This is a genomic window from Mesorhizobium hunchu (genome assembly GCF_040081975.1).
Taxonomy (GTDB): Bacteria; Pseudomonadota; Alphaproteobacteria; order Rhizobiales; family Rhizobiaceae; genus Mesorhizobium; species Mesorhizobium hunchu.
Genome location: NZ_JBEBMG010000004.1, coordinates 226,569 through 333,787 on the forward strand (window position 1 = coordinate 226,569; position 107,219 = coordinate 333,787).

Below are 107,219 nucleotides of genomic sequence, written 5' to 3' on the forward strand. Positions count from 1 at the left end.
TATCCGGCCGGTCGTGGATCGGATGGCACGAGCGTCGAGGTCGCCTCAGGGCAACGACATGGATGACAGAAAGACGGCCATCCTGGCCGAGATACCGAGGCTGCGGCGCTATGCGCGCTCGCTGCTGCGCGATCGCGATTCCGCCGACGATCTCGTCCAGGATTGCCTCGAACGCGCATTGACCCGGCTGGACAACTGGCAGCGCGACGAGAGCCCCCGGAGATGGCTTTTCACCGTCATGCACCATCTCTTCGTCGACCGGATGCGCCGGCAGGCGCGCCGGAACGAGACGGCGGTGCTTTCGCTCGACAATGACGAGGCGCTTTCGGTGCCCGCCACGCAGGCGGAGAACGTGGCTTCGCGCGAGATTATCGATGCGCTGCAATCGATCAGCCCGGAACGACGCGCGGCGCTCGTCACCGTCGCCATCGAGGGGTTTTCCTATGCCGAGGCCGCCAGCATCCTCGGAATACCGGCGGGCACCTTGATGTCGCGTATCGCGCGCGGGCGAGAGGAATTGCGCGCGCTGCTTGACGATACGGCGCGACGGCGGGTGATCAGGATTGTCGAGAAATGACCAGGCGAGATTTTTCCGAACGGGACATCCATCTGGCGCTCGACGGCGAACTGCCGCCGGACGAGCGCGAGGCCTTCGACGAGTGGCTGGCTGAAAACCCCGAGATGCAGGCCAGGAACGCGCGCTACGAGGCCGACGGCAGGGTGCTGCGGGATGCGTTTTCGGATGTGCCGGACGAGCCCGTTCCCGCGCGGCTGGCACGGATTCTGGCTGACGACGCCCCGGTCCAGCGGACGCACCGGACTTCGCGCTGGTGGATGGCTGCAGCCGCGGTGCTGCTTCTGGCTGTCGGAGGCGCCGGCGGCTATCTCGCCGGGGCGGACCGCATCGACAGTGACGCGTCCGCGAAGGACCAACTGGCCGAGGAGGCCATCGCCGCCCACGTCATCTACGCGGCGGAAACGCGCCACGCCGTCGATGTGCCTGCCAGCGACAAGGACCATATGGAGGTCTGGCTTTCGAAGCGGATCGGCCTCAAGCTCGTGTCGCCGGACCTTTCCCCGGAAGGTTTTCACCTGGTCGGCGGGCGCCTGCTGCCGGCAGGCGAGAACAGGGCCGCCATGCTGCTCTACGAGGATGGCGGCGGCAACCGCCTGTCCATGTTCATCACCGCCGAGCCCGCTGTCAGCGGCAAGGGAACCTATGCCGAGACCGGCCGCGGGCCGCGCGCCGTCTACTGGCTGGACAAGGGTTACGGCTGCGCCGTCGTCGGCTCGATGCCCGACAAGAGGCTCGACGCCGTAGCCGCCAGCGCCTACCGCCAGCTTGTCGCGGGCATGAGTTTGTAACGGTGGCGACGCGGGCGCAAAGCCCTCTGTACGGCCGGGAAAGCGGTCGTCACAATTCAGCCCAAATCCCGGCGCGATAGCGCGATCCGTGCATGGTCGCGGAGTGGCCGTGCCATGATTCGAAGCCTTTCCTCCCTTGTCGAGGTCGCCCAGGGCGTTCATGTCGGTCGAAATACGCAAGGCCCTCGCGTCCGACATCGATGACCTCGCCGCCATCGAGACTGCCGTTTTTCCGGGCGACCGCATTTCGCGCCGTTCCTTTCGCGCGCTGATCGAGCGCGAGACGGCGGAAGCGCTTGTCGCAATATCCGGCGACCGCCTTGCCGGCTACGCCATCGTTCTCTTCCGCAAGGGGTCGGGCGTGGCGCGGCTCTATTCGATCGCCACGGGTCCGGATTTCGGCGGGCAGGGGGTCGGCCGCCTGCTTCTGGATGCCGCCGAAACAGCGGCTTTCGACCACGACCGCCTGCTGCTCAGGCTCGAAGTGCGCGAGGACAATGCGCGCGCCATCCGCATCTACGAGAAGGCCGGCTATCGCCGCATCGGCCGCGAGCCGGATTACTACGAGGACGGCGCCACGGCGCTGCGCTACGAAAAGACCCTGCGCGGCGACGTCCCGGTGGCCACCGCCGTTCCTTTCTATGAACAGACCTGCGACTTCACCTGCGGACCGTGCTGCCTGATGATGGCAATGGCCCATTTCGATCCGTCCTTCGTGCCCGACCCGGTGATGGAGATCCGTCTCTGGCGCGAGGCCACCACCGTCTTCATGATGTCCGGCCCCGGCGGCTGCGAGCCTTTCGGCCTCGCCGTCACCGCGCATGAGAGCGGCCTTTCTGCGGAAATCTTCGTTTCCTTCTATGGCGCGCTGTTCCTGCAGTCGGTGCGCAGCGAGGAGAAGCGCCGGGTCATGGAACTCGCGCAGGTCGATTTCAGGCGCCGCGCCGAGGACTACGGCATCCCGGTCGACTATCGCGCCTTCGCGTTGGAAGACATCCGGGCGGCGCTCGGCGAGGGAAAGCTGGTCCTCGTGCTGGTCAGCGGCTTCCTGATGTTTGGCAAGAAGGTGCCGCACTGGGTTCTTGCCATCGGCGACGACGGCGACCACATCCTTATCCACGATCCCTGGGTCGAGGACGAGCGGGAGGAGACGACGCTGGATGCCGCGAACATTCCCGTGCCCTACGAGATCTTCATGAACATGGCGCAGTTCGGCCGCGACGGGCTGCGCGCGGCCATCACCCTCGGCAAATCCGATCGGACACCGCTCAAATGACCTGGGTCATCCTCACCGGCAGGATTAGCGACATCGATCCGGCGGCCACGCCGCACAAGATCATCACCAATCGCGACTATCTGGCCCATCCGGCATTGTTCAAGGGTCAGCGCCCCAAGGTCATCAACCTGTCGAACAGCTATGCCTATCAGAGCCGCGGCTACTACGCCTCGCTGCTGGCATCGTCGCGCGGCCACAGGGTGATCCCGACTGTCGAGACGATGATCGACCTGTCGGAGCGCAAGCTCTACGAACATGCCCTGCCGGAACTGGAACTGGCGCTGAACAAATGCCGCAAGGACCTTGGCGGCACCTTCCCGGCCAAGGTGCAAATCTTCTTCGGCATCGGTCCATCGAAGGCGTGGGACCGCTTCGCCAGGCTTCTGTTCGACTGGTTCCGCGCGCCGGCGCTGGAGGTCGCGATCGCCGACGGCGGCGAATGGGCCTCGATCCGCAAGATCGGCTTCCATCCGGTGGCCCGCATGGGCGAGGACGAGAAGAAGCGCTTCCTCGCCGGCATGGAAATATACACCGGCCGCGAATGGCGCGACACCAGGGCGCGCACGCCGGCGCGTTATACGTTCGCCACGCTGGTCGATCCGCAGGAAGAACTTCCGCCGTCTGAAATCTCGTCGCTGCGCCACTGGGCGCGCATCGCCGAGAAGATGGGCGTCGAGGTCGAGCCGATCACCCGCAAGGACCTGTCGAAACTCGCCAACTACGACGCGCTGTTCATCCGCGAGACGACGACGATCTCCAGCCATACCTACCGCTTCGCGCGGCGCGCGCAGCAGGAAGGCATGCCGGTGATCGACGACCCGATGTCGATGATCCGCTGCACCAACAAGGTCTATCTGAACGAACTGATGACGGCCAACAAGGTGCCGGTGCCGCCGACGGTGATGATCGCCGGCCCGGCCGATTTCGAGCTGGCGGCCGAGACGCTGGGCTTTCCGCTGGTGCTGAAGATCCCGGACTCGTCCTTTTCGCGCGGCGTCAAGAAGTGCTCGAATTTCGAGGAACTGAAGGCGCTGGCGACGGAGTGGATGGAGGAATCCGACCTGCTGATCGCGCAGAAATTCATTCCCACCGAGTTCGACTGGCGCATCGGCGTCCTGGGCGGCCAGCCGCTCTTCGCCGTCCATTACCTGATGGCCAAGAAGCACTGGCAGATCGTCCACCACAAGGCGAGCGGCAAACCCGACCAGGGCGGTTTCAAGACCTTCACGCTCAAGGAGACTCCGGACGACGTGGTCCAGACCGCCGTCAAGGCGGCGCGCTGCATTGGCGACGGCCTTTACGGCGTCGACCTCAAGGAGACGAAGGACGGCATCTTCGTCATCGAGGTCAACGACAATCCCAATCTCGATCACGGCTGCGAGGACACCGGCGAGAAGGACGAAGTGTGGCGTCGGCTCACCCAGTGGTTCCTCGACCGGCTGGAGCGCCAGGGGCGATAGGCCCTACGTCCTGAACCGCTCGATCTCGTCGAAGCGGCCGATGAACGCATCCTGGATTTCGGTCACCGCGCGGGGGGCAAGGTCCAGTCGGTCCGCTGAAAAGCCGCGCGGTCGGCCGAAGAACTGCGTTGCTTCGCTCGCTGAGAACCCTGCGAGATGCGTGGCCTCGAAATAGGCAGCGATCTGGTCGGCCTGCTTGATGTCCTGCTTCAGCCTTGTCGGGGTGTCGGCCGGCAGCGAGAAGCGCAGATGGATGGCGCGTTGCAGGCGCTGCTCGCATTCCTTGTAGCTGCCGCCCATCACCGCCTTGAACGGCGAAATCATGTCGCCGATGACATATTCCGGGGCGTCGTGCAGCAGCGCCGTCAGTTTTTGCTCGGGCGTCGCCTGCGGAACGAGTTCCGCGTAGATCGCCTCGACCAGCAGCGAATGTTGCGCCACCGAGAAGGCATGGTCCCCACAGGTCTGGCCGTTCCAGCGCGCCACGCGCGCGAGGCCGTGGGCGATGTCCGACAGCTCGATGTCGAGCGGCGACGGGTCGAGCAGGTCGAGCCGCCGGCCGGACAGCATGCGCTGCCACGCACGCGCCGGCGCGCCGGCTCGGTCGGGCGCCATCAGGCGTCCTCCGCCGATGGACTTTGCGGAAAAGTGAAGGTCGCCCAACCCGGGATGGACAGTGACACAGGCACGTCGCCGGCAAGGATGGCTTTGCCTTCGTCCAAGGCCGTCTTCACTCGGTCGATCCGTGCAATCGCCAGGCCGCGATTGCCGGCGCTGGAGCCAAGCGTCCCGACGGAGCGGCCGTCGACGGTCAGCTCCGTTCCGGGCGAGGGCAGGGCGTCTGCCGCTTCGACGAGAAGCACGCGCCGACGGGCCGTGCCGCGATGCTGCATGCGCGAGACCACTTCCTGCCCGACATAGCAGCCTTTGGAGAACCCCACGCCGCCTGTCTGGTCGAGCAGCACGTCATGCGGAAAGGCGTCGCCGAGCTGGTAATCCGCGCCGCTTTCGGCCACGCCGTTGGCGATTCGCAAGGCGGTATAGGCGTCTGTCGCCGTACCCTCGATCCCTGTACCCCCACCGCTGACCCCTCCCCTCAAGGGGGAGGGGGATTCTGAGGCGTTGGCGTTCCCCTCCCCCTTGAGGGGAGGGGTCAGGGGTGGGGGTAAAGCGGCGCCATAAGTTCGAAAGACCGGCTCCAATCGAAAGCGCGTATCCACGACTCGAATTGAATCATGTTCTGAAGAAGTTGATTCATTCTCCGAGGCATCTGAATCATTTCCCAAGCTCACTTGGATAACCGGCTGTTCCTGCCTGGAAATATCCGCCTTGGCGCGCAGCCGGTAGAGCATCAGCCGGCGCACGAAATCGTCGGCCGCATCGGCCCGGCAGTCGAGCCGGAAGCCGTCGTCGCCAAGGCGCGAGATCAGAAAGTCGAACAGGATCTTGCCTTGCGGCGCAAGCAGCGCGCCGGGTTTCGCCTGGCCGTGTTGGAGCTGGTCGAGATCGGTGGTCAGGATGTTCTGCAGGAAATGCTCGGCATCCGGGCCGGAGACATCGATCAGCGCGCGGTCGTTCAACTGGATGGAGGGCATTGGCGGCAGAGGCCTGAAGCTTGCAAAAAGGTCGGCCATTACGTAAGCCCCTGCCACTTCCCCTGCAAGAGAGATGGACCGCCATGCCAGCCACCTTCGATCTCATCCTGACAGGCGGGACAGTGGTCAATCAGGACGGCAAGGGCGTCCGCGACGTCGGCGTCAGGGACGGCCGCATCGCCGCCATAGGGTATCTCGGCCGTGCCTCCGCCGAGGAAACCATCGATTGCGCCGGCCTGCACGTCCTGCCGGGTGTGGTCGACAGCCAGGTGCATTTCCGCGAACCCGGTATGGAGCACAAGGAAGACCTCGAGGCCGGCTCGCGCGCGGCGGTGCTGGGCGGCGTCACCGCCGTCTTCGAGATGCCCAACACCAAACCGTTGACCACGAGCGAGGCTGCGCTCGCCGACAAGGTGCAACGCGCCACCGGCCGCATGCATTGCGATTTCGCGTTCTGGGTCGGCGGCACTCGCGACAATGCGCGGGATCTCGGAGAGTTGGAGCGCCTGCCGGGCGCTGCTGGCATCAAGGTCTTCATGGGCTCGTCGACCGGCGACCTTCTGGTCGAGGACGACGAAGGCGTCGCCTCGATCCTGAGGAACACGCGCCGCCGCGCCGCCTTCCATTCCGAGGACGAGTTCCGCCTGCGCGAACGGCTCGGCGAGCGTGTCGAAGGCGACCCGTCCTCGCACCCGGTCTGGCGGGACGAGATCGCGGCACTCACCTGCACCGAGCGGCTGGTGCGCATCGCGAAGCGGGAGCGGGCGCGCATCCATGTGCTGCATATCTCGACCGCCGAGGAGATCGACTTCCTCGAACAGCACAAGGACGTCGCCACCTGCGAGGCGACGCCGCATCATCTGACCTTCACGGCGGACGACTATGCGCGGCTCGGCACGCTGCTGCAGATGAACCCGCCGGTGCGCGCGGCCCGCCATCGCGACGGCGTATGGCGCGGCATCGCGCAGGGCATCGTCGACGTGCTCGGTTCCGACCATGCGCCGCACACGCTGGAGGAAAAGGCGAAGCCCTATCCTGCCTCGCCCTCGGGCATGACCGGGGTCCAGACGCTGGTGCCGGTGATGCTCGACCACGTCAATGCGGGGCGTCTTACCATCGAGCGCTTCGTGGACCTCTCCAGCCACGGTCCGCAGCGTATCTTCGGCATGGCGCGCAAGGGCCGCATCGCCGCCGGCTACGACGCCGATTTCACCATTGTCGACCTGAAGCGGCGCGAGACGATCACCAACGCCCAGCAGGGCTCCAAAGCCGGCTGGACGCCGCATGACGGACGCGAGGTCATCGGCTGGCCGTTGGGCACGATCATTCGTGGCACCCGCGTCATGTGGGAAGGCGAGATCGTCACGCCGGCGCAGGGCAGGGCGGTGGAGTTTCAGGAAAGCGGCAGTCGGGAATAGGCAGTCGGTAGGAGAATTTCTCGCAGCCGTGCTGATCAGTACCTTGCCAAGGTGCAACCGACTGCCGACTGCCGTTTCTTATTCCCCCGCCACGAAGAAAATCCAGCGCCCGTCCGGGGCGATGCCTACGCGATAGAAGATATAGGCGCCGAACTGCTTCATGTCGTCATAGTCGCTGGCCGTGACGAGCTTGAAGAGTTCCACGCGCTGACGGGCGTCGAGCTTGTCCAGCGGCAGCGCGAAGAAATACGGCCAGACATAAAGTTCCTGCGGCGAGCCGGAGTCGAGGTGGACGTAGCCGGCGTTCAGCACCTCTTCCATTATGGCGAGGATTTCCTGGCCTTCGGAATCGCCGGACAGGCTTTTGAGGAAATCGATCGCGTCGCCGTCGATCTCGGCCAGCGAAAGCTGGGTCATGGAAGTCCCGGTTCCGATCAGGGGCCGCAGTTTCTCGATGTCGCCGCTCTTGCAGGCTTCCACGATTAGATCGTGCATGCGCCGCACCGGTTCGGGCAGTTGGGACAGGTCGTAGACGACCTGGGGTTGCGGCTTGTCCGGATCGACGCGCGGATTGGTCACGTCGCCGCCCTGGCCGGGCTTCGTTGGCTCGACCTGCTGCGGCTCGTCCTGGTCTTCAGGCGACGCTGGCTGATCGCCGGCGGACGGGGCGGCGCTGGGCGGATTGGGCAGGGGAACCTCGTCGACGGGCGACAACTGGTCTTCGTCGCCAGGCGTCTGCGGCGTCGCGGAAGGCAATTCCTCGCGCTGGATTTCCGAGAGCGCAGCGGCCGGTTCGCTGCCGACCAGAAAGAGGGAACCCGCGAAGAGCGAAGCAAAAAGCAGCGACAGGGCGGCATAGGTCCACCGCGATGGATCAGGTAATTCCACGGTCCCTGCCTCCAGGCTGCCCGAAGCGCTTTCCAGGCGGTGTGTCGAGGTCGGTATCGTTCCCGGCGTGCCGGTCAATGCCGGACCTGGCACGGCTCGAACGCGCCTTCGATGACCTTTTCGCGCATCCTGTCGAGCAGGGCGAGCGCGGCGGTCTCACCGCTGGCGCGCAGCATTTCGCCGAACGCCGTCTCCAGCGCGGCCTCGGCGATGATATCGGGTTCGATGCCTGCCGACAGCCCCTCGGCCCAGGCTTCGCTGTGGCTTTCGGCCGCCGTCAGGCGCTTTTCTTCCCTGACCAGGGCATCGATATCGCTGGCGGTATGTTCCATTGCCACTCAAACCCTCTGCTACCGTCGATCCATAAAATGCGGATCAAACCTGAAGCGTCCCTTTAATGTCCCGTTAAGAGTCTAGCACAGCCTCGCTGTAGCGCACCCCGGCATTGGCAAAAAAGTTAACGCAGTCTTAATTGCCATAACGCGAGGCGATGTCGCGCGACAGGTCTTCGCCTTCCTTCATGTAACGATTGATGGCTTCCGTGGCGGATGGGGTACACTGGGTGTAGGTGCTGCCAAAGGAGCGGTAGCCGCGGTTGAACGAGGCGATGAAGCGGGCGCGCCTGGCCGGATCGGGATTCTCCGAGACCAGCAGCTTCTCCATCTCCGCTCGCCATTGGTCGCCCTTCTCGCCGCACAGATTGCGCAGGAAGTGCAGGGACCCCAGGATTTCCGCCAGCCGCATCAGCCCCGGCTCGAACGGAGCTTCCGCCGCCCGCGCCGCCGGCGGCGATGCCGCGAGTGCGGCCGCCATGAGGATTGCCGACAAGGATCGACCTCTAGCCATAAAACCTTGTGGCGAAACAATTTGTCGCCTGCAAGGCGTTCAGGACGCTAGGCAAGGCCATTTCCGCCGGAAGCCAGCAATTCTTCCGCGATGGTAAAGACGGAGCCGGCGAGCGGCATCGCGCTCATCTCGGCCAGCGTGTAGAAGGCGGCGCTCTCGGCGTCGTCGGCGGGCTCGGGTTCGCCGTGATGATAATCGGCACCGAACACCGTCAGCCGGTAGTCGACCGGATGACCTTCGCCGGCGCCGTCGATCAGGATGGTCTCGACCGGCCTGAAGGCCCGCGCCGTCAGCCCTGTCTCTTCCATGAGTTCGCGCCGCGCCGCCTGCTCCAGCGTCTCGCCGGGCTCGACCTTGCCGCCCGGGAACGCGTAGAGGCCCTGCGAAGGCGGCCGCGCGCGCTTCACCAGCAGCACGCGGTCCCCGCGCACGACGGCGACCGACACCGCCGGCAGTTCCCGTCTCGTGTTCATTGGCAGGTCTCTCGATGCCCGTGATTGTGGATGATCGGCGCAGACCGCTTTTAACGGTTGAAGCCGCGCGCTTCCATCGCCACCTTCGTTTCTTTTCCGACACGTACCGCGAGGCTCGATCATGTGCGGACGCTTTGCCTTGACGGCGACCACCGACCAGACGGCAGCCTTTCTCGGGCTGGGCGAACTGGAGGAATTTCCCGCCCGCTACAACATCGCCCCCACGCAGCCGATCCTCGCCGTGGTCGCCGCCGGCCCGCGCGCGCCGGGCTCCAACCTGCCCGACCGCGAGGCGATGCTGGTGCGCTGGGGACTGATTCCAGGCTGGGTGAAGGACACGCGGAATTTTCCGTTGCTCATCAACGCCCGCTCGGAGGAGGCCGCGACCAAGGCGTCCTTTCGCTCCGCCATGCGCCACCGCCGCGCGCTGGTGCCCGCCAGCGGCTTCTACGAATGGAGGAGGCAGGCGAACGGCCGGCGCGGTCAGCCCTACTGGCTGCGGCCCCGGCACGGCGGACCGGTGGCCTTCGCCGCGCTGGTGGAGACCTATATGGAGCCGGGCGGATCGGAGATGGACACCGGCGCCATCCTGACGACTGCCGCGAGCGCCGACATCGCCACTATCCACGAACGCATGCCGGTGGTGATCGAGCCCGAGCACTTCGCCCGATGGCTGGATTGCCGCAGCAACGAACCGCGCGACATGGCCGACCTGCTCAGGCCGGCGCCCGAAGGCTATTTCGAAGCCGTCGCGGTTTCGGATCGGGTCAACAAGGTCGCCAATACGGAGCCGGACATCCAGGCGCCCTATATGTCGGTCGAAGAAGAGACGCCGGAAACGCCAAAGCGCCGGAAGCCCGGCGCCGACGACGGTCAGATGACTTTGTTTTAGCGGAAACGGGCGTCATCCCGGCCAAGGGAGCGAAGCGACCGCGAGCCGGGATGACGCTTGATCTTGCGTCTTCCCTATCGCCCTAAGCCGGACGGGGCGAGATGATCTTCTGGACCGGCTTCTGCTTCCTGGTCATGTGAAGAAGCGCCGCCGCGACGGCCGCCGGGCCGATGGCGCGGTACTGGTGGGCGAGCGCCGGTTGCTTGGGGCGAACGTCCTTGGTGGTGCGAGGCATGTCTGAAATCCCTTTGTCCCCGGGGATACCGTCCCCTCTGGCGACTGCGCAATGATGCCCGATTCCGCCGAAATCTGGGCGGCTCGCGTAGTAGCCGGCGAATGTTTCGACGCTGTGCCGACATGTTTAATAAAATGTTGCACGGCGCGCCTGTGCCGAACCCGGCGGCGTTTTCGCCGGAAGATGCGACTTGACGGCAACACGGGCGAAGGCGATAAAGCCGCGCATGAAAACGTCGTTCGCCATTTCTGGCGCCATTTGTGGCATTTCGATTATTGGCTAGCGCACGCGCTGGTCCGGACGTTTTCGCCTCATCTTTCACCAGACAGGACAAACGCCCCGGCCAGCAGGCCGAGGGAGATTTATGTCCGATAGAAACGCATCCGGTTTCCGGGGTTTGCGCCTCACCAACACGCTGACGCGCGCGAAGGAGGATTTCGTCCCCATCGATGCGGCGAACGTGCGCATGTATGTCTGCGGGCCGACGGTCTACGACTTCGCCCACGTCGGCAATGCGCGGCCGGTGATCGTCTTCGACGTGCTCTATCGGCTGCTGCGTCACCTCTATGGCGAAGCCCACGTCACCTATGTGCGCAACATCACCGACGTGGACGACAAGATCAACGCGCGCGCGCTCCGCGATTTCGGCGCCGAGATCGAGGCGGGCAGGCTCTCGCTCAACGAGGCGATCCGCCGCGTGACGGAAAAGACCGCCGACCAGTTCCACGAGGATGTCGCCGCACTCGGCTGCCTGCCGCCGACCGTCGAACCGCGCGCCACCGAGTTCGTGCAGCCGCGCGCCGATGGGCGGGCCGACATGATTTCGTTGATTCAGTCTCTCATCGACCGCGGCCATGCCTATGAAGCCACAGGCGAAGTCCTGTTCGACACCGCTTCCATGCCGGACTACGGCCGCCTCTCGAAACGCCCGCTGGACGAGCAGCAGGCCGGCGCGCGCGTCGCCGTCGATGCACACAAAAGGAACCCCGGCGACTTCGTGCTGTGGAAGCTTTCCTCGCCCGAAGAGCCCGGCTGGGAAAGCCCGTGGGGCAGGGGCCGTCCGGGCTGGCATATCGAGTGCTCGGCCATGTCGGCGGCCTATCTCGGAGAAGTGTTCGATATCCACGGCGGCGGGCTCGACCTGATCTTTCCGCACCACGAGAACGAGATCGCCCAGTCGCGTTGCGCCCACGGCACCGACGTGATGGCCAACTACTGGCTGCACAACGGTTTCCTCCAGGTGGAGGGCCAGAAGATGTCGAAGAGCCTCGGCAACTTCTACTCCATCCACGAACTGCTGGAGACGGAGACATTCGGCGGCCGCAAATGGCCGGGCGAGGTGCTCAGGCTCGCCATGCTGATGACCCACTACCGCGAGCCGATCGATTTCTCGGTGCGGAAACTGGAAGAGGCGGAAGCCCTGCTGGAGAAATGGCGCCGGAAGGCGGCCGGAAGCGCTTCCGGCCAGATCGACGACACGTTCGTCGCCGCGTTGAGCGACGATCTGGATTTTGCGCTGTATTTCCGCCTCATGAACGAAGCAGACCTTTCCGCATCCGGCCTGAAGGCGGCGGCCGAACTGGTCGGCATCGATCTGGCGGAGTTGGCCACCGACGTCGATGTGGCCGACTTTGTCGCGCGTCGCCTCGGCTTCATTCGCGAAAAAAACTGGGCCGAGGCCGACCGTATCCGCGACGAGCTTCTGGCGCAGGGCATCCAGCTCAAGGACGGCAAGGACCCAGCGACGGGCGAACGCGTGACAACCTGGGAGGTGAAGCGGTGATCGATCACACCGGCATTGCCGTGAAGGACTTCGACGCTTCCAAACGCTTCTACGATGCGGCGCTGGCGCCGCTCGGCGCGTCGCTGGTGATGATGGTGCCGGAGGAATTCACCGGCGGCGTCAAGGTCGGCGGCTATGGCTACGACCGGCCGCAGTTCTGGCTGCATGAGGCGGACGAGCCCGGTCCCGGCCGGCACTACGCCTTCACCGCCGACACGCGCGCCGAGGTTGATGCCTTCTATGAAGCGGCGATGGCCGCCGGCGGCCGCGACAACGGCGAGCCCGGCCTCCGCGCCCACTACCATCCGAACTACTACGGCGCTTTCGTGTTCGATCCCGACAGCAACAATATCGAGGCCGTCTGCCACAATCCGGAGTGAGGTCTCCAATGACAGCGCTTTTTACCCCCACCCCTAACCCCTCCCCACAAGGGGGAGGAGGACATCGTGACCGTCGTGTCATAGGTCAGGGTTTGCGGCGGTCAGGAATTGCCGCGTCCAAATCCCCCTCCCCCTTGTGGGGAGGGGTTAGGGGTGGGGGTAAATTGCCGCGAGGTGCGAGCCGATGAGCCTCGACAACAAGCCCGTCTACACCGGCGGCTGCCAGTGCGGCGCGGTGCGCTTCCGGGTCGAGGGCGCGCTGGGCGACGGCTCCGTATGCCATTGCCGCATGTGCCAGAAAGCGTCCGGGAACTTCTACCTGCCGCTCGTCTCGGTCCGCGGGGCGCGGCTGGAATGGACGCGCGGCAAGCCGGCCACCTTCCGCTCGTCGAACCATGTAAAGCGGGGCTTTTGCAGCAAATGCGGCACGCCGCTCGCCTTCACCGCGCCTGACGGGACAGCGCTGACGATCGGCGCCTTCGACCATCCGGAAGAGATTGCGCCGGTCATCCAGTGGGGCACCGAGGCGAAGCTTCCCTATGTCGATGCCGTCCCGGCCCTGCCGGAGGAAGAGACCATGGCCGACCTCGGCGAAGCGCCTTACCTCGCCGATCTCGTCTCCTACCAGCATCCCGACCACGACACCGAAACCTGGCCGCTGAAAGAACAGAAATGACCACGCTGCGCACCCTCTACCCCGAGATCGAACCGTTCGAGACAGGCATGCTCGATGTCGGCGACGGCCACACCATCTACTGGGAACGGGTCGGCACCAAAGGCGCCAAGCCCGCCGTATTCCTGCATGGCGGGCCGGGCGGCGGCATTTCGCCCAAGCAGCGCCGCCAGTTCGATCCGAAGCTTTACGATGTCATCCTGTTCGACCAGCGCGGCTGCGGGAAATCGACACCCTACGCGTCGCTGGAGGCCAACACGACCTGGCATCTGGTCGCCGACATCGAGCGGCTGCGCGAGATGGCGGGCTTCGACAAATGGCTGGTGTTCGGCGGCTCCTGGGGCTCGACGCTGGCGCTCGCCTATGCCGAGACGCACCCCGAGCGTGTCAGCGAACTCGTCGTGCGCGGCATCTACACGCTGACGCGCCCCGAACTCGAATGGTACTATCAGTTCGGCGTCTCGGAGATGTTTCCCGACAAGTGGGAGCGCTTCCAGGCGCCGATCCCGGAAGCCGAGCGCGGCGACATGATGGCCGCCTATCGCAAGCGGCTTGTGGGCGACGATCGTGAGAAGCAGATCGAGGCGGCGGTCGCCTGGTCGAGTTGGGAAGGCCAGACCATCACGCTGCTGCCCGAGCCTTCGACCAGCGACGTCTTTTCCGAGGCGGACTACGCGCTGGCCTTCGCCCGCATCGAGAACCACTATTTCGTCCATGCCGGCTGGCTGGAGGAGGGGCAACTCCTGCGCGACGCGGGGAAACTGAAGGACATTCCCGGCCTGATCGTCCACGGCCGCTATGACATGCCCTGTCCCGCGAAATACGCCTGGGCGCTGCACAAGGCTTGGCCGAAGGCGGAGTTCTACCTGATCGAAGGTGCGGGGCACGCCTTCACCGAACCCGGCATCCTCGACCGGCTGATCTACGCCACCGACAAGTTCGCGGGGAAGGCAGTATGAAATTCGCTCGTTCTACAAGGTCGGCTGGACGCGGCAGGGCGCCGGCTTCGACGGTGTGTGCATGACCAAAGACCGCCTCTACCTCTTCGACACCACGCTGCGTGACGGCCAGCAGACGCCGGGGATCGACTTCTCGGTCGAGGACAAGATCGCCATCGCGCGGATGCTGGACGAATTCGGCATCGACTATGTCGAGGGCGGCTACCCCGGCGCCAATCCGACCGACACGGAATTCTTTCGGCACAAACACACGCGGGCGGCGAAATTCGTCGCCTTCGGCATGACCAAGCGCGCCGGCGTCTCCACCTCCAACGATCCCGGCATCGCGGCCCTGCTGCAGGCCGGGTCCGACGCCGTCTGCTATGTCGCCAAGAGCTGGGACTATCACGTCCGCGTCGCGCTCGGCTGCACCAACGAGGAAAACCTCGACGCCATCCGCGCCTCGGTCGAGGCCGCCCGCGACGCTGGCAAGGAAGCGATGGTCGATTGCGAGCATTTCTTCGACGGCTTCAAGGCCAATCCGGATTATGCGCTGGCCTGCGCAAAGGCCGCCTACGACGCCGGCGCGCGCTGGGTGGTGCTGTGCGACACCAATGGCGGCACCCAACCGTCGGAAATCCGCGCCACCGTCGAAAAGGTGATCGCGGCGGGCATTCCTGGCGATCATCTGGGCATCCATGCGCATGACGACACCGGGCAGGCAGTCGCCAATTCGCTGGCGGCGGTCGAGGCCGGCGTGCGCCAGATCCAGGGCACGCTGAACGGCATCGGCGAACGTTGCGGCAACGCCAATCTGGTGACGCTGATCCCGACTCTTCTGTTGAAGCCCGCTTTCGCCGAAAGGGTCGAGACCGGCATTTCGCATGAGCAACTCGCCGGTATCTCCCGCCTTTCCCGCGCCTTCGACGAACTGTTGAACCGCGCGCCGGAAGCGCAGTCGCCCTATGTCGGGTCCTCCGCCTTCGCTACCAAGGCGGGCATTCACGCCTCCGCGCTGGTCAAGGAGCCGGCCACCTACGAGCATGTGCCGCCCGAGGCGGTCGGCAACCGCCGCCGCGTCATGGTGTCGGACCAGGGCGGCCGCGCCAACTTCCTGGCCGAGCTGAAGCGGCGCGGCATCGACGTGCCGAAGGACGGCCATCGGCTGGACATGCTGATCGCCGCCGTCAAGGAGCGAGAGGCCGAGGGCTACGCCTACGAGGGCGCCGACGCGTCCTTCGAACTGCTGGCGAGAAAAATGCTGTCGGGCCTGCCGGAATTCTTCCGCGTCACCTCGTTCCGCTGCATGGTCGAGCGCCGCTTTGACGCCAACGGCGAATTGAAGACCGTTTCGGAAGCCATCGTGAAAGTGCTGGTCGACGGCGAGGAGAAGATGTCTGTCGCGGAAGGCCACGGTCCGGTCAACGCGCTCGACATCGCGCTGCGCAAGGATCTCGGCAAGTATCAGGCCGAAATCGCCGACATGCAGCTTGCCGACTTCAAGGTGCGCATCCTCAACGGCGGCACCGAGGCGATCACGCGCGTGCTGATCGAATCGCATGACGGCACCGGCGCGCGCTGGTGGACGGTGGGCGTGTCCGACAACATCATCGACGCGTCCTTCCAGGCGCTGATGGATTCCATCGTCTTCAAGCTGATGAAGAACCGGGACATGGCGGGGCTGGTGGCCGCGGAGTAGGCGCGCGCGATCTCTCCACTCAAGGGGGAGGGAGCTTTGGTCCATCACCGGAAGTCTATGAACCATCAGAATTTTGCGATGGTTTCGGCTGGCTTCCTGGGCCATAGCGTTGCGCCATGACCGCCCAGCCCGTGCAGGACCTCACCGCAGCCGATTCCCGCCGAGGCTTCGTCCTGGCGCTTGCCGCCTATTTCCTGTGGGGCCTGCTGCCCTTCTTCATGAAGGCGGTGGCGCATCTGCCGCTCGCCGAAGTGATCGCGCACCGCATCGTCTGGTCGGTCCCTATCGCTGCGGCGGTGCTCGTCTGGCTTGGACGCACCGCCGATTTCAAGGCGGCCCTGCGCTCGCCGCGCATGCTGTCGATGGCGGCGCTGACGGCGGTGCTCATCACCATAAACTGGAGCATCTATGTCTGGGCCATCGCCGTCGGGCGCACGGTCGAGACGGCGCTGGGCTACTACATCAACCCGCTGGTCTCGGTCGTCGTCGGCGCCGTGGTTCTGGGCGAGCGGCTGAGCAGGCTCCAGATGGCCGCGGTGGCCATTGCGGCAGTCGCGGTCGTCGTGCTGACCGTCGAGGGCGGCAAGCTGCCCTGGGTGTCGCTGGCGCTGGCCTTTTCGTTCGCCGCCTACGGCTTCTTCCGCAAGACGCTGCCCATCGGCCCGAGCCAGGGCTTCCTTCTGGAGGTTCTCCTGCTGTCGATCCCGTGCGTGTTCTATATCGCCTTCCTGTTCGCGACGGGCCAGAGCCATATTTTCACGGGCAGTTGGCGCGACACGCTGCTGCTCATGTGCTGCGGCCCGGTCACGGCCGTGCCGCTGCTGCTCTTTGCCTTCGGCGCCAAGCTGCTGAGGCTCTCGACCATCGGCATCATGCAATATATCGCCCCGACGATCGTCTTCCTGATCGCCGTGTTCATCTTCCACGAGCCGTTCGACGTGATTGACGGGCTCGCCTTCGGTCTGATCTGGACGGCGCTGGCGCTCTATTCCTGGTCGATGTTTTCCGGGCGCGCGCAGGTGGCAGTGGCGCGGTAGGCTCAGCCTTTTCCGCTTAGCCGCCGCACGAACAGGAGAACGGCGGCCGCAAGCCCCACCGCCAGCGCCGAGATCGCCCAGAAGCCGCTCGGGTCCTGCGAAAAGGGAACCCCGCCGACATTCATGCCGAACAGGCCCGAAACGATCGTGGTCGGCAACAGCATCGCAGTCAGCACCGACAACACGTAGAGCAGCCGGTTGGATTCGGCCGACAGCTTGGCCATCAGCTCGTCCTGGAGCAATCGCGCTCGCGAGTGGATCTGCTCGCTGTCGGCGAGCAGCGCCTCCGAACGGCTGGCCAGCCGGTCCACCATGTCCGCGACCGGTTCCGGCAGGTCGTCATATTGCAGGTGGCGCACCTGCCGGAACAGTGAGGCGATCGCCGCGACATGGCGGTGGATGAACACCAGCCGCCGCCGCGCCGCGTTCAGCCTTGCCTGCTCTTCACGCCATTTGTCCGCCACCACGCGGTCTTCGATGGCATCGAGCTGGCCGCCGATTCCCAGCAATTCCCGGGAGAGCCTTTCCAGCGAATGGCGCATGATCAGTTCCAGCAACTCGGCCGGACCGTGGATAGCCTTCTTGCGCTGGACAATGAGGTGCCGCACGTCGTCCACCGACTGAAGCGGGTGGCGGCGCGCGCTGACCATGTCCGTGTCGTTGAAGGCGAAGTGAAAATGGCCGGTTTCCTGGCTTTCGTTGTAGTGGCGGTGGTGCATGTCGGCGATGACGCCGTGCAGCCAACCGTCGTCATAGTCGAGATAGAGCGCCTGGTCGGGCGCCAGAAGCGCTGCGCGCACGACGGCTGGAATGGTCTCGACCGCCTCGATCGCACGCCTGGCCCGCACGTCGGCCAGCGAGTAGTTCGACCAGTTCCATAGCGGGTTGTCGCCGGATGCGAATCCGTCGCTTCCGAAACCGAACCTGGCTATCAGCCCGTCCGCTCCGGTCGTCAGGGTCTCGTCGTCTCCGGTCGAACAGGCTGCGCTCATGGAGCGCGTTCTACATCTTGTCGATGACGGAACCTTGACCCTCGGTCGGCGTCTGGTCCGCGCTCGCTGCAGCCATGATCGCCGGAACGATCCTTTCGGCGCTGTCGACGACCAGCGGCTTGACCCGATGCGCGGTGTGGATGAAGCCTTCCTCCGCCATATGATCGAGCAGCGCCAGCATCGGGTCCCAGAAGCCGCGTATGTTGGCGAACACCATCGGCTTGCGGTGATGGCCGAGCTGTGCCCAGGTCATGATCTCTATGATCTCCTCGACGGTTCCGATGCCGCCCGGCAACGCCACAAAGGCGTCGGATTCCTCGAACATCCTGTGCTTGCGCTGGTGCATGTTGTCGGTGACGACGAGTTCGTCGAGATTGCCCAGCGCGGCCTCGGTCGCTTCCTTGTTCATCAGGAAGCGCGGAATGATGCCGATGACCTTGCCACCGGCCTTGAGCGTTCCCTGGGCCACCGCGCCCATGATGCCCTTGGTGCCGCCGCCGTAGACGAGTCGGATTCCCGATTGCGCGAGCGAGCGTCCGAGCTGGTGGCCGGCGTCGATATAGGCTTCGTCGCGGCCCGGCGAGGAGCCGCAGTAAACGCAGACGGATCGAATCGTGTTCATGGCGACGATTGGTGATTGGAAGGGCGGTGAGGTCAAGGCTTGTCAGGGGCTTTTTCTTGTCGCCTATCGCAAAACAGGCTAGATCGGCGTGAGGCGGCTAAGGGGCGGGATCAACATGGCTGTTACACCATTAAAGGCTGTTCTGTTCGCCGGCGGGGGCATCGTTGCCGCTGCGGCGGTCGCTTACGTGTCGGGCGCGCTCGATCCGTATTTCAAGCCGCAGCCGCCGGCCGAGGTGGCCGCGCTCAATCCGCCGCCCGGCAAACCGGAAAATCCCGCTGAGGTGTCGCCCGGCACCGGCGTGCATGATGTGACGCCGCCGGCGGGCGGCAAGGACTCCAAGCCGACGACGGAGGCATCGGTGCCATCCGGTACGGATGCCATGAAGCCGGCCGCGCCGGCCGCCGGGGCGACTCCCGCCAAAAAGCCGGAGCAGGGCGTTGCTCCGGCCGTCGCGGCCGGTCCCGTCCTGCCCACATTCGACGTGGTCCGCGTCGAGGGCGACGGTTCGCTGGTCGTCGCCGGAAACGCGGCGCCGAACGCCAGGGTGGAACTGTTGAACGGCGCGGCGGTGATCGGCTCGACCACGGCTGGGCCGGACGGCGCCTTCGCCATCGTCCTCGACGATCCGCTCAAACCGGGCGACTACCAGCTTCTGCTGCGCTCGACTACGCCTGACAACACCGTCTCGAATTCGCAGCAGACCGCCGTCGTCTCGGTGCCCGACAAGCCGGGCGGACAGGTTCTCGCCATGGTGGAGGAGGCAGGCAAGGCGTCCGAACTGATGGCGGTTCCCGCGCCGGCCGTGCAACCGGGTCAGCCTGCTGCCCCTTCCGCGGCTGATGCCCCCGAAGCAGGGAGCGCGCCTGCGCCCGAAGCGGCGAAACAATCGCCGGCAGCCGGCGCTCAGACAGGCGATACACCTGCGCAAACCGCAGCTGCTCCGGCAGAACCGAAGCCGGCAATCGTTCAGCCCGCGATTCCCGGCGCGCCGAAAATCGCGGTCGAGGCGGTCGAGATCGACGGCAGCAAGATATTCGTTGCCGGCACGGCCGATCCCGGCCGCAAGGTGCGCGCCTACGCCAACGAGATTCTGCTCGGCGATGCGACGACATCGCCAGATGGCCATTTCCTGGTCGAGGCGACGCATGACCTGCCGGTTGGCACCTACACGGTCCGCGTCGATGCCCTCGACGCAGGCGCCGCCAAGGTGGTGGCGCGGGCTACGGTGCCGTTCGAGCGCGAACCGGGGGCGTCCGTGGCCGCGGTCGCCCCGCCTGCGCCCGGTGGCGCGGCCGCGCCCGAGGGCGGGGCCAGCCAGGCCGCCGACACCGCGCCAGCGAATCCCTCGGCCGGGACATCGGGCGCGCCGACCCAGGCAGGATCGACGGACAACGGAACGCCCGTCGCCGGTGTCGCCCCGTCCGCCGGGCAGTCGGCGCCAGCCGCCTCCGAACCGCAAAAGCAGCCCGAGGTCGCCGCGGCGCAGCCGTCCGACGGCGTGCCGGAAACCGTATCGCCCAAGCTCGAACACGCCGACGGAGCGGTCATCATCCGTCGCCGGGATACGCTCTGGCAGATTTCGCGCCGCGTCTACGGGCATGGCGTCCGCTATTCGACCATCTATCTGGCGAATCAGGACCAGATCAGCGATCCAGACCGCATCTGGCCGGGACAGGTGTTCCGCGTTCCCGGGACGTCGAAGGAAGGCGAGGCGGCTGACCTGAAGGCGCTCGGCGATCAGGCGACCGCGCCGCCGACCAAGACCGAGTAGGTTTTCGGCGGAGAACCTGCCGTCGTCATCCCGGAAGCTCGTCGACGCAAAGCGGAGGCGGGCTATCCGGGGTCCATTCCGTGACCTTGGAGACTGTCCGGAATGGATCCCGGCTCTGCGCTCGCGAGCTCGCTTGGCCGGGATGACTTAGCGTTTGTGGCCAGAGTAAACGATTCCCTCATCAAACTATCTTGCGTAAAACCTTTCCATCGTTTATCGCCGATAAACGATGGAAATCATTCTTGACCCCGTTGCCTGCACCAAGCCTGATGAGCACAGGCTCGCGGCGGGTATGGCAGCGCTGTCGCATCCGGCGCGGCTGCGCATCGTGCGCCATCTCTCGGGGGCGCCGGCCTGCTGCTGCGGCGAGGTGGTGCGGCGGCTCGACCTTGCCCAGTCCACCGTTTCGCAGCACCTGAAAGTGCTGGTCGATGCCGGCCTGGTCCGTTTCTCGCCGGACCGGCAGCGGTCCCGCTACGAACTCGATACGGATGCGCTGAAGGACCTCTCTGCGTCCCTGGCTGCGCTGGTCGATGATTGCTGCGCCGGCTGAGCCGCGCGAACCCACAAGGCAGAACCCAGTGGCCGACAAAACCGTTTCCGCAGAATCCGGCACGTTCAAGACGCTGCGCAATCTGTGGCCCTATATGTATCCGGCGGACCGGCCGGACCTGCGCTGGCGCGTCACCTGGGCGACGCTGCTTCTGGTGGTGGCCAAGGTCGTGTTGGTCATCGGACCCTATTTCTTCAAATGGGCCACCAACGCGCTGGCCGGCGAAGGGCACGAGCCGCCGATGCTGCCGGCTTTCCTCAGCGGCGCAATCGCCCTCGTCATCGCCTACAATGTGCTCCGACTGACGCAGCTCGGCTTCAACCAGCTGCGCGACGCGCTGTTCGCGCGCGTTGGCCAGCACGCCGTGCGCCAGCTTGCCTACCGCACCTTCGTGCATATGCACGAACTGTCGCTGCGCTTCCATCTCGAGCGCCGCACCGGCGGCCTGTCGCGCATCATCGAGCGCGGCACCAAGGGCATCGAGACCATCGTGCGCTTCATCATGCTCAACACCGCGCCGACCGTACTCGAATTCGCGCTGACGGCCGGCATATTCGCCTTCACCTACGGCTGGCGCTACGTGGCGGTGGTGGCGCTGACGGTGGCCGTCTATGTCTGGTTCACCGTCAAGGCGAGCGACTGGCGCATCTCGATCCGCCGCGACATGAACGACAGCGACACCGACGCCAACACCAAGGCGATCGATTCGCTGCTCAATTTCGAGACGGTCAAATATTTCGGCAACGAGGCGATGGAGGCCGAGCGTTTCGACCGCGCGATGGCGCGCTACGAGGTGTCCGCCACCCGCATCTGGACCTCGCTCGGCTGGCTGAACTTCGGTCAGGGCGCGATTTTCGGCCTCGGCACGGCGATCGTCATGTGCATGTCCGCCTGGGAGGTCATGCACGGCACCCAGACGGTGGGCGACTTCGTCTTCATCAACGCCATGCTGATCCAGCTTTCAGTGCCGCTCAACTTCATCGGCTTCATCTATCGCGAGATCCGGCAGGGACTGACCGACATCGAGCAGATGTTCGACCTGCTTGACGTGCGGCAGGAGGTCACCGACAGGCCGGGCGCGCAGCCGCTCAAGATCGGCGCCGGCCGCGTCGAGTTCCGTGACGTGCATTTCGCCTACGATCCTAACCGCCAGATCCTGAAGGGCATTTCCTTCGACGTACCCGCCGGCAGGACGGTTGCCATTGTCGGACCCTCGGGCGCCGGCAAGTCGACCATCTCGCGCCTTCTGTTCCGCTTCTACGACGTACAGTCGGGCGCGGTGCTGATCGATGGGCAGGACGTGCGCAACGTGACGCAGGCCAGCCTGCGCGCGGCGATCGGCATGGTGCCGCAGGACACGGTGCTGTTCAACGACACGATTGCCTACAACATCCGCTATGGCCGGCCGGACGCCACGGAGGAAGACGTGGAGCGCGCCGCCGAACTGGCGCAGATCGGCCCCTTTATCGAAACCTTGCCCGAAGGCTACGATGCCATGGTCGGCGAGCGCGGGCTGAAACTTTCCGGCGGCGAGAAGCAGCGCGTGGCGATCGCGCGCACCATCCTCAAGGCGCCGCCGATCCTCATCCTCGACGAGGCGACCTCGGCGCTGGACAGCCACACCGAGCAGGAGATCCAGGCGGCCCTCGACCTGGTCAGCCGCGGCCGCACCACCATCGTCATCGCCCACCGCCTGTCCACGGTGATCTCCGCAGACGAGATCATCGTGCTGAAGGACGGTCTGATCGCGGAACGGGGCACCCACGCGACGCTGTTGAAGGAGCACGGCCTCTACGCGTCCATGTGGGACCGCCAGCGCGAGGCGACGGAAGCCGAGGAGCGGCTGCGTATCGCCCGCGAGAGCGACGAACTGGGTGTCGTCGTGCGTCGGCGGACGTCGGAAGTGGCGGACTGAAGGGTCGGCCGGTTCTGTCAGGATGCCAGCCTCCCGGCTGGCTTTTGTCGCCGTCATTGCCGATAGTGGCGCTTCCGCAACTTCGTGAGCCGCGCCCATGTTCTACGCCATACTTGCCTATCACGCCGACGACGCCTTCGAACCGTGGACGCCCGAGCAGGATGCGGCGCTCATGAAGGACCTCCTTGCCGTTCATGGCAAGCTGGTCGCCGACGGCGCGATGGGACCGGCGGCAAGGCTGACAGCTACAGCGGATGCCCGGACCTTGAGGGGACCGGGCGAGGGGACGGTCGTCGACGGTCCCTTCGCGGAGACGAAGGAGCAGTTGCTGGGACTCTACGTCGTGGATTGCGCGGACCATGACGAGGCGGTCGAGATCGCGCGCAAATTGCGCGCCGTCAATCCCACCGCCGTCTACGAGACCCGGCCGATCGCTCTCTACGTCCCCGGCGCGCCGTTGAAGTCGTGAATGACGCCGGGTTCCGACCTCCCGCTTTGGTGCGTTGCGGCTGGCAGGCGTTTCGGCTAGAGAGGCCGGACCCGAAACGGAGCCGGCTCCGATGAATCTCGTCGACACCGTCAGGAACGCGTTCGTCCCCATCCACCGCGCGGGTTATCCCTTCATCGCGGGGTTTGCGGCGGCCACGCTCGTCCTCGGCTATTTCTCCTCCACCCTGTTCTGGATCGGCCTGATCCTGACGGCGTGGTGTGCCTATTTCTTCCGCGACCCCGAGCGCGTGACGCCGGTGGACGATCGTCTCGTCATCAGCCCCGCTGACGGCGTGGTGTCTTCGGTCGGCCCGGCAGTGCCGCCGCGCGAGCTCGGCATGGGCGCGGGCGAGATGATCCGCATCTCGGTCTTCATGAATGTCTTTTCCTGCCACATCAACCGCGCCCCGGTGCGCGGCCGCATCGATCGCATCGAGCACCGGCCGGGCAGCTTCCTGAACGCCGAGTTGGACAAGGCGAGCGTCGAGAACGAGCGCAACGGCCTTGTCGTCGATAGCCCCAACGGCCCCATCGCCGTCGTCCAGGTGGCTGGCCTGGTGGCGCGGCGCATCCTGTGCTGGGCGGAGGCAGGCGGCACGCTGGCCATCGGCGAGCGTTTCGGCCTGATCCGCTTCGGCTCGCGGGTCGATGTCTATCTGCCGGCCTCGGCCATGCCGCGCGTGGCCGTCGGCCAGACGGCGGTCGGCGGCGAGACGGTCATCGCTGAATTCGGCGGTCCGAACGCGGCGCCGCTCGTGCGGGTTTCCTGAGCGTGGGCGCACCGTTCAAGAAATTCGAGCCGCACGGCCAGGGTGGGCCGCGCATCCGCGAGATTCCGCTCAGGCTGATGTTTCCCAACCTGGTGACGGTGCTGGCGATCTGCGCCGGCCTGTCGGGCATCCGTTTCGGCTTCGAGGGACGCTTCGAGACGGCTGTCGTCATGGTGCTTCTTGCGGCCTTCCTCGACGGCATCGACGGGCGGCTGGCGCGCCTGCTCAAGGCCACGTCGAAATTCGGCGCGCAGATGGATTCGCTCGCCGACATCGTCAATTTCGGCGTCGCGCCGGCGCTGGTGCTCTATGCATATCTGCTCGATCGCGTCGGCTCGCCCGGCTGGATCGCCACGCTGCTGTTCGTCATCGCCTGCGGCATGCGGCTGGCGCGCTTCAACGTGCTGGACGAGCAGAAGGACAGGCCGGCCTGGCAGTTTGAATATTTCGTCGGCGTTCCCGCGCCGGCCGGCGCGGTGTTGGTCATGCTGCCGCTCTACCTGTCGTTTCTGGGGCTGCACCCGACAAGGGCCGTCGCCTATGCCGGCGTCGCCTTCACCGTGCTTGTGGCTTTCCTGCTGGTCTCGCGCCTGCCGGTCTATTCCGGCAAGAGCGCCAAGATACCGGGCGACCGCGTGCTGCCGGTCATCCTGGCCGTCGTGCTCTATTTCCTGCTGCTGGTGAGCTATCCCTGGTACACGCTGACCGCATCGGTCGCCGCCTATCTGGTTTTCCTGCCCTTCTCGGTGATCGCCTATTCCAAGCGCGCCCGCAAGGAGGGCGAGGCGCTGCTGCCGCCCGATGTGGACGAAGGAACGGCCGGCAGGGATTAGCCGAGGCCTGTTTCCCGGCTATCTGACGGCGTCAGGCCGCGGCGCTGGCGCCCAGCCGCTCCATCGCCATCCGACGCGCCGCCACGTAATCCGTCTTGCCGGAACCCAGCGCCGGTATCTCCGGCACCTTGACGATGTCGCCCGGCACCATGAGTTCGGCCGCTCCATGCGCCTTGCCGTATTGGCGCAATTGCTCGGCGTCGGCATCGCCGGCGGTCGTCACCAGCACGATGCGCTCGCCGCGCCGCTTGTCCGGTACGGACACGACTGCATGCCGATCCTCGGGCCACAGCGCCTGCACCATCATCTCGACAGCGCCCAGCGAAACCATCTCTCCAGCGATCTTGGCGAAGCGCTTGGCGCGGCCGCGGATCGTCAGGAAGCCCTCGCGATCGACCGAAACGATGTCGCCGGTGTCGTGCCAGCCGTCCAGCGGCTGCAACTCGCCCGGACGGTCGGCACTCATCGTGCCCATCATCATGTTCGGACCGGCAAGCCAGAGCCGGCCGCCGTCGGCAATGCCTTCGACCGGCTCCAGCCTGAGACGGATGCCGGGCAGCAGGCGCCCCACCGTTCCCTCCCGACCGTGCGTGGCCGTGTTGACGGCGACCACGGGCGCCGCCTCGGTCAGGCCGAAGCCTTCCACGATCTCGGCCTGGAAACGCTCGCGGTAGGCCTTGCGCGTTTCCGGCTTCACGGCTTCCGCACCGGCGACGATGAAGCGTAGCGAGGAGAAGTCGCCGTCCTTGGCCGTGCGTGCATAATTCGCCAGGAAAGTGTCCGTGCCGAACATCACGGTCGGCCGCACCCGGCGCGCCACGTCGGGAATGAGCTTGTAATGGAGCGGCGAGGGATAGAGGAACAGCCGGATTCCGGTGACCAGCGGCAGGATGGTGCCGCCGGTCAGCCCGAACGAATGGAACACCGGCAGCACGTTGAACAGCACGTCCTGCGCCGAGATGCTGATGCGCGCTTCCGCCTGCATGGCGTTGGCGAGCAGGTTGCGGCTCGACAGCACCACCGCCTTGGGCGTGCCTTCCGATCCCGAGGTGAACAGGATGACGGCCGGCTTGGCCGCATCCTGCCGTTGCAGCGGGCGCCGCCACAGCAGGGCCGCCGAAAGCTTTTGGGCCAGCGTCGCCTGCGCCTTCAAGTCCTCCAGCCACACGAAATTGGCGCCGCCGGCCTCCGCCGCCTGCACGATATCGTCCAGCCCGGCTTTCTCGATGAAGGCGCGGGAGGACACCACTGTCCGGATCGCCGCGGTGCGGACAGCGGAGGTGACGTTGGCGGGACCGGAGGTGTAGTTGACCATCGCCGCCACCCGGCCGGCGGACAGCAGACCAAGCAGCGTCAGCACCACCGCGTTGGCGTTCGGAAGCAGTACGCCGACCGCTTCGCCGCGCTGGGTGGAGAGCATCAGCCGGCTTCCCATCACCCGCGCGCCGGTCATCAACTCGCGATAGGTGAGCTTGCCCGAAACCACGTCTTCGACGGCTGCGAAGGAGGCGCCCACGCGGTCCGCGGTGTCCCGCACGGCCAGAAAAAGGCTGCGGTCGAAATTCGTGCCGGCGAGCCGCGCCTCGGCGACGCGGTCGAACAGCGCGTTGCTGGCGCTGCCGGGCGTATCGCCGTTGAGGGCGACGAGTTGCTCGACCGTGAGCGGATCGAGCGCGCTGATACGAAACCGGGGGAACCAGCGGCGAGGTGCCTTGTCGGCGGGGGTCAGCGAAAAGGGCGATATGCGCGCCCCGGAAACGAAGACTGGGACGACCCGCGCCCCGGCCTGCGTGGCGATCCGCGTCACGGCGCGATAGAGGCGGAACGACTTGACGTCCGGCTCCACCTCGTCGGGCAGATAGACGGCGAGGCGGCCTCGCCCTTTCAGGACACGTACCAGCCGCCGGCTGACGAAAACGTGCTCGGCGTTGAAGGCGATGGTGCGCGCAAGCTCGCGCCACGGTTCCAGCCAAATGGATCGGGCCGACGCCTCGTCCAGTATATGCAGCGTGTCCGCCGGCAGCAGCGACAGCATCAGCGCCGGTTCCAGCCGCGACTGGTGGACGATCGCATAGATGACCGGCGCATCGGCGCCGCGCGCGATCTTCACGCGCGAATCGGAGATTCGATAGAGAAGCTTGAGCGGTGCGTAGAGCAGGGCCTGATGCAGACCGAGGCCGAGGCGGACCTTCGACGCCAGCGCGGCCAGCAGCCACACGCCGGCCAGGCACGCAAGCAGGGTTAGCGTCAGGGTCATGCCGCATCACTCCCCGTATTCGTTTCGTCGCGTCTCTTGCCGGCCGCCTGAAGGCGAAACCTAGACGATGATTTTGCGGCGTCAATCGCATGGCGCCGAAAAGCGTGACCACCCGCCTGCATCCGGGCAAAGAAAAATCCGACCTTTCGGTCGGACGGGCGGGCAAAGAAAAAGCCGACCTTTCGGTCGGCTGGGAGGGAGACGGGTCGAGGGGTTTGGGGGGACTTGGGGAAGACCCGTCGCACAGGAAACGCGCGGGATCGAGGATGGTTCCGCGGCGGCCCAAAAATAATTTCAGGCTTTCTGCGCAGCGAATCGATCTTGCCGACGCGCTTTATGCCAGTCGTGGCCGGCATGGGCGAAAACGGCCGCCAGCACCACCGCGCCGCCTGCGAAGCTCATGCCGGGAGGCAGCTCGGTCAGGAACAGCCAGCCGAACAGGACGGCGAACGGCACTTCGGCGGAACCCAGCAGGCCGGCCTCGGCGGCGGGGATGCGACGCGCGCCTTCCGTCCACAGCACGGAGGCGAGCGCGAAGGAAGCGCCGAACGCTGCCAGCAGCCATACGTCGTGGCCGGACACGGCGAGCGGCCGGGTGACGAACCAGCCGAGGACGAACAGGATCAGCCCCGACACGGCGCCCGCCCATACCACGGGCGTATCGCGGAATTTGCGGATCATGACCATGTAGAGGGCGCTGCCGAAGGTCATCAGCAGCGCCAGCGCATCGCCGAGCGGCTGGCCGGTGCCGAGACCGGAAAAGACGATCATGCCCACGCCCGTCAGTGAAAGCACTGCGGCGGCAAGCGTCTTCGTCCTTGCCCGTTCGCCGGCGATCAGCCATCCGAGCAGCGCGGCGATGAACGGCGCGGTCGCGTAGATGACGGCGACATTGGCGACATAGGTGTTCTTGAAGGCGGCGATGAAGGCGATGCTGGCCAGCGCCCCGGTCGTCGCCATCAGCCAGCCGCGCCAGCCGAGACGCAAAGGTTGCCGGGTTCGCGCACGGCGCCTCTGCCATGCCACGTAGACGGCGATCAGCAGGCCGCCGACCAGTCCGCGCCAGGTGGTGATGGTGAGCGGATCGGCATGGATCGACTTGGTGAGCACCCCGGCAAGGCCGAACACGGCTGCCGAGGCGATGACGAGGCCTATGCCGAGCGCCCGTTCGGTCTCGACCGTGCCGCTGACAGCCATGTATGCCTCCGACATTGCCGCATGATCCTAACAGCCTGCTCCTGCCAGCCTGTTGGCAGGAGTGGAGACGATCCGGAAAGCCGGGCGGTGCAAACATTGCCGCGCCCGCCGTCAAAAAGCGCGCGGACGGCTTCGACTCGCCCTTTTCGAAGCTTACTGCTGCGGGGCGGGCGCGTTCGGGTCCTCGCCCTCGTCGTCGCCCATGTCGGCATAAGGCGAGGCACTCGGGATGCAGGACACCGACCAGCCGTTCGGCATCGGCTGCTTCTGATATTCGGTGACCGCGGAGGCGCACTGCTCGCGCGTGTCGAACGTGCTGGGCAGCACCACCATGCCGCCCTGCGGGCCGGCGACGACGAGATACCAGACGAGCGCGATGGTCGAAGACATGAGCGTTTCCTCAAAGGCAGGATGGGAGAGTCGCACGAGACTCTATCAAGTCCGGCGGTTCGGCGGAAGCGCCGTTGCGCGATCTGCGCGAACGCGTCGCGGCGTCAGGCGGGCTGCTGGTAGGATACCCAGCGGTCGTGCTTGGCCTGATAGATCTGGCCGGTGCGGGTCAGTGCCGGGCTTGCCATCGGCAGGATGCGCGCGGCGATCTCGGAGGGATGCGGCAGCGTATCGGGGTCTTCGCCCGGAACCGCCTGGGCGCGCATGGCCGTGCGCGTGGCGCCTGGGTCGGCTGCATTGACGCGCAGCGGATAGTTCTTCGTCTCGTCCGCCCAGGACCGCGTCATCGTCTCGATCGCCGCCTTGGAAGCCGCATAGGGCGACCAGAAGGCGCGCGCCGAATGCGCGGCATTCGAGGAGAGCACGATGGCGCGCCCCGCGTCGGACAACCTGAGCAGCGGGTCGACGGAGCGGATCAGCCGCCAGGTCGAGGTGACGTTGATGGTCATCACCTTTTCGAAGGTTTTCGCCTCGACATGGCCGATAGGCGAGATGACGCCAAGCACGCCGGCATTGGCGACGAGGATGTCGAGCTTGCCCCAGCGCTCGTGAATGGCGCCGCCGAGCCGGTCGATGCCCTCCATATCGGCCAGGTCGAGCGGCACGAGGGTAGCTTCGCCCTTGCCGGAACGCCTGTTCTCGGCCTTGATCTCGTCGTCCAGTTCCTCCAGCCCGCCGACGGTGCGCGCGACCGCGATGACATGCGCCCCCGCCGCCGCCATCTGCTTGGCGATGAAGTAGCCGATGCCGCGCGAGGCGCCGGTGACGACCGCGAGGCGGCCGGTGAGGTCGGGAATGGGATCAGGCATGGATGGATAACTGCTGATTTTTCCTGATTCGTCCTTCGAGCATCAGGATCCGCCCACCGCCAGCAGCGAGAGCGTACGCACATTGTCGGAATGCTCGAAATCGGCCAGCCGGGTCGGATATTCCGCGGTGAAGCAGGCGTCGCAGAATTGCGGGGTCTCGTTGTCGCGGCCCGCTTCGCCGACGGCGCGGTAGAGGCCGTCGATGGACAGGAAGCCGAGCGAATCGACTCGGATGAACTCCGCCATCTCCTCGACCGACATGCGCGATGCCAGCAGCTTCGACTTCTCCGGTGTGTCGACGCCGTAGAAGCAGGACGCGCGCGTCGGCGGCGAGGCGATGCGCATGTGCACTTCCTTTGCGCCGGCGTCGCGCACCATCTGCACGATCTTCTGGCTGGTGGTGCCGCGCACGATCGAATCGTCGACCAGCACGACGCGCTTGCCCTCGATCATGCGGCGGTTGGCGTTGTGCTTTAGCCTGACGCCCATGTGGCGGATCGAATCGCCCGGCGAAATGAAGGTGCGCCCGACATAGTGGTTGCGGATGATGCCGAGTTCGAACGGGATGCCGGCTTCCTGAGAAAAGCCGATTGCCGCCGGCGTGCCGGAATCGGGAACCGGCACGACGATGTCCGCCTCGCACGGGCTTTCCCGTGCCAGCTCGGCACCGATGCCCTTGCGGACGTCGTAGACGTTGCGGCCCTCCACCGACGAATCGGGGCGGGCGAAATAAACGTATTCGAAGATGCAGAAGCGATTCTTCTGCGGCTCGAAGGGAAAGATGCTCTCGATGCCCTTCGAGGTGACCACGACCATCTCGCCGGGCTTGATGTCGCGCACGAAGCGGGCGCCGATGATGTCGAGCGCGCAGGTCTCGGAAGCCAGGATCCAGGCGCCGTCGAGGTCGCCCAGGACCAACGGGCGGATGCCGAGCGGATCGCGGCAGCCGATCATTTTCTTCGACGACATCGCCACCAGCGAGAATGCGCCCTCGACCTGGCGGACCGCGTCGATGAAGCGGGCGTTGAGGTCGCGCTCCTTCGACATGGCAACCAGATGGAGAATGGTTTCGGTGTCCGACGTGGACGAAAAGATCGCACCTTGCTTCTGCAGCGTGCGCTGGACGGTCATGGCGTTGGTGAGGTTGCCGTTGTGCGCGACCGCGAAGCCGCCGTCGGCGAGTTCGGCGAAGAAGGGCTGGATGTTGCGCAGGCCGGCGCCGCCGGTGGTGGCGTAGCGCGTGTGGCCGATGGCGCGGTTGCCGGGCAGCCGATCAAGCACCGCCTGCTTGGTGAAGGTATCGCCGATCAGGCCGACATGGCGCTCGACGTGAAATTGCGTTCCGTCATAGGAGACGATGCCGGCCGCCTCCTGGCCGCGATGCTGCAGGGCATGCAGGCCGAGCGTGACGATGGCCGCTGCATCCTGACGCCCGAAGATGCCGAACACGCCGCATTCGTCGTGGAAGTGGTCGTCCGCTTCGGCGGAAAGCACGTCGCCCGGAGAAACGTCAGGTGCGTCTGCCATGGCTCTTGAGCCCCATATCCGCTAAAACCGCCATATAGAGCGCAAGCGGCCGGAACGCAACGCGCCCGGCGCTTTAATGCACATCACGGTCGATCAATTTGCCGGCTGCGTGTCGGCCGGGGCGGAATCGTCCGGTCCGTCGGCTGGCGGGGAGGCCTGGTCGCCGTCCGCCGGAGCGCCGTCGGTCCCGCCGTCGGGCAGGGCCTGGTCGCCATCGGCGGCAGGCGGTGTCGCGGCATCCGGTTCCGGCGTCGCCGGCTGGTCCGGGTTGAGCTTCTTCAGGATGGAGTTCTCCGGGTCTTCCGGCAGAACGCTCTCGATATAGCCGCCGATCTGCTCTAGCAGCGGCCGTGACTTGGCCTCGGTGATCCAGGCGGGGGCCTTGTCGCCGGCCAGCCAGTTGAAGAACATCAGGCCGACGGCCACGACGAGGATGCCGCGCGCGGCGCCGTAGAGGAAGCCGAGGGTCCGGTCCAGCGCGCCGACCCGCGAATCGATGATCCAGTCCGCGATCTTCATGGTGATGACGGAAACGACGATCAGCGCGATGATGAAGACGATCGCGGCTGCCGCGCCCATGGCGATCTTCGGATTGTCGATATAGGGCTGCACGTAAGGCAGCACCGGCTTGTAGAAGAAGAAGGCGGCGGCCGCCGCCGCGATCCAGGAAATGATGGAGAGGACTTCGCGCGACAGGCCGCGCACCATCGCCAGCATCGCCGAAACAAGGGTGAAGCCGACGAGAATTCCGTCAAGCAGCGTAATCGGCATGTCCCCGGTCCCCTCGGCTGTTTTTCCTTGGCCGCATCAGTCTTCATCCGGGACGCGGCTGCGGCGGGAGCCGGCGATGCGCGCCACCAGATCGCCAAGCTCGGTCGGCTGGAAGGCGCCGGCCCCGATCCCCCCGGCGATCTCCTCGCTTCCCTTCGGGCCGCCGAACGGCAGCACCGCGCTTGAAAAGCCCAGCTTTTCGGCCTCCTTGAGGCGCTGTTGCGCATGCGCAACCGGCCTGACGGCGCCCGATAGGCTGATTTCGCCGAAATAGACGCAATCGGCCGGAAGGGCAAGACCGGTGAGCGACGAAACCAGCGCCGCCGCCACCGCGAGGTCGGCCGCCGGCTCCGAGATGCGGTAGCCGCCGGCGACGTTGAGATAGACGTCGTGCTGGCCGAAGCGTACGCCGCAATGCGCTTCCAGAACGGCCAGGATCATGGCGAGGCGCTGACCGTCCCAGCCGACCACGGCACGGCGCGGCGTGCCGAGCGAGGACGGGGCGACAAGCGCCTGTATTTCCACGAGAACCGGGCGCGTGCCCTCCATGCCGGCGAACACCGCCGCCCCCGGCGACGCGGCATGCCGCTCGCCAAGGAAAAGCTCGGACGGATTCGGCACCTCGCGCAGGCCCTTGTCCGACATCTCGAACACGCCGATCTCGTCGGTCGGGCCGAAGCGGTTCTTGACCGTGCGCAGGATGCGGAAATGGTGATTGCCCTCGCCCTCGAAATAGAGGACGGCGTCCACCATGTGCTCGACCACGCGCGGTCCGGCGATCTGCCCTTCCTTGGTGACGTGGCCGACCAGCACCACCGCCGCGCCTGTGGATTTCGCGTAGCGGATCAGCGCCTGCGCCGCTGCGCGCACCTGCGTCACCGTGCCGGGCGCCGAATCGGCGAGGTCCGTCCACAGCGTCTGGATCGAATCGAGGATGACGAGGTCGGGTCGCCGGCCATCGGCGATGGTGGCGAGGATGTCCTCGACATTGGTCTCGGCCGCCAGTTCGACTGGAGATGCGGCAGCACCAAGTCTTTGCGCGCGCAGCCTGATCTGCGCCACCGCTTCCTCGCCCGAGACATAGACGATGCGGTGACCTTGCCTGGCCAGCGCGGCGGCCGCCTGCGTCAGCAGCGTCGATTTGCCGATGCCGGGGTCGCCGCCGACCAGCAGGGCTGAGCCACGGACAAAACCGCCACCGGTGGCGCGGTCGAGTTCGCCGATGCCTGAGACGATGCGCGGCGCGTCCTCGATATCGCCGTCAAGCGATGTCAGCGCCACCGCGCGCCCCTTGCGAGGGCTCTTCAGCGCTTGTGGCCCCGAGCCGATGCCGCCGGCCGTGCCTTCCTCCACCAGCGTGTTCCACTCGCCGCAGGCCTCGCACTTGCCGGCCCAGCGCGAAGAGACATTGCCGCAGGCCTGGCAGACGAACTGTGTGCGGGATTTGGCCATTATGACGATCTTTGAACCAGACGCGCGCGCCGCTCGCGCAAGGCAGCGACAAAACGGTCACGAATCTGGTGAAAGAGCGAATCGGGCAGCAATCCATAGACGACCGTCGTCAGGTCGCCGTTGACCGCCGGCCGCAGGTCGGGGCCTGGCCAGCCGAACAGATTCGCTTCCGAGAGAACGATCCAGAATTGATCGTCGTCCAGATTCAGGCGTCGCTTGGTGTCATGCGGAATTTCCAGCGCCAGATCGCCGCTTGACGGCGGCGTTTGCGTTATCGGCAGCACCACGACCTGACGCTTCGCGTCATCGTCAATCAAGCTCAATACAACCGCGCAAGGCCGATCTTTCCTGCCTTCCTCGCGGCCGGCCAGATGCTCCGAGCGCCAGAGATAGCTGTAGCGAACGACAAGACCGGGAACGGGTGCTGGAAACGACGAAGTCGACTTCACCGATCAAGCTCGTGATCGAACTGCTTCGCTTCCTCCGGGGGCTCCGCCTTTGCGATCGCCTCGATCATCTCTTCGGTGAAATCATCGAGCCCCAACACCTGCCGGTCGCGCCGCTTCAGCCGGTTATATTCCTCCGTCGAAATCATTACCGTCCGCTCGCGTCCGTTGCGGGTCACGGCGACGGGCTGCGTCAGCGCCAGGTCCTGATAGCGGCCGATATTGCGCTGGAATTCCGCTGCGCCCACCTTGATCATCGGATGCTCTCCCTGCATTTCATGCACATTCCATATAGTGCATGAAGTGCGGATTTGCCAGCGGTCTACTCGAACCGCTCAGGTAGGTGGCTGTCCTCGGCGAGGTCGAAGAAGCGGGTGAACTCGCCCTGGAAGCCCATCGGCACTGTGCCGGTCGGGCCGTGGCGCTGCTTGCCGATGATGACTTCGGCCTTGCCCTGCACGTCGCGCATCTTCTCTTCCCAGGTCAGATGCTCGGGCGAGCCGCGGTCCGGCTCCTTGTTCTTGAGATAATATTCGTCTCGATAGACGAAGATGACCACGTCGGCGTCCTGCTCGATGGAGCCCGATTCGCGCAGGTCCGAAAGCTGCGGCCGCTTGTCGTCGCGGCTTTCCACCTGGCGCGAGAGCTGCGACAGCGCAATGATCGGCACGGCCAGTTCCTTGGCCAGCGCCTTGAGGCCGGTGGTGATCTCGGTGATTTCCTGCACGCGGTTCTCGCTACCGCGCTTTCCCGAACCGGTCATGAGCTGGATATAGTCGATGATGATGAGGTCGAGGCCGCGCTGACGCTTGAGGCGGCGCGCGCGCGCCGAAAGCTGCGCAATGGAGATGCCGCCCGTCTGGTCGATGAAGAGCGGCCGTTTGTGGTTTTCCTGCGTGTAGGCGACGAGCTTGTTGAAGTCCGCCTCGTTCAGGTCGCCGCGCCGGATCTTGGAGGAGGGAATTTCCGTCTGCTCGGAAATGATGCGGGTGGCGAGCTGCTCCGACGACATTTCCAGCGAGAAGAAGCCGACGACGCCGCCGTTCGCCGCCTTGAAGGAACCGTCCGCCTGCTGCGCCGGCACGTAGGCCGCCGCCACGTTGTAGGCGATGTTGGTAGCGAGCGAGGTCTTGCCCATGCCCGGGCGCCCGGCAAGCACGATCAGGTCGGACGATTGCAGGCCGCCCATGCGCCGGTCCAGGTCCTGGAAGCCGGTCGAGATGCCCGAAAGCCCGCCGTCGCGCTGGTAGGCGGCGCTCGCCATGTCCACGGCGGTCTTGATCGCGTCGGAGAACGCCTCGAAGCCGCCGTCGTAGCGGCCGGTCTCGGCCAGCTCGAACAGGCGCCGCTCGGCGTCCTCGATCTGCTCGGACGGCGCCATGTCCACCGGCGCATCGTAGGCGATATTGACCATGTCCTCGCCCACGGTGATGAGCGCGCGCCGAGTGGCGAGGTCGTAGATGGCGCGGCCATAGTCGTTGGCGTTGATGACGGTGACCGCCTCGGCCGCCAGCCGGGCGAGATATTGCGTCACCGTCATGTCGCCAACCTTGTCGTCGGCCGGCAGGAAGGTCTTGATGGTCACCGGGTTGGCCATCTTGCCCATGCGGATCAGTTCCGCCGAGACCTCGAAGATCTTGCGGTGCAGCGGCTCGTAGAAATGGGCCGACTTGAGGAAGTCCGAAACGCGGTAGAAGGCGTCGTTGTTGACCAGGATGGCGCCCAGCAACGCCTGTTCCGCCTCGATATTGTTCGGTGCCTCGCGATAGAGCGGCGTTTCCGCCGCCGCGCCGAATTTTCTAGCCGCCTCTGCCATGTCGTCCCCGATTCCAGTCCATTCACGGGTACCAGAACAGCGCCGGCTTCGCGTTGACCTGAATGCATCAACGACGATTCAAACGACGTGATTCACAGGCAGGACGGAATCGTCCACAGGACTATATTCCGTCGTCCCGAATCCCATTGACTCCAAAGAACGGCGACCCTAGCAGGGCGTCGGAACATATCAAGAACAATTTATCCGGATGGTGTCGCCCCAGTCCACCCTGCGCGCCGCGCGGAAGGTTTCGCCGTCGCGCTTGGTCAGCATTCGCTCGGCCAGGCTTTTGTCGGGCCGGCATAGTTTCAGCGTGACCTTGCCGGATCCCGTCCTCGGCGGCGCGAGCACACGCGCTGCGCTCGCCTGGGCCGGCGGATGGCGCGAGGCGGCCAGATAGATGAATTTCTCATCCTCCCACGGCACGTCGGCGTCCTTGCTCAGGCGATGCAGGCGCGAGCGGGCGACGCGCCGGGAAAAATGGCACCAGTCGGGCGCGGCGAGCGGGCAGGGGGCGTGATGCGGGCAGGGCGCGAGAAGATGCGCGCCGGCGGCGGTAAGCTGCGCGCGCACGTCGAGGATACGCCGCCAGCCGGTGGGTGTGCCAGGCTCTACGACCAGCAGCGTGTCGCCGGTCGCCGCCCACAGGCGGTCGACGAGTTTGACGATCGCTGCCGGGGCCAGTTCGTCCAGGACATAGGTCAGCGTCACCAGATCGGCGGGGCTGGCATCCGACAGACCGAGCGTCGCGTCGCCCGCCAGCCATGCCGTGCGTGCGGCGATACCGCCGGCGGCGAGCCGTTCGCCCATGGCGCGCGCGCTGGCGCTCGCCTCCAGCATGGTCGCCGCCTCGAGGCCGGGCCAGGCATCCGCCACGGCCCAGAGCACCGTACCCGGACCCGACCCGACGTCGAGCAGGGTGCGTGGCGAAAAATCCGGCTGCGCCTCAGCCAATTGGTCGAGGCTTGCGCGCACGGCAGCATAGGTCGCCGGCAGCCTTGCGGCCAGGTACGCCTTGACCGCGATCTCGTCGGCCATGTGCAGCCGTCCGTCGCGGGTTTCTGCGCGATAACGGTTCGAGAGCGTCCGCGCCGCCTGTCTGAGCGTCGCCAGCGGTGTGTTCTCGAGGACGTCGTCGACGCCCTGCCTGAGCGCTGCCGGCAGTTCCATCGGTCAGGCTCCGCGCGGCGCGAAAAGGATGACAGACGCCCCGCACACGCACAGCACCGCGCCCGCCATATCCCAGCGGTCGGGGCGAACGCCCTCGGCGAGCCACAGCCACGCCAGCGACGCCGCGATGTAGATGCCGCCATAAGCCGCATAGGTACGTCCGGCCGCGTCGGCCGGCGTCAAGGCCAGTAGCCAGGCGAAGATCACGAGCGACAGGGTACCGGGCACCAGCCACAACACGGTCCTGTCCAGCCGCCACCAGGCCCAGAACGAGAAGCAGCCGGCGATCTCCGCGCCGGCGGCGGCGATATAGAGGAAGTAGGTCATGACAGCCCGTGCGCAATGGATCTTTTCTGATCCGTCGGCGGGCGCAAGGCAAGGGCCTCGCGGTTGATCCCGCAAGGCCGCTCGCTCTCGGTGACGGTCAACCGTCAGTCCTTGCCGGTCACCTTCTTGCGACGCGCCGGCCTGGCGGTCGGCTTGTCGCTGCTCGATGCGGGCTCCGGCTTGCTGATGGGACGGTCCGGCTGATGCCCCATCTCGTGCATCTCCAGCGCCTTCTCGCACTTGCCGATATAGTCGCGCGTCATCGGCAGCACGTCGTTGCGGCGTGTGAGCTGGATCTGGAAATTGACCAGGTCCTGCCAGCGGAACGAGGCTTCGGAGCCGGCGAGATAGAAATCCCACATCCGGCAGAAGCGTTCGTCGTAGATCTCCTTGACCTTGTCGCGCTTGGCCAGGAAGCGCTGGCGCCATGCCTTCAGCGTCTCGGCATAGTGCAGGCGTAGGATTTCCACGTCCGTCACCATCAGGCCGGATTTCTCGATATGCGGCATGACCTCCGAAAGCGCAGGAATGTAGCCGCCCGGGAAGATGTGCTTGCGGATGAAGGCGTTGGTGGTGGTCGGCGGGCCGACGCGGCCGATCGTGTGCAGCAGCATCACGCCGTCGGGCTTGAGCAACTGCGCGCATTTGTCGAAATATGTCTTGTAGTGGTTGACGCCGACATGCTCGAACATGCCGACCGACACGATGCGGTCGAAGCGCTCGGTGAGGTCGCGATAATCGCGCAGCTCGAAATGCACGTGCCGGTCGAGTCCCTCGGCATGCGCCCGGTCGGTGGAGACCTGGTGCTGCTCGGTCGACAGCGTGACGCCGAGCACGTCCGCCTCGAACGTCTTGGCGATGTAGAGGCCGAGCCCGCCCCAGCCTGAACCGATGTCGAGCACGGTCTGGCCCGGCTTGATCCTGAGCTTGGACGCGATGTGCCGCTTCTTGGCAAGCTGCGCCTCCTCAAGCGTCATGTCGGGGCGCTCGTAATAGGCGCAGGAATACTGCATGTCGTCGTCGAGGAAGAGCTTGTAGAGCTCGCCGGACAGATCGTAGTGCCGCTCGACGTTGCGCTTCGAGCGCCGTTCGGTGTTCCATTGCTGCAACGGTCGCGCCTTGAGCCGGAGCGAATTGACCATCTTGCCCCAGGTCGAATCGATCCAGGAAATGCCGAGGTTCCGGTAGACGAGGTGCAGGAAGGAAAGCACGTCGCCTTCGACGAAATCGAGTTCCTGCTCCATGTAGGCTTCCGGGATGGCCAGCGACGGATGCAGGGTGATAGCGCGCTCCGCGTGGCGCGTGTGGATCACCATATGCACCTTGTCGCCGCTCCCGTCACCGAAGTGGCGGGTCGTGCCGCTCGGGCCGGTGATCGAGAGATTGCCGACACGGACGATGCGTTCGACGATGCGTTGGAGGAAGATATTCATGACGATGCCCTCGGGAATAATGCACTATGGCAGCCCCGCTGCCACAATCTTGCCTCAAAACCCCAGGGCTTGAAAAGTTCCCAAGTCACAAAAAAACCCGGGCAGTCCGCCCGGGTTTTTGGTCCAGATGTTCAGGAATGAACGAAGATGGCTTCCGCAATCGGCAATCGGAAACTCGATTGCCGCCTGCCGACCTGCCGACTCCCGTTATTCCTCGCTTTCCCCTTCGAACTCCTCGTTCGGGTCGAAGAAGGTGTCGGGGCGCGCGTTGTCGTTGATGTCCTCGCCGTAGATGGCCTCGGCGGTGGTCAGCGTCTCGCCCTGGGCCTGGCGTTCCGCCTCGTCGGCCGAGCGAGCGATGTTCAGCGTCACGGTGACCTCGACTTCCGGATGCAGCGCGATGGCGACGTTGGTCAGGCCGATCGTCTTGATCGGATGGTTGAGCTCGACCTGGTTGCGCGCGACCGAGAAGCCCTCGGCGGTCAGGAGATCGGCGATATCGCGGGTCGACACCGAGCCGTAAAGCTGGCCGGTCTCGCCGGCCGAGCGCACGACGATGAAAGACTTGCCGTCGAGCTGGTCGGCGACCTGCTGGGCCTCGCTCTTGCGCTCGAGGTTGCGGGCCTCGAGCTGGGCGCGCTGGCCTTCGAACTTCTTGGTGTTGGCGTCGTTGGCGCGCAGCGCCTTGCCCTTCGGCAGCAGGAAGTTGCGGGCGTAGCCGTCCTTGACCTTGACGGTGTCTCCCATCTGGCCGAGGCGGGAAATGCGTTCGAGAAGAATGACTTCCATCTTTGTCTCCATGTTCGCCGTAAGCGGCGGATGTTTGCGGGACAAGCAGGACGGAAGGGCGCGTAACGCCGGTTTCGCTGTCCTGCCGATCTGGCAGTTAGAGGGGCGTTTGCCGCCTCAACTCGGATTTCGGTTGTTCCGACCGGGCCGAACCCGGAAGGAAGGAACGGGCGGAGTGCCGCCCGCTCCGTAGGCTTTTAGCGAACCACGTAGGGCAGCAGGCCGAGGAAGCGGGCGCGCTTGATCGCCTTGGCGAGCTCGCGCTGCTTCTTCTGGCTGACGGCGGTGATGCGCGACGGCACGATCTTGCCGCGCTCGGAAATATAGCGCTGCAGGAGACGCACGTCTTTGTAGTCGATCTTCGGGGCGTTGGCGCCGGAGAACGGGCAGGTCTTGCGGCGGCGATGGAAAGGACGCCGGGTCGGGATCTGGTTGATGTCGACCATTATTCTGCGCTCCCTTCAACGCTGCGCTGCGGACGCGGGCCGCGGTCTCCGCGATCGCCCCTGTCTCCACGGTCTCCGCGATCACGGTCGCCGAACGAGCGCGGGCCACGGTCGCCGAAACCACCGCGGTCGGAGCGCTCTTCGCGCTTCTGCATCATGGCCGAGACGCCGTCCTCGTGCTTGTCCACCTTGATGGTGAGGAAGCGCAGCACGTCTTCCGACAGGCCCATCTGACGCTCCATCTCGTCGAGCGCGGCCGGCGGGCAGGTCAGATCCATCAGCGTGTAATACGCCTTGCGGTTCTTCTTGATCCGGTAGGTGAGGGACTTCAGTCCCCAGTTCTCGACCCGGCCGATCGAGCCGCCGCCCTCGGTGACGATACCCTTGAAACGCTCAACGAGTTCGTCGACCTGCTGCTGCGACAGATCCTGCCGGGCAAGGAACACATGTTCGTAAAGAGCCATTTGTCTTTGCCTTTCTTCGTTTCTCTCCCGGTTCCCGGCGGCTAAAGCCTCTGCAACTTCTCTGATCCTCCGAAGGCTTTTGGCCTTCTCGGGAGAAGAAAGGAGCACGACGAGACGGTCGAGAGCGGAGACACGGGAGGCGGACGCCTTATGGCGCCGCGACGAAAGCTTGTTTTCAGGGAAAACGGCCCTCGGCCCTCCGTTCAGCCCCCAGCTGGGACCGGCAGATTGCGGGTGCCTATACAGGAAAGCGGGCGGAATGCAAGCCCGCAGACCACGGAGCGTTTCAGGACGCCGAGCGCCCGAACGCCAGTCGCGCCGCCGCCAGCACCATGTAGATCCCGAAGAAGAGAGCCAAGGCCCAGCCGAAGCCGGACGGGCCGAACGTGTCCATGCCGATGCCGATTACCTGCGGTCCCAGCACCATGCCGATGCCATAGCACAGCACGAAGGCGGCATTTGCCGATGCCAGCTCATGCCCCGACAGTTGCGCGCCCAGATGCGCCAGGCCGACCGTGTACATGGCCGCCACCACGCCGCCCCACAGGAACAGGAGCAGCGCCATCAGATGCCAGTTCTGTGCCACCTGAGGCATCAGGAGCGTGCCGAGCAGGCCGACCGCAGCGCACAGAAGCAGCAGGTGCCGCCTGTCCCGAACACGGTCCGAGATCATGCCGAGCGGTATCTGGAGCACGACGTTGCCGAGCCCGATCATGGTCAGGAGAAGGGCGGCGTCCGCCTCGGAATAGCCGATGCGGCTGCCGTAGATGGGAAACAGCGCGAAGCCGCCTGTCTCCACCGCGCCGAAGACCAGCACCGCCGCGGTCGCCGTCGGCACCATCCAGATATAGCGCAGGAAGTGGCTCGTCTCCTCGCCCTCCGGCCGGATCGGCGGGCTCTCCCTGCGCGCCGCCATGACTGGGATGGCCGCGATGACCACCAAGAGCACGGTGACGCCGAAAGGCAGGAAGCCGGTGCTGCCCAGCCGCGAGAAGAGCCACGGCCCGGCGGCGAAGCCCAGCGACAGCACCGTGGCGTAGACGCCGAGCACGAGGCCGCGCCGCGACGGCGGGGCGGACGCACTGATCCAGAACTCCGACAGGATGAACAGTACCGTCAGCGAGATATGCAGGATCACGCGCAGCGGGAACCACATCCAGAAGGCGGGGGCGAAATGGAACCCGACGAAGGCGAGCGCGCCGGCGGCGATCATCACCAACATGGCCCAGGCGACGCCCAGCCGGCTGGCGATCGGCGTGGCGAGCGGCGCGCCGGCGATGGAGGCGATGCCGGCGACGGCCGTGTTGAGCCCGATCATGGTAGCCGAATGACCGCGCGATTCCAGCACCACGGAGAGCAGCGGCATGCCCAGGCCGATGGCGATGCCGACCACGCTGATGGCCGAAATCGCCGCGATCAGCGACAACCAGTGCACGCACTCCTCTTGCTGCGGCTCGACCGTCATCAAAGGTCCTTGGTGATCGTGAACAGACTAAAGAACGTCGCGGATGAATCGGCCGTGCGAGAGCCGGTAGAAGGGAACCTCGCCGCCGCCTGGACGCAGCAGCGGATCATGGGCGAGCCGCTTCTCCAGTTCCTCCAGGATGGTGTGGGTGATGGACGGTATGTCGGCCTCTCTGGCCTTGGCCAGCGGCAGCCAGACAAGTCCTTCGAGCTCGTCGGTTGGCCCGCCTTCGGGCAGTTCGGTGGCAACGGCGCTGCGCCAGGCCGCCAGAAAGCGCGTATCGAAGCGCCGCACGCGGCCCGGCGGGGTAATGGCCCGGGCAATGAAACGGACGGCTTCGAGCGAAGGCCGGACCTCATGCCGGGCAAAACCCTGCCAGTCCACCTTGCCGGTCGCGAAGGCGCCGCGCCGGCCGATCAGCAGGCCCGCTTCCTCATAGGTTTCGCGAATGGCGGAAAGCGCGATCGCCCGCGCCCGCGCGGCGCTTGCCCGCCCGGGGCGCGCCATCAGCCTGGCCTCTTCCTCGGCGGCCAGCGGCGCGGCCACCTCTATCCTGCTGTCGGCCGGATCGGTGCGGCCGCCCGGGAACACGAATTTTCCGGGCATGAAGGCGTGGCGGCTGTGCCGCCGACCCATCAGCACGTGGAAGGCGTCGTCCCTGCGGTCGATGAGGATCAGCGTCGCCGCGTCGCGCGGGCGCTTCGGGCCGTCGCCCAAGGCGATATCGGCCTTCTCGGATCTGTCGATTTCCGCCTTGGTCATCCCGTGCATGAAATCGCCCTAGCGGAAACTTGGGATTCGCGAAAGAGGCTGCGGGCGGCGGTGCGTCGGGCCACGTCAGCCGGTGGGTTCGGGATGCGTCTCGATCGTATCGGCCTCGTCACCGAAGCCGTGCATGTAGAGCGCCCACTGCAGGCCCACGACCGCGCCCTTGACCGGCTGCAAGAGAAGCAGCGACAGGATCAGCGTCAGCGGTGCCCATACGATCATATGCAGCCACATCGGCCAATAAGTCGTCATCTCCACGGCCATGAAGGCGCTGACCACGATATGACCGACGATGACGATCACCAGATAGGCGGGCAGGTCGTCGGCCCGGTGATGGGAGATTTCCTCGCCGCAGACCGAGCATTTGTCCACCGTCTTGACGTAGGCGTAGAAAAGCTTGCCTTCCCCGCAATGCGGGCAGCGCCCGGCAAGGCCGCGCTTGATGGCGGGCCATAGCGGCCGTGCGGGACGTCCCGAGTGGTTCTCGCCGCCGAAAACCTGTGTCTCCGTGCCTGCGCCGTCGTTCATCATCGTCTCCTGCCGCGCGGCCGCGACTGGGACGCGCGCTGACGCCCCTTTGCCTTGTGGAACGATCGCCGCGAGCCGGGCAGGGGCTTCGGCTCGCTCAGCATTTCGAAACGCATGGCGCCGGCCAGGGGCGCTACCTCGATCAGACGGACTTCGACACGGTCCGCGAGCTGGTAGCCCTTGCCGCTGCGCTCTCCGAAAAGCGCTCGCGCCGTTTCGTCGTATATATAGTAATCGCCACCCAAGGATGACACCGGAATAAAGCCGTCGGCGCCGTATTGCGGCAATTGGACAAAAAGTCCTGCCTTGGTGACCCCCGAGACGCGGGCGTCGAAGCGTTCATCGACGCGCCCGGCCAGATAGCCGGCGATCAGCCTGTCAACCGTCTCGCGCTCGGCCGCCATGGCCCGGCGCTCCGTGGTCGAGATCAGCGCGGCGGTCTCCTCCAGCCGGCTTTCCTCCTCGCGCGTCAGGCCGCCGGGGCCGAGCCCGAGCGCCGCGATCAGCGCGCGATGGACGATCAGGTCGGCGTAGCGCCGGATCGGCGAGGTGAAATGCGCGTAACGATGCAGATTGAGGCCGAAATGGCCGATATTGGCGGGCGAGTATTCGGCCTGGCTCTGCGAACGCAGCACCACCTCGTTGACGAGGCTCTCGTTATCGGCCCCGCGTACGCGCTCCAGGATCGCGTTGAACTGCGCCGGCCGCATCTGCGCGCCGCGCGCCAGCGAGAGGCTGAGCGTCTGGAGGAATTCGCGCAACGATTCCTGCTTGGCGAGCGACGGCGCATCGTGGATGCGGTAGATGAGCGGCTGCTTCCTGCCCTCCAGTGTCTCGGCCGCCGCGACATTGGCCTGGATCATGAATTCCTCGATGAGCTTGTGCGCATCGAGCCGTTCGGGAACGATCACCTTGTCGACGGTGCCGTCCTGCTTGAGCAGGATCTTGCGTTCCGGCAGGTCGAGTTCCAGCGGCTGGCGTGCATCGCGGCCGCGCTTGACCACCGCATAGGCGTCCCAGAGCGGCTTGAGAACCGTCTCGAGGATCGGCCCAGTCTTGTCGTCGGGCACGCCGTCGATAGTCGCCTGCGCCTGGACATAGGCGAGCTTGGCGGCCGATTTCATCATGACGCGGTGGAACGAATGCCTGATCTTGCGGCCTTCCGCCGAAAAGGTCATGCGCACGGCCATTGCCGGCCGTTCCTCGCCCTCGCGCAGCGAACACAGGTCGTTGGAGATACGCTCGGGCAGCATCGGCACAACGCGGTCGGGGAAATAGACCGAATTACCGCGCTTCAGCGCTTCACGGTCGAGCGCCGCGCCCGGCCGCACATAGGCGGCGACATCGGCGATGGCCACCGTGACGATGACGCCGCCGGGGTTCTTCTCGTCCTCGTCGGCGCGCGCGAACACCGCATCGTCGTGATCCTTGGCATCGGCCGGATCGATGGTGACCAGCGGCAGGTCGCGCCAGTCCTCGCGGGCAAAGCCTTCGCTTGCTTTACCCCCACCCCTTACCCCTCCCCGCAAGGGGGAGGGGGAGTCTGAGACGTTGGCGTCCCCCTTGCGGGGGGGGGTAAGGGGTGGGGGTGACTGGGCGCCGAGTTCCAAGGGCTTCAGCGCCTCGGCCTCAGTCAATACCTCCGCCGGGAAGATGTGCGGGATGTCATGCGCGTGGATGGCGATCATCGAGACCGCCTTCTCGCTGGTCAGCGAGCCCAGCACCTGCAAGACCTTGGCCTTGGGCAGCCCGTAACGCGGCGCACGCGCCGGCTCGACCTCGACGAGGTCGCCGCTCTTCGCGCCGTTGGAAAACTCCTTGTCGACCACCAGTTCCGGCTGGCGCCGCTCGACCGGCTCGATGCGGAACGTGCCGTCCTTCAATACGCGGAAGACGCCGAGAACCGCTTCCGAGCGTTTCTCGAAGACCTTCATCACCCGCGCAGTATAGGCGGGGCCGGTTTCGTCGTCGGTGGGGAAGGTCTTGGCGAGCACCTTGTCGCCGATGCCCGCTGCCGGGCCGCTGCGGGAGGCGCGGATGGCGACAATGGGCGGAACGGGGCCGTCGAAATCGGCCGGCCGCGCCAGAAGGTTGCCGTCCGGGTCGCGGCCGTAGATTTCCAGCACCGTGACATGGGGCAAGGCGCCCGGCCGGATGTGGCGCTTGCGCTTCTTCTCCAGCAGGCCCTCGTCGGCGAGATCGCGCAGCATGTCCTTCAGCCAGACGCGGTCCTCGCCGCGCAGGGCGAACGCCTTGGCGATCTCGCGCTTGCCCGACCTGTCGGGATTCTCGGCGATGTAGCGCAGGATCTCGTCGCGCGAGGGCCGGTACTGGTCCTTGGCGCGGCGGGTGTCGGCTGCGCGTGGATCGCGGTGGCTTCCTCCGATCCTGCGCGCCAAGACCCTAGTCCTTCTTCTTCGCTGTCTTTTTTGTCGCCGGCTTCTTCGCCGCCTTGCGGGCCGGTTTCCTGCCACCGCTTTTGCCGGCCTTTTCGGCGATCAGCGCCAGCGCTTCCTCGATCGTCACCGCCTGCGGGTCCTTGCCCTTGGGCAGGGTCGCGTTGACCTTTTCCCAATTGACATAGGGGCCGTACTTGCCGTCGCGCACGGTGATCTTGCCGCCGTCGGGATGGTCGCCGAGTTCCTTCAGCGCGGCCGGCGTGCCGCCGCGGCGTGCGCCTGCGCCCTTGGCCTGCTTCTCGGCGATGACCGAGACGGCGCGGTTGAGCCCGATCGAGAACACGTCCTCGATCGATTCGAGGTTGGCATAGGTGCCGTCGTGCAGCACGAACGGCCCGTAGCGGCCGAGCCCGGCCGAGATCATCTTGGCCGTTTCTGGATGCTTGCCGACGTCGCGCGGCAGTGACAGCAGCGCCAGCGCCTTCTCATGGTCGATGGACTCGGCCGTCCAGCCCTTCGGCAGGCTGGACCGCTTGGCCTCCTTGCCTTCGCCGCGCTGCACATAGGGGCCGAATCGGCCTGAACGCAGCGTGATCTCCTCGGCCGTGTAAGGGTCCTTGCCGAGCGCCTTCGCGCCGTTCTCCAGCCCGCCCGCTTCGGCGTCCCCGTTACCGTTCTCGCCGAGCTGCCTGGTGTAGCCGCACTCGGGATAGTTGGAGCAGCCGACGAAGGCGCCGTATTTGCCGAGCTTGAGCGACAGGTTGCCGGTGCCGCATTTCGGGCAGATGCGCGGGTCCGAGCCGTCCTCGCGCGCCGGGAACACCAGCGGCGCCAGTTCTTCGTTCAGCGCGTCGAGCACGTCGGTGACGCGCAGTTCCTTGGTCTCGTCGACATGGGCCGAAAAGTCCTTCCAGAAATCGCGCAGCACGTCCTTCCAGGCGAGCTTGCCGTCGGAAATCTCGTCCAGCTTCTCCTCGAGGTCGGCGGTGAAGTCGTATTCGACGTATTTGTCGAAGAAGCTTTCGAGGAAGGCGGTGACCAGCCGGCCCTTGGATTGCGGGATCAGGCGGCGCTTGTCGATCTGCACGTATTCGCGGTCTTCCAGCGTCTTCAGCGTCGCCGCGTAGGTGGAGGGACGGCCGATGCCGAGCTCTTCCAGCTTCTTGATCAGCGAAGCCTCCGAATAGCGCGGCGGCGGCTCGGTCGTGTGCTGCGTGGCGTTGATCTGCTCGCGCACAAGCGCCTCGCCCTGGCGGATGTCCGGCAGGCGGCGGTTTTCCTCGTCCTCTGAATCCTCGTCACGCTGGTCAGTGTAGGCGGCGATGAAGCCGTCGAAGCGGATCACCGAGCCGACCGCTCGCAGATTGGCCGTGCGCGAACCGTTCAAGGCCTCGATCTCGACCGTGGTGCGCTCGATCTCGGCGGCGTTCATCTGGCTGGCGATGGCGCGCTTCCAGACCAGCTCGTAGAGCCGCGCCTGGTCGGCGTCGAGATATTGCCTGACCGATGCCGGCGTGCGGAAGAAATCGGTCGGGCGGATCGCCTCGTGCGCTTCCTGCGCGTTCTTGGCCTTCACCGAATAGAAGCGCGGCTTCTCCGGCAGGTAGTTCTGGCCGAATTCCTTGCCGATGGCCGCGCGGGCGGCATCGATCGCCTCCGGTGCCATCTGCACGCCGTCGGTCCGCATATAGGTGATGAGGCCGGCCGTCTCGCCGCCGAGGTCCACGCCCTCATAGAGACGCTGCGCCACCTGCATAGTGCGGTTGGCCGAGAAGCCGAGCCGCGAGGAGGCGGCCTGCTGCAGGGTCGAGGTGGTGAAGGGCGGTGCCGGGTTGCGTTTCGTCGGCTTTGCCTCGACCGACAGTGCACGGAACGAAGCGCCCTCCAGCATCGCCTTGATGCCGTCGGCCTGTTCCTTGTTCTTGATGTCGAGCTTCTGGAGCTTCTTGCCCTCGTACGCGGTCAGCCGCGCCTCGAACGTGTCCTTGCGCGGCGTCGCCAGGATGGCGACGATATTCCAGTATTCTTCGCGCACGAAACGCTCGATTTCGGCCTCGCGGTCGCAGACGAGGCGCAGCGCCACCGACTGAACGCGGCCGGCCGAGCGGGCGCCGGGCAGCTTGCGCCACAGCACCGGCGAGAGCGTGAAGCCGACCAGATAGTCGAGCGCGCGCCGGGCGAGATAGGCATCGACCAGCGGCTCGTCGATTTCGCGCGGATGCGCCATCGCGTCGAGCACGGAATTCTTGGTGATGGCGTTGAAGACGACGCGGCTGACCTTCTTGTCCTTCAGCGCCCGCTTCTGCTTCAGCACCTCCAGCACATGCCAGGAAATCGCCTCGCCCTCACGGTCGGGGTCGGTGGCGAGGATCAGTCCGTCGGCGTCCTTGACCGCCTTGGCTATGTCGGCGAGGCGCTTGCTCGAGGCGCTGTCCACCGCCCAGGACATCGAGAAATCCTCGTCGGGCTTGACCGAGCCGTCCTTGGCCGGCAGGTCCCGGACATGGCCGAACGAGGCCAGAACCTTGTAGTTCCGCCCCAGGTATTTGTTGATTGTCTTCGCCTTGGCCGGCGATTCGACGACGACGACGTCCATGTTCTGTCCGGATCTGCTGGTGCGGCAGCGGACCGCGCTGCCCTCGACGCATACTGTCAGGTCGTCCGTCAAATGGCCGCGCTTTTCGATCCGGTCAAGAGCAAGCGCTCAAATTGCCGGCTCACACGATAGATACAACTTAAAAGTGTAATTATATTTCGTTGCAATTTTAAATTTATCTAATACACTTTCCCGACCGCGCCGGAATTCACATCTCGCTGGAGTTCGAACGAGGACTGATCCGACGAAAGAGCAGGAATCCGGCCGGCTGACGAGGATTATTGTCCTATGCGGCACATCTATTCAAGACGGCGCACGGAGACGCTGGATTATATGCAGTCGATGCTCGGCCAGTTGCGGACGATGGCCGAGGCGGAGCGCTGCGATCTTCTCGCCTACCTGATCGAGATGGCCTATGTCGAAGCCTCGGACATCATCCGCGGCGAGCGGCCGGCGCGCGTCCAGCAGCGGGGAGACGGGCGGCGCGACGTGGCCTGACGCGCGTCGTCCGTCGTATCCGTCGTCTTGGATCGCGTCAGTCCGCTTCGGCGATGTGCCACACCCCACCGACGCCTTCGCCTTTCACGTCGCCCGCCTTCTCGTCCTTGATGAAGGTATAGAGCGGATGGCCGTCATAGGCCCACATCTTCGAGCCGTCCTTGCGCTCGACGACGATCCATTCGCCCGTCGGCGCGGCGTCGGCATCGGCTTTCAGGGGTGGCCAGTTGACCGCACATGTGTCGTAGCAGTTCGACAGTCCGTCCTTGTCCTTGTCGAACGTGTAGAGCGTCATGCCGTTTGCGTCGGTGAAGATCGACTTGCCGTTGACCTTGGCTTCTTTCCAGGCTTCGGCGGCTTGAGAAAGCGCTGTGCCGGCCAGAAGGGTGGCGAGGGCAAAGCCGATGGCGATGGTCTTCATGGGGTTTCTCCCGTTGCGTCCATGAGGCGCGCCAATGCGCCTCTCAGGGTAAACGTTATGTGTCCGGCTTTTCGTCCCGACGTCCGCTGGACCGCTCCGCCGGAGACTTGATTGGGCCAGAAAGGGCGTCTCTTGCCGCGGGCAATTGCCTCTGCTTCTGTCGTCGCATGCAGTTCATTCCAGCAGCCGTCCGCGGCCCGCTTTTCATGATCGTTTCGACGGGCTCCTACATCGTCAACGACACGATGATGAAGCTGGCGACCGCCGGCCTGCCGCCTTACGAGGTGCTCTTCCTGAGGGGGGCGGCCGCGACGCTCTGGGGCATTCCCATGCTTCTCGCCTTGGGGTACGGCCGGCAGATGCCGCTGATGATGGAGAAGCGGGTTCTCGCCCGGAATGCGCTGGAACTCGGCGCGATCCTTGCCTACGTCGTGGCGCTGGCCAACATGCAGATTGCGGATTCGACGGCGCTCGGACAAGTCACGCCGCTTCTGGTCATGCTCGGTGCCTCCCTGCTGTTCGGCGAGCGTATCGGCGCCGTGCGCATGCTCCTGATTGGGCTGGGCTTCGTCGGCGCGATCATGATCGCGCAGCCGACCATGCAGGGCATCTCGGTCTATGCCCTCCTTGCCCTCGCCAACGCCGCACTGGCCGCCGCGCGCGATCTGGCAGGGCGCCGGGTGGCAAGCGAGACGCCCGGCATGATCGTGGCGATCTCGGCCGTTCTGGTCGTTCTCGCGGGCGCCGGGATTGCTCATCTGCTGACGGAGCGCTGGGTGGTGCCGGGTCCTCATCATCTGTTGCTGATGGCCGGTGCAGGGTTCTTTCTGATCTTCGGCCATTTCTTCATCTTCATGGCCTATCGGACCGGACCAACCGGGGTGGTCGCGCCGTTTTACTACTGCTTCACCGTATGGGCCGTGGTTTCCGGCCTGCTCGTGTTCGGCCAGTTGCCCAACATGCTCGCTGTCGGCGGCATTGTGCTTGTGGTCGGGAGCGGGCTCGCCATCGTGCTGCTTGACGGGCGCAAGCGCCGGCTTGCCGTGGTCGCGTAGTCTCCGGGCGACTGTCATCGGTGATGGAGCTTTGCCCACGCGATGGTGATTGGCACGCCGGAAAAGCCGCATCTATAAGCGGCGGAAATTTTTTGGAGACCGGCATGGCATTGGATATCGGCTACGTCAGCGCTGTCGGGGCAGGAGCCTTGTCGTTCCTGTCGCCCTGCGTGTTGCCGCTGGTGCCCCCCTATCTGTGCTACATGGCCGGCGTCTCGGTCGACGATTTTCGCGGCGAGCGCGGCGTGGCCGCGAATGCCGGCGCGCGCGGCGCACTGCTTGTAGCATCCGTCGCCTTCGTGCTCGGTTTTTCCACCGTCTTCGTCGCGCTCGGGGCTGGTGCCTCGACCATCGGCCGCCTGTTGCGGGTCTGGCAGGAGCCGCTGGCGATGGCCGCCGGCGTTCTCATCATTCTCATGGGACTGAACTTCCTCGGCATCCTGAAGATACCGCTGCTGTCGCGCGAGGCGCGGTTCCAGAGCCAGGGCAAGCCGGCCAGCGCGGTCGCGGCCTATGTGATGGGCCTGGCCTTCGCCTTCGGCTGGACCCCTTGCATCGGCCCGGTCCTGGGACCGATCCTGACGCTTGCCGGCGGCCGCGAGACGGTCAGCGAAGGCGCGGCTCTGCTTGCCGCCTATTCGCTAGGGCTCGGCATTCCCTTCCTGGTGGCGGCGCTGTTTTCGGGGGCGTTCATGCGCTTCCTCGGAAAATTCCGCGTCCATCTCGGCCGTGTCGAGAAGGCGATCGGCGCGCTTCTGGTGGTGGCCGGCATCTTCTTCCTGACCGGCGGCGTGCAGGCCGTCTCCTATTGGCTGCTGGAAAATTTCCCCGTGCTCGGCCAACTGGGTTAAGCATCCGCAAAACAGCCCGATTGGTGAAGTGAAAAGCGGATGCTAGAAGGCGTTCGCAAACGACATTCGCTCATCGGACCATCCCATGACCTCTCGCACCTGTCTGTCCGTCATCCTTGCCGCCGGCGAAGGCACGCGCATGAAAAGCGCGATGCCCAAGGTCCTGCACCCGGTCGCCGGCCTGCCGATGGTGGCGCATGTGGTCAAGGCGGCCGAAGCGTCTGGTGCCGACGCGATCGCGCTGGTGGTCGGCCACGGCGCGGATGCGATGCGCAAGGCGGCGGAGAAGCTGGCGCCCGAAGCCGATATTTTCGTGCAGGAGAAACGCCTGGGCACCGCCCATGCGGTGTTGGCGGCGCGCGCGGCGATCGCGCGAGGCCATGACGACATCCTCGTCATGTACGGCGATACTCCGCTGATCGACGCGGACGTGCTCCTGACCGCGCGCGAAAAGCTCGCCAACGGCGCGGCCGTGGTGGTCATCGGCTTCCGAACCGACAGACCGACAGGCTATGGCCGCCTGATCGAGAAAGACGGCAAGCTCGCCGCCATCCGCGAGGAGAAGGACTGCACCGACGAGGAGCGGCGCATCACCTATTGCAATTCCGGCATCATGGCGATGGCCGGTAACCATGCCCTTGCCCTGCTCGACGCTGTCGGCAACGCCAATGCCAAGGGCGAATATTATCTCACCGACATCGTCGAGATCGCCCGCGCGAAAGGGCTCGATGTCGTCGCCACCGAGGCGAGCTTCGAAAATGCTCTCGGCATCAACAACCGCGCCGAGCTGGCGGCCGCCGAGGCGATCTGGCAGGCCCGCCGCCGCCGCGCCGCCATGCTCGACGGGGTTACGCTGATCGCGCCCGAGACGGTCTTCTTCTCGTACGACACCGAGATCGGGCCGGACACGCTGGTCGAGCCGAACGTGGTGTTCGGGCCGGGGGTGAAGATCGGTTCGAACGTGACGGTGCGCGGCTTTTCGCATTTCGAACAGGCCGACGTCGCCGACGGCTGCCAGGTCGGGCCCTATGCGCGGCTGCGGCCCGGCGCGAAATTGCAGGAAGACGTGCATGTCGGCAATTTCGTCGAGGTGAAGAACACGACCGTCGAGCGCGGCGCCAAGGCCAACCATCTTGCCTATCTGGGAGACGGGCGTGTCGGCGCCGGAGCCAATATCGGCGCGGGCACGATCTTCTGCAATTACGACGGTTACCGGAAGTTCTTCACCGACATCGGTGCGGGCGCTTTCGTCGGCTCCAATTCTTCGCTGGTCGCGCCTGTCGCGATCGGTGACCGGGCCTATGTGGCCTCCGGCAGCGTCATCACCGAAGACGTGCCCGAGGACGCGCTCGCCTTCGGACGGGCGCGCCAGAAGACCATTCCCGGCAAGGGCAAGGAGTTGCGCGAACGTTTCGCGGATGCGGCAAAAAACAAGCGGTCCGGGTAACGGAAGCGCAAGCCGGCTCTGCTATGGCTTTGCCGGAAATCGTTTGCGTCCGTCACGGCCGGAAACGCAATGTGACTTTTTCAACGGACCCGCGCTCCCTAGATAGCAGCCGGGTTTGAACGGAATCGGGATCAGCGGGCATGTGCGGAATTGTCGGTATCGTCGGACGTGCGCCGGTCGCGTCGCTGATCGTGGACGCGCTGAAGCGCCTTGAATACCGCGGCTATGATTCGGCCGGCGTCGCGACCGTCGAAAACGGCGCGCTGGCGCGCCGCCGTGCGGAAGGCAAGCTCGTCAATCTGGAGCGCCGGCTGGACGGCGAGCCGCTGGGCGGCACGATCGGCATCGGCCATACCCGCTGGGCCACCCACGGCGTCCCTAACGAGACGAACGCCCATCCGCATTTCTCCAACGGCGTCGCCGTCGTCCATAACGGCATCATTGAGAATTTTGCCGAGCTGCGCGACGAACTGATCGCGGATGGCTACGAATTCGCCTCGCAGACCGATACCGAGGTCGTGGCGCATCTGGTCTCGCGCGAACTGAAGAAGGGGGCTTCGCCGGTCGAGGCGGCGCACCGCGCGCTGAAGCGCCTGCAAGGCGCCTTCGCGCTCGCCATCATGTTCGACAGCGACGAGGACTTGATCGTCGGCGCCCGCAACGGACCGCCGCTGGCGGTCGGCCACGGCGACGGCGAGATGTTCCTGGGCTCGGACGCCATCGCGCTGGCGCCGTTCACCAACGCCGTCACCTATCTCGAGGACGGCGACTGGGTGACGGTGCGCCGCAAGGCGGCCGAGATATTCGATCTCGACGGCAACAAGGTCGAGCGCAAGCGCCAGCAGTCGACCGGCACCGCCTATCTGGTCGACAAGGGCAACCACCGCCATTTCATGGAAAAGGAAATCCATGAGCAGCCGGAGGTGATCTCGCACACGCTGGCCCACTATCTCGACTTCACCGCCGGGCGCGCCAAGGCGCTCGACCTGCCGTTCGACTTCGCCGCGATCGACCGGCTCGCGATCTCCGCCTGCGGCACCGCATTTCTTGCCGGATCGATCGGCAAATACTGGTTCGAGCGCTACGCCCGCCTGCCGGTCGACATCGATGTCGCTTCCGAATTCCGCTATCGCGAGATGCCGCTGTCGGCCAATGACGCGGCGCTGTTCATCTCGCAGTCCGGCGAGACGGCCGACACGCTGGCTTCGCTGCGTTATTGCCGCAGCCAGGGCATGAAGATCGGCGCGGTGGTCAACGTCCGCGAATCGACCATCGCCCGCGAAAGTGACGTGACCTTGCCAACGCTGGCCGGGCCCGAGATCGGCGTCGCCTCGACCAAGGCCTTCACCTGCCAGCTTTCCGTGCTGGCCGCGCTCGCGGTCAACGCGGCGCGGGCGCGCGGCAGGATTTCGGCGGAGGAAGAAAAGGCGCTGGTGCGCAGCCTGTCGGAAGCGCCGCGCTACGCCAACCAGGCGCTGCAGAAGCTCGACGACCGCATCGAGAGGCTGGCGCGCAACCTCGCGCATTACAAGCATGTGCTCTATCTCGGCCGCGACACCAATTTCCCGCTCGCCATGGAAGGCGCGCTGAAGCTCAAGGAAATTTCCTATATCCATGCCGAAGGCTACGCGGCGGGCGAGCTCAAGCATGGCCCGATCGCGCTGATCGACGAGAATATGCCCGTCATCGTCATCGCCCCGCACGACCGCATCTTCGAAAAGACCGTCTCCAACATGCAGGAGGTGGCGGCACGCGGCGGCAAGATCATCCTCATCACCGACGCCAGGGGCGCGGCACAGTCGACGGTGGAGACGATGGAGACCATCGTGATGCCCGACATGCCCGAGATCATCGCCCCGATCGTCTATGCGCTGCCCATCCAGATGCTGGCCTATTTCACCGCCGTCTTCATGGGAACGGACGTCGACCAGCCGCGCAACCTCGCCAAGTCCGTCACGGTGGAATAGCGGGAGAGGGCAGGACGTCGGCTGTCGCTTCTTACGCGCGCATCACCGCGCGACGGCAGAACGACCTGACGCCGGCGAGAAGGGCTTCGCGGGTCATCACCGGCGCGGCGATATGGGCGTCCACTGCGCCGTGAAGCGCATAGAAAAGCATTACCGCGGCAAGCCGTGTATCCGGCAGGGGGAGGAAAGTGCCAGCCGCGACGCCGCCGTCCAGCAGATCGGCAAGCAGCGCCAGCGGCGGCATGTCGTACTTCATGCGGCGGTCAGAGGGGCGGATCTCATGGAAAACCAGATCGTGCAGGCGGAACTGGTCCAGGTAGCCGTTGACGCCGGCCTCCACCCACGCGTCGAGCCGACCGGGCCAGTCATCCGCTGCCCTTTTCTCAACAGCCTCTTCGACACGCCTGCAGAATGTCTCGATGAAGCGCACCTTCAGCGCTTCGAGGACTTCGTCCTTGGTCTTGAAATAGATGTAGAAAGTGCCCTTGGCGACGTCGGCCACCCTGACGATCTCGTCGACGCTGGTGGCCGCAAAACCCTTTTCGAGAAAGAGATCGCGGGCCGCGTCCATCAGCTCCTCGCGGCGGATTTCCGCGGGTTTTGTCCGCGGCTTCTTGACGGCCGCATCGGCGTCTATCGTGCTGGCTGACATGGCTGGCAATCGTGTGTGGTCCCCGCTGCTACAGGCCGTCGAGCGTCAGTCCGTGCGGCCGCAATATATCCTGATCGAGCCAGGCAACGGCCGAAACGCCGTCGGCGAACACTTTTGAGGGGATGCCGGATACGCTGTCAACGTCCAGCAGACGGCGGGCCTCGAGATGATGGCGCGGCACGGTGGTCGCGATCGCGAGCACGAGGCTGCGGACACGGTCGATATTGGCGGCCAGCCATGAAGCCGATCCGCCGGAAAGGCTTTCCGGCTGGATGACCGCCTCGTCGGAAACGAACATGCGCAGCAGCACGAAGGGGCGGCCGCGATCCAGCCAGCATTTCCATCTGTCGAGGAACAGGCGATGGTCGGCAGGTGATATCGCCTTCTCGGCGACGGCGATCGCCAGCGGCCAGTTCGTATCGTCGCAGTCGATCATGTGCGTTCTCGCGACCTGCCAAGGTCTTGCCCGAGCGTCTTCAGGGACGCGTGAATCGCGGCGCGATCGAGCGGGATCGCCTTGGGTTTCAGGATTGCTGTTTCCAGCCAGTCGAGCGCTTCCCCGATGTCGGCAAATGTGCGCGCCGGGACGCCGAAGAGCTTTTGCGCGTCCATCCGACTGAGCCGGTCGAAGTGCGCCGGCGGCACCACGGTGGCCATGCCCAGCACGAGGGCCTGCATGCGCCCGGAATTCTTCTGCAGCCAGGTCTTCGCCGCACGGGCCGCGCCGTCCGGATGGGCGAGGGCGTCGTCGTCCGCGAACACCCGGAACGCAGCGAACGGCTCGCCTCGATCGAACCAGCGGTTCCAGTCGTCGAGGAAATCGATGTGATCGGCCAGCGTCATGGCACCACGCGCTGCCGTCAGGACGATCGGCCAATGGACGAGATCGTGGCTGATCATGGAGCTCTCTTCTTCAGTTTGACGGGAAAATAAGTGACTGACCGTCGGTCATTTGTCAACAAGCTATCCTGTCGTACAGGGTTCTCCCGAAAAAGCCTGTCCCGATGCGCTGGTGCAGTCCGTGTCTCATCCCTTCGTCAATGGTTGGAAGAATCGATTTGCCTCACTGGATCGTTTGACTATCGTGTCGCCGGTATTCATGACGGGCGGGGCAGTTCGGAGGAGAGTCCTGCTGTCATCGACAGGGCAGGAGATTGCGATGATCCCAGTTTCCGGAGCGCGACATGCGCGGGTCGGCCATCCGGCGCCGCGCGAGGACGATCGCTGACAATGGCAGTCGAACAGGCAGAGCGTCCGGCGAAATCTCGGCAGTCCAACTGCGCGGTCGAATTGCGGGACGTCACCATCGCCTTCGATCTGGCGGACGGCAGCCGGTTCACGGCGGTCGACGCCACCAACCTCGCTGTCGGCGAACAGGAATTCGTCGCGATCATCGGCCCGACCGGCTGCGGCAAGTCCACGCTGCTCAATGCCGCGGCGGGCCTGCTCTCGCCGGCTTCCGGCACCGTGGTGATCGAGGGCGGCCAACTCTCCGGCCTGAACCGTCGCGCCGGATATCTGTTCCAGCAGGACGCCTTGATGCCGTGGAAGACGGCGGAGGAAAACGTCGCCATCGGTCTGGAGATCGCCGGCACGCCCAAAAGCGAAGCCCGGCGGCGCGCCCGCGACTGGCTGGGGCGCGTCGGGCTCTCGGCTTTCGCCACGCGCTATCCGCACATGCTTTCCGGCGGCCAGCGCAAGCGCGTGGCGCTGGCGCAGGTGCTGATCCGCGACCCGAAGATCATCCTGATGGACGAGCCGTTCGGCCCGCTCGACGCGCAGACGCGCCTCATCATGGGCGACCTGCTGCTCGACCTGTGGTCCGCCGACCGCAAGGCCGTGATGTTCGTCACCCATGACCTTGAGGAGGCCATCGCGCTGGCCGATCGCGTGGTGGTGATGTCGGCCGGCCCGGCGGCGCGCATCATCGGCGATTTCCCGATCGCGCTGCCGCGCCCGCGCGACGTCGCCGACATCAAGCTTTCCGCCGGCTTCCAGGAGGCGCATCGCCTTATATGGACGATGCTGAAGGAGGAAGTGCTCAAGGCCTACGGCCAGACTGCGGAAGGAGCGCGATGATGAGCCGGACAACGCTGCTTCTCGCCCAGCTCGCCATCGCCGTGGTGATCCTCGTCGTGTGGGAGATCGCCTCCACCACCCATCTCGTCGGCAATCCCGACATGATCGGCTTCTTCTTCTCGACGCCGTCCGCGGTCGCTGCCCAGATCTGGCGGTGGTTCCTGGAGGGCTCGATCTGGTATCACCTGTGGATCACGCTGGTCGAGGCGATGCTGGCCTTCGCGATCGGTTCCGTGGCCGCCATCGTCATCGGCTTCTGGTTTGCGCGCCAGCCTGTACTCGCGGCGATCTTCGACCCCTATATCAAGGCGGCGAACGCCCTGCCGCGCGTTGTGCTGGCGCCGATCTTCACGCTCTGGTTCGGCCTCGGCATCTGGTCGAAGGTGGCGCTCGGCTTCACGCTGGTCTTCTTCATCGTGTTCTTCAACGTTTATCAGGGCGTGCGTGAGGTGAACCCGACGGTCCTGTCAAACGCCCGCATGTTGGGGATGAGCGAGCGACAGCTCCTGCGCCATGTCTATTGGCCGTCGGCGCTGTCGTGGATGTTTTCGTCCCTGCACACCTCGGTGGGCTTCGCCGTGGTCGGCGCCGTCGTGGGCGAATATCTCGGCGCGGCCGCCGGCCTCGGCTATCTGATCCAGCAGGCCGAAGGCGTGTTCGACGTCGCGGGCGTGTTCGCGGGCATGTTCGTGCTCGCCGCCTTCGTCCTTCTGATCGATTGGGGGGTTACCCTCGTCGAGCGGCGCCTGCTGGTCTGGCGCCCCGAATCCACCGGCAGGAAGCGCTGAGGCGGCCTGCGGCAAAACATCCAAGGAGGAGTAGAAGACAATGAAGAGATTCACGAAACTGGCGGCGGCCTCATTCGCCGTGATGCTGGCGGCTGCGGGCGCTGCCGATGCGGCGGGCAAGGTCACCATCTCGATCGGTGGCGCCGCCTGCCTCTGCTACCTGCCGACGGTGCTCGCCAAGCAGCTCGGCGAATATGAAAAGGCCGGCGTCGATGCCGACCTCGTCGATTTCAAGGGCGGCTCGCAGTCGCTGACGGCCGTGCTCGGCGGCAGCGCCGATGTCGTCTCCGGTTATTTCGACCACACCGTCGAACTGGCCGCCAAGAAGCAGATCCTGCAATCCTTCGTGGTCTATGACCAGTATCCGGGCCTTGTCCTGGTGGTCGCGCCGGGTCAGACCGGCAAGATCACCTCGGTCAAGGACCTCGCCGGCAAGAAGGTGGGCGTCAGCGCGCCCGGCTCCTCGACCGACTTCTTCCTGAAGTACCAATTGAAGCAGGCCGGGCTCGATCCGACGGCCGCGTCGGTGGTGGGCGTCGGCCTCGGCGCGACGGCCATCGCCGCGATGGAGCAGGGCCAGATCGACGCCGCCGTGCTGCTCGATCCGGCCGTGACCGTTCTTCAGAGCAAGCATGCGGACCTGAAGATCCTGTCCGACACCCGCACCCAGAAGGACACGCGGGCCGTGTTCGGCGGCGATTATCCCGGCGGCTCGCTCTACACCCGTCCCGAATGGATGGAAGCCCACCCGGAAGAGACCCAGGCGATGACCAACGCGATGGTGGCGACGCTCGCCTGGATCCACTCACACACCCCCGAGGAGATCGCCGACAAGATGCCGGCCAATCTCGTCGGCCCGGACAAGACGGCCTATCTCGCCGCGCTCAAGAACACGCTTCCCATGTATTCGACCACCGGCCTGATGGACCCGAAGGGCGCGCAGGCGGTGCTGGACGTGTTCGAGACCGGATCGCCCGATATTGCCAACGCCCACATCGACATCACCAAGACCTACACCAACGCCTATGTGGAGAAGGCGAAGAAGGCGGAGTAACGGTCGAGCCGTTTTCCGGAGCGTCCGAAAAATTCAAAACGCGCTTCGCAAGAGGCGCGTTTTTCTTTTATGCTGCGTTGCAATGAGGCGGCGGTGGTAATGTCGGAGACTCCGAAGATTTCCGGAATGACCCGGTTGAGGAACTATTTCCTGACCGGCTTCATCGTCTGCGCGCCGCTGGCGATCACGGCCTATATCGCCTGGTCCTTCATCGGCTGGGTCGATTCCTGGGTGAAGCCCTATATCCCCTATCGTTACAGCCCCGACGCCTATCTGCCGTTCCCGGTGCCCGGCTTCGGGCTGATCGTGGCGCTGGTGCTGATCACTCTGATCGGCTTTTTGACCGCCAACATCGTCGGCCGCGCCGTCGTCGGCTTCGGCGAGCGTCTGCTCGGCCGAATGCCGCTGGTGCGCGGCATCTACGGCTCGCTCAAGCAGATTTTCCAGACCGTCTTCGCCGAAAAAGGCAACATGTTCCGTCAGGTCGGCATGGTCGAATATCCGCGCAAGGACGTCTGGTCGCTGGTCTTCGTCGCCGGAGAGAAGGAGACGGAGATCGGCCAGAAACTCGACAGGCCGAGCGATCCGCTGATCGCCGTCTTCATGCCCTGCACGCCCAATCCGACCACCGGCTTCCTGATGTATGTGCGCAAGTCCGAGATCGTCATGCTCGACATGACCATCGAGGACGCCGCCAAGCTGATCGTCTCGGCCGGGCTGGTGGCGCCGGAGGTGAAGAAGCCGATCCTGGGGGCGGACGGACAGCCGATCGAGATCGGCAATCCGCCTGCCGGGCGCCTTCCTCAACCGGCTCTCAGCAAGCGCACCGCCTCGTCGCGCCCGAACAAATAAAGCAGCAGCCTCAGCGCCTCGCCGCGCTCCGATTGCAGGTCGGGATCGCGCGACAGGATCAGCCGCGCATCATCGCGCGCGGCTTCCAGGAGGTCGGCGTGGAATTCGATGCGCGCGACCTGGAAGCCCGGCGTGCCCGATTGGCGCGTGCCCAGCAATTCGCCTTCGCCGCGCAGTTTCAGGTCTTCCTCGGCGATGACGAACCCGTCCTCCGTCTCGCGCATAACCGACAGCCGCCGCGTGGCGGTTTCGCTGAGCGGTTCCTTGTAGAGCAGCACACAGGAACTTGGCTTCGAGCCGCGCCCGACCCGCCCGCGCAACTGGTGAAGCTGCGCGAGGCCAAAACGCTCGGCATGCTCGATCACCATGATGGTGGCGTCCGGTACGTCGACACCGACCTCGATGACGGTGGTGGCGACCAGAACCCGCGTCTCGCCTTCCTTGAAGGCGCGCATGGCGGCATCCTTGTCGGTGCCCTTCATGCGGCCGTGGACGAGGCCGAGCCGGTCGCCGAACACCGGCTTCAGCGCGTCGTAGCGCTCCTGCGCCGACATCAGCTTCGCCTCTTCCGATTCCTCGACCAGCGGACAGATCCAGTAGATTTTCTGGCCTTCCGAAACCGCATCGCGGATACGTCCCACCAGTTCCGGCAGCCGTTCCATCGGTAGCGTGACGGTGCGCACCGGCTGGCGACCAGCCGGCTTCTCGGTAAGCTTGGACACGTCCATATCGCCGAAGGCCGTCAGTACCAGCGTGCGCGGGATAGGCGTCGCCGTCATCACCAGCATGTCGGGCGCGTCGCCCTTGGCGGTCATGGCGAGGCGCTGGTGAACGCCGAAGCGATGCTGCTCGTCGACCACGGCGAAGGCGAGGTTCTGGAACGCCACCGCTTCCTGGAACAGCGCGTGCGTGCCGACCACGATGTCGATGGAGCCGTCCGCCAACCCGGCGAGCGTGTCGCTGCGTTCGCGCCCCTTCTCGCGCCCCGTGAGGATCGCCGTGCGCAACCCGGCGCGCTCGGCAAGCGGGGCGATGGTGGCGAGATGCTGGCGCGCGAGGATCTCGGTCGGCGCCATCAGCGCCGCCTGGCCGCCAGCCTCGACCGCGCGCGCCATCGCAAGCAGCGCCACCACCGTCTTGCCCGACCCGACGTCGCCTTGCAGCAGGCGCAGCATGCGGTCCGATTCGGCGAGATCGGCGAGGATTTCGGCGAGCGCGGCCTCCTGCGATCCCGTCAGCGAATAAGGCAGGGCGGCGCGCAGCCTGGCGACGATTGAGCCGTCGCCGGTCAGCGGCCGGCCGGACAGCCGCCGCACGCGGGCGCGCACCAGCGCCAGCGAGACCTGCCCGGCCAGGAACTCGTCATAGGCGAGCCTGCGCCAGGCCGCGTTTTCCGGCGAGGCGTCGAGCGGGCTTTCCGGGTTGTGGAGGCGGGCAAGAGCTTCGCCGAACAGCGCGAAGCCGTGTTTCCTCATGAAAGCGGGGTCGAGCCATTCCGGCATCGCCGGCAGGCGCTCCAGGCTCTGGCCGATGGCCCGGCGCAGCACCTTCGGCGACAGGCCCGCCGTCAGCGGATAGACCGGCTCGACCAGCGGCAGATTTTCCGCTTCCTCGGCCAGCGCCATATGGTCGGGATGCACCATGGAAGGCCGGCCGTTGAACCATTCCATGCGGCCCGAGACCACCACGTCAGCGCCCTCGGGCAATTGCTTTTCCAGATACGCGGCGTGGGCATGGAAGAAGGTCAGTGCGATCTCGCCAGTGTCGTCGTGGGCGAAGATGCGGTACGGCGCGCTGCGATTGCCGCGCGGCGGCGGCTGATGGCGGTCGATCCTGAGGTCCAGCGTGACGATCTGGCCTTCGGCCGATCCGGCGATACCGGGACGGCTGCGACGGTCGATGACCGAGTTGGGCAGGACGAACAGCAGGTCGCCTACCCGCGCCTCGCGCCCGCCGAGATCGAGGGGCAGTACGCGTTCAATCAGGGTCGCGACCTTGGCACCTATGCCGGCCAGCGAGGTGAGGGGCGCAAACAGCGGATCGAGGAGGGAAGGGCGCATGTCTAGTGTCGCGCCTGCCGAATACCCCCACCCCTGACCCCTCCCCGCAAGGGGGAGGGGGACTTTGCGAGCGGCAGCTTCCCCTCCCCCTTGCGGGGAGGGGTTAGGGGTGGGGGTAGCGACGTGTCAGCAGCATCGAACATCGGGGGAGATTAGAAACTCCCTGTCGCGTTGCAAGGCTGACACTCCCGCCTATCCACGCTATATCGCGCTCGTAACCGAGGATTGTGTCATGACCGGAACGGCAGAAGCGGCAAACCCCGTGACCGGCGACCTGCATCCGCGCCGCAAGAAGCTCAGATTCCGCTCCTGGCATCGCGGCATGCGCGAGATGGACCTGATCCTCGGCCCGTTCGCCGATAGCACGGTGGATGGCTTGACCGGCGACGAACTCGACCAATATGAAAGGCTCCTCGACATCCCGGATACGGAGTTCTTCCAGTACGTGACCGGCGAAAGCCCGGTGCCGAAAACTCTGGAGTGTCCGCTGCTGCAACGAATCCTGGCCTTTGGCCGTACCGCCCGCTCCTGACCGCAGGCGCCTGAGCCTGTCCGCATTCCAGACGTGATTTGATGAGTCTCATTCCCAAAATTGGCCTGCCGAAGGATGGCACCGGCTCCTTTCTGGTCGACGGCGTCGCCGACGGTTACGAAGCCTTCGCGCTCGCTCGGCTCGCCGCTGAGGCTGCGGCGGATGGACCGCTGCTGTTCGTCGCGCGCGACGGCCAGCGCCTGCCTGCCATCATCGACGGGCTGGCCTTCGCCGCTCCGGATCTGCCGGTGCTCGAACTGCCCGCCTGGGACTGCCTGCCCTACGACCGCGTCTCGCCCGGCGCGGATGCGGCCGCCCGCCGCCTCGACGCGCTGGCCGGCATGGCGGCGCTGGCGACAAAGCCGCATCGGGCGCTGGTGCTCACCACCGCCAATGCGCTGTTGCAGCGCGTGCCGCCCGCCGAGGCCATCGAGGCGCAGGCGCTGCGCGCAAAACCGGGCAACCGGATCGATATGGAGCAACTGGTCAGGCGGCTGGAGACGGCCGGTTTCGAGCGCGTGCCGACCGTCCGCGAAGTCGGCGAATTCGCCGTACGCGGCGGCATCCTCGACCTTTATGCGCCGGGCGCCGACGAGGCGCTGCGGCTCGATTTCTTCGGCGACACGCTGGAATCGATCCGCGCCTTCGATCCCGCCAGCCAGCGCACCACCGGCCAGCGCAATCAACTCGTCATGCAGGCCATGAGCGAGGTCGCGCTGACGCCCGACACGATCAGCCGCTTCCGTCGCGCCTATATCGAGGCGTTCGGAGCGCCGTCGCGCGACGACGCGCTCTATGCCGCCGTCAGTGAGGGGCGCCGCTTCGCCGGCATGGAACACTGGCTGCCCTTCTTCTACGAGAAGCTGGACACGGTCTTCGACTATCTGCCGGATGTCCCGGTCGTGTTCGATCACCTCGCTCACGAAGCGCTGGACGAGCGCCACAAGCTGATCCTCGACCACTACGAGGCGCGCCGCAACCAGGGCGCGCTGAAGGACGCCGTGCCTTACAAGCCGGTCGCGCCAAACCTCATGTATCTCTCGCCCGACGAGGTCAAAGCCGGGGCGGCCGACCGCGTTCAGGTCGAACTGACGCCCTTCGCCGCGCCCGAGGCCGGCGGCCGCAAGGTGCTTCACGCCGGTTCGCGCGCCGGTCGGAGCTTCGCCGAGGAGCGTGCCGACCCGAACGCCAACGTGTTCGAGGTGGCGTCTCGTCATATCGCCGAGGAACGGGCGAAGAAGCGCCGTGTCGTCGTCGCCGGCTGGACCGAGGGCTCGCTCGATCGGCTGGCTCAGATCTTGGCCGAGCACCATCTGGAAAACCTCAAGCGCGTCGAGACGTTGGCCGTGGCCGAGAAGCTGGACGTCGGTCAGGCGGCGCTTGCCGTGCTGCCGTTGGAAACCGGCTTCGAGACCGACGATCTGGTGGTCGTGGCCGAGCAGGACATTCTCGGCGACCGGCTGGTGCGCCGCTCGAAGAAGCGCCGCGCTGCCGATTTCATCGCGGAAGCTTCCTCGCTGTCTGCCGGCGATATCGTCGTCCATGCCGACCACGGCATTGGCCGCTTCATAGGTCTGCGCACCATCGAGGCGGCCGGCGCACCGCACGATTGCCTCGAAATCCACTATGCCGGCGACGACCGGCTGTTCCTGCCCGTCGAGAACATCGAACTTCTGTCGCGCTACGGCTCCGATTCGGCCGAGGCACCGCTCGACAGGCTGGGCGGCGGCGCCTGGCAGGCGCGCAAGGCGCGGCTGAAGAAGCGCCTGCTCGATATGGCCGGGCAGCTGATCCGCATCGCCGCCGAGCGGCAGATGCGGTCCGCGCCCGTGATGATCCCGCAGGAGGGCGTCTATGGCGAGTTCGCCGCGCGCTTCCCCTATGAGGAGACCGACGACCAGCAGGCGGCAATCGACGCCGTGGCAGACGATCTGTCCGCCGGCAAGCCGATGGACCGGCTGATCTGCGGCGACGTTGGATTCGGCAAGACGGAGGTTGCGCTGCGCGCCGCTTTCGTCGCCGCAATGGAAGGGTTCCAGGTCGCGGTCGTGGTGCCGACCACGCTTCTGGCGCGCCAGCACTTCAAGACCTTTTCGCAGCGCTTCTCCGGCCTGCCGGTGCGGGTGGCGCAGGCCTCGCGCCTTGTCGGCGCCAAGGAACTGGCCGAGGTCAAGAAAGGCATCGCCGACGGCACGGTCGATATCGTCGTCGGCACCCACGCGCTGCTCGGTTCGGCGATCAATTTCAAGAACCTCGGCCTGCTGATCGTCGACGAGGAGCAGCATTTCGGCGTCAAGCACAAGGAACGGCTGAAGGAACTGAAGAGCGACGTGCATGTGCTGACGCTGTCGGCAACGCCGATCCCGCGCACGCTGCAACTGGCGCTGACGGGCGTGCGCGAGCTGTCGCTCATCGCAACCCCGCCGGTGGACCGCATGGCGGTGCGCACCTTCATCTCGCCCTTCGACCCGCTGGTGATCCGCGAGACGCTGCTGCGCGAGCGCTATCGCGGCGGCCATTCGTTCTATGTCGTGCCGCGCATCAGCGACCTGGCCGAAATCCATGATTTCCTGAGGGAACAGGTGCCGGAGCTGAAGGTCGCCGTGGCCCACGGCCAGATGCCGCCCGGCGAGTTGGACGACATCATGAACGCCTTCTACGACGGCCAGTACGATGTGCTTTTGTCCACCACCATCGTGGAATCCGGCCTCGACATTCCGACCGCCAACACGCTGATCGTGCACCGCGCCGACATGTTCGGCCTGGCGCAGCTCTACCAGCTTCGCGGTCGGGTTGGGCGCTCCAAGGTGCGCGCCTACGCGCTGTTCACGCTGCCGGCCAACCGTAAGCTGACCGACACCGCCGACCGTCGCCTGAAAGTGCTGCAATCGCTGGAGTCGCTCGGCGCCGGCTTCCAGCTCGCCAGCCACGACCTCGACATTCGCGGCGCCGGCAACCTGCTTGGCGAGGAGCAGTCCGGCCACATCAAGGAGGTCGGCTTCGAGCTCTACCAGCAGATGCTGGAGGAGGCCGTGGCCGAGGTGAAGCATACCGGCGAGGCCCAGGACAGCGGCTGGTCGCCGCAGATCGCCATCGGCACGGCGGTGATGATCCCGGAAAGCTACGTGCCCGACCTGCAACTGCGGCTGGCGCTCTACCGCCGGCTCGGCGACCTGCAGACGCCCGAGGAGATCGACGCCTTCGGCGCCGAACTCATCGACCGTTTCGGCCCGTTGCCGGACGAGGTGCAGCATCTTTTGAAGATCGTCTTCATCAAGGCTCTGTGCCTCAAGGCCAATGTCGAGAAGCTCGACGCCGGCCCGAAGGGCGTGGTCATCCAGTTCCGCAACAAGACCTTCGCCAACCCGGCCGGGCTGGTGAAATTCATCGGCGACCAGGGATCGCTGGCGAAGATCCGGCCGGATCACTCCATCGTGGTCATGCGCGACTGGCCGAAGGCGACCAAGCGCCTGGCGGGATCGGCCGTCATCATGACGCAACTGGCGAAACTGGCGGTCGCATAATCCGTCTCCTCGAGAGGGGGGTCGGACTTGCTGGATCGGCATCTCCGAATGCTTTATTCCTGATCGTGATGATGCCCCGCATCAGCCACGGAGGAGCGCTTGCGCAATCTCGATTTCAGTTCATGGCACAGCATCCTCGTGACGCTGCTCGGCCTGGCACTGTTCACCCTCATCAGCATGGGTGTGCGGCTGGTCATGATGATGACCATCCAGCAGCGCCGCGAGCGGGCGAACCGGCAGATCAACGAGCGGCTGAAGACCCTGATCTCCGCCTACAAGGTGCTGGGCGGCTCCTTTACCGGCACGCTCGCCGTCGATCCGAGACATTTGCGTGACCTGCGCGCGCCGCCGGTCGAGGTGGCGGAGCCGGACGGCGGGGAGCAGGAAACGGTCGCGCTCGCCGTGCCCGGAACGGACGCGTCGGACCGGCCGCGCCGCATCCGCGACGCGGTCGAGGCGGCGCTTGCCGATATCATCCTGCTCGGCACGGAGGAACAGGTGCGGCTGGCCGAGCATGCCGCGCGCGAGCTTGTCGCCGGCCGCCCCGTGCACACGCACGACCTCGTCGTCTCCCTGCGCGATTTTATCCGCCAGGCGCTCGACCTGGCGCCGATTCCAGCCGACCTGACGATCCCCATGCAAGGCCCGACCCGCCCCTCGGGAGGGGGAGGCCGCGGCAAGGGCGGTGGATCGGAGGGACGCCGTTCCGGCGCTCGGGGAGGCGGCGGCGGAATGGGCGGAGGCATGGGCGGTGGAGGCATGGGCGGCGGCATGGGGATGGGCATGGGCGGCGATGCCGACGACTCCGGTCATCGCTCCTAGAGCCCTAGGACCCCGCGTTCGTCAGCACGCATGCCCGGCATCCAGGGCGTGAATCGACCGTCCTCATGCATCGAGGCGGCAATGAAGCCGTCTATTCGGCGCTTTCCAGCTCTCCGTTCGCCTTCGCCGCCGCCACCTGGCGGATCGCGTCGGCAAGCACGGCGGTTTCCTGCGCGCCCATCACCGCATATTTGCTCTCGATCAGGAAGCACGGCACGCCGGTGATGCCCATACGCGAGGCGGTGGCGATCTCGGCGCGCACCGCGTCGGCATCGGCGTCGGTCGCCAGCAGCGCCTCGACCATCGCCGCGTCCATTCCGGCCGCACCCGCTGCCTCGATCAGGACTGCGCGGTCGCCGGTGTCCTGGCCGCGTTCGAAATAGCGGCTGAACAGTTCTTCGACGACGCGGTTCTGGACGTCCTCGCCGGCGCTTCCCGCCCAGCGGATCACGCGGTGCGCGTCGAGCGTGTTGGGCGACATCTTGATGGCGTCGAAATCGAAGGAGATGCCCTCGACCGCCCCGAGCGAGGCAAGCCTTTCATGGCTTTCGCGCAGCCGCTCCATGTCGCCGAACTTGGCGCGCATGTATTCGGTCCGGTCCTTGCCCTGCGGCGGGATCGTCGGGTCGAGCTGGAACGGCCGCCAGCGAATATGCACATCGACGTCGTCGACGCTCGCGACGGCAGCCTCCAGGCGCTTTTCGCCGAGATAGCACCACGGGCAGACCACGTCCGAGACGACGTCGATTGAGAGGGAGGTCGCGGCCATGACTTTTTCCTTTTGGTCTTGGCGCACTTTCTCGCGTCATCCCGGCCAAGCGAGCTTGCGAGCGTGGAGCCGGGATCCATTCCGGAACGGTCCAAGATCATGGAATGGATCCCGGATAGCCGCTTTTCGCTTCGCTGCAAGCGACTTCCGGGATGACGCTATGACTGGCGCCTGTTACTCTACTGCGTCTTGCGCCACCAGGCCGGCAACTGGAACCCGAACAGCGGGGTCTTGTCCGGATACTTCAGATAGTTCCAGTAGGCGACCCACTGACCGGCGGCGTGCTGCAAGGGGACCATATAGGCGCCCGAGATCAGAAGTCGATCGAGCACGCGCACCGCCGCCACGTAATCGTCCTTCGCTCGCGCGTTCAACATCGCCTTGATCGCCGCGTCGACGGCCGGATCGGCGACGCCTGCCAGATTGAACGAGCCTTCGACATTGGCGTATTCCGAGCCCCAGCGCCCGACCTGCTCGAAACCGGGAGACAGCGAATTGCTGAAGCCGGTGGAGCCGACGATCACCTCGAAGTCGAAGCGCTGCTTGCGCGACTGGATCTGGTCGCCGTCCAGCGCCCGGATCGAGACGTCGATGCCGAGCTTGCTCAACGTGCGCTGGTAGAGCGCCGCCAGCCGCTCCTGCTCATCGCCGGACGTGATGATCTCGAAACCGAAAGGGTGACCTTGCCGATCGAGCATCTTGCCGCCGTCGATATGGTAGCCGGCACTCTTGAGCAGGTCGTAGGCGGCCTTGAGCGCCTTGCGGTCCTGTCCCGACCCGTCCGTTACCGGCGGCCGCCACGTGCCGTCCATCACGTCGGGCGGAACCCGACCGGGGAAGGGGGCGAGCAGCGCCTTCTCCTTGTCGCCGGCGGGATGTCCGAGGGCGGAAAGCTCCGATCCCTGCCAATAGCTCATGGTGCGGGTGAACTTGCCGCCGAACAGGTTCTTGTTGGCCCAGTCGAAATCGTAGAGCATGCCGAGCGCCCGACGCACCTTCGGATCGGCGAATTTTTCAAGGCGGGTGTTGAACATGAACCCGGTGACCACCGGCGGGATGCCGAGCGGAAAATCCTTGACGATGACCTTGCCCTGCTCGGCGGCGGGAAAATCGAAGTCGCGCTCGGCCTGCAAGGGGCCCATGCCGGTGTAGGACGAGCCGGCATAGGCAGAGCAAATGCCCTTCTTGAAGGCCTCGAACTGCGCGTTGGCGTTGAGGAAATACTGGATGGTGATCGTGTCGTAATTGTCGAAGCCGCGCTTGGAAGGGATGTCTTTGCCCCAATAGTCGGGATTGCGCTTGAAAACGATGCGGTCGCCGGGTTTGACCTCGGCCACCGTGTAGGGGCCAGAGCCGACGAGCGGTTTCAGCGTCGTGCGATCAAAAGTCTCCTTGTCGAACGCATGCTTCGGCACGATCGGCGTCATCGCGATGATGAGCGGAAATTCCCGGTCCGCCAGGTCGTTGAAGGTGAACTTGACGCTGTGGTCGCCGGTCTTCTCCAGCTTGGCGACCTTCTTCATGCGATCCGAATAGGGCGGGCGGCCCTTGTCGGTGAAGACATCGTAGGTGAACAGCACGTCGTCGGGCGTGACCGGCTCGCCGTCCGACCATTTCGCTTTCGGATCGAGATGGAACTCGATCGACTTGCGGTCGTCGCTCATATCGGCCGTGTCGGCGAGCAGGCCGTAGAGCGAGAAGGCCTCGTTCATGTTGCGCTGCATCAGCGGCTCGAAGACCAGATTGCCGAAGATCGTGTCGATCATGCCGCGTGCCGTGGTACGCAGGCTTTTCAGGATGAACGGGTTGAGGTTGTCGAAAGACCCGACCACGCAATAGGTGATCGCGCCGCCCTTGGGCGCTTGCGGGTTGGCATAGTCGAAATGGGTGTAGTCCGCCGGCAGCGCCGGCTCGCCCTGCATGGAGATGGCATAGCGTGGCTCGGCTGCCGACGGCGCGAGGGTCGCAACCACAAAAGCGGCGGTCAACCAGGAAAAAAGACGGTGCATGGCCGGTTTCCTGCGGGAAGGCTCCATGATTCGGCGGGCAAGGTAGCATGAGCCGCAAGGCTTGGCGTTCACAGTCAAGAAATCCGGCCTCCGGGCTGGATTCGGCCGGGCGGTCGGTGTAACACGCCGGGCGAAGTCATGCTGTTGCCTCATTTCGGCAAGAGGTAGCACGTGATGCGGCGCCCCAGCCGCCGCCCGGGACCATTCAGAGGAAATGCACCACATGAAGAGCCTGACCCGCAAAGCCCTTAGCCTATCCGTCATGGCCGCCGGCGTAGCTGGTGTCCTGGCCGCCGGCGTTCCCGCCGCGTCCGCGCAGCAGCAGGTTCCGCAGGGCTGGTTCAAAGCCTGCACGAAGCAGGAGGACGTCGATATCTGCAACGTGCAGAACATCGTGACGGCGGGCAACGGTCAGCTCATCACCGGCGTCAGCCTCATCGACCTGCGCGGCAAGGTGAACCGCAAGGTCTTTCAGGTCACCGTGCCTTCGGGGCGTCTGGTGCAGCCGGGCATCGGCCTGCAGGTCGACGGCGGCAAGGCGCAGAAGCTCGACTACGTCATCTGCTTTCCTGATCGCTGCGTGGCGGAAGTGCCGCTGACCGACCAGCTCGTCACCTCCTTCAAGAAGGGCCAGCAGATCACGCTGACCTCGATCAATTTCCAGAACCAGCCCAACCCGATCAAGATCGCCCTGAGCGGCTTCAGCGACGCCTTCGACGGCCCGGCGCTCAAGCAGTCGGACATCGAGGATCGCCAGAAGAAGCTCCAGGACTTCGTGGCGAAGAACAACGAGGACTTCGCCAAGAAGCTCAAGGAAGAGCAGGACAAGGCTAAGGAAGCGAACTGATCGCTCCCGCCTGACGGGCGGTCCGCCAGACAGACAAGAGGCTCCGGCATTCCGGAGCCCCTTTCTTTTGCGGACGCAGAAGCGGTTCATGTGCCGCCGGGCCAGCGAATTCCAAGCCGGCTTCGTTCATGCCCCTGTCATCGCCGATGCCTATTCCCCGCCGCATGGGGAGCGGCACGGAGCGATTCGCGATGCGGACCATGAAACTGGCGCTGGCCGCGCTTGTCTTTGCCTCGATCGGCCTTGGCGCCGCGTATGCCGGCGAGACCCGCGCTCAACAGATTCTCGATCGCTTCCAGCACGCCAATCTCTGGCGCGATCACGTCATGGTCGTCGCGCATCGCAGCGGCGGTCTCCAGCACGGCAACACGCTGTTCCCGGAAAACTCCCTTGCAGCACTCAAGGCTTCGATCGCTGCCGGTGCGGAAATGGTTGAAGTCGATGTCCGCCGCGCCGGCGACGGAACGCTCATCGTCATGCACGATAGCTGGCTCGACCGCACCACCACCTGCAGGGGCGAGGTCGTGAAGTACAAGCTCGAACAGCTTCGCCAATGTTATCTCGTTGTCGAGAGAACCGGGCAGCCGACCGGCGAGACGGTTTCCACCTTGCGTGAGTTCCTTGCCGCCGCCAGGGACCGCATATTGGTCAACATCGACAACAAGCTCACCGTCGCCGATCTGCCGGACATGATCGCGGTCGCGCGCGATCTCGGCATGACGGAACAAGTCGTCGTCAAGGAGAACCTCTGGAATGCGGCACGCATGGCAGAAACCGGCCGGGCGATGCGGGAGGCCGGCGGCGGCTTCCAGTTCATGCCGATCATCGCCGACGATGCGGTGCGCGATCCCGCCTTCGTGCGGGCCGTGGCCGACAGGTTTGCGCCGCATGCGATGGAGATGATCAACTGGCGCGACGGCGCGGCAACGCTCACCGCCACCGGCGGCCCGCTCTTCAGCGGTCACATGCGCGCCGCCGCCATACGCGGCGACTGGCACATCTGGGCCGACACCTACGCGATCGTGAACAAGCCCGGCGGCTTCCTCGCCGGCGGCCGCGGCGACGAGCTGGCGACGGCGGCCGGCATGCCCGCCGAAAGCTGGGGCTTCTGGGTCGATCGCGGCGCGACCATCATCCAGACGGACGAGCCCGCGGCGGCCGTAGACTGGCTGGCGGCGAATGGCTGGCGGGTGCCTTATGGTCAAGGCCGTACGTCCGGGCCGACGGCGACGGCGAGCATCAACTGACAGTCATAAAAAAGGCCGCCCTGAGGCGGCCTTTTCGATGAACTGCTCCGAAACTTAGCGCTTGGAGAACTGGAAGCTGCGACGGGCCTTGGCCTTACCGTACTTCTTGCGCTCGACCACGCGGCTGTCGCGGGTCAGGAAGCCGCCCTTCTTGAGCACGCTGCGCAGCGTCGGCTCGTAATAGGTCAGCGCCTTGGAAATGCCGTGGCGCACCGCGCCTGCCTGGCCGGACAGGCCGCCGCCGGCGACGGTGGCGACGATGTCGTACTGGCCGTCGCGGTTGACCGCGATGATCGGCTGCTTGAGGATCATCTGCAGGACAGGACGCGCGAAATAGGCCGCGAATTCCTTGTCGTTGACCGTGATCTTGCCGGAGCCGGGCTTGACCCAGACACGGGCGATGGCGTCCTTGCGCTTGCCGGTGGCATAGGCGCGGCCCGACTTGTCGAGCTTCTGGACGTGGACGGGCGCGGCCGGCTGCTCGGTCTGCGCGACCGAACCGAGTTCCGCGAGCGAGGAAAGCTGCTCAGCCATTACGAAGCCCTCTTGTTCTTGGCGTTCAGCGCGCCGACGTCGAGCGTCTCGGGCTGCTGGGCGGTGTGGGGATGCTCGGCGCCTGCGTAGACGCGGAGATTCTTCATCTGGCGACGGCCGAGCGGGCCACGCGGGATCATGCGCTCGACGGCCTTCTCGACGACGCGCTCGGGGAAGCGGCCCTCGAGCAGTTGGCGCGCGGTGCGCTCCTTGATGCCGCCCGGATGGCCGGTGTGCCAGTAGTAGACCTTGTCGGTGTATTTCTTGCCGGTGAACACCACCTTGTCGGCATTGATGACGATGACGTTGTCGCCGTCGTCGACATGCGGGGTGAAGGTGGGCTTGTGTTTGCCGCGCAGACGGTTGGCGATGATGGAGGCGAGGCGGCCGACGACGAGACCCTCGGCGTCGATCAGCACCCACTTCTTCACCACGTCCGCAGGCTTCTGCGAAAAGGTTGCCATGGTTTTGCTCTCGTTGGACCTTCCGTACGAAGCCGGAAGGCGTTTCTTGTTGCTTGGATTGCCGGCCAAAGCCGCCAATAACAAAACGGCGGCCTTTTCGGGCCGCTGTTTCGGAGTTAGCTCATAAAGGGGAGGTGAGCGTACGTCAAGCGCTTGAAATATGATATTGACGAGAGAATTGTTTCGAAATCAATGCGTTAGGAATGAGGTATTATTTTACCTCATACAAGGTTAATGCTTGGCTTCGATTTCCCGCCGCGCCGCACTCGCCAGGAAAGCCGAGCGGGTCAGGCCTCGATCGTGGGCTGCGGCATCAATGGCGCGCAGCATGCCGCGCTCGAAAGTGACGTTGGCGCGCACGACTGCGCTGTCGTTGTCGATGAGAGGCACCGAAATCAGATAGGCTCCTTTCGCCAGCGCCTCGCGGACATCGGCGTCGGCAACGATCTGTTCGTGCGGTGAAGGGGCCGGAAGCGGCATGTCTTCCGCCCACAATTGCAATGCTTCCACCGCTTGCGCGACGACGTCGTCCTGTTGATCTGCCGCGGAAAAAACCCCCGGAATATCGGGAAAGCGTACGCCGAACGCGCTGTCCTTGTCCTTCTCGACCAAAGCGAAATAGGTTTTCATGGCAAAGTCCTATCGAATCCAGCCCGCCAGCTTTGAGATTGCCCGTGCCGTGCCGATGGGCAGGTCCTTTTTCGGATGAGGAACGATCAGCACGATATCGCCTTTGCGGAACTTGTGATGCGAACCGCGAACGGAAATCAGTTCAAAGCCTTCCTGCTTCAAACGCTTGACGATCTCTCGGCTGTCTCGTTCCATTCACTGTTGATGCGCAATTATATACGCATTCCCCTGTCAATTTCCAGATGGACTATGCCGTTCTTTTCGGCGGGATCGAATAGGTGCCCGTCGCGTATGCCACGGTCTGACCGGCAGCCACGATGTCTATATCGAACACCATCAGGCTCCTGCCGAGCTTGAGGATGCGGCAATGACCGTCGATCGGCCCGGCCTCGGCCTTGCGCATGAAGTTGATGTCGAGGTTGACCGTCACCGACAGAGCGTCCGGCCCGGCATGGGAGAGCACGCAGGCATAGCCGCCGATATCAGCCAGCGTGAACAGGCAAGGGCCTGAAACGGTGCCGCCGGGCCTGAGGTGCTTCTCGGTGGCGTTGAGCCTGACCGTGCAGCCGCCCGGGAAAACGTCGATCGCCTCATAGGCGCTGCTGCCTTCGTTGAGTTGCGGATAGGCCGAATCCAGCAGGTCGTTGACTTCGACCGCCGTCATCTTGGGTGTCAGGTCGGACTGTGCAGGCATGGTTCCTCCGGTATCGCAGGTGTATGACGAAACGGGCGCAATTCGTCCAGCGCGGCTTTGGCGGCTCGTTCTGGTACAGCCGAACCCGGTTGGACGTGACGCCCGCGCCCGCTATGTTCGATGCGAATGCATTGCGGTTGGAGGAAGGAAATGGCGGACGTGGTTGCCATGAAGCGACAGGAAGGGACCCTGCCGCTTCCCGCCGGGCCCGTCGCCGTCGCCCGGGACGGCTCGACATTGCGCCTGACGCTGGCAAGTCCGCCAGCCAATGCGCTGTCACTGGCCATGATGGCGGCGCTGAAGGCGGAGATCGAGCGCGCCGGCGAAGATGCTTCCGTGCGCGTCGTCGTCATCGCCGCATCCGGCAAGGTGTTCTGCGCCGGTCACGACCTCAAGGAGTTGACCGCGCATCGGGCCGACGCCGACCGGGGCAGGGCTTTCTTCGAGCGCACCTTCGCAGATTGCTCGGCGCTGATGCAGGCGATCGTCGCGTGTCCCAAACCTGTGATCGCCGAGGTTGACGGACTGGCCACGGCCGCCGGCCTGCAACTGGTCGCGACATGCGATCTGGCGGTTGCTTCCCACGAGGCGACCTTCTGCACGCCGGGCGTGCATATCGGCCTGTTCTGCTCGACGCCGATGGTGGCGCTGTCGCGCAACGCCAGCCGCAAGCAGGCGATGGAGATGCTGCTCACCGGCGAGACGATCGACGCCGCCACCGCCAAGGAGTTCGGCCTCGTCAACCGCGTCGTACCGCGCGAATATTTGAATCAGGTTGTGAATAAATACGCCGAAACCATTGCGTCCAAATCGCCTTTGACGCTGAAGATCGGCAAGGAGGCGTTCTACAAACAGGTCGAAATGGGTCTGGCGGATGCCTACGACTACACCGCCCGCGTCATGGTCGACAACATGCTGGCGCGCGACGCGGAGGAAGGCATCGGCGCCTTTGTCGGCAAGCGTAAGCCGGAGTGGAAAGGGGAGTGATGGAACCCCGCATCTCCATCGTCACCATCGCCGTTAACGATCTCGACCGCATGGCCGCCTTCTACGAAGCGATGGGGTTGGTGCGTCATCGCATCAAGGACGGGGTCGCCTTCTTCCAGATGGGAGGATCTATCCTCGGGCTGTTTCCGCGCAGGAGCGCCGAAGAGGATTCCGGCTTGGCTTTCGGTACCGCGCCACCGCGCGTTTACCTCGCCCATAATACGCGCTCCGACGCGGAAGTGGACGCGGTGCTGGCCGAGGCCGAGAAGGCCGGCGGCCGTATCGTCAAGCCGGCGCAACGCCTTCTGGGGCGGATGGTACGGCTATTTCGCCGATCCGGAGGACAATCTTTGGGAAGTCGCCCACAATCCCGATTTCCCGATCGATGCCGAAGGCCGCATCTCACTACCCGAATGACTGTCCCGAATGAATGACGACGATCTGAACTGGCGCGTCGAGGCGCTGTGCACAGGCGCCCGCCCGGCATTGCATCGCGACGTCGTCGAGGGCTGGGCGATGGGCCGCAGCGGCGGCCGGATGCGGCAGGCGAACTGCGTCAACCCGTTGCGGGGCCGGCGCGGCGATCCCCCTGCTGCTGTCGCGCGCGGCGAAGCGTTCTACGATGCCTGCCGGCAGGTGCCGCTTTTCCGCGTGACGACGATCGCCGGCGAGATGGAGCCTGAACTGGATCGCCTCGGCTATGGCGCGGAAGGCCTGACGACGACGCTTTTCAAATCGTTGGAACAAGGTGTTGCCGCAAGTTCCGATACTGTCCTCATGGCTGTCCCGACGGAGGACTGGCTGGCCGTTCGATTGCGGACCAGTGGCGACGTACCTGCCGATCATGCGGCCTATGTCGCGATGCTACGCGCCGTCGCCCTGCCGAAAGTCTTTGCCGCAACCTGTGCCGACGGCACGGCAGCCTCGATCGCCTATGGCGTCGTGGCAGACGGGCTACTGGCGGTGGAGGGCGTGGCGACCGATGCCGAATTCAGGGGACTGGGGCTGGCGCGCAAGACATTGCACACATTGATCGCATGGTCGCGCGGTCAGGGGGCGCAGGCGACCTGTCTGCAGGTGCAGATGGACAACGCGCCCGCCCGTGCCCTCTACGCGTCGCTCGGCTTCGGCCGTGAACTCTACCGCTATCACTATCGCAGAAGGCCGGCATGAACCACGACGCCTACGACAACGCCTATATCGCCGGCATCCTGAATTCGGTGAAGACCGTTGCCATGGTCGGCGCTTCCGCCAACGAGGTGCGTCCCAGCTTCTTCGTGCTGAAATACCTGCTTTCCAAGGGGTTCGATGTGTTCCCGATCAATCCCGGCCATGCCGGCAGGGAAATCCTCGGGCGCATGGTCTATGCGAAGCTGGCGGACGTCGCGGCGCCTATCGACATGGTTGACATCTTCCGTGCGTCCGCCGCCGTGCCGGGCATCGTCGACGAGGCGCTGGAGCTCGACCCGCTTCCCAAGGTGATCTGGATGCAGTTGACCGTGCGCAACGACGAGGCGGCTGCGAAGGCCGAAGCGGCGGGCATCAAGGTGGTGATGAACCGCTGCCCCAAGATCGAATACGGTCGCCTGTCGGGGGAGATCGGCTGGACCGGCGTGTCCTCGGGTGTCATTTCCTCGAAACGCCCGATCATGCGGCAAGGCTTCCAGAGCTTCGGCATCAGGCAGAAATAGCCGGGTGGGCGGAATTTTCGCGGATGAACGGGATGCGGGCTCTCCGGGCGCCCGAATATTCGGTTTCGGGAAATTTTATCCTTTGCAAACCCGGCCTGCCTTGGCCAACAATGCGCCGCGAATTCCGTGCCGGGCTAAGGGAGATTTTTGATGAACCAGCGCGCACCAGGCTTCAATACCCTCGCCGTCCATGCCGGAGCCAAGCCGGATCCCGCAACCGGCGCGCGCGCCACGCCGATCTATCAGACGACGTCGTTCGTTTTCGACAACGCCGATCACGCCGCCTCGCTGTTCGGCCTCAAGGCGTTCGGTAACATCTATACCCGCATCATGAATCCCACCCAAGCGGTGCTGGAGGAGCGCCTCGCGGCCCTCGAAGGCGGCACGGCGGCGCTCGCCACGGCTTCGGGTCAGGCCGCGCACCTTCTGGTCTTCCACACACTGATGAGCCCGGGCGACAACTTCGTCGCCGCGCGCAAGCTTTATGGCGGCACGATCAACCAGTTCGGTTCGTCTTTCCAGAGCTTCGGCTGGGATGTGCGCTGGGCTGACGTCAACGATCCGTCGAGCTTCAACAAACTGATCGATGAGCGCACCAAGGCGATCCACATCGAAAGCCTGGCCAATCCCGGCGGCGAGTTCGTAGATATCGAGAAGATCGCCGAAGTCGCTCGAAAGCACGGCTTGCCGCTGGTCGTCGACAACACGCTGGCCTCGCCCTATCTGGTGCGGCCTATCGAGCACGGCGCCGACATCGTGGTGCACTCGCTGACCAAGTTCATCGGCGGCCACGGCAATTCGATCGGCGGCATCATAGTCGACGGAGGCACCTTCGACTGGTCGAAGTCGGGCAAGTATCCGTTGCTGTCCGAACCGCGCGCCGACTACGGCGGCATGGTGCTGCACGAGACCTTCGGCAATTTCGCCTTCGCGATCGCCGCGCGGGTGCTCGGCCTGCGCGACCTCGGCCCGGCGATCTCGCCCTTCAACGCCTTCATGATCCTGACCGGCCTGGAAACCCTGCCGCTCAGGATGCAGCGCCATTCGGACAATGCCCAGGCGGTCGCCGAATGGCTGGCGAAGCACCCCAAGGTTGCCTGGGTGTCCTATCCAGGCCTGCCGGACGACAAGAACCATGCCTTGCAGCAGCGCTATTCGCCCAAGGGCGCGGGATCGGTGTTCACCTTCGGCCTGAAGGGCGGCTACGAGTCCGGCATCAAGTTCGTCGAGGCGCTGGAACTGTTCTCGCACCTCGCCAATATCGGCGACACCAAGTCGCTGGTCATCCATCCGGCATCCACCACGCACCGGCAGCTTTCCGACGAGCAGCGGGTCGCCGCCGGTGCCGGGCCGGAGGTGGTGCGGCTTTCCGTCGGCATCGAGGACGTCGCCGACATCATCGCCGATCTTGACCAGGCGCTGGTGAAAGCCTGAACCGCATGGCATGAGAAGGCTCCGCCGCAACCGGAACCTTCTTTCATGGCCGACCCACGTTTCCTGAAGATCGACATCGCCGGTATCGAGCCGGAGGAGGGCGCTCCGGCGCCGGATCGGGTCATTGCTGGCAATCCGAAGTTCCGGACCTGGAACGTCGAGGAGCGCGACGGCGGCCTCTATGCTGGCGTCTGGGAAGCGACGTCCGGCAAATGGCGCATCGAATATGACGAATGGGAGTTCTGCCACATCCTGTCCGGCGTCTCGGTGATCGCCGAGGAGGGCGGCGAGGCCCGAACGGTAAAGGCCGGCGACAGCTTCGTTCTCAGGCCCGGCTTCAAGGGAAGCTGGGAAGTCGTTGAAACGACTCGCAAGGAATATGTCATAAGGCTGTAGCGACGCCGGTCCCGATCCGACGCCGCGTCACATGACGACGAGCGCCTCCAGCCCGTGGAAATGGTAGGTGTCGCGGAAACGCGGCGCCTCCGCCAGCCGCAGGCCAGGCAGCCGGTCGAAAAGCGTTTTCAGCGACACCTGCAATTCGAGCCGGGCAAGCGGCGCGCCGATGCAGAAGTGGATGCCCGCTCCGAACGAGACGTTCTTCATATCGTCGCGACCGGGGTCGAAGGCGTCCGCTTCGGCGAAGGCGGCGGGATCGCGGTTGGTCATGCCGAGCAACAGACCGATCTGTTCACCGGCTTTCACCGTGACGCCGTCCGCCAGTTTCGCTTCCCGATAGGCATAGCGCGTGAACATGTGCAGCGGCGCGTCGAAGCGCAGGCACTCCTCCACCGTGGCCGCCGTCGCCTCCGGCGTGGTAAAGAAGCGGCGCGGGTCGCCGCCCTGCGCCATGATCGCGCGCACGGCATTGCCCGTCTGGTGCACGGTCGCCTCATGGCCGGCGTTAAGCAGCAGGATGACGGACGAGACGAGTTCGTCTTCCGACAGCTTCTGGTCGCCCTCCTGCGCCGCGATCAGGACCGAAAGCAGATCGTCGCCGGGCCGCCGGCGGCGCTCGCCGATATAGTCGCGCAGGAAATCGGAGAAGGCGCGCGCGGCGCTGTCGGCGGCGGCCTCGGTCGCGCGGGTCCGCCCCAGCGTGTACATCGCCACCATCGCATGCGACCAGTCGAGCAATTGCGGCCCCATCTCCACCGGAACGCCCAGCATCTCGGCGATGATGGTGATCGGCAGCGGCGTCGCATAGGCCGGGATGAGGTCGAACGGCTCGCCGGCAGCGAAGCGGTCGATCAGGTCGTTGGCCAGCGCCTCGACGCGCGGCCTCAGCCGTTCGACCTGGCGCGAGACGAAGGCGCGGTTGACCAGCGTCCGCAGCCGCGTGTGCACGGGCGGTTCGAGTTCGAGCAGCGAATGCGCCTCCACCGCGTCGAAAGCGGTGAGATGCGTGCGGTCGTGGTCGATGCCGCGGCTGTCGGGAATACCGGCGGGGTTCTGCCGGCCGAACGTCCTGTCGCGCAACAGGGCGTTGACCTGGTCGAAGCGGCCCACGCACCACAGGCCGAATTCCTCCCAGAAGAAGACGCCGTCCTGCGCGTGCAGCCAGCGATAGGCCTCGTAAGGGTCCTGATGGAAACGCGGCTCGCGCGGGTCGAGGCCGAGGCGGCGGGTCTCGCGATTGAAGCTGAGATAGGGCGGTGGCGGGATGGTTTCACTCATGCTGGATCACTAGCGCGCCTTGCCGGTGTCGTTCCAGACCGTATGTTGGCGCGCAGAGCGGGACAGATTGGGCCAACCCGGGAAAGAAAAAGCATGAACGTGATCGTCGTCGGCGCCGGCATTGCCGGCCTCTCAACCGCATGGTCGCTGGTCAAGGCCGGTCACGACGTTACGTTGGTAGAGCAGGGACCGATCCCCAACCCGCTGGCGGCGTCCGGCGACCACCACCGCATCATCCGCCGCGCCTATGGCAAGGCGGGTGGCTATGCGCGCCTTATCACCGAAGCCTATGAGGCGTGGGACGAGCTATGGGCCGATCTCGGCGAAAACCATCTCGATCCGCGCGGCTTCCTGTGCGTCTCGCGCGAGGAAGGCGACGAGGCCGAGCAGATGCGCGACGGGCTGGCCGAAGGCGGCTTTCCCTTCGAGATGGTCGATCCGGACGCGGCGGTCGCCCGTTGGCCGTTCCTCGACACCGGCACCTTCCGCTACGCCTATTTCTCGACCGAGGGTGGCGCTCTGCATTGCCGCCGCATCGCCGCCGGGCTGCTCGGCTGGCTGCGCGCGCACGGCGCCAATGTCTACGAAAACAGCAAGGTGACTTCGGTCGACTGCGAGGGAGGGTCGATCACGCTGGCCGACGGTTCGACCATGCAGGCCGACCGCGTCGTCGTCACCGCGGGCGCCTGGGTGCTGAAACTGTTTCCCGAACTGGGCGGCGAGCTCACCACCTACCGCACCGCGCTCGCCTATGTCGACCCGCCCGCCGACCTGAAGGCCGCGTGGGAGACCGCGCCGGTCATCCTCGACGTCGGCGGCAAGACCGACGGCTACATGATCCCGTTGACAAGAGGCGCCGGCATGAAGTTCGGCTCCGGGCTCCACAAGGTCGAGACTTCCGACGCCGACTGGAGCCGCGAGCCGGTGGAAGGCGAGGGCGAGGCGATCCGCAATCTGTTTTCGCCGCCGATCGCCCGCATCGAGGATTATCGCGTCACCGAAGTTGTGACATGCGCCTACACCTTCACAGGGGACGAAAAGTTCATGGCGCACGAGGACGGCAAGTGCCTGGTCGTCTCCGCCTGCTCCGGCCACGGCTACAAGTTCGGCGCGGCGGTCGGGCGGCGGGTGGCCAAGGCGGTCGGCGACGGCGATGTCGAAGGGCTGAAGCGCTGGTTGAGAGCCGAAGCAGTCTAGACGCGTCCCAAGCACGCTTGGTCGGGATAACGCCGCCGGCAACCAGTTCCCGTAAAGATAGGCGTTCGGTTAAGCGGCAACCTTAACCGCCTGGCTAGGTCGCCCGGCCTTGCGCAAGCCCAAGCCGGCGTCCTATTTACGGGGTCAACCTTGCGAACCGATTCCGTCTTGCGGAATCCCATCTTTTAAGGACGGTCCATGAAGAACCCTGTCGAAACCTACATGAACCTCGTGCCGATGGTCGTCGAGCAGACCAACCGCGGCGAGCGGGCATACGACATCTTCTCCCGCCTTCTCAAGGAACGCATCATCTTCATCACCGGCCCGGTCGAGGACGGCATGGCGACGCTGGTATGCGCACAGCTCCTCTTCCTCGAAGCCGAGAACCCGAAGAAGGAAATCAATCTCTACATCAATTCGCCCGGCGGCGTCGTCACCTCCGGCATGGCGATTTACGACACCATGCAGTTCATCAAGCCGGCGGTATCGACGCTGTGCATCGGCCAGGCGGCCTCGATGGGCTCGCTGCTGTTGACGGCCGGCCACAAGGACATGCGCTTCGCCACGCCGAACGCGCGCATCATGGTGCACCAGCCGTCCGGTGGCTTCCAGGGTCAGGCCTCCGACATCGAGCGCCACGCCCAGGACATCATCAAGCTGAAGCGCCGCCTCAACGAGGTCTACGTCAAGCACACCGGCAAGAGCTATGACGAGATCGAGAAAACGCTCGACCGCGACCATTTCATGACCGCCGACGAGGCCAAGGACTTCGGCCTGATCGACAAGGTCATCTCCTCGCGCGAAGCGGCCGAGGCGGTCGCGCCGCAAGCCTGACCGGAATTGTCCGCAGCCTTTGGGCCAAACCCGACTTTTGCGGGGATTTGCGGCATTTCCGCCACAATTGGCTGTTCCCTCCGGACGGAGGACCGCCTACGTTAAGCCTATGTTGATTTTCGACGGCTTAGCTTTCAAGCGGGGAAGCTGCGAATCGTTGCCACGTCTTCTGATTTGTGTTTCGTACGGAATGCGTTGGGGAGCCGGGAGGCTGGCGGAAGTGGATTCCCGCGATAGATAGTGGATATGGCGTTCGGCCGCGGCCGATGTCCATGAAAGGACTGGACGATGAGCAAGGTTAGCAACGGCGGCAGCGGCGGCGACTCCAAGAACACGCTCTATTGCTCGTTCTGCGGCAAGAGCCAGCACGAAGTGCGCAAGCTGATCGCCGGCCCCACCGTCTTCATCTGCGACGAATGCGTCGAACTGTGCATGGACATCATCCGCGAGGAGAACAAGACCTCGATGGTGAAGTCGCGCGAGGGCGTGCCGACACCGCAGGAAATCCTCACCGTCCTCGACGACTACGTGATCGGCCAGCCCTACGCCAAGCGCGTGCTGTCTGTGGCCGTGCACAACCACTACAAGCGCCTCGCCCATGCCGGCAAGAACAACGACGTCGAACTGGCGAAGTCGAACATCCTGCTGATCGGCCCGACCGGCTGCGGCAAGACGCTGCTGGCGCAGACGCTGGCGCGCATCATCGACGTGCCCTTCACCATGGCCGACGCCACCACGCTGACGGAAGCCGGCTATGTCGGCGAGGATGTCGAAAACATCATCCTGAAGCTCCTGCAATCCGCCGACTACAACGTGGAACGTGCCCAAAGGGGTATCGTCTACATCGACGAGATCGACAAGATCAGCCGCAAGTCCGACAATCCGTCGATCACCCGCGACGTGTCGGGCGAGGGCGTGCAGCAGGCGCTGCTCAAGATCATGGAAGGCACCGTCGCCTCCGTGCCGCCGCAGGGCGGCCGCAAGCACCCGCAGCAGGAATTCCTGCAGGTCGACACGGCCAATATCCTGTTCATCTGCGGCGGCGCCTTTGCCGGCCTCGACAAGATCATCTCCGACCGCGGTCGCAAGACCTCGATCGGCTTCGGCGCGACCGTCTCTTCGCCTGAGGAGCGTCGCACCGGCGACCTGTTCCGCCAGGTCGAACCCGAGGATCTGTTGAAATTCGGCCTGATCCCCGAATTCGTCGGCCGCCTGCCGGTTCTCGCCACGCTGGAGGATCTCGACGAGGCTGCTCTGATCTCGATCCTGACCGAGCCGAAGAACGCGCTGGTCAAGCAGTACCAGCGCCTGTTCGAGATGGAGAATGTCGACCTGACCTTCCACGAGAACGCGCTGTCGGCCATCGCCAAGCGCGCCATCGAGCGCAAGACCGGCGCGCGCGGGCTGCGCTCCATCATGGAAGCCATCCTGCTCGACACCATGTTCGAGCTGCCGGCGCTGGAGGGCGTGCGCGAGGTGGTGATCTCCGAAGAAGTGGTTTCCGGCAACGCCCGCCCGCTCTACATCTATGCAGACAGCAAGGAAAAGAAAGGGCCGGTCAGCGCCTGAGGCAAGGCAGTCGGCAATGGGCAGTCGGCCATCGGGGCGTTGTCGGACCGGATGCGATTGTTCCCGCGGCTGCCGACTGCCCATTGCCGACTGCCGCCCCTTGATCTCGTCGCCCCTTGCATCCACTTAACGACAGAAGGCCGATGGGCCGCATTCCGTGCTGACAAATCCCCGTCACAAAGGATGATAGGCGGAACGACCCGCGGTCGTTAATATGAGATTCGTGGCCGGCTTCTGAAGCGGCCGCGACAGAAAGGTTGGACAATGGCCAAAGTTACCAGGTCACCCGCTGACGGCGTCTTCGCGGTCCTCCCGCTGCGCGACATCGTCGTCTTCCCGCACATGATCGTGCCGCTCTTCGTCGGCCGCGAGAAATCGATCAAGGCGCTGGAAGAGGTCATGGGCCAGGAAAAGCAGATCCTGCTCGCCACCCAGATGAACGCCGCCGACGACGATCCCGAGCCGGCCGCGATATACGACGTCGGCACGCTCGCCAATGTGTTGCAGCTTCTCAAGCTGCCCGACGGCACCGTCAAGGTGCTGGTTGAGGGTGCCTCGCGCGCTAAGATCGAAGCGTTTACCGACCGTTCCGATTTCCACGAGGCGACCGCCTCCGTGTTGAAGGAGCCGACCGACGAAGAGGTTGAGATCGAAGCGCTGGCGCGCTCGGTGGTCTCCGACTTCGAGAACTACGTCAAGCTCAACAAGAAGATTTCGCCCGAGGTGGTCGGCGCTGCCAGCCAGATCGACGACTATTCCAAGCTTGCCGACACGGTCGCCTCGCATCTCGCGATAAAAATTCCCGAGAAGCAGGAGATGCTCGGCACGCTGTCCGTCAAGGAGCGGCTGGAGAAGGCGATGGGCTTCATGGAGGCGGAGATTTCCGTTCTTCAGGTCGAGAAGCGCATCCGCTCGCGTGTAAAACGCCAGATGGAGAAGACGCAGCGCGAATACTACCTCAACGAGCAGATGAAGGCGATCCAGAAGGAGCTCGGCGAGGGCGAGGACGGCCGCGACGAGGCTGCCGAGCTGGAGGCGCGCATCAAGAAGACGAAGCTGACCAAGGAGGCCCGCGAGAAGGCGGAAGCCGAATTGAAGAAGCTGCGCACCATGTCGCCGATGTCGGCCGAGGCCACGGTTGTCCGCAACTATCTCGACTGGTTGCTGTCGATCCCGTGGGGCAGGAACTCCAAGGTCAAGCAGGACCTGAACTACGCCCAGGAAGTGCTGGACGCGGACCACTACGGTCTCGACAAGGTCAAGGAGCGCATCGTCGAGTATCTCGCCGTGCAGAGCCGCCAGAAGAAGATCAAGGGGCCGATCCTGTGCCTCGTCGGACCGCCCGGCGTGGGCAAGACCTCGCTCGGCAAGTCGATCGCCAAGGCGACGGGGCGCGAGTTCATCCGCATGGCGCTCGGCGGCGTGCGCGACGAGGCCGAGATCCGCGGTCACCGGCGCACCTATATCGGCTCGATGCCCGGCAAGGTCATCCAGTCGATGAAGAAGGCCAAGAAGTCCAATCCGCTCTTCCTGCTCGACGAGATCGACAAGATGGGCCAGGACTTCCGCGGCGATCCGTCGTCGGCGCTGCTGGAGGTGCTCGATCCGGAACAGAACGCGACCTTCATGGATCACTATCTGGAGGTCGAGTACGACCTGTCGAACGTGATGTTCATCACCACGGCCAACACGCTCAACATTCCCGGGCCTCTGATGGACCGCATGGAGATCATCCGCATCGCGGGTTACACCGAGGACGAGAAGGTCGAGATCGCCAAAAAGCATCTGATGCCGAAGGTGGTGCGCGACCACGCCCTGCAGCCGAAGGAGTTCTCCGTTTCGGACGACGCCATCCGTGGCATCATCCAGACCTACACGCGTGAAGCAGGCGTGCGCAGCCTCGAGCGCGAGCTGATGAAGCTCGGGCGCAAGGCGGTGACCGAGATCCTGAAGACCAAGACCAAGTCGGTGAACATCACCAGGGAGAACCTGGCCGATTATCTGGGCGTCCAGCGCTATCGCTTCGGCATGGCCGAGACGGACGACCAGGTCGGCGTGGTCACGGGTCTTGCCTGGACCGAGGTCGGCGGCGAACTGCTGACGGTCGAGGGCGTCATGATGCCCGGCAAGGGCAAGATGACCGTCACCGGCAATCTGCGCGACGTGATGAAGGAATCGATCTCCGCGGCGGCATCCTACGTCCGCTCGCGGGCCATCGATTTCGGCATCGAGCCGCCGCTCTTCGACAAGCGCGACATCCACGTCCACTTGCCGGAGGGTGCGACGCCGAAGGACGGTCCGTCCGCGGGTGCTGCGATGGCCACGGCTATCGTCTCCGTGCTGACCGGCATTCCGGTGCGGGCCGATATCGCCATGACCGGCGAGATCACGCTGCGCGGCCGTATCCTGCCGATCGGCGGCCTGAAGGAGAAGCTGCTTGCCGCGCTTCGCGGCGGCATCAAGAAGGTGCTGATCCCGGAAGACAACGCCAAGGACCTGGCGGATATTCCGGACAACGTGAAGAACGGCATGGAGATCGTTCCGGTGAGCCGGATCGGCGAAGTGCTGCAGCACGCCTTGGTGCGCATGCCCGAGCCGATCGAATGGGTCGAGCCGGTCACGCCGCCCAATGCCGGCGACGAGGCTGGAAAGTCGCTCGCGCACTGACCGACGCGGATAGTGCGCTGCACAATGGAAAAGCCGGGCTTCGTGCCCGGCTTTTTCGTGGAAAAGCCTGCAATTCCGGGGTTTTTGCGCCCTTCGAAGGCGATTTCGACTTGGTGTCGGAAACGCTTGTCCCTACAGTCCGTTTCCTGCCGGATGAGTCGAGGATTCCGGTTTTCTCATGGAAGGGAAACTTAAATGAACAAGAACGAACTGGTGTCCGCTGTCGCCGACGCGGCCAAGATTTCCAAGGGTGACGCTCAGTCGGCGGTCGATGCGGTGTTTTCCGTGATCACCAGCGAGTTGAAGAAGGGCGGCGATGTCCGCCTCGTCGGCTTCGGCAATTTCGGCGTCTCGAAGCGGGCCGCTTCGACGGGCCGCAACCCGCAGACCGGCGCGGAGGTGAAGATTCCCGCGCGCAACGTGCCGAAGTTCAGCGCCGGCAAGGGCCTCAAGGACGCGGTCAACTGAGGCTTTGTTCAGCCTTCATGCCGAAAAGCCGGGCTTGCCCGGCTTTTCTTTTGCCTGCCTTGCGCAAGCCGGTATGTGGGTTTGTTTAAAAGAGAGGGCGCGGCGGACGCCGCACCTTTTTCATCCCACCATCACAACGTCCCACGAGCAACGGAGGGTGGGCGCGAGAATGTTTCGTGCATCGATGCCGATGCCGCCCACGAAAAAAGCCGCAGGCCGGAAAACCTGCGGCTTTTCGATTATCCCGACTTCTATGCGCCGCTCGCCTGTAGGCAGGGCGCCTTATGGCCTCTTGTTCCAGTCGGAACGGCAATAATTATTCCACTTCGCCGGCTTGCAGTCGTCGCGCCTGTTCGAATCATGCCTGTCGCGATCATTGCGGTCGTGCCGATCATTGCGGTTGTTCCAGTCGTTGCGTCCGTCGTGATCCCTGCGATCGTTATTGTCCCAGCGGTTCGGAGGTCGCCTGTCGTGATGGTCGCCCATCGGCGGATTAATGATCGGACCCGGGCCGCGATGCATGGGAGGGCCGCCATCCACGCAGCCGGAAAGGGCGATGCCCGTCAGCCCTGCCACGACGGCAATGGCGATGCTTGTTCTCCTCAAGGCAATTCCTCCTTCGTTTCGCTCATGGTTCGGATAGCCACTGGGCGCCCGAATGGCCATGCACGGTTGATAAACGGATGAAATATCGGACTACGGAGGCGCGAACGCGCACTGCGCCGACAGGGTCTGGGTTTCGTGGTGTCCCGGACGTCCGGCGATGCATATCCCTGGATCGATCGGGAGAAATGGCGCGAGTGACGGGGCTCGAACCCGCGACCTCCGGCGTGACAGGCCGAACGGATAACGTGCTCTGTCAATGAGTTCAGACTTTTCGATCGGCCAAGAAAGCGACGGACAAAGCGTGAAACTTTGAACGGATCAGCACCTATTTCCGAAGTCTGTTTCGACCGATTTTCCGGGCTTCATCTGCCAGGCGCACCATCTCGACTTGCACCGGGACATAGGTCTGCTCGAGCTTCTTCGATTGGCTGACCGAGTTGGCGAGCTTGGCCGAAAGCGCCATGTCCTTTACGCCGCCGGCGACTGCCTCGACGCTGCCCGAGCGGCGGAAGTCGAGCATGACGCGAGTGTCCTCGGGGAACTCCAGTTTGCGAATATCCCGGAAATCCTCGGAAAATGAATTCTTCAGGTAGGCAGCGCCGCGCCGGGTGCGGAAGATCGCCATATTGGGCATTGGCTCGGCGTCGCCGAACTGGCTCTGCACATACCAGCGGAATAGCCTCTCCGATCGCTTGGACAAGGTCAGAACGCCGTCTCGACCTGTCTTGCGTCTGGTAATGTCGAACCAGATGCCTTTCTCGTCCTCCCGCTTCTGGCCAAGAGTCAATGTACGGGCATCGACTGGCGCAGCGGCGCCATCCCACATGCAAGCGAGGGCGGCGGCAAGGCCGAAATATTTCGCCCGAATCGCCCGCTTGATCAGCCGTACCGCCTCTCCCTCTGACCAAGTCGCGCTCCGTCCTTTAGGTTCCGTGTTGCGGACGGCCAGCGATGGGTCTTCGCCAGTTGCGTATTTCAGCGCGATCATCACTCGCCACAGCGCGCGCCAAATCTTCAATGCGCGATGGGCTTCACGAAGAGAGATGTCTTCCTCGATGGCCTGCCGCCACTCCGAGATCATAGGCATCGTGACGTCGGTGGCGCGGTAGTCGCCGAAGGTTGTTTTGATATAGCGCCAGGCGCGATCCCAATCTTCGCGGGTTCGAGGGGCCTTTTTCGACCATTCCAACGTGCCGCGGTAAAGCAAATAGGCTTCGCCGACCGAACCGGCCGGCCATGTTTCCACCGAAGGAATTGGTGTCACGGTCGCCGGCTGCTCTGCCCGCGCGTCCCAAGCGGCGTTCAAGTCCTCGGCGATCGCCCATGCTGATGGTCCGTCAGGACCGCAGGGCGTCGGCTTGAACCCGACTCTGCGCATCGCGGCCGTGGGCTGCCAATAGCCACGGCCGTTCTTCAAAACGCTGTAGTAGCGGATCTTCACCTTGCCCATGCCCGCTGCCGTATCCTCTCCAGCGCAATGGAGGGATCGGAGACAGCAGTTCCGGCTTTCGTCAATCCTGATCTCGCATCTACCCAGGCGTCCACAGCTTGCAAACAGTAGTTGCCGATGATCGGGTCTGGGTGAGGGAAGCCGTTCGCTTCAAGCGCTTCGCGGATTTCTCCGAAGCGTGCAACAGTGACGCCGAGGCGTCTGGCGACCTTTTCCACAGGCACCATCCTCGGGTCGATCGGGAAGCGCAGGGCGCTAGCCATCCTCCCCGCCCTCCTTCTGTCTGGCGAGGTCAGTTCGAGCCGCATGAAATGCTTCACGCATGGCCTTCTTTGCAGCGTCAACGGCTTCATCCATGCCGCGTCGAAGTTCAACGCTACGGCATACCGGGCAGCCCCATGCGGAGACCTTCTTGTGAAGGAGGCAGTACTGGAAACTCATCACCCCGCCTCCTTCACGTCTAGGGCGGCTTCGGCTTCGTCGGCCATCATGTGCGCCACAGTCATTTCCTGCGTGGCTGGGCACATGTCGCTGATACGCCGCAACGCCGCCTCCAGCCTTGCGGCTCTGGCCTCTGCTGCCGTCCATGCTTTCGTGCGGTCGTGGGCAAGCTCTCGGTATTCGTTTCGGCTCTGCGTCACAGCCTCTAGCTGCTCTTGGAGGCGGGCGTGGTCGTCGTGGCGAACCCATTCTCCATCGGATCGCTCCGAGATTTCTGCGTATCCAGATGGGACGAAGATGCTGTATCTTTTGGGTGCATCGACCATCACTCACCTCCCTTGTGTTTCTCGTAGAAGCGGCGAGCGGCGTCGAAGTCCCGTGGCAAAGCCTGTGGGTTCTGCGGCCGGGCAAACGGCTTTAGCACATCCATCGCCTCGGCCTTCCATGCTTCGAGTGCTTCGATGCGGTCGGCCAAGGTGAGGAAATCGTCCCACGCCACCTGGATGGATTTTCCCTCGGTCGGCATGGCCAACGGTCGGTCAGGCGCAAACCGATGCTTCGCCACCAGTTCAGCACTGTTCATCGCGCCCTCCTATCGTTGCCTCAATGGCGGTGGCGATTTGCTCTGCCGTCTCCCGCGTCTGCGAATGAAGGACCTCCTCAGCATAGACCCTCGCAATCTCAGCACACTCTTTCCGGACGGCGGTGTCACGGGCCATGAGGGTGCGGGCGAGGACCGGAACCTGATTGAGCCGATCGTTGATAAATCCCATATCGGCCCAGATACGAGAAGCCTCCCGCATGATCTCATCGGGTATCTTGTCAGCCATCATCGCGCCCTCCATCGGCAAGGGCGCGGCGGCCGGCTAGATCAAGCTTTCGCGCATCGGAATGCGTTCTAACGGCAATGCATGCTTCTTCGACAAAGCCGATCTCGCATGGGAGTTCTTCGGGGTCAGTCACCCTTCGCGCTCGGACAATCCATCCGTCGAGATCAGTGCGCCAGCCATTCAGCCAGTTTAAGACGCGCGTCAGCTTCATCATCTCACTCTCCCTTCGGCGCGGCGGAAAGCATGGCGCGGACCCGCTCAACCTTCTTCGCCATCGGGCTGTTGGGATTGTAGATGCCGTAAATGCTTTCGCGAGACGGCTTGCTCTGCACCTTGTCGATCGCTTCCAACAAGTCTTGCACCGGCTCCCGCCATCCCGGCTGGACTGGATGGGCGATGGTGGAGAGGATGCGGCGCTCGTAATCGGCTTGGGCGGCTGCTTTGGCGGCTTCGCGGGAGCCACAATGTTCCATCGCGCCGTTGTCGAGCCACCAACTTCCGGAGGCATTGATCTTGTATGATCCTAGAAGCGTATCGGCGTACTCGATCCGATTCCCTGGGTCGTACCACTCCAGCGGCTTCACCGCCACCGCCTGCCTGCTAGGGGCTGGATGGGCGAAAGCCTCGATCACGTCGCGGCGCTTTTCCAGCAGGAACAGACAGGCCTCGACCTTAGCCAGCGTAGACATGCCCGGTTCGAAATCCGGCATGATCTGCGGGCCGTCATCGTCACCTTGACCGGCGTCGAGCATTTCCTCGATCTGGCGAAGTTCCGCCACCGCCTGCCCGTCTGCGCCTACGGCCGACAAACCTTCGAGCATGTGCAGAACCAATGCTTTCGCTTGCTTGTAGTCGAACAGGTTCGTCCCGACCGGCTCGAATGTATGGCCGTAGTCCGTCTGCTTGACGAACTGGATGCCGCCGTCAGGGTTGAAGTCGTCTGGCAGTTTCCAACGAAGAAACTGCTGCACCATGTGCTCGATCTGCGGTTCGGGAAGGGGCGAGCCTGCGCCTATGGCGGGAGCTACCACCATTTGAGCACCAACATCGTCAAACTCCTCTACTAGATGGAACGGCTGCTCGTCGCCTGCGCCTATGGCGGCGGTGATGGCATTCTTAAGCGCTATATGGTGGTCGTATTCAGGAGTGTCTCGGTAAGCCTTAATTGCGCGCTTCACCATAGCATCCGTCACCTGCGCCGGATTGGCGGGCTGCGGCGAGGCGTAGACCGGAATGACGGCATGACCTTGCCGATCGTATTGTTCGCGATCAGGGGCGAAGAACGGCCCACCGTCGAAGCCCTGCACCAGATACCCGACCGGTTCGCCTGCTTGGGGCTGCGATAGGGCGAGACGCTGCAAATCCTCGATTGAGAGAAAACCGGTCTTTTCAGCTTCCGCGATAGCCGCATCTAGCGGGATCGATCGTGCGCGCGGGTCCAGTGTGGTCATGATGCGGAAATCTCCTTGAACAGAGAACGGCGCGGCGGCATCGGCTTCGGAGCCGGTTTCTCGGGCTTGGGCGCGCTCTTGATGGATTGCTTTGGACGGATTGCGCCGATGTGCTTGCCGCGCACCTTGGCAACCTTGGCCTTCTCGGCAACATCGGCAGCGGTCTTGACCGCATGGCAGGTGATATGGACCGGCTTGAGATTGGACTGCCGATTCTCGCCGCCATTAATGAGCGCCGTGAGGTGATCTAGCGCCCACTTCTTGCCGACGATCACCACGCCGCAGATGTGGCACTTGCCGCCGCAGTCATCGAATATGCGCTGACGGACGCGCGGCGGGGCGCGATGGTCGTCGGTCTTGCCGATCCATTCGGAGACGGTGCGGGCCATCACACGATGTCCTTCGTCTCGACGCCGACAATCCCGGCGATGAGTTCCAGCGTGTCAGCCGCTTCCTGTTCACCGAAGCAAACGAGCTTGCACTGCTTGACGATCGAGAGAGCCTTGGCGCGGGCTACCTGTGAGATCGCCTCGGGCGCCTTGTTACGAAGATCGTTGGCGATCCCGGCAACGAGCTCTTGCTCGCCGATGCCGGTTGCAGCCCATAGCTGTTTCGCGACGGAAAGCAGCCACTCGCGATCGTCCGGAGATAGTTCGGAGGAGGATGCTGACTGACCACCATGGTCAGCCTTCGAGGTTTCGGACGCCTGTGCATCCTCCTCCGTGTCCGCCGCATCGGCGGGTTCTGAATTGGTGGCAGCGACGGTATGGCCGGGGGACATGGCCCCGTCGCTGCCTTCGTCGGACGGAGAAGGGTTATCCGACGATTGGGAATTGTCTTCGGTTTGGGTGCTGGCAGCCTCACCAGTGAGCGCGGCCGTCTCCCGGGTCACAAAGGACTGGTCGAAGCCTTCGCGCGTCTGTGGGGCTTCCTGACGGGCTTGGAGTCGCTGCATGACCGATGGCTGTTCGGGCGATACGTCTCGCATTTCGGCAAAGCGCATCTCCTCCACGTCGTAGATGCCGAGAATGATCTCGGGGCACCACCGACGGGCGAATGACCGGAGCGTGTAGTAGGATTGCTGCTGATCCGGGTCCGACTTCCACAGCGGCGAGTTCTTCGGATGGATGTCCTTGAGCTTCGGGCTCTTGACCTCGCGCACCGCGCCGTCCTTGAACTCGGCGATGACGATACAGACGCGATCCGGTCCTTCGCCTGTCCACTTGATGTCGGGTCGCTGCTTCAACGGCGCAAAGGCATTGATGACGCCGGCAATGACCTGTGCCTCGTAGGCCAGATTGTCGTTGACGAAGTAGCTCTTGCGGGCCAGCGCATACGGGCTGGTTCGGAATCGGATCGCATCGTCAATGATGCCGAGGCAGGCGCCGGGCTGGCCGCGAAGATGCTTCGGCACGGCCGAACCGGAGACGGCCATCATCTTGGCGTACTCCATGACCTCGCCGGCGTTCTGGAACGTGATGCCGCCGACGCCGACGGTGATCGCCGATGACACGTCGCGATTGATCTTCTCCTCGATGGCCAGCATGCGGGAATCGGATTGGGTGGCGATCTGGTTCATGTCAGTTGGCTCCAAGGATGGTGCGGGCGGTGTGCTTTTCGTCGACGCCGAGTTCGGACTTGAACGCGATCCACTGGAGGTAATCGCGTGGCAGGTCGGCCCAGCGCATGCCGCGGTGCTTGCCGAAGGTGATGGTCTGGAGAACGACGGGCGCAGAGGTCAGTTCGACGAGCTTCGCCACGCTCGACGCGAAGATCAGGCGGCGGAGAATGAAGGCCGTAACCAGCGTGTCAGGCCCGGCCCGGTGTGGAGGCATGGCCGCGACAGGATCGAGGCCGTCGCCGTCGACGTTGAGCCAATAGCGGAGCACCTGATTGGAATGGCCGGGTGCGTCAGGGAAAAGGTGCTTGGCGCACTGGAGGGTGCAAATCCATTCGTGCTGCCCGCCTCCGAAGAACGCGCGCTCGAACTTGGCATTGTGGGCCGCGAACATGTCGCCGGGCTCCATGCCGTTCATCAATCCGGCGCAGGCCACATCGGGAGATACAGCACCGGCAACGTCGGCGTCCGAAATGTGGTGGACGGCGCGAGTGACAGGCGGGATCGGGTGGCCGGGATTGACCAGATAGGAACCGTGGCCGGTAATCTGCCAATTGTCGGAAAGGTCGGTCCAGCCGATTTCGCAGATGCCCTTGACCTGATCCTCGGGCAGACCAGTGGTTTCGAAGTCGATGACGCGGATTTTCATGTCAGGCTGCCTCGGCGCTGAGTTGCGTGCTGATGCGAGTGCTGGCCCAGGCCGGCATCTCGATGAAGGAAATGTGCTGGTCGTGCCCGTCGAACCCGGGCCATTCGCCGCGCTCGATGCACTCGGAAAGGATCGCCAGTCCGCGCATTGCCTGGCGCTCGCCAAGGTCGATGTCGCTGTCCTTCAACTGCATGATCCGCACGTCGTAGGGCGGTTGCTTCTCGACAAAGGCGAAGGTGAAGGACGTGAACGCGTCGGGGCCGAGAACGTCGCGGACAACCATGCGGGTGAAGCCGGCTTGGATATGGTAGCCGTGCGCGAAGATCGATCGCGAAAGGCTTTCGTCATCGACCGAGGCGGCCGTTTTCAGATCCACGAAATCGCCGCTGGCGTTCGGGATGACGTCGGGCCGGCTCTTGAGCCAGATGCCGTCGCGCTTGGTGAACAGCGACCGCTCGATCCGGCCATTCAGGATACCGAGCCGAACCGCTTCCTTGGATTGGAGCGCGGACGCCATGTGGCGGATATGGCCGATCTCGGTTTCGGTGATGACCGTCTTGCCGACCTTGGCCATTTTCTCCAGCCATTCCTTGCAGGCGTTGGAATTGGCGTTCCAGGGCTTCCAGTTGCCCTTGTCGTCCTCGTACTGCTTGGGGCGAAGCGCATATCGCTCGGCAAAGCCATCCTCGCCCAAGAGGAGCATGTGAGCCGCCTTGCCGAAGTCGAGCGCCGGTTTGCTCTCCGGTTCCTCCCGGTTCGGGTTGTATGGGCTGGTCCACCAGTATTCGAGCGGCCGGCGAAGGATGGCGCGGACGCCGCTGGATGAAATGGAAAAGCCGTCGAACAGGTCAGGGTCGTGGTGATAGCGCTCGATGTCGACGCCGGCGTAGACGCCCTTATCGGTGATTTTGCCACCACGATAGATGTTCTCGGCGCGCAAGCCATCGACCAGATTGCCCATGACGGCGCCGACGGATTGAAAGCGATCGGGCTCGATGCGGTCCACTATGCTGCCCTCCGAATTGAGAGTGTGAGTTCACGCTCCCGCAAGGCGGTGCGCAGTTCTGTCGGGATGCTGGACGCGAGCAAAATCTCAATCGCGGCCATTTGGTCGTCGCGGGTCGGCCGCCAGAGTTCGCGGGCCTCCCGCTGCATCTGGCTCATGCGGACGTTGGCGATTTCGTCGGCGTGGTCGACGGGGATCATGGGGTGCCGCCTTCCCGAGCCTTACGAGCGCCACGGAAATGCGCGATCATATTGTCCTCGTCCGCGCCGATCACGCACCCGTCGAATGGCGAGAGGATCGCTCTGTATGGGTAGCGCTTGTTGATCAGACGGGCGCAAGCGTAAGGAAGCCCCGCGTACTCTTGGAAGTTCAGGTTGAATTCGACCTTCCATTCGTCAGTTTCCCCGCGCCAAAGGCCGTCAGGCGGCGGGAATCCGGGCGCTCCGTTGGCTTCGGCCCATTGCAGGACTTCCGCGAACAGTACGCTGACGGGAGTATCTGGCATCAGTCGGCCTCCCCTGCATTGCAGGCGTCGAGCAGCGCATCGATGGCCATTGCGTCTTCGCGGTCAATACGAGAGGCGATTTGGCGGCGGAGATCATCAACCCGTTCCGATCCGGTCACGTTAATGCCAACTCCGAACCGGTTTACCTCCCTCAACAGGTCTACGAGTTCCTGATGAGCGCGCCACAGGTCTAGGATCAGACTAGCCGTACCATTGCTGGGGGATGACAGACCTTCAAGGAACCGCATCACGCGGGTGCCTAGATATTGCGTCTTGTCAGCCATCACACCGGCCCTCCAACCGCCGCAGCCACCAGACCGCAGGCGAGAACAAACCAGTGGATGCGAGAGGGGCGGGAGGCGAGCCAATTCCAGAAGGCGTCAGACATTGGTTCGGCCCTCCGAAATCTCGACGCACCCGAAAGACGACGGCTTGCGGCAGGAGCAGAAGTCGTACTCGTCGCCGTAGTCATCGAAATCGCTATCGTCCGACCAGCATCCCGGCTCCTCGCAGCCGTCACAGCCGCAACCGCCGAACTCGTCGGATCCGCAGCAGACATTTCCGCAGGCGTTACACATCACGGGGCCCTTTCCTTGCTGGCGATGACAGGGAAGCGACGGTTGAGGTCGGCAATCCCTTCGACGAGAGCGGCCTCGACGGTGGCGCCGGAACCGGAGCCACATTCTTCGCCCCTGTGCGGGAATGAGGAAAACGGCGCGCTATTGTTGGCGATGTACGTCACCGTCAGAGCGGTCAGGCCATGCACTTCGCAGGCGGCTTTCAGGAAGGCGTCCATCACGCCGCCCTCCGCATATCGCGCTTAGCCCGCATCAAAAGCTCGGGCTCATCCTTCCAGATGCCCTTTGCCGAATAGGCGACGGACAGGGCCAGCGCAGCCTTCATGTTCAGCGGGACGATGGTGTCGAGCGCGGGTACACGACGGTATGCCTTGTAGGCCGGGAAGGCGTTCTCGATGGCCTGGTTGATCTCGACCCCTGCATTCAGAGCATAGGGAAGATCAGCGGTAATCGCCGACGAATAGCTCGAGGTCGTCCAGAACGCGGCGCGGCCCTCGGCAATGGCGTCGATCGCCTTTTCCCGCATGATGGTGTCTTCGTTCTGGTAGACCGCAATCGCGTCATCAAGCGAACGGCGGACGGTGATGGCCGTCTCGTCCATGTAGAAGCGGGCATGTGCGTTCATCGGATTACCTCTCTCTCACCTTCTCGCCGGGGGCGATGCAGTGGTGGTGTGAGAGGTATATCGCAGAAAATGCGATGGCGCGCAATAGGGATATCGAAAAAAATGCGATAAACCGTTGCGACGACGTTCAGACCGTGGCAAAAGAAAAGCCCCGACGGGATGATCCGACCGGGGCGCGAGGCGTCCTTAAACTCAATGGTTGAATATCAGGCTATGAACAGCGGATCAACCGAAATCGCCGTCTCGCGGCGTGGAAATCGCAAAATCTTGCGTCTGCTCGGAGGTTCCCGGCAAGATGTTGCGGCGAAAGCGCTAAAAGCGGCGGTCTTTACGGGCGTTGTCCCGCCAACTCCGATCATCCGGCGCATGAACTCCCTCGCGGTCACCGGCTCCCAGGCTGAGTCGGATAGTCACGGCGGGTCTTTCCTCGAAAGAGGTTCAACCGCTCGAATGCTGATGCGAGCTGAGAGGTAACCGGAGCCACAAACCCGCCCGCGCCGATCGCCAGCCATAGCGATTTACCGGGCACCTTGAATAAGGGGCTACGCCAATCTGGTTTTCACCACCTTGGGTTGACCGGATCAGTAGCGGGGCAGCGTAGGGACCACGTTACGGTCACTCCGGCTATACCGTGATTGAAAGCATCCTGCCCGGTTCGCGGCCCGCCTTGTGGTGGGGGCAGTAAGCGAAGGGGGAAGCTATGCCCGAACGATGTGGCCTACCGAAAAATGGTGATCACACCTTTCCCGATCTGGATCATAACCCTTTTGTCGTGCCGCTTTTTGGCCAGTTGGGATTCAAGGTCGATGAAGGGAAAGTTTTGCTCGACGCGCTCGGCAGCTTTTGGCTCCGCGCACGCCAGTTTCAACTGGCTGAGTTTTTTGAACCGACGGCGTTGGCCATCCGGGATGCGTGGCGCAATGGTCTTGAAATCCTTATCGTGGCTAACAAGCACGGCGTCTTCGTTTTCAGCTAAGGCGGCGACCAGTTGATCTACCGATCCAGCGGGGATCATATCCCGAATAAAAACGGCCTCATGACCTGCTTTACGAAGAACGACCGCGACCGTGTTGGCCACGTTCTCGTCAAGAAAAAACAGCATGCACTATCACTATGCCCCCAATAGTGCTTAGGCGGCTTTCCGGTCCCCATGCCGGATCGCCGCTTCCACGTCCTCCCGTTTGAGCGTCGGGAACTCCTGTATGATCTGGTCGACGGTATATCCCTCGCGATGGAAGGCGAGGACGGTCGATACCCGGATTCGCGTTCCCGCAATGATCGGCTCGCTGCCAGACACATTTCGGCGCTTTTCAATTTTGCCAACTGTGTCGTTCGGCCGTTCTCTGAGTGCCTTCACATCGGCCGTCACGTCATCGACAATCGCCTTCAGTTCGATGCAGGCATACTGGCCGGAAACAACACCGCGGTGCTGGCCGGTCTCGGGTTCAGTGAAGTAGACTTCGCGTTGGAGCACGTACAGTTTCTGCTTTGCCCAAAGAGACTGGTCCATATGGCTCAGGCGCTCAGCCACCCGGCGAAGATGTTGGAGCGGAACTTTATGGATACGGCGAAGAATGCTCAGCGTCCGCAGGCCGGCCACGTCGATGAACGAGTACACCCTGCTAAAAGGGGCACGCCGGTTCTCTTGGGCGTATGATGGCTTGAAAAAGCCAGTATTGTCCCAGTAACGAAGTTGCGTCAGCGAGAGACCAGTAAGCCTCGCAACGCTGGCTTCGTCAAAAGCCCCAATGATGTTGTCAGCATGTTTCATTGCTGATGCTCCCGTGCGACTATGGTTTATAGCGCGCGATCATGGTCGGACTATGTGGCCTATGGCTTGCCCGAAAATTGCGTCCTTCCATCCCCAAGCCCTCCCCAGAGCTACGCCGTCTTTAATCCCAACTGGCCTTGAATGCCGCCCTGTCGATCGATCTTGCGCAGCGCAGCCGGCGGCAGAACGGCGAAGATTTCACCGATCCATTCTAATGTCTGATCCTCTATCGGCGCTGGGTCATTCCATGATGTCAGGTTAACCTTGCCGGGCTTCGCCCCGCGCGTGATTGTCTTGATGAAGCGGCGCCCTTCGGCGGTGCGCACCGCGGCCTCCAAGCCGTAGAACGCCTCGATAGGCTTCTTCTGCTCGCGATAAACGACGATCACCGTTCCCGGCTTGAATACCGGCATCATGGAAATGCCGCTCACGGTGAATGCAACCATGTCGTCAGGAACAGGGAAGGGGAGAAGGACCTGGTCCAATCCTTCCGGCGGAACTTGTTCGTAGTCCGGTTCTACCTCCGCGCCGGCGCCAAGGTAGCCCATGATTGGGACCTCCGTGCTCCCCGGTTCGTCAGAAGCATCGGGATCTCGGTAAAGATCGTCGGGCTCGACACCTAGAGCTTCCGCCAGCGGGATTTCCCGCTTCGGCATAATGCGGGTGTGGCTATTCTCGATCCGGCTGATCGTCTGCCACTGGACACCGATCGCATCGCCTAGATCGGCTTGGGTCCAGCCCTTCGCCTCGCGCAGTTCTTTCACCCGATTTTTCATGCGGATACCGATAGCAAGCATCGCAAAAAATGCGTATCGCAGGAAATGTGATAATCGGCATTGACCGTATCGCATAAACTGCGATATACAGGCTTCGACCAACGGAGCCGACGCATGTCTCTCACCCTCAAAGATTGGCGCGAAGGGAAGGGCTGGAACACCCAGCGCCTTGCGGAAGAGCTGGGCCTCGATGAGAAGGCCGGCCCCGGAACGGTCTGGCGCTGGGAAACTGGCCGCAGCCGACCCGATGCCGATGTAATCGCCAAGATCGAGGAAATTACCGAGGGCGCAGTTACCGCCAGCGAGATGCACGAGACGCGACTGGCCTTCCTCCGTTCGAAAGAGGGAGAAGCCGCGTGATCAAGTCTCTCGCCCTCTTTGACCTTTCTCCGCCATCTTCCAACGCCGACGCCGGCGACGTGATGAAGTGGATGATCTCGGTCATGGACCGGGACGACAAGGCGCTTCACTTCGTGGCGAGCGTCCTGAGCCAGTTCCTCAAGAACGGCGGCATGTCGGAGAAGCAGGCCGAGGCTGTCAGCAAGCGCTACGCCATCGTCCTCGAACACTTCGAGCGCGGCGTCCTGCATATCCAGACTGGTGGCGCGCCATCCGGCGACGGCCCGACGAACATCACTCATATCAGCGCCCGCAAGGTGCCGGCATGAGCACCCGCATGAACTGGCGCAACGCCGGCCTGTCCTCGAAGCGGTCTCTCTCGATCCGCGATGAAGCCGAATACCGCGATCACGACGCCGCTTCCCGCTGGCTGAACGGCAAGGCGAAGTTCATGGCCGCGAAGGCCAAGAAGCGCGGCAAGCGCGGACGGAGGTCGGCATGAGCCTCGCCCGCCAGATCAAGCCGAAAGGCGAGGGGACGCCGGAGGCTATTTCGACCGGCGAGTATCGCTCGATCGATCTCCAGGCCATCCGCCTCGACCAATCCGCTCAGCCGCGCGAAAGCCTGAATACTGAACGCACGGCGGAATACGCCGAAGCCATGAAGGCGGGGGACAAGTTTCCGTCGTTGGTCGTGTTCTTCGATGGCGAAGTGAACTGGCTCGCCGACGGTTTCCATCGCCACTATGCCGCACAGCAGGCGGGCATCAAGGCGCTGTCCTGCCGAGTTCTGCCGGGCGGCTTGCGCGATGCGATCCTGTGGAGCGTCGGCGCCAATGCCAAGCATGGTCTGGCTCGGTCCGATGAGGATAAGAAGCGCGCCGTCATGCGCTTGCTCGACGATGCCGAGTGGTCGACTTGGACTGACCGCGACATCGCCAAGCGCTGTCACGTCTCGCATCCTTTCGTCGCCAAGATCAGGAAGGCTCACGCCGGGGATACTGGAAACGTTTCCAGTATGGAACGGACCTACGTCCATCCGAAGACTGGCAAGCCGACGACGATGAAGACGGCAGGCATCAACGCCAGCCGCACTCAATTCCAAGCGAAAGCCTCCGAGGACAACGGCAGCATAACCGGCGGGGCCGGCGCTGTGACGGGAGAGGCGAGTATCGCCTTTGCGCCGAAGGATGCGAAGCCGATTGGCCCGGCCACGGACAAGCCCAAGAAGGACGGCGGCGCCGGCGACGATGCTGCCAAGGCAGACCTGGCCGAAGCCCGCGCCGAGTACGAAGCCAAGCTCGGCAGGAAACCCTTCAATGGATGGGACGCCAAGACCCTTCGCGAGAAGATCGCGGCGGCCTGACCATGGCCGACAAGCGCCTGGATGAGATGGCCGAGGACGCGACGGCTGAATGGCTATGCCGATCCTCTATCACGTATCTCGAATGCGCCATCTCGCTCATGCTCACCCACATGACCAAGGAAGCAGTGCTTGAGGTCATGCGCGCCGAAACCAAGATGCTGGAAGAACTCGACTGATGAGCAATGTCGTCAAATTCGGCAAGACCGTCCTACCCGGCGAGGCGAATGACGATCTTGTTTCCACCCTCGAATGGTTGCTCGCCGATGCCAAGAGCGGAAACCTGCGCGGCTTGGCCTATGCCACGGTTCGCGAAAACAACGTGATCGGCACCGGCTGGGACGGTTCGGACGGCACTCGCTATCCGCTCGGCACGGCAATCAGCATCCTGTCGGTTCGGTATCCGACCGCCGTCATGGACGGCAAAGACGAGGCATGATCCATGGCCGATTTCTACGGCGTGCTCGCTGCGGCAACGACATACCATGCTGATCGCGGCAATGCTGCCTGGTCCGCTGATGGCGTCACTGATGCGCAGCGCACTGCCGCCCTTGTCCGCGCCTCTGGTGCTCTGGATGGCCAGTATGGCAGCCAGTTCCCCGGCTATAAGACGGGGGGCAGGGCGCAGGCCTTGGCATGGCCCAGAACGGGCGCATGGGACGCCTGTGCCGACGAAGACATTCCAGACGATGAAATCCCCGTCCAGATCGAGAACGCGGCCTACGAGCTTGCCTTGGCCGAACTGGTGCGGCCGGGATCGTCGTCGCCGACAGTAACGCCAGGCAGGGTGGTGAAGCGGCAGAAGGTCGACACGATCGAACGGGAATTCTTCTCGGCGTCGGAGGGCGCATCGATGTCACCTGATGCGATGCGGCCGGTCCTGATGGCGGTGGAAGACGCCTTGCGCTGCATCCTAGTGCCGGCCAGCGCGTCGGTCGATCTGCTGAGGGTGTGACGTGGCCGGCTTCTACGAGGAAATGGGCGATATGGTGCAGGACTTGCTCCTGCCTGACACGGAGGACGGCCTTGGGCAGGGCGTTGTGTCGCTCAAGCGCACCACCACGACCCCGGGCGAGAACGAGTGGGACCCGCCGACGGAGACCAGCCAGACATGGCCGCTGAAGGCGGCCGTCAAACGTGTCGACCAGCGCTATGAGAACGGCGTCCTGATCGTCGCCACGGTCGATATCGTGACGTTTGCCGTGCCTGACACGGTGCCGGTGATTACGGACACGCTCGTTATCGACGGTAGGGAGCGCGCAATCACCAGTTTGAAGCCGACGCCATCGGCGGGGACTGTGGCGGTTTGGAAGGCTGTGGTGGCCGTATGAGCCGAGCATCCACTCGCCGCGAGATCGAGGAGCTTCTCGCCAAGTTCGAACCGGATATCACGCAGGCATTCTTGGCCGCCGTCGATGACATTCGCAGTTCCATCGTTCTGCGCGTCGTGGTCAATTTGCTGGAGAAGGGCGACGTTCAAGGCGCGGTGGCCGCGATGAACCTTGACCATGACGCCTTCGCCAAGTTCGAACTGGCGATTGTGAACGCTTACAACGGAGGCGGGCAGGCTTTTGTGGCCAATCTGCCCAAGATGTCGGACCCGAGCGGCAACCGTGTGGTCTGGCATTTCGGTGTCAGGAACACGCCCGGCGAGGCAGAATTGCGCCGCCATAGCGCCGCCTTCGTCACAGCGGCTACGGAGGATATCAAGCAGGCTATCGGGGAGTCGATGGCCGAAGGGTTGGCTAAGGGCCAAAACCCGACGCAGACGGCGCTACAGGTCATCGGCAAGGTCAACCGCGTGACGGGCAAGCGCGAGGGCGGCATTCTCGGCCTGACTTCGCAGCAGTCCGATTACGTGGACAATCCACGGTATCGCCTCAACCCGGATGTCGAACCGCCCGGCGCTCGCCAGCAACTCGAAAGTGGCGACCCCGCGATGATGAAGGCGTATTTGAAGCGCGGCCGCCGCGACAAGAGGTTCGACAAGACCATCCTGAAAGCGATCAAGGACGGCAAGCCGTTACCGAAGGAGTTCATCGACAGGGTGGTTGGCCGCTACTCGGATGGATTGCTCAAGCTTCGCGGCGAGGCCGTGGGCCTGAACGAGACCATGAATGCGCTGGCGAAGTCACGGCACGACGCCATGCAGCAACAGATCGACGCCGGTAAGGCTGAATCGCAGGACGTGACGAAGGTCTGGCATCACCCAGCCGAAGAACATCCGCGCCTCCAGCATATCGCAATGGACGGAAAGTCGGTGGGGTTCGAGGAACAGTTCCAGATGCCGGACGGCACGCTGATGCGCTATCCGCACGATCCCGACGCGCCGGCCAAGCACACGATCTTCTGTCGTTGCAGGACAGAATATCGGTTTAATGCAATCGATGCACTGATCCGTAAGCGGAGGTTGGCCGGTGTCCAGTAGCTTCGCCGCGACCGTGAACGAATGGGTCAATGAGGTCGAGGGCGCGATTGAAGCCATTTATCGGGATTCGGTGGATGAACTGGTCGAGACCGCGCAGAGCTATGCGCCGGTCAAGACAGGCTTCCTCACCAACTCGCTTCTGGCCTCCACGGCAATGATGCCGCCGGTCGACCCAGCCAAGAAGCCGGCCAAGGGGGCGACCTATCCGAAATCGGAGATCAGCGCCGAGATCGTCAACGGCAGCTTCGGGTCGGTCTTGTACCTCGGCTACACCGCCGCCTATGCCGCCAGGTTGGAGTATGGATTCGATGGCGTCGATGAGCTCGGCAGGGTCTATCGCCAGCAGCCAAGGGCCTTTGTCAGGCGAGCCGCGCAGGATTGGGCCAACATCGTGAACCGGAACGCGCAGCGCCTCTCGGCGAAACTGGCGTTCTCCTAGTCGCGGTCGCCGGTGCGCTCGCGGTAGTCCTCTACGGTCAATAGGCCGCGCTGTAGCGCTTCCAGCTTGGCGTGGGCCGCATCTATCGCGCCTTGCCCTTCATCGCTATCAGCGCGCTTCCTGCGGAACAGGAGCAAGGCTTGATGCAGGAGGTCATAGACCTCGCGATTGGTGAGCGGCGGCTTCATTCGAGGGAATAGGTAGCATGACAGCCGCGACAATTGAAACTGCCATGCGTGAAGCTGTGGCGGCAAGGGTAGCCTCCCTGCCAATGGCCGAGACATACCCCCCGGTTTGGTTCGATGGGCCAGCCTACACGCCGAATGCGAACACGCCTTACATCCGAGCGGCGTGGATACCGAACAGCACGAACAGGATGTTCATCGGATCTGGCGATCCGCACCAGCGCCTGTCGCTTCTGCAACTCGACTTCATGGCGCCGAAGTCATGGACCGGGAAGCAAGCAACGCAGGTGGCGGGGCAGATCGCAACGCACTTTGCCGCCGATACCCGCATGAACTTCGGCGAGGTCACCTGCCGTGTCACCGCAGCCCCGCATGTCGCCGCACCAATGGCCGGGGACGTGTTCATGCAGGTGCCGGTGACGGTGGGTTTGGAGGCGTGGGGATGAAGGCCAGTGCCGAAGCCGTTTCGCTCCTGTCAAATGCAATTGGTGACACGATGAGCGCTCATGACGCATCTTTCAGTGGATCTGTCGGGGTCACAAAGCGAACGGACGAAATGCCGCCAGAGGTCCACTCGAATTCGCAAGATTGCAAGAAGACGCGGCCCAATAGCAGATCGTAGGGGTTTCCTTGCGCCCGGAGCGGAGAGGAGAATACCTCCTGTCGGGTAGTCCAATCGTGTTTGGGAAAGTGAAGTTGACAAACATGGCCGCGCGTACGGCTGTTGGCGTTTCCGGTTCGGCTATTCATTTCTCTTGTCCAAGGCATTCTGTGGCGTGAAATGAGAGCCTCATCCGCGAGGATGCCCTGCGCCCCGGTGTCGATGAGGCCAACTACTGTTTCGACAGAACGAGGGTGCAGGATGCGGGCTTCGCCAGCCTCGCTGTCCCAAGCGATACCGATTTCAATGCATGGCTGGCCATTGATCCGGTCGGCCGTGCGACGTCCGGCATTGTCGACATAACAGACTGCGACTTCGAAACTCATCATCCCCTCCCGTTCCCCAGCCCATGAAAGCAGGGCTGGGCGGGAGAGTCCATCCGCGCCCTGCGGCTCAGGGCATCCTTGAAAACTTGAAAGGAGGCCGTTATGGCACTCTACACCTTGGCCGGCACGAAAGTGTCGATCGGCACGTCGGCGGCCGTCGATTTCACCGGCGCAGCCGCAGATATCATCGAGGACTTCGAGGCAGACACATACAAGCTGATCGCCGAGACCGAAACGATCTCGGATTTCGGCGACACCGCTTCGGACGTGGCCTTTACGGCTCTTGGCGACGCCCGCACCCGCCACCTCAAGGGTTCGACGGATGGCGGCGTGGCCACGATCACATGCGCAGATGTCCCGGCTGATCTCGGCCAATCTGCTGTCAAGGCGGCCGCCGCCGCGACCAACCAGTCCGAATACAACATCAAGTTCGAGTGGGCGAACGGCGATGTGTCCTATATCCGCGGCCCGGTGATGAGCTGGTCGCGCGTCAACGGTACCGGTCCCAACAACGTCGCCAAGCGCAGCTTCGGGGTGAGCAACAGCTACGGCGAATTCATCGATCCGGCGGCGTGAGGATAGGACATGGCCAAAGCATCAGCCGCCGACGTGAAGAAGGCTCGCATTGACATCGAGGTCGACGGCGAGCCAGTCACCCTTATTCCCAGCCCAGACGCGATCATCACCCTGTCGCGCGCCTATGACGGCTTCAAGCCGCTCCTGGATGCCATCAGCCGGTTCAACTTCGACGCCATCAGCGGAACGATCGTTGCTGGCGCCGGGGTCGATGGCAAGGACGCGCGCGACATGACCCAGAAGGTAGCGAAGACCAACATCATCGAACTGGTCCCGCCGCTCACTGCGTTCGTCATGATCCTGCTCAACGGTGGCAAGCCGCTGGCGGACGATGACGGCGAGAAGGAGAATGCAGACCCTTCTCGCTCGTGAGCCTGCCGGACTATGCCGACGGGCTCGTGAAAATCGCTATGGGCTGGCTTGGCTGGGATTTGGACAAGGCGATGCGGTCGGACTGCCTCGCCATCCAGATCGGTTATGAGGGGCGGAGCGACATGCTTGCCGCAATCTTCGGTGGGGAGAAGAAGCCGGAGGAATTGCCGGCCTTCGGGCCGGGGATGATGGGGAAGCGAGGAGCGGCCTAGGGCGTGACTCTGGTTCCCGCTGGTGCTTTTATCCCTTCCCGGGTCATGGGAGGGGATCATGGACTGGGGCGGGCTTATTCGCGCGATATCGGAACGCGCGTTGTTCTATGCGGTGCTTGGCGCTGTTTTCTTCGGGTTGGCTATTGGAGCAAGGCGGATGGGAATTGACCTCGCCACGCCGGTTCTGCCGTGGCTTAACCTTGCGTTTCTCGCCTGCGTCAGCCTGATAATCGTGGAGGGTGGCCGGCAGATAATTGCGGCCGTCAAGTCGAAGCGATCCGAGCGGCAATACAAAGAGATGGAGGAGCAGGACGCGCTAAGAAACATCGCTTCCCTCTACCCGGAGGAAGCGGCTGTTCTGAAGTCGCTCCTATCCAAACAGGCCCCGCGCCGATTTCAGGTCCATACGCTCAGTACCGGAAATGCCCTACTGCAAAAAGGGGTTCTGGTCGCGGTGCGCAGCGTTGGCGTGTCGGGCGACATTTGCGAGGTGCACCCGGCCATCTATGCGCGGCGAGATCAGATCGCGCCGCAGCTACCGGATAAGAAGGACGGGGCGGTCTAGTGCCGCCCTTTCATTCGGATACCTGTAACTTATCCAACCGCGCTTGAGCCCAGAAAGTCCCAAGGCCGGTAATCCGTGAGCTTGTAGCTATTTCCGGGAAGTCTAGTAGGCATTGGTCGGCCTTTTTGGCTTCGTCCGGGATTGTGGCCTCGTCAACGTGCATGCCTCTAACTTTCTGGCCAAATTCAAACACGGTGTCGGCGCACTTTTCTTTCTGCGCTTGCCGTTCGGCAGCAGCTATTTCGTTGGCTCTCTGGGCTTCAATCTCTGCCTTGGCCGCAGCGACTCTCGCCAATTCAGCCTGGTAAACGACCCACTTTGACCAAGCGAGAAAGCCGCCGCCCGCGATGATCACGATGCAAGCGGCCGCGACCAAACCTTTCAACCAATTATCCATCCCCGCACCTCCTGAGGGCGCGGAAGGTATCGCACGTCGCGAGGAAAATCCATGAGCGTTGCTGATCTTGGGCTGAGGATAGACAGTTCTCAGGCGAAAGGTGCCAAGGCCGACCTCGACGCCTTTTCCGCTGCGAGTGGAAAGGCAGAGGCGGCGGCTGAAAAGCTTGGACGCGCGTCCGCCAAGGCCAATGCGGATATGGCCAAGATCAGCGCCGCCGTGACACAGGCAAACTCTTCGCTCGATAAGTTGGTAGCTGAGGCGGGGCAGAGTAATGCTTCGTTCCAGAAGCTGATTGCGACCGTTGAGCAGACCAACGCTGCCATCGAGAAGCTCGGACGGGGAGCACCAAAACTCCCGAACCCGAAGCCGTTCAACGACAATCTCGGGCAGACGAACAAGCTGGGCAAGCAGACCACCCAAATGTTCTTGAACCTGTCCCGGCAGGGCAACGACGTTGCGACGATGTTCCTGCTCGGCGCGTCGGCGCAGCAGGTTTTCTTCAGCCAGACGGGGCAGGTGATCGATGCTCTCCAGTCCGGCCCCGGTGGCTTGCGCGGCTCCCTTGAGTTAATCCGCAGCAGCTTGCTTAGTCTGATCACCCGCTTCCCTCTGGTGACGGCGGGCATCGGTGCTGCTGGTGCGGCATTCGTGGCCTACAAGGCCCTTGGCGGCTCGCAGATCAGATCGCTGGATGAAATCCTGAAGGAGCATG

Annotated in this window: 124 protein-coding genes and 1 pseudogene (1 of these 125 only partly in view); 59 read left to right on the plus strand and 66 right to left on the minus strand. The window is 64.3% G+C overall.

Translation table 11 applies throughout. From position 1 onward, the window contains the following. Positions 1-58: 58 nt before the first annotated feature. From ABMA46_RS09600 to ABMA46_RS09615, 4 genes are all read left to right on the plus strand, one after another. Positions 59-577: a sigma-70 family RNA polymerase sigma factor gene (locus tag ABMA46_RS09600; protein WP_348999113.1), complete on the plus strand. Its 519-nt coding sequence runs from the start codon at positions 59-61 to the stop codon at positions 575-577. After that, a complete protein-coding gene (locus ABMA46_RS09605; RefSeq protein WP_348999114.1) occupies positions 574-1,365 on the plus strand; it encodes an anti-sigma factor family protein in 792 nt (263 codons plus the stop codon). Before ABMA46_RS09600 ends, ABMA46_RS09605 begins: the two co-directional genes overlap by 4 nt. A gap of 160 nt (positions 1,366-1,525) precedes the next feature. Then, the gene (locus tag ABMA46_RS09610) at positions 1,526-2,641 is read left to right on the plus strand and encodes a peptidase C39 family protein (RefSeq protein ID WP_348999115.1); all 1,116 of its coding nucleotides are present in this window, start codon (positions 1,526-1,528) and stop codon (positions 2,639-2,641) included. Continuing rightward, positions 2,638-4,101: a RimK family protein gene (locus ABMA46_RS09615; protein ID WP_348999116.1), complete on the plus strand. Its 1,464-nt coding sequence runs from the start codon at positions 2,638-2,640 to the stop codon at positions 4,099-4,101. The genes ABMA46_RS09610 and ABMA46_RS09615 overlap by 4 nt, the downstream gene beginning before the upstream one ends. Before the next feature lie 3 nt (positions 4,102-4,104). On the opposite strand, the gene ABMA46_RS09620 is transcribed toward ABMA46_RS09615, so the two are convergent. Both ABMA46_RS09620 and ygfZ read right to left on the minus strand, forming a co-directional pair. Continuing rightward, the gene (locus ABMA46_RS09620) at positions 4,105-4,716 is read right to left on the minus strand and encodes a YfbR-like 5'-deoxynucleotidase (RefSeq protein WP_348999117.1); all 612 of its coding nucleotides are present in this window, start codon (positions 4,714-4,716) and stop codon (positions 4,105-4,107) included. Next, positions 4,716-5,696, minus strand: a complete 981-nt coding sequence (gene ygfZ, locus ABMA46_RS09625) for a CAF17-like 4Fe-4S cluster assembly/insertion protein YgfZ (RefSeq protein ID WP_348999284.1) — start codon at positions 5,694-5,696, stop codon at positions 4,716-4,718. The genes ABMA46_RS09620 and ygfZ overlap by 1 nt, the downstream gene beginning before the upstream one ends. An 83-nt stretch (positions 5,697-5,779) precedes the next feature. On the opposite strand from ygfZ, the gene ABMA46_RS09630 reads away from it, so the two are divergent. Continuing rightward, on the plus strand, positions 5,780-7,114 hold the full coding sequence (locus ABMA46_RS09630) for a dihydroorotase (protein WP_348999118.1): 1,335 nt from the start codon (positions 5,780-5,782) through the stop codon (positions 7,112-7,114). 78 nt (positions 7,115-7,192) lie between these two features. On the opposite strand, the gene ABMA46_RS09635 is transcribed toward ABMA46_RS09630, so the two are convergent. The 4 genes from ABMA46_RS09635 to ABMA46_RS09650 form a co-directional block, all read right to left on the minus strand. Continuing rightward, the gene (locus tag ABMA46_RS09635) at positions 7,193-7,963 is read right to left on the minus strand and encodes a hypothetical protein (RefSeq protein ID WP_348999285.1); all 771 of its coding nucleotides are present in this window, start codon (positions 7,961-7,963) and stop codon (positions 7,193-7,195) included. A 113-nt stretch (positions 7,964-8,076) separates the two neighbouring features. Continuing rightward, entirely contained in the window at positions 8,077-8,334 is a 258-nt protein-coding gene (locus tag ABMA46_RS09640) for a hypothetical protein (RefSeq protein ID WP_348999286.1), read from the minus strand. Positions 8,335-8,470: 136 nt separating this feature from the next. Next, positions 8,471-8,815, minus strand: a complete 345-nt coding sequence (locus ABMA46_RS09645; protein ID WP_348999119.1) for a TIGR02301 family protein — start codon at positions 8,813-8,815, stop codon at positions 8,471-8,473. Positions 8,816-8,895: 80 nt separating this feature from the next. After that, entirely contained in the window at positions 8,896-9,321 is a 426-nt protein-coding gene (locus tag ABMA46_RS09650; protein ID WP_348999120.1) for an NUDIX hydrolase, read from the minus strand. Between the two features lie 121 nt (positions 9,322-9,442). Between ABMA46_RS09650 and ABMA46_RS09655 the strand changes: the two genes are divergently transcribed. Beyond that, complete coding sequence (locus tag ABMA46_RS09655) at positions 9,443-10,213, plus strand: SOS response-associated peptidase (RefSeq protein ID WP_348999121.1); 771 nt, start codon at positions 9,443-9,445, stop codon at positions 10,211-10,213. Positions 10,214-10,295: 82 nt separating this feature from the next. Here the strand turns inward: ABMA46_RS09655 and ABMA46_RS09660 are convergent, their stop codons facing one another. Then, the gene (locus ABMA46_RS09660; RefSeq protein ID WP_348999122.1) at positions 10,296-10,448 is read right to left on the minus strand and encodes a hypothetical protein; all 153 of its coding nucleotides are present in this window, start codon (positions 10,446-10,448) and stop codon (positions 10,296-10,298) included. Positions 10,449-10,812: 364 nt separating this feature from the next. Between ABMA46_RS09660 and cysS the strand changes: the two genes are divergently transcribed. The 6 genes from cysS to rarD all read left to right on the plus strand — a co-directional run bounded on the left by cysS (position 10,813) and on the right by rarD (position 16,958). Then, positions 10,813-12,231 carry a cysteine--tRNA ligase gene (gene cysS / locus ABMA46_RS09665; RefSeq protein WP_348999123.1) on the plus strand — a complete coding sequence of 473 codons (1,419 nt, stop codon included), beginning with the start codon at positions 10,813-10,815 and terminating at the stop codon, positions 12,229-12,231. Further along, positions 12,228-12,611, plus strand: coding sequence for a VOC family protein (locus tag ABMA46_RS09670; protein WP_348999124.1), 384 nt, complete (start codon positions 12,228-12,230; stop codon positions 12,609-12,611). The genes cysS and ABMA46_RS09670 overlap by 4 nt, the downstream gene beginning before the upstream one ends. A 184-nt stretch (positions 12,612-12,795) precedes the next feature. Next, positions 12,796-13,287, plus strand: a complete 492-nt coding sequence (locus ABMA46_RS09675) for a GFA family protein (protein WP_348999125.1) — start codon at positions 12,796-12,798, stop codon at positions 13,285-13,287. After that, positions 13,284-14,243, plus strand: a complete 960-nt coding sequence (pip, locus tag ABMA46_RS09680) for a prolyl aminopeptidase (RefSeq protein ID WP_348999126.1) — start codon at positions 13,284-13,286, stop codon at positions 14,241-14,243. The genes ABMA46_RS09675 and pip overlap by 4 nt, the downstream gene beginning before the upstream one ends. Before the next feature lie 61 nt (positions 14,244-14,304). After that, entirely contained in the window at positions 14,305-15,921 is a 1,617-nt protein-coding gene (gene cimA / locus ABMA46_RS09685) for a citramalate synthase (RefSeq protein WP_348999127.1), read from the plus strand. 116 nt (positions 15,922-16,037) lie between these two features. Continuing rightward, a complete protein-coding gene (gene rarD, locus ABMA46_RS09690; RefSeq protein WP_348999128.1) occupies positions 16,038-16,958 on the plus strand; it encodes an EamA family transporter RarD in 921 nt (306 codons plus the stop codon). A gap of 2 nt (positions 16,959-16,960) precedes the next feature. On the opposite strand, the gene ABMA46_RS09695 is transcribed toward rarD, so the two are convergent. Beyond that, on the minus strand, positions 16,961-17,950 hold the full coding sequence (locus tag ABMA46_RS09695) for a CorA family divalent cation transporter (RefSeq protein ID WP_348999129.1): 990 nt from the start codon (positions 17,948-17,950) through the stop codon (positions 16,961-16,963). A gap of 10 nt (positions 17,951-17,960) precedes the next feature. Then, positions 17,961-18,572 carry an LOG family protein gene (locus ABMA46_RS09700; protein WP_348999130.1) on the minus strand — a complete coding sequence of 204 codons (612 nt, stop codon included), beginning with the start codon at positions 18,570-18,572 and terminating at the stop codon, positions 17,961-17,963. A 115-nt stretch (positions 18,573-18,687) separates the two neighbouring features. On the opposite strand from ABMA46_RS09700, the gene ABMA46_RS09705 reads away from it, so the two are divergent. The 6 genes from ABMA46_RS09705 to pssA all read left to right on the plus strand — a co-directional run bounded on the left by ABMA46_RS09705 (position 18,688) and on the right by pssA (position 24,906). Beyond that, positions 18,688-20,346 carry a LysM peptidoglycan-binding domain-containing protein gene (locus tag ABMA46_RS09705; RefSeq protein ID WP_348999131.1) on the plus strand — a complete coding sequence of 553 codons (1,659 nt, stop codon included), beginning with the start codon at positions 18,688-18,690 and terminating at the stop codon, positions 20,344-20,346. Between the two features lie 229 nt (positions 20,347-20,575). After that, the gene (locus ABMA46_RS09710; RefSeq protein WP_348999132.1) at positions 20,576-20,899 is read left to right on the plus strand and encodes an ArsR/SmtB family transcription factor; all 324 of its coding nucleotides are present in this window, start codon (positions 20,576-20,578) and stop codon (positions 20,897-20,899) included. Between the two features lie 28 nt (positions 20,900-20,927). Next, the gene (locus ABMA46_RS09715; protein WP_348999133.1) at positions 20,928-22,814 is read left to right on the plus strand and encodes an ABCB family ABC transporter ATP-binding protein/permease; all 1,887 of its coding nucleotides are present in this window, start codon (positions 20,928-20,930) and stop codon (positions 22,812-22,814) included. Between the two features lie 97 nt (positions 22,815-22,911). After that, positions 22,912-23,283, plus strand: a complete 372-nt coding sequence (locus tag ABMA46_RS09720) for a YciI family protein (protein ID WP_348999134.1) — start codon at positions 22,912-22,914, stop codon at positions 23,281-23,283. A gap of 40 nt (positions 23,284-23,323) precedes the next feature. Next, a complete protein-coding gene (locus ABMA46_RS09725; RefSeq protein WP_348999287.1) occupies positions 23,324-24,073 on the plus strand; it encodes a phosphatidylserine decarboxylase in 750 nt (249 codons plus the stop codon). Between the two features lie 2 nt (positions 24,074-24,075). Further along, positions 24,076-24,906, plus strand: coding sequence for a CDP-diacylglycerol--serine O-phosphatidyltransferase (pssA, locus tag ABMA46_RS09730; protein WP_348999135.1), 831 nt, complete (start codon positions 24,076-24,078; stop codon positions 24,904-24,906). A gap of 31 nt (positions 24,907-24,937) precedes the next feature. Here the strand turns inward: pssA and ABMA46_RS09735 are convergent, their stop codons facing one another. The 21 genes from ABMA46_RS09735 to topA form a co-directional block, all read right to left on the minus strand. Then, a complete protein-coding gene (locus tag ABMA46_RS09735; protein ID WP_348999136.1) occupies positions 24,938-27,163 on the minus strand; it encodes an AMP-binding protein in 2,226 nt (741 codons plus the stop codon). A gap of 294 nt (positions 27,164-27,457) precedes the next feature. Next, a complete protein-coding gene (locus ABMA46_RS09740) occupies positions 27,458-28,360 on the minus strand; it encodes a DMT family transporter (RefSeq protein WP_425475721.1) in 903 nt (300 codons plus the stop codon). Between the two features lie 153 nt (positions 28,361-28,513). Further along, positions 28,514-28,750: a hypothetical protein gene (locus ABMA46_RS09745; protein ID WP_348999138.1), complete on the minus strand. Its 237-nt coding sequence runs from the start codon at positions 28,748-28,750 to the stop codon at positions 28,514-28,516. Between the two features lie 104 nt (positions 28,751-28,854). After that, positions 28,855-29,619, minus strand: a complete 765-nt coding sequence (locus tag ABMA46_RS09750; protein ID WP_348999139.1) for an SDR family NAD(P)-dependent oxidoreductase — start codon at positions 29,617-29,619, stop codon at positions 28,855-28,857. A 42-nt stretch (positions 29,620-29,661) separates the two neighbouring features. Beyond that, positions 29,662-31,146 (minus strand): amidophosphoribosyltransferase, encoded by a 1,485-nt coding sequence (gene purF, locus ABMA46_RS09755; RefSeq protein ID WP_348999140.1) that lies wholly within the window; start codon positions 31,144-31,146, stop codon positions 29,662-29,664. A gap of 93 nt (positions 31,147-31,239) precedes the next feature. Beyond that, positions 31,240-31,917, minus strand: coding sequence for a CvpA family protein (locus tag ABMA46_RS09760; RefSeq protein ID WP_348999141.1), 678 nt, complete (start codon positions 31,915-31,917; stop codon positions 31,240-31,242). Between the two features lie 36 nt (positions 31,918-31,953). Next, the gene (gene radA, locus ABMA46_RS09765; RefSeq protein ID WP_348999142.1) at positions 31,954-33,369 is read right to left on the minus strand and encodes a DNA repair protein RadA; all 1,416 of its coding nucleotides are present in this window, start codon (positions 33,367-33,369) and stop codon (positions 31,954-31,956) included. Beyond that, a complete protein-coding gene (locus ABMA46_RS09770) occupies positions 33,369-33,818 on the minus strand; it encodes a hypothetical protein (protein ID WP_348999143.1) in 450 nt (149 codons plus the stop codon). Before ABMA46_RS09770 ends, radA begins: the two co-directional genes overlap by 1 nt. Next, entirely contained in the window at positions 33,815-34,072 is a 258-nt protein-coding gene (locus tag ABMA46_RS09775) for a type II toxin-antitoxin system Phd/YefM family antitoxin (protein ID WP_348999144.1), read from the minus strand. Before ABMA46_RS09775 ends, ABMA46_RS09770 begins: the two co-directional genes overlap by 4 nt. 65 nt (positions 34,073-34,137) lie before the next feature. Continuing rightward, positions 34,138-35,631, minus strand: a complete 1,494-nt coding sequence (locus tag ABMA46_RS09780; protein WP_348999145.1) for a replicative DNA helicase — start codon at positions 35,629-35,631, stop codon at positions 34,138-34,140. A 189-nt stretch (positions 35,632-35,820) separates the two neighbouring features. Then, positions 35,821-36,801 carry a small ribosomal subunit Rsm22 family protein gene (locus tag ABMA46_RS09785; RefSeq protein WP_348999146.1) on the minus strand — a complete coding sequence of 327 codons (981 nt, stop codon included), beginning with the start codon at positions 36,799-36,801 and terminating at the stop codon, positions 35,821-35,823. A 3-nt stretch (positions 36,802-36,804) separates the two neighbouring features. Beyond that, complete coding sequence (locus ABMA46_RS09790; protein WP_348999147.1) at positions 36,805-37,128, minus strand: YnfA family protein; 324 nt, start codon at positions 37,126-37,128, stop codon at positions 36,805-36,807. A 104-nt stretch (positions 37,129-37,232) separates the two neighbouring features. Further along, the gene (locus ABMA46_RS09795; RefSeq protein WP_348999148.1) at positions 37,233-38,561 is read right to left on the minus strand and encodes a cyclopropane fatty acid synthase; all 1,329 of its coding nucleotides are present in this window, start codon (positions 38,559-38,561) and stop codon (positions 37,233-37,235) included. A 207-nt stretch (positions 38,562-38,768) separates the two neighbouring features. After that, a complete protein-coding gene (gene rplI / locus ABMA46_RS09800) occupies positions 38,769-39,350 on the minus strand; it encodes a 50S ribosomal protein L9 (RefSeq protein ID WP_348999149.1) in 582 nt (193 codons plus the stop codon). A 197-nt stretch (positions 39,351-39,547) separates the two neighbouring features. Continuing rightward, positions 39,548-39,796, minus strand: a complete 249-nt coding sequence (rpsR, locus tag ABMA46_RS09805) for a 30S ribosomal protein S18 (protein ID WP_006203718.1) — start codon at positions 39,794-39,796, stop codon at positions 39,548-39,550. Then, complete coding sequence (rpsF, locus tag ABMA46_RS09810) at positions 39,796-40,260, minus strand: 30S ribosomal protein S6 (RefSeq protein ID WP_348999150.1); 465 nt, start codon at positions 40,258-40,260, stop codon at positions 39,796-39,798. Before rpsF ends, rpsR begins: the two co-directional genes overlap by 1 nt. Before the next feature lie 286 nt (positions 40,261-40,546). Beyond that, entirely contained in the window at positions 40,547-41,725 is a 1,179-nt protein-coding gene (locus ABMA46_RS09815; protein WP_348999151.1) for an MFS transporter, read from the minus strand. A 27-nt stretch (positions 41,726-41,752) separates the two neighbouring features. Next, entirely contained in the window at positions 41,753-42,496 is a 744-nt protein-coding gene (locus ABMA46_RS09820; RefSeq protein ID WP_348999152.1) for an NUDIX hydrolase, read from the minus strand. A gap of 66 nt (positions 42,497-42,562) precedes the next feature. Continuing rightward, the gene (locus ABMA46_RS09825) at positions 42,563-43,021 is read right to left on the minus strand and encodes a DUF983 domain-containing protein (protein WP_348999153.1); all 459 of its coding nucleotides are present in this window, start codon (positions 43,019-43,021) and stop codon (positions 42,563-42,565) included. After that, positions 43,021-45,330 carry a ribonuclease R gene (gene rnr / locus ABMA46_RS09830; RefSeq protein WP_348999288.1) on the minus strand — a complete coding sequence of 770 codons (2,310 nt, stop codon included), beginning with the start codon at positions 45,328-45,330 and terminating at the stop codon, positions 43,021-43,023. The genes ABMA46_RS09825 and rnr overlap by 1 nt, the downstream gene beginning before the upstream one ends. 94 nt (positions 45,331-45,424) lie before the next feature. Further along, positions 45,425-48,016, minus strand: a complete 2,592-nt coding sequence (gene topA / locus ABMA46_RS09835) for a type I DNA topoisomerase (RefSeq protein WP_348999154.1) — start codon at positions 48,014-48,016, stop codon at positions 45,425-45,427. 288 nt (positions 48,017-48,304) lie between these two features. Between topA and ABMA46_RS09840 the strand changes: the two genes are divergently transcribed. Continuing rightward, positions 48,305-48,514: a hypothetical protein gene (locus tag ABMA46_RS09840; protein WP_348999155.1), complete on the plus strand. Its 210-nt coding sequence runs from the start codon at positions 48,305-48,307 to the stop codon at positions 48,512-48,514. Between the two features lie 37 nt (positions 48,515-48,551). Here the strand turns inward: ABMA46_RS09840 and ABMA46_RS09845 are convergent, their stop codons facing one another. Next, positions 48,552-48,935, minus strand: coding sequence for a COG4315 family predicted lipoprotein (locus tag ABMA46_RS09845; protein WP_348999156.1), 384 nt, complete (start codon positions 48,933-48,935; stop codon positions 48,552-48,554). Between the two features lie 206 nt (positions 48,936-49,141). Between ABMA46_RS09845 and ABMA46_RS09850 the strand changes: the two genes are divergently transcribed. The 4 genes from ABMA46_RS09850 (at position 49,142) to glmS (ending at position 54,255) form a co-directional block, all read left to right on the plus strand. Then, positions 49,142-49,990: a DMT family transporter gene (locus tag ABMA46_RS09850; protein WP_348999157.1), complete on the plus strand. Its 849-nt coding sequence runs from the start codon at positions 49,142-49,144 to the stop codon at positions 49,988-49,990. A gap of 104 nt (positions 49,991-50,094) precedes the next feature. Beyond that, complete coding sequence (locus ABMA46_RS09855) at positions 50,095-50,841, plus strand: cytochrome c biogenesis CcdA family protein (protein ID WP_348999158.1); 747 nt, start codon at positions 50,095-50,097, stop codon at positions 50,839-50,841. A gap of 85 nt (positions 50,842-50,926) precedes the next feature. Beyond that, the gene (gene glmU / locus ABMA46_RS09860; protein WP_348999159.1) at positions 50,927-52,288 is read left to right on the plus strand and encodes a bifunctional UDP-N-acetylglucosamine diphosphorylase/glucosamine-1-phosphate N-acetyltransferase GlmU; all 1,362 of its coding nucleotides are present in this window, start codon (positions 50,927-50,929) and stop codon (positions 52,286-52,288) included. 140 nt (positions 52,289-52,428) lie between these two features. Continuing rightward, positions 52,429-54,255 carry a glutamine--fructose-6-phosphate transaminase (isomerizing) gene (glmS, locus tag ABMA46_RS09865; RefSeq protein WP_348999160.1) on the plus strand — a complete coding sequence of 609 codons (1,827 nt, stop codon included), beginning with the start codon at positions 52,429-52,431 and terminating at the stop codon, positions 54,253-54,255. 31 nt (positions 54,256-54,286) lie between these two features. Here the strand turns inward: glmS and ABMA46_RS09870 are convergent, their stop codons facing one another. Genes ABMA46_RS09870 through ABMA46_RS09880 form a run of 3 tightly spaced genes read right to left on the minus strand, consistent with a single transcriptional unit; the run spans position 54,287 to position 55,750 of the window. Then, positions 54,287-54,907 (minus strand): TetR/AcrR family transcriptional regulator, encoded by a 621-nt coding sequence (locus ABMA46_RS09870; protein WP_348999161.1) that lies wholly within the window; start codon positions 54,905-54,907, stop codon positions 54,287-54,289. 28 nt (positions 54,908-54,935) lie between these two features. After that, positions 54,936-55,343, minus strand: a complete 408-nt coding sequence (locus ABMA46_RS09875) for a hypothetical protein (RefSeq protein ID WP_348999162.1) — start codon at positions 55,341-55,343, stop codon at positions 54,936-54,938. Continuing rightward, positions 55,340-55,750 (minus strand): hypothetical protein, encoded by a 411-nt coding sequence (locus ABMA46_RS09880; protein WP_348999163.1) that lies wholly within the window; start codon positions 55,748-55,750, stop codon positions 55,340-55,342. The genes ABMA46_RS09875 and ABMA46_RS09880 overlap by 4 nt, the downstream gene beginning before the upstream one ends. A gap of 387 nt (positions 55,751-56,137) precedes the next feature. On the opposite strand from ABMA46_RS09880, the gene ABMA46_RS09885 reads away from it, so the two are divergent. The 4 genes from ABMA46_RS09885 (at position 56,138) to ABMA46_RS09900 (ending at position 59,680) form a co-directional block, all read left to right on the plus strand. Next, positions 56,138-56,986 (plus strand): ABC transporter ATP-binding protein, encoded by an 849-nt coding sequence (locus tag ABMA46_RS09885; RefSeq protein WP_348999164.1) that lies wholly within the window; start codon positions 56,138-56,140, stop codon positions 56,984-56,986. Further along, complete coding sequence (locus ABMA46_RS09890) at positions 56,986-57,774, plus strand: ABC transporter permease (RefSeq protein ID WP_348999165.1); 789 nt, start codon at positions 56,986-56,988, stop codon at positions 57,772-57,774. The genes ABMA46_RS09885 and ABMA46_RS09890 overlap by 1 nt, the downstream gene beginning before the upstream one ends. Before the next feature lie 40 nt (positions 57,775-57,814). Beyond that, positions 57,815-58,828 carry an ABC transporter substrate-binding protein gene (locus ABMA46_RS09895; RefSeq protein WP_348999166.1) on the plus strand — a complete coding sequence of 338 codons (1,014 nt, stop codon included), beginning with the start codon at positions 57,815-57,817 and terminating at the stop codon, positions 58,826-58,828. A 99-nt stretch (positions 58,829-58,927) separates the two neighbouring features. After that, positions 58,928-59,680, plus strand: coding sequence for a DUF502 domain-containing protein (locus ABMA46_RS09900; protein ID WP_348999167.1), 753 nt, complete (start codon positions 58,928-58,930; stop codon positions 59,678-59,680). On the opposite strand, the gene recG is transcribed toward ABMA46_RS09900, so the two are convergent. Continuing rightward, positions 59,632-61,740: an ATP-dependent DNA helicase RecG gene (gene recG, locus ABMA46_RS09905; RefSeq protein ID WP_348999168.1), complete on the minus strand. Its 2,109-nt coding sequence runs from the start codon at positions 61,738-61,740 to the stop codon at positions 59,632-59,634. The genes ABMA46_RS09900 and recG overlap by 49 nt on opposite strands. Before the next feature lie 232 nt (positions 61,741-61,972). Here recG and ABMA46_RS09910 point away from each other — a divergent pair, with 232 nt between their 5' ends. The 3 genes from ABMA46_RS09910 to ABMA46_RS09920 all read left to right on the plus strand — a co-directional run bounded on the left by ABMA46_RS09910 (position 61,973) and on the right by ABMA46_RS09920 (position 66,618). Next, positions 61,973-62,272 carry an FAD assembly factor SdhE gene (locus tag ABMA46_RS09910; RefSeq protein WP_348999169.1) on the plus strand — a complete coding sequence of 100 codons (300 nt, stop codon included), beginning with the start codon at positions 61,973-61,975 and terminating at the stop codon, positions 62,270-62,272. Positions 62,273-62,313: 41 nt separating this feature from the next. Beyond that, positions 62,314-65,796: a transcription-repair coupling factor gene (mfd, locus tag ABMA46_RS09915; protein WP_348999170.1), complete on the plus strand. Its 3,483-nt coding sequence runs from the start codon at positions 62,314-62,316 to the stop codon at positions 65,794-65,796. 99 nt (positions 65,797-65,895) lie between these two features. Next, positions 65,896-66,618 (plus strand): hypothetical protein, encoded by a 723-nt coding sequence (locus ABMA46_RS09920; RefSeq protein ID WP_348999171.1) that lies wholly within the window; start codon positions 65,896-65,898, stop codon positions 66,616-66,618. A gap of 91 nt (positions 66,619-66,709) precedes the next feature. On the opposite strand, the gene ABMA46_RS09925 is transcribed toward ABMA46_RS09920, so the two are convergent. Next, positions 66,710-67,387, minus strand: coding sequence for a DsbA family oxidoreductase (locus tag ABMA46_RS09925; protein ID WP_348999172.1), 678 nt, complete (start codon positions 67,385-67,387; stop codon positions 66,710-66,712). A gap of 179 nt (positions 67,388-67,566) precedes the next feature. Further along, positions 67,567-69,396, minus strand: a complete 1,830-nt coding sequence (locus ABMA46_RS09930; protein ID WP_348999173.1) for an extracellular solute-binding protein — start codon at positions 69,394-69,396, stop codon at positions 67,567-67,569. A 223-nt stretch (positions 69,397-69,619) separates the two neighbouring features. Between ABMA46_RS09930 and ABMA46_RS09935 the strand changes: the two genes are divergently transcribed. Next, positions 69,620-70,243 carry an invasion associated locus B family protein gene (locus tag ABMA46_RS09935; protein WP_348999174.1) on the plus strand — a complete coding sequence of 208 codons (624 nt, stop codon included), beginning with the start codon at positions 69,620-69,622 and terminating at the stop codon, positions 70,241-70,243. A gap of 191 nt (positions 70,244-70,434) precedes the next feature. Continuing rightward, positions 70,435-71,490: a glycerophosphodiester phosphodiesterase family protein gene (locus ABMA46_RS09940; protein WP_348999175.1), complete on the plus strand. Its 1,056-nt coding sequence runs from the start codon at positions 70,435-70,437 to the stop codon at positions 71,488-71,490. Between the two features lie 54 nt (positions 71,491-71,544). On the opposite strand, the gene rpsI is transcribed toward ABMA46_RS09940, so the two are convergent. The 5 genes from rpsI to ABMA46_RS09965 all read right to left on the minus strand — a co-directional run bounded on the left by rpsI (position 71,545) and on the right by ABMA46_RS09965 (position 73,812). Then, on the minus strand, positions 71,545-72,024 hold the full coding sequence (gene rpsI / locus ABMA46_RS09945; protein WP_348999176.1) for a 30S ribosomal protein S9: 480 nt from the start codon (positions 72,022-72,024) through the stop codon (positions 71,545-71,547). Further along, the gene (gene rplM / locus ABMA46_RS09950; RefSeq protein WP_348999177.1) at positions 72,024-72,488 is read right to left on the minus strand and encodes a 50S ribosomal protein L13; all 465 of its coding nucleotides are present in this window, start codon (positions 72,486-72,488) and stop codon (positions 72,024-72,026) included. The genes rpsI and rplM overlap by 1 nt, the downstream gene beginning before the upstream one ends. A 231-nt stretch (positions 72,489-72,719) precedes the next feature. Next, the gene (locus tag ABMA46_RS09955) at positions 72,720-73,118 is read right to left on the minus strand and encodes a type II toxin-antitoxin system HicB family antitoxin (protein WP_136358176.1); all 399 of its coding nucleotides are present in this window, start codon (positions 73,116-73,118) and stop codon (positions 72,720-72,722) included. 9 nt (positions 73,119-73,127) lie between these two features. Further along, entirely contained in the window at positions 73,128-73,313 is a 186-nt protein-coding gene (locus tag ABMA46_RS09960) for a type II toxin-antitoxin system HicA family toxin (RefSeq protein WP_348999178.1), read from the minus strand. Between the two features lie 52 nt (positions 73,314-73,365). Next, positions 73,366-73,812, minus strand: coding sequence for a PaaI family thioesterase (locus tag ABMA46_RS09965; protein WP_348999179.1), 447 nt, complete (start codon positions 73,810-73,812; stop codon positions 73,366-73,368). Positions 73,813-73,962: 150 nt separating this feature from the next. Here ABMA46_RS09965 and ABMA46_RS09970 point away from each other — a divergent pair, with 150 nt between their 5' ends. The 6 genes and pseudogenes from ABMA46_RS09970 (at position 73,963) to ABMA46_RS09995 (ending at position 78,320) form a co-directional block, all read left to right on the plus strand. Next, positions 73,963-74,799 (plus strand): enoyl-CoA hydratase, encoded by an 837-nt coding sequence (locus tag ABMA46_RS09970; protein WP_348999180.1) that lies wholly within the window; start codon positions 73,963-73,965, stop codon positions 74,797-74,799. Then, positions 74,799-75,216, plus strand: a pseudogene (locus ABMA46_RS09975) (VOC family protein). The gene ABMA46_RS09970 and the pseudogene ABMA46_RS09975 overlap by 1 nt, the downstream one beginning before the upstream one ends. A gap of 9 nt (positions 75,217-75,225) precedes the next feature. Further along, positions 75,226-75,972: a GNAT family N-acetyltransferase gene (locus tag ABMA46_RS09980; protein ID WP_348999181.1), complete on the plus strand. Its 747-nt coding sequence runs from the start codon at positions 75,226-75,228 to the stop codon at positions 75,970-75,972. Beyond that, positions 75,969-76,490 carry a CoA-binding protein gene (locus ABMA46_RS09985; protein WP_348999182.1) on the plus strand — a complete coding sequence of 174 codons (522 nt, stop codon included), beginning with the start codon at positions 75,969-75,971 and terminating at the stop codon, positions 76,488-76,490. Before ABMA46_RS09980 ends, ABMA46_RS09985 begins: the two co-directional genes overlap by 4 nt. Positions 76,491-76,640: 150 nt before the next feature. Beyond that, on the plus strand, positions 76,641-77,924 hold the full coding sequence (locus tag ABMA46_RS09990) for an O-acetylhomoserine aminocarboxypropyltransferase (RefSeq protein ID WP_348999183.1): 1,284 nt from the start codon (positions 76,641-76,643) through the stop codon (positions 77,922-77,924). A gap of 45 nt (positions 77,925-77,969) precedes the next feature. Then, entirely contained in the window at positions 77,970-78,320 is a 351-nt protein-coding gene (locus tag ABMA46_RS09995) for a cupin domain-containing protein (RefSeq protein WP_348999184.1), read from the plus strand. A gap of 27 nt (positions 78,321-78,347) precedes the next feature. On the opposite strand, the gene ABMA46_RS10000 is transcribed toward ABMA46_RS09995, so the two are convergent. Beyond that, positions 78,348-79,601, minus strand: coding sequence for a cytochrome P450 (locus tag ABMA46_RS10000; protein WP_348999185.1), 1,254 nt, complete (start codon positions 79,599-79,601; stop codon positions 78,348-78,350). Positions 79,602-79,694: 93 nt separating this feature from the next. On the opposite strand from ABMA46_RS10000, the gene ABMA46_RS10005 reads away from it, so the two are divergent. The 5 genes from ABMA46_RS10005 to ABMA46_RS10025 all read left to right on the plus strand — a co-directional run bounded on the left by ABMA46_RS10005 (position 79,695) and on the right by ABMA46_RS10025 (position 86,336). Beyond that, on the plus strand, positions 79,695-80,798 hold the full coding sequence (locus tag ABMA46_RS10005; protein ID WP_348999186.1) for an NAD(P)/FAD-dependent oxidoreductase: 1,104 nt from the start codon (positions 79,695-79,697) through the stop codon (positions 80,796-80,798). Positions 80,799-80,996: 198 nt separating this feature from the next. After that, positions 80,997-81,632: an ATP-dependent Clp endopeptidase proteolytic subunit ClpP gene (clpP, locus tag ABMA46_RS10010; RefSeq protein ID WP_348999187.1), complete on the plus strand. Its 636-nt coding sequence runs from the start codon at positions 80,997-80,999 to the stop codon at positions 81,630-81,632. A gap of 288 nt (positions 81,633-81,920) precedes the next feature. Beyond that, positions 81,921-83,201 carry an ATP-dependent Clp protease ATP-binding subunit ClpX gene (clpX, locus tag ABMA46_RS10015; RefSeq protein WP_348999188.1) on the plus strand — a complete coding sequence of 427 codons (1,281 nt, stop codon included), beginning with the start codon at positions 81,921-81,923 and terminating at the stop codon, positions 83,199-83,201. Positions 83,202-83,465: 264 nt separating this feature from the next. Next, on the plus strand, positions 83,466-85,868 hold the full coding sequence (gene lon / locus ABMA46_RS10020) for an endopeptidase La (protein ID WP_348999189.1): 2,403 nt from the start codon (positions 83,466-83,468) through the stop codon (positions 85,866-85,868). 195 nt (positions 85,869-86,063) lie between these two features. Further along, a complete protein-coding gene (locus ABMA46_RS10025) occupies positions 86,064-86,336 on the plus strand; it encodes an HU family DNA-binding protein (protein ID WP_348999190.1) in 273 nt (90 codons plus the stop codon). A 282-nt stretch (positions 86,337-86,618) separates the two neighbouring features. On the opposite strand, the gene ABMA46_RS10030 is transcribed toward ABMA46_RS10025, so the two are convergent. The 20 genes from ABMA46_RS10030 to ABMA46_RS10125 all read right to left on the minus strand — a co-directional run bounded on the left by ABMA46_RS10030 (position 86,619) and on the right by ABMA46_RS10125 (position 98,642). Continuing rightward, positions 86,619-87,002: a hypothetical protein gene (locus ABMA46_RS10030; RefSeq protein WP_348999191.1), complete on the minus strand. Its 384-nt coding sequence runs from the start codon at positions 87,000-87,002 to the stop codon at positions 86,619-86,621. A gap of 265 nt (positions 87,003-87,267) precedes the next feature. Then, complete coding sequence (locus tag ABMA46_RS10035; RefSeq protein ID WP_348999192.1) at positions 87,268-88,392, minus strand: hypothetical protein; 1,125 nt, start codon at positions 88,390-88,392, stop codon at positions 87,268-87,270. Then, a complete protein-coding gene (locus ABMA46_RS10040) occupies positions 88,380-88,655 on the minus strand; it encodes a hypothetical protein (RefSeq protein ID WP_348999193.1) in 276 nt (91 codons plus the stop codon). The genes ABMA46_RS10035 and ABMA46_RS10040 overlap by 13 nt, the downstream gene beginning before the upstream one ends. Positions 88,656-88,832: 177 nt before the next feature. Next, positions 88,833-89,159 (minus strand): hypothetical protein, encoded by a 327-nt coding sequence (locus ABMA46_RS10045; RefSeq protein WP_348999194.1) that lies wholly within the window; start codon positions 89,157-89,159, stop codon positions 88,833-88,835. Then, positions 89,159-89,416, minus strand: a complete 258-nt coding sequence (locus ABMA46_RS10050) for a hypothetical protein (protein ID WP_348999195.1) — start codon at positions 89,414-89,416, stop codon at positions 89,159-89,161. The genes ABMA46_RS10045 and ABMA46_RS10050 overlap by 1 nt, the downstream gene beginning before the upstream one ends. Next, entirely contained in the window at positions 89,403-89,666 is a 264-nt protein-coding gene (locus ABMA46_RS10055) for a hypothetical protein (protein WP_348999196.1), read from the minus strand. The genes ABMA46_RS10050 and ABMA46_RS10055 overlap by 14 nt, the downstream gene beginning before the upstream one ends. Continuing rightward, positions 89,656-89,877 (minus strand): hypothetical protein, encoded by a 222-nt coding sequence (locus tag ABMA46_RS10060; RefSeq protein ID WP_348999197.1) that lies wholly within the window; start codon positions 89,875-89,877, stop codon positions 89,656-89,658. The genes ABMA46_RS10055 and ABMA46_RS10060 overlap by 11 nt, the downstream gene beginning before the upstream one ends. Before the next feature lies 1 nt (position 89,878). Continuing rightward, the gene (locus ABMA46_RS10065) at positions 89,879-91,114 is read right to left on the minus strand and encodes a hypothetical protein (RefSeq protein WP_348999198.1); all 1,236 of its coding nucleotides are present in this window, start codon (positions 91,112-91,114) and stop codon (positions 89,879-89,881) included. Further along, positions 91,111-91,503: an HNH endonuclease gene (locus tag ABMA46_RS10070; RefSeq protein ID WP_348999199.1), complete on the minus strand. Its 393-nt coding sequence runs from the start codon at positions 91,501-91,503 to the stop codon at positions 91,111-91,113. Before ABMA46_RS10070 ends, ABMA46_RS10065 begins: the two co-directional genes overlap by 4 nt. After that, positions 91,503-92,693 (minus strand): recombinase RecT, encoded by a 1,191-nt coding sequence (locus tag ABMA46_RS10075; RefSeq protein WP_348999200.1) that lies wholly within the window; start codon positions 92,691-92,693, stop codon positions 91,503-91,505. Before ABMA46_RS10075 ends, ABMA46_RS10070 begins: the two co-directional genes overlap by 1 nt. A 1-nt stretch (position 92,694) precedes the next feature. Continuing rightward, on the minus strand, positions 92,695-93,381 hold the full coding sequence (locus ABMA46_RS10080; protein ID WP_348999201.1) for an exonuclease domain-containing protein: 687 nt from the start codon (positions 93,379-93,381) through the stop codon (positions 92,695-92,697). Position 93,382: 1 nt separating this feature from the next. Beyond that, positions 93,383-94,387, minus strand: coding sequence for a PD-(D/E)XK nuclease-like domain-containing protein (locus tag ABMA46_RS10085; RefSeq protein ID WP_348999202.1), 1,005 nt, complete (start codon positions 94,385-94,387; stop codon positions 93,383-93,385). Further along, entirely contained in the window at positions 94,387-94,587 is a 201-nt protein-coding gene (locus ABMA46_RS10090; protein ID WP_348999203.1) for a hypothetical protein, read from the minus strand. The genes ABMA46_RS10085 and ABMA46_RS10090 overlap by 1 nt, the downstream gene beginning before the upstream one ends. After that, a complete protein-coding gene (locus ABMA46_RS10095; RefSeq protein WP_348999204.1) occupies positions 94,584-94,892 on the minus strand; it encodes a hypothetical protein in 309 nt (102 codons plus the stop codon). Before ABMA46_RS10095 ends, ABMA46_RS10090 begins: the two co-directional genes overlap by 4 nt. Next, on the minus strand, positions 94,892-95,176 hold the full coding sequence (locus ABMA46_RS10100) for a hypothetical protein (protein WP_348999205.1): 285 nt from the start codon (positions 95,174-95,176) through the stop codon (positions 94,892-94,894). The genes ABMA46_RS10095 and ABMA46_RS10100 overlap by 1 nt, the downstream gene beginning before the upstream one ends. A 293-nt stretch (positions 95,177-95,469) precedes the next feature. Then, positions 95,470-95,691: a hypothetical protein gene (locus ABMA46_RS10105; RefSeq protein WP_348999206.1), complete on the minus strand. Its 222-nt coding sequence runs from the start codon at positions 95,689-95,691 to the stop codon at positions 95,470-95,472. Beyond that, complete coding sequence (locus tag ABMA46_RS10110; RefSeq protein ID WP_348999207.1) at positions 95,688-96,095, minus strand: hypothetical protein; 408 nt, start codon at positions 96,093-96,095, stop codon at positions 95,688-95,690. The genes ABMA46_RS10105 and ABMA46_RS10110 overlap by 4 nt, the downstream gene beginning before the upstream one ends. A gap of 718 nt (positions 96,096-96,813) precedes the next feature. After that, on the minus strand, positions 96,814-97,197 hold the full coding sequence (locus ABMA46_RS10115; RefSeq protein ID WP_348999208.1) for a DUF5615 family PIN-like protein: 384 nt from the start codon (positions 97,195-97,197) through the stop codon (positions 96,814-96,816). A gap of 27 nt (positions 97,198-97,224) precedes the next feature. Then, entirely contained in the window at positions 97,225-97,866 is a 642-nt protein-coding gene (locus ABMA46_RS10120) for a DUF433 domain-containing protein (RefSeq protein WP_348999209.1), read from the minus strand. Positions 97,867-97,976: 110 nt separating this feature from the next. After that, positions 97,977-98,642: an XRE family transcriptional regulator gene (locus ABMA46_RS10125; protein WP_348999210.1), complete on the minus strand. Its 666-nt coding sequence runs from the start codon at positions 98,640-98,642 to the stop codon at positions 97,977-97,979. A gap of 114 nt (positions 98,643-98,756) precedes the next feature. Here ABMA46_RS10125 and ABMA46_RS10130 point away from each other — a divergent pair, with 114 nt between their 5' ends. The 10 genes from ABMA46_RS10130 (at position 98,757) to ABMA46_RS10175 (ending at position 103,210) form a co-directional block, all read left to right on the plus strand. Further along, the gene (locus ABMA46_RS10130) at positions 98,757-99,002 is read left to right on the plus strand and encodes a helix-turn-helix domain-containing protein (RefSeq protein WP_348999211.1); all 246 of its coding nucleotides are present in this window, start codon (positions 98,757-98,759) and stop codon (positions 99,000-99,002) included. Continuing rightward, positions 98,999-99,310, plus strand: a complete 312-nt coding sequence (locus tag ABMA46_RS10135; RefSeq protein WP_348999212.1) for a hypothetical protein — start codon at positions 98,999-99,001, stop codon at positions 99,308-99,310. The genes ABMA46_RS10130 and ABMA46_RS10135 overlap by 4 nt, the downstream gene beginning before the upstream one ends. Beyond that, the gene (locus ABMA46_RS10140) at positions 99,307-99,483 is read left to right on the plus strand and encodes a hypothetical protein (RefSeq protein WP_348999213.1); all 177 of its coding nucleotides are present in this window, start codon (positions 99,307-99,309) and stop codon (positions 99,481-99,483) included. Before ABMA46_RS10135 ends, ABMA46_RS10140 begins: the two co-directional genes overlap by 4 nt. Then, entirely contained in the window at positions 99,480-100,346 is an 867-nt protein-coding gene (locus ABMA46_RS10145) for a ParB/RepB/Spo0J family partition protein (RefSeq protein WP_348999214.1), read from the plus strand. The genes ABMA46_RS10140 and ABMA46_RS10145 overlap by 4 nt, the downstream gene beginning before the upstream one ends. Positions 100,347-100,348: 2 nt before the next feature. Beyond that, the gene (locus tag ABMA46_RS10150) at positions 100,349-100,522 is read left to right on the plus strand and encodes a hypothetical protein (protein ID WP_348999215.1); all 174 of its coding nucleotides are present in this window, start codon (positions 100,349-100,351) and stop codon (positions 100,520-100,522) included. Then, positions 100,522-100,782: a hypothetical protein gene (locus tag ABMA46_RS10155; RefSeq protein ID WP_348999216.1), complete on the plus strand. Its 261-nt coding sequence runs from the start codon at positions 100,522-100,524 to the stop codon at positions 100,780-100,782. Before ABMA46_RS10150 ends, ABMA46_RS10155 begins: the two co-directional genes overlap by 1 nt. A 3-nt stretch (positions 100,783-100,785) precedes the next feature. Then, positions 100,786-101,298 carry a DnaT-like ssDNA-binding protein gene (locus ABMA46_RS10160; protein ID WP_348999217.1) on the plus strand — a complete coding sequence of 171 codons (513 nt, stop codon included), beginning with the start codon at positions 100,786-100,788 and terminating at the stop codon, positions 101,296-101,298. A 1-nt stretch (position 101,299) separates the two neighbouring features. Further along, positions 101,300-101,674, plus strand: coding sequence for a hypothetical protein (locus ABMA46_RS10165; protein ID WP_348999218.1), 375 nt, complete (start codon positions 101,300-101,302; stop codon positions 101,672-101,674). Positions 101,675-101,745: 71 nt separating this feature from the next. Beyond that, entirely contained in the window at positions 101,746-102,771 is a 1,026-nt protein-coding gene (locus ABMA46_RS10170) for a head morphogenesis protein (RefSeq protein WP_348999219.1), read from the plus strand. 13 nt (positions 102,772-102,784) lie between these two features. After that, positions 102,785-103,210 (plus strand): HK97 gp10 family phage protein, encoded by a 426-nt coding sequence (locus tag ABMA46_RS10175; protein WP_348999220.1) that lies wholly within the window; start codon positions 102,785-102,787, stop codon positions 103,208-103,210. Here ABMA46_RS10175 and ABMA46_RS10180 read toward each other — a convergent pair. After that, a complete protein-coding gene (locus ABMA46_RS10180) occupies positions 103,207-103,398 on the minus strand; it encodes a hypothetical protein (RefSeq protein WP_348999221.1) in 192 nt (63 codons plus the stop codon). The two genes, ABMA46_RS10175 and ABMA46_RS10180, sit on opposite strands and share 4 nt — an antisense overlap. 17 nt (positions 103,399-103,415) lie before the next feature. Between ABMA46_RS10180 and ABMA46_RS10185 the strand changes: the two genes are divergently transcribed. After that, positions 103,416-103,841 carry a phage tail terminator-like protein gene (locus tag ABMA46_RS10185; RefSeq protein ID WP_348999222.1) on the plus strand — a complete coding sequence of 142 codons (426 nt, stop codon included), beginning with the start codon at positions 103,416-103,418 and terminating at the stop codon, positions 103,839-103,841. 58 nt (positions 103,842-103,899) lie between these two features. Here ABMA46_RS10185 and ABMA46_RS10190 read toward each other — a convergent pair whose 3' ends face one another. Next, positions 103,900-104,382: a retropepsin-like aspartic protease gene (locus ABMA46_RS10190; RefSeq protein ID WP_348999223.1), complete on the minus strand. Its 483-nt coding sequence runs from the start codon at positions 104,380-104,382 to the stop codon at positions 103,900-103,902. A gap of 102 nt (positions 104,383-104,484) precedes the next feature. Between ABMA46_RS10190 and ABMA46_RS10195 the strand changes: the two genes are divergently transcribed. The 4 genes from ABMA46_RS10195 to ABMA46_RS10210 are packed head-to-tail and all read left to right on the plus strand — an operon-like array spanning position 104,485 to position 106,107. Next, entirely contained in the window at positions 104,485-104,958 is a 474-nt protein-coding gene (locus ABMA46_RS10195; RefSeq protein WP_348999224.1) for a hypothetical protein, read from the plus strand. Positions 104,959-104,967: 9 nt separating this feature from the next. Continuing rightward, entirely contained in the window at positions 104,968-105,330 is a 363-nt protein-coding gene (locus tag ABMA46_RS10200; RefSeq protein WP_348999225.1) for a hypothetical protein, read from the plus strand. Next, positions 105,327-105,542 (plus strand): hypothetical protein, encoded by a 216-nt coding sequence (locus tag ABMA46_RS10205; protein ID WP_348999226.1) that lies wholly within the window; start codon positions 105,327-105,329, stop codon positions 105,540-105,542. Before ABMA46_RS10200 ends, ABMA46_RS10205 begins: the two co-directional genes overlap by 4 nt. Before the next feature lie 58 nt (positions 105,543-105,600). Beyond that, positions 105,601-106,107, plus strand: coding sequence for a hypothetical protein (locus ABMA46_RS10210; RefSeq protein WP_348999227.1), 507 nt, complete (start codon positions 105,601-105,603; stop codon positions 106,105-106,107). Positions 106,108-106,117: 10 nt separating this feature from the next. Here ABMA46_RS10210 and ABMA46_RS10215 read toward each other — a convergent pair whose 3' ends face one another. Continuing rightward, positions 106,118-106,504, minus strand: coding sequence for a hypothetical protein (locus tag ABMA46_RS10215; RefSeq protein WP_348999228.1), 387 nt, complete (start codon positions 106,502-106,504; stop codon positions 106,118-106,120). A gap of 51 nt (positions 106,505-106,555) precedes the next feature. On the opposite strand from ABMA46_RS10215, the gene ABMA46_RS10220 reads away from it, so the two are divergent. Next, on the plus strand, positions 106,556-107,219 hold the 5' end (the start) of the coding sequence (locus ABMA46_RS10220; protein ID WP_348999229.1) for a phage tail length tape measure family protein. Its footprint extends 1,874 nt past the window's final position; 664 of the gene's 2,538 nt are visible here — the first part of the coding sequence; it begins with the start codon at positions 106,556-106,558; its stop codon lies off the right edge, out of view.

Excerpts from the sequence above, each read along its gene's own strand:
- ABMA46_RS09600 (WP_348999113.1), top strand. The coding sequence starts at position 59 with ATGGATGACAGAAAGACGGCCATCCTGGCCGAGATACCGAGGCTGCGG.
- ABMA46_RS09605 (WP_348999114.1), top strand. The coding sequence starts at position 574 with ATGACCAGGCGAGATTTTTCCGAACGGGACATCCATCTGGCGCTCGAC.
- ABMA46_RS09610 (WP_348999115.1), top strand. The coding sequence starts at position 1,526 with ATGTCGGTCGAAATACGCAAGGCCCTCGCGTCCGACATCGATGACCTC.
- ABMA46_RS09615 (WP_348999116.1), top strand. The coding sequence starts at position 2,638 with ATGACCTGGGTCATCCTCACCGGCAGGATTAGCGACATCGATCCGGCG.
- ABMA46_RS09620 (WP_348999117.1), bottom strand. The coding sequence starts at position 4,716 with ATGGCGCCCGACCGAGCCGGCGCGCCGGCGCGTGCGTGGCAGCGCATG.
- ygfZ (WP_348999284.1), bottom strand. The coding sequence starts at position 5,696 with ATGCCCTCCATCCAGTTGAACGACCGCGCGCTGATCGATGTCTCCGGC.
- ABMA46_RS09630 (WP_348999118.1), top strand. The coding sequence starts at position 5,780 with ATGCCAGCCACCTTCGATCTCATCCTGACAGGCGGGACAGTGGTCAAT.
- ABMA46_RS09640 (WP_348999286.1), bottom strand. The coding sequence starts at position 8,334 with ATGGAACATACCGCCAGCGATATCGATGCCCTGGTCAGGGAAGAAAAG.
- ABMA46_RS09645 (WP_348999119.1), bottom strand. The coding sequence starts at position 8,815 with ATGGCGGCCGCACTCGCGGCATCGCCGCCGGCGGCGCGGGCGGCGGAA.
- ABMA46_RS09650 (WP_348999120.1), bottom strand. The coding sequence starts at position 9,321 with ATGAACACGAGACGGGAACTGCCGGCGGTGTCGGTCGCCGTCGTGCGC.
- ABMA46_RS09655 (WP_348999121.1), top strand. The coding sequence starts at position 9,443 with ATGTGCGGACGCTTTGCCTTGACGGCGACCACCGACCAGACGGCAGCC.
- ABMA46_RS09660 (WP_348999122.1), bottom strand. The coding sequence starts at position 10,448 with ATGCCTCGCACCACCAAGGACGTTCGCCCCAAGCAACCGGCGCTCGCC.
- cysS (WP_348999123.1), top strand. The coding sequence starts at position 10,813 with ATGTCCGATAGAAACGCATCCGGTTTCCGGGGTTTGCGCCTCACCAAC.
- ABMA46_RS09675 (WP_348999125.1), top strand. The coding sequence starts at position 12,796 with ATGAGCCTCGACAACAAGCCCGTCTACACCGGCGGCTGCCAGTGCGGC.
- pip (WP_348999126.1), top strand. The coding sequence starts at position 13,284 with ATGACCACGCTGCGCACCCTCTACCCCGAGATCGAACCGTTCGAGACA.
- cimA (WP_348999127.1), top strand. The coding sequence starts at position 14,305 with ATGACCAAAGACCGCCTCTACCTCTTCGACACCACGCTGCGTGACGGC.
- rarD (WP_348999128.1), top strand. The coding sequence starts at position 16,038 with ATGACCGCCCAGCCCGTGCAGGACCTCACCGCAGCCGATTCCCGCCGA.
- ABMA46_RS09695 (WP_348999129.1), bottom strand. The coding sequence starts at position 17,950 with ATGAGCGCAGCCTGTTCGACCGGAGACGACGAGACCCTGACGACCGGA.
- ABMA46_RS09700 (WP_348999130.1), bottom strand. The coding sequence starts at position 18,572 with ATGAACACGATTCGATCCGTCTGCGTTTACTGCGGCTCCTCGCCGGGC.
- ABMA46_RS09705 (WP_348999131.1), top strand. The coding sequence starts at position 18,688 with ATGGCTGTTACACCATTAAAGGCTGTTCTGTTCGCCGGCGGGGGCATC.
- ABMA46_RS09710 (WP_348999132.1), top strand. The coding sequence starts at position 20,576 with ATGGAAATCATTCTTGACCCCGTTGCCTGCACCAAGCCTGATGAGCAC.
- ABMA46_RS09720 (WP_348999134.1), top strand. The coding sequence starts at position 22,912 with ATGTTCTACGCCATACTTGCCTATCACGCCGACGACGCCTTCGAACCG.
- ABMA46_RS09735 (WP_348999136.1), bottom strand. The coding sequence starts at position 27,163 with ATGACCCTGACGCTAACCCTGCTTGCGTGCCTGGCCGGCGTGTGGCTG.
- ABMA46_RS09740 (WP_425475721.1), bottom strand. The coding sequence starts at position 28,360 with ATGGCTGTCAGCGGCACGGTCGAGACCGAACGGGCGCTCGGCATAGGC.
- ABMA46_RS09745 (WP_348999138.1), bottom strand. The coding sequence starts at position 28,750 with ATGTCTTCGACCATCGCGCTCGTCTGGTATCTCGTCGTCGCCGGCCCG.
- ABMA46_RS09750 (WP_348999139.1), bottom strand. The coding sequence starts at position 29,619 with ATGCCTGATCCCATTCCCGACCTCACCGGCCGCCTCGCGGTCGTCACC.
- purF (WP_348999140.1), bottom strand. The coding sequence starts at position 31,146 with ATGGCAGACGCACCTGACGTTTCTCCGGGCGACGTGCTTTCCGCCGAA.
- ABMA46_RS09760 (WP_348999141.1), bottom strand. The coding sequence starts at position 31,917 with ATGCCGATTACGCTGCTTGACGGAATTCTCGTCGGCTTCACCCTTGTT.
- radA (WP_348999142.1), bottom strand. The coding sequence starts at position 33,369 with ATGGCCAAATCCCGCACACAGTTCGTCTGCCAGGCCTGCGGCAATGTC.
- ABMA46_RS09775 (WP_348999144.1), bottom strand. The coding sequence starts at position 34,072 with ATGATCAAGGTGGGCGCAGCGGAATTCCAGCGCAATATCGGCCGCTAT.
- ABMA46_RS09780 (WP_348999145.1), bottom strand. The coding sequence starts at position 35,631 with ATGGCAGAGGCGGCTAGAAAATTCGGCGCGGCGGCGGAAACGCCGCTC.
- ABMA46_RS09785 (WP_348999146.1), bottom strand. The coding sequence starts at position 36,801 with ATGGAACTGCCGGCAGCGCTCAGGCAGGGCGTCGACGACGTCCTCGAG.
- ABMA46_RS09790 (WP_348999147.1), bottom strand. The coding sequence starts at position 37,128 with ATGACCTACTTCCTCTATATCGCCGCCGCCGGCGCGGAGATCGCCGGC.
- ABMA46_RS09795 (WP_348999148.1), bottom strand. The coding sequence starts at position 38,561 with ATGAATATCTTCCTCCAACGCATCGTCGAACGCATCGTCCGTGTCGGC.
- rplI (WP_348999149.1), bottom strand. The coding sequence starts at position 39,350 with ATGGAAGTCATTCTTCTCGAACGCATTTCCCGCCTCGGCCAGATGGGA.
- rpsR (WP_006203718.1), bottom strand. The coding sequence starts at position 39,796 with ATGGTCGACATCAACCAGATCCCGACCCGGCGTCCTTTCCATCGCCGC.
- rpsF (WP_348999150.1), bottom strand. The coding sequence starts at position 40,260 with ATGGCTCTTTACGAACATGTGTTCCTTGCCCGGCAGGATCTGTCGCAG.
- ABMA46_RS09815 (WP_348999151.1), bottom strand. The coding sequence starts at position 41,725 with ATGACGGTCGAGCCGCAGCAAGAGGAGTGCGTGCACTGGTTGTCGCTG.
- ABMA46_RS09820 (WP_348999152.1), bottom strand. The coding sequence starts at position 42,496 with ATGCACGGGATGACCAAGGCGGAAATCGACAGATCCGAGAAGGCCGAT.
- ABMA46_RS09825 (WP_348999153.1), bottom strand. The coding sequence starts at position 43,021 with ATGAACGACGGCGCAGGCACGGAGACACAGGTTTTCGGCGGCGAGAAC.
- topA (WP_348999154.1), bottom strand. The coding sequence starts at position 48,016 with ATGGACGTCGTCGTCGTCGAATCGCCGGCCAAGGCGAAGACAATCAAC.
- ABMA46_RS09840 (WP_348999155.1), top strand. The coding sequence starts at position 48,305 with ATGCGGCACATCTATTCAAGACGGCGCACGGAGACGCTGGATTATATG.
- ABMA46_RS09845 (WP_348999156.1), bottom strand. The coding sequence starts at position 48,935 with ATGAAGACCATCGCCATCGGCTTTGCCCTCGCCACCCTTCTGGCCGGC.
- ABMA46_RS09850 (WP_348999157.1), top strand. The coding sequence starts at position 49,142 with ATGATCGTTTCGACGGGCTCCTACATCGTCAACGACACGATGATGAAG.
- ABMA46_RS09855 (WP_348999158.1), top strand. The coding sequence starts at position 50,095 with ATGGCATTGGATATCGGCTACGTCAGCGCTGTCGGGGCAGGAGCCTTG.
- glmU (WP_348999159.1), top strand. The coding sequence starts at position 50,927 with ATGACCTCTCGCACCTGTCTGTCCGTCATCCTTGCCGCCGGCGAAGGC.
- glmS (WP_348999160.1), top strand. The coding sequence starts at position 52,429 with ATGTGCGGAATTGTCGGTATCGTCGGACGTGCGCCGGTCGCGTCGCTG.
- ABMA46_RS09870 (WP_348999161.1), bottom strand. The coding sequence starts at position 54,907 with ATGTCAGCCAGCACGATAGACGCCGATGCGGCCGTCAAGAAGCCGCGG.
- ABMA46_RS09875 (WP_348999162.1), bottom strand. The coding sequence starts at position 55,343 with ATGATCGACTGCGACGATACGAACTGGCCGCTGGCGATCGCCGTCGCC.
- ABMA46_RS09880 (WP_348999163.1), bottom strand. The coding sequence starts at position 55,750 with ATGACGCTGGCCGATCACATCGATTTCCTCGACGACTGGAACCGCTGG.
- ABMA46_RS09885 (WP_348999164.1), top strand. The coding sequence starts at position 56,138 with ATGGCAGTCGAACAGGCAGAGCGTCCGGCGAAATCTCGGCAGTCCAAC.
- ABMA46_RS09890 (WP_348999165.1), top strand. The coding sequence starts at position 56,986 with ATGAGCCGGACAACGCTGCTTCTCGCCCAGCTCGCCATCGCCGTGGTG.
- ABMA46_RS09895 (WP_348999166.1), top strand. The coding sequence starts at position 57,815 with ATGAAGAGATTCACGAAACTGGCGGCGGCCTCATTCGCCGTGATGCTG.
- ABMA46_RS09900 (WP_348999167.1), top strand. The coding sequence starts at position 58,928 with ATGTCGGAGACTCCGAAGATTTCCGGAATGACCCGGTTGAGGAACTAT.
- recG (WP_348999168.1), bottom strand. The coding sequence starts at position 61,740 with ATGCGCCCTTCCCTCCTCGATCCGCTGTTTGCGCCCCTCACCTCGCTG.
- ABMA46_RS09910 (WP_348999169.1), top strand. The coding sequence starts at position 61,973 with ATGACCGGAACGGCAGAAGCGGCAAACCCCGTGACCGGCGACCTGCAT.
- mfd (WP_348999170.1), top strand. The coding sequence starts at position 62,314 with ATGAGTCTCATTCCCAAAATTGGCCTGCCGAAGGATGGCACCGGCTCC.
- ABMA46_RS09925 (WP_348999172.1), bottom strand. The coding sequence starts at position 67,387 with ATGGCCGCGACCTCCCTCTCAATCGACGTCGTCTCGGACGTGGTCTGC.
- ABMA46_RS09930 (WP_348999173.1), bottom strand. The coding sequence starts at position 69,396 with ATGCACCGTCTTTTTTCCTGGTTGACCGCCGCTTTTGTGGTTGCGACC.
- ABMA46_RS09935 (WP_348999174.1), top strand. The coding sequence starts at position 69,620 with ATGAAGAGCCTGACCCGCAAAGCCCTTAGCCTATCCGTCATGGCCGCC.
- ABMA46_RS09940 (WP_348999175.1), top strand. The coding sequence starts at position 70,435 with ATGCGGACCATGAAACTGGCGCTGGCCGCGCTTGTCTTTGCCTCGATC.
- rpsI (WP_348999176.1), bottom strand. The coding sequence starts at position 72,024 with ATGGCTGAGCAGCTTTCCTCGCTCGCGGAACTCGGTTCGGTCGCGCAG.
- rplM (WP_348999177.1), bottom strand. The coding sequence starts at position 72,488 with ATGGCAACCTTTTCGCAGAAGCCTGCGGACGTGGTGAAGAAGTGGGTG.
- ABMA46_RS09955 (WP_136358176.1), bottom strand. The coding sequence starts at position 73,118 with ATGAAAACCTATTTCGCTTTGGTCGAGAAGGACAAGGACAGCGCGTTC.
- ABMA46_RS09960 (WP_348999178.1), bottom strand. The coding sequence starts at position 73,313 with ATGGAACGAGACAGCCGAGAGATCGTCAAGCGTTTGAAGCAGGAAGGC.
- ABMA46_RS09965 (WP_348999179.1), bottom strand. The coding sequence starts at position 73,812 with ATGCCTGCACAGTCCGACCTGACACCCAAGATGACGGCGGTCGAAGTC.
- ABMA46_RS09970 (WP_348999180.1), top strand. The coding sequence starts at position 73,963 with ATGGCGGACGTGGTTGCCATGAAGCGACAGGAAGGGACCCTGCCGCTT.
- ABMA46_RS09980 (WP_348999181.1), top strand. The coding sequence starts at position 75,226 with ATGAATGACGACGATCTGAACTGGCGCGTCGAGGCGCTGTGCACAGGC.
- ABMA46_RS09985 (WP_348999182.1), top strand. The coding sequence starts at position 75,969 with ATGAACCACGACGCCTACGACAACGCCTATATCGCCGGCATCCTGAAT.
- ABMA46_RS09990 (WP_348999183.1), top strand. The coding sequence starts at position 76,641 with ATGAACCAGCGCGCACCAGGCTTCAATACCCTCGCCGTCCATGCCGGA.
- ABMA46_RS09995 (WP_348999184.1), top strand. The coding sequence starts at position 77,970 with ATGGCCGACCCACGTTTCCTGAAGATCGACATCGCCGGTATCGAGCCG.
- ABMA46_RS10000 (WP_348999185.1), bottom strand. The coding sequence starts at position 79,601 with ATGAGTGAAACCATCCCGCCACCGCCCTATCTCAGCTTCAATCGCGAG.
- ABMA46_RS10005 (WP_348999186.1), top strand. The coding sequence starts at position 79,695 with ATGAACGTGATCGTCGTCGGCGCCGGCATTGCCGGCCTCTCAACCGCA.
- clpP (WP_348999187.1), top strand. The coding sequence starts at position 80,997 with ATGAAGAACCCTGTCGAAACCTACATGAACCTCGTGCCGATGGTCGTC.
- clpX (WP_348999188.1), top strand. The coding sequence starts at position 81,921 with ATGAGCAAGGTTAGCAACGGCGGCAGCGGCGGCGACTCCAAGAACACG.
- lon (WP_348999189.1), top strand. The coding sequence starts at position 83,466 with ATGGCCAAAGTTACCAGGTCACCCGCTGACGGCGTCTTCGCGGTCCTC.
- ABMA46_RS10025 (WP_348999190.1), top strand. The coding sequence starts at position 86,064 with ATGAACAAGAACGAACTGGTGTCCGCTGTCGCCGACGCGGCCAAGATT.
- ABMA46_RS10030 (WP_348999191.1), bottom strand. The coding sequence starts at position 87,002 with ATGGCCATTCGGGCGCCCAGTGGCTATCCGAACCATGAGCGAAACGAA.
- ABMA46_RS10035 (WP_348999192.1), bottom strand. The coding sequence starts at position 88,392 with ATGGGCAAGGTGAAGATCCGCTACTACAGCGTTTTGAAGAACGGCCGT.
- ABMA46_RS10040 (WP_348999193.1), bottom strand. The coding sequence starts at position 88,655 with ATGGCTAGCGCCCTGCGCTTCCCGATCGACCCGAGGATGGTGCCTGTG.
- ABMA46_RS10045 (WP_348999194.1), bottom strand. The coding sequence starts at position 89,159 with ATGGTCGATGCACCCAAAAGATACAGCATCTTCGTCCCATCTGGATAC.
- ABMA46_RS10050 (WP_348999195.1), bottom strand. The coding sequence starts at position 89,416 with ATGAACAGTGCTGAACTGGTGGCGAAGCATCGGTTTGCGCCTGACCGA.
- ABMA46_RS10055 (WP_348999196.1), bottom strand. The coding sequence starts at position 89,666 with ATGATGGCTGACAAGATACCCGATGAGATCATGCGGGAGGCTTCTCGT.
- ABMA46_RS10060 (WP_348999197.1), bottom strand. The coding sequence starts at position 89,877 with ATGATGAAGCTGACGCGCGTCTTAAACTGGCTGAATGGCTGGCGCACT.
- ABMA46_RS10065 (WP_348999198.1), bottom strand. The coding sequence starts at position 91,114 with ATGACCACACTGGACCCGCGCGCACGATCGATCCCGCTAGATGCGGCT.
- ABMA46_RS10070 (WP_348999199.1), bottom strand. The coding sequence starts at position 91,503 with ATGGCCCGCACCGTCTCCGAATGGATCGGCAAGACCGACGACCATCGC.
- ABMA46_RS10075 (WP_348999200.1), bottom strand. The coding sequence starts at position 92,693 with ATGAACCAGATCGCCACCCAATCCGATTCCCGCATGCTGGCCATCGAG.
- ABMA46_RS10080 (WP_348999201.1), bottom strand. The coding sequence starts at position 93,381 with ATGAAAATCCGCGTCATCGACTTCGAAACCACTGGTCTGCCCGAGGAT.
- ABMA46_RS10090 (WP_348999203.1), bottom strand. The coding sequence starts at position 94,587 with ATGATCCCCGTCGACCACGCCGACGAAATCGCCAACGTCCGCATGAGC.
- ABMA46_RS10095 (WP_348999204.1), bottom strand. The coding sequence starts at position 94,892 with ATGCCAGATACTCCCGTCAGCGTACTGTTCGCGGAAGTCCTGCAATGG.
- ABMA46_RS10100 (WP_348999205.1), bottom strand. The coding sequence starts at position 95,176 with ATGGCTGACAAGACGCAATATCTAGGCACCCGCGTGATGCGGTTCCTT.
- ABMA46_RS10110 (WP_348999207.1), bottom strand. The coding sequence starts at position 96,095 with ATGAACGCACATGCCCGCTTCTACATGGACGAGACGGCCATCACCGTC.
- ABMA46_RS10115 (WP_348999208.1), bottom strand. The coding sequence starts at position 97,197 with ATGCTGTTTTTTCTTGACGAGAACGTGGCCAACACGGTCGCGGTCGTT.
- ABMA46_RS10120 (WP_348999209.1), bottom strand. The coding sequence starts at position 97,866 with ATGAAACATGCTGACAACATCATTGGGGCTTTTGACGAAGCCAGCGTT.
- ABMA46_RS10125 (WP_348999210.1), bottom strand. The coding sequence starts at position 98,642 with ATGAAAAATCGGGTGAAAGAACTGCGCGAGGCGAAGGGCTGGACCCAA.
- ABMA46_RS10130 (WP_348999211.1), top strand. The coding sequence starts at position 98,757 with ATGTCTCTCACCCTCAAAGATTGGCGCGAAGGGAAGGGCTGGAACACC.
- ABMA46_RS10140 (WP_348999213.1), top strand. The coding sequence starts at position 99,307 with ATGAGCACCCGCATGAACTGGCGCAACGCCGGCCTGTCCTCGAAGCGG.
- ABMA46_RS10145 (WP_348999214.1), top strand. The coding sequence starts at position 99,480 with ATGAGCCTCGCCCGCCAGATCAAGCCGAAAGGCGAGGGGACGCCGGAG.
- ABMA46_RS10150 (WP_348999215.1), top strand. The coding sequence starts at position 100,349 with ATGGCCGACAAGCGCCTGGATGAGATGGCCGAGGACGCGACGGCTGAA.
- ABMA46_RS10155 (WP_348999216.1), top strand. The coding sequence starts at position 100,522 with ATGAGCAATGTCGTCAAATTCGGCAAGACCGTCCTACCCGGCGAGGCG.
- ABMA46_RS10160 (WP_348999217.1), top strand. The coding sequence starts at position 100,786 with ATGGCCGATTTCTACGGCGTGCTCGCTGCGGCAACGACATACCATGCT.
- ABMA46_RS10180 (WP_348999221.1), bottom strand. The coding sequence starts at position 103,398 with ATGAAGCCGCCGCTCACCAATCGCGAGGTCTATGACCTCCTGCATCAA.
- ABMA46_RS10185 (WP_348999222.1), top strand. The coding sequence starts at position 103,416 with ATGACAGCCGCGACAATTGAAACTGCCATGCGTGAAGCTGTGGCGGCA.
- ABMA46_RS10190 (WP_348999223.1), bottom strand. The coding sequence starts at position 104,382 with ATGAGTTTCGAAGTCGCAGTCTGTTATGTCGACAATGCCGGACGTCGC.
- ABMA46_RS10195 (WP_348999224.1), top strand. The coding sequence starts at position 104,485 with ATGGCACTCTACACCTTGGCCGGCACGAAAGTGTCGATCGGCACGTCG.
- ABMA46_RS10200 (WP_348999225.1), top strand. The coding sequence starts at position 104,968 with ATGGCCAAAGCATCAGCCGCCGACGTGAAGAAGGCTCGCATTGACATC.
- ABMA46_RS10210 (WP_348999227.1), top strand. The coding sequence starts at position 105,601 with ATGGACTGGGGCGGGCTTATTCGCGCGATATCGGAACGCGCGTTGTTC.
- ABMA46_RS10215 (WP_348999228.1), bottom strand. The coding sequence starts at position 106,504 with ATGGATAATTGGTTGAAAGGTTTGGTCGCGGCCGCTTGCATCGTGATC.